This window comes from Nonomuraea maheshkhaliensis, assembly GCF_039529435.1.
Classification (GTDB): domain Bacteria; phylum Actinomycetota; class Actinomycetes; order Streptosporangiales; family Streptosporangiaceae; genus Nonomuraea; species Nonomuraea maheshkhaliensis.
On sequence record NZ_BAAAMU010000006.1, the window covers coordinates 68,055 to 178,875 of the forward strand.

At 69.9% G+C, this 110,821-nt stretch carries 113 protein-coding genes, 3 tRNA genes and 2 pseudogenes; 50 read left to right on the plus strand and 68 right to left on the minus strand.

Annotation, left to right across the window (positions count from 1 at the left end):
- The first annotated feature begins 360 nt into the window (after positions 1-360).
- The gene (gene serS, locus ABFX54_RS06275) at positions 361-1,623 is read left to right on the plus strand and encodes a serine--tRNA ligase (protein ID WP_346102174.1); all 1,263 of its coding nucleotides are present in this window, start codon (positions 361-363) and stop codon (positions 1,621-1,623) included.
- A gap of 242 nt (positions 1,624-1,865) precedes the next feature.
- On the opposite strand, the gene ABFX54_RS06280 is transcribed toward serS, so the two are convergent.
- Both ABFX54_RS06280 and ABFX54_RS06285 read right to left on the minus strand, forming a co-directional pair.
- Positions 1,866-3,188 (minus strand): beta propeller repeat protein, encoded by a 1,323-nt coding sequence (locus ABFX54_RS06280; RefSeq protein WP_346102176.1) that lies wholly within the window; start codon positions 3,186-3,188, stop codon positions 1,866-1,868.
- A 646-nt stretch (positions 3,189-3,834) separates the two neighbouring features.
- Positions 3,835-4,038, minus strand: coding sequence for a cold-shock protein (locus ABFX54_RS06285; protein WP_080043977.1), 204 nt, complete (start codon positions 4,036-4,038; stop codon positions 3,835-3,837).
- A gap of 250 nt (positions 4,039-4,288) precedes the next feature.
- Here ABFX54_RS06285 and ABFX54_RS06290 point away from each other — a divergent pair, with 250 nt between their 5' ends.
- Positions 4,289-5,059 (plus strand): HAD family hydrolase, encoded by a 771-nt coding sequence (locus ABFX54_RS06290; protein ID WP_346102178.1) that lies wholly within the window; start codon positions 4,289-4,291, stop codon positions 5,057-5,059.
- Positions 5,060-5,134: 75 nt separating this feature from the next.
- Here the strand turns inward: ABFX54_RS06290 and ABFX54_RS06295 are convergent, their stop codons facing one another.
- Together ABFX54_RS06295 and ABFX54_RS06300 are read right to left on the minus strand one after the other, a co-directional pair.
- Positions 5,135-5,656 carry a bacterial proteasome activator family protein gene (locus tag ABFX54_RS06295; protein ID WP_106247429.1) on the minus strand — a complete coding sequence of 174 codons (522 nt, stop codon included), beginning with the start codon at positions 5,654-5,656 and terminating at the stop codon, positions 5,135-5,137.
- 5 nt (positions 5,657-5,661) lie between these two features.
- The gene (locus ABFX54_RS06300) at positions 5,662-6,618 is read right to left on the minus strand and encodes an NAD(P)H-quinone oxidoreductase (protein ID WP_346102180.1); all 957 of its coding nucleotides are present in this window, start codon (positions 6,616-6,618) and stop codon (positions 5,662-5,664) included.
- A 114-nt stretch (positions 6,619-6,732) separates the two neighbouring features.
- Between ABFX54_RS06300 and ABFX54_RS06305 the strand changes: the two genes are divergently transcribed.
- Positions 6,733-9,171, plus strand: a complete 2,439-nt coding sequence (locus tag ABFX54_RS06305) for a nucleotide-binding protein (RefSeq protein WP_346102182.1) — start codon at positions 6,733-6,735, stop codon at positions 9,169-9,171.
- Position 9,172: 1 nt separating this feature from the next.
- Here ABFX54_RS06305 and ABFX54_RS06310 read toward each other — a convergent pair.
- A tRNA-Ser gene (locus tag ABFX54_RS06310) sits at positions 9,173-9,259 on the minus strand.
- A 51-nt stretch (positions 9,260-9,310) separates the two neighbouring features.
- Between ABFX54_RS06310 and ABFX54_RS06315 the strand changes: the two genes are divergently transcribed.
- Complete coding sequence (locus tag ABFX54_RS06315) at positions 9,311-9,637, plus strand: STAS domain-containing protein (protein WP_346102184.1); 327 nt, start codon at positions 9,311-9,313, stop codon at positions 9,635-9,637.
- A gap of 84 nt (positions 9,638-9,721) precedes the next feature.
- Here the strand turns inward: ABFX54_RS06315 and ABFX54_RS06320 are convergent, their stop codons facing one another.
- The 6 genes from ABFX54_RS06320 to ABFX54_RS06345 are packed head-to-tail and all read right to left on the minus strand — an operon-like array spanning position 9,722 to position 14,312.
- Entirely contained in the window at positions 9,722-10,567 is an 846-nt protein-coding gene (locus tag ABFX54_RS06320) for an NUDIX domain-containing protein (protein WP_346102186.1), read from the minus strand.
- Between the two features lie 12 nt (positions 10,568-10,579).
- Positions 10,580-11,323: a M15 family metallopeptidase gene (locus tag ABFX54_RS06325; RefSeq protein WP_346102187.1), complete on the minus strand. Its 744-nt coding sequence runs from the start codon at positions 11,321-11,323 to the stop codon at positions 10,580-10,582.
- A gap of 29 nt (positions 11,324-11,352) precedes the next feature.
- Entirely contained in the window at positions 11,353-11,829 is a 477-nt protein-coding gene (locus ABFX54_RS06330; protein WP_346102189.1) for a universal stress protein, read from the minus strand.
- Between the two features lie 13 nt (positions 11,830-11,842).
- Complete coding sequence (locus ABFX54_RS06335) at positions 11,843-12,079, minus strand: hypothetical protein (RefSeq protein ID WP_346102191.1); 237 nt, start codon at positions 12,077-12,079, stop codon at positions 11,843-11,845.
- Positions 12,076-12,507 carry a hypothetical protein gene (locus ABFX54_RS06340; protein WP_346102193.1) on the minus strand — a complete coding sequence of 144 codons (432 nt, stop codon included), beginning with the start codon at positions 12,505-12,507 and terminating at the stop codon, positions 12,076-12,078. The genes ABFX54_RS06335 and ABFX54_RS06340 overlap by 4 nt, the downstream gene beginning before the upstream one ends.
- Positions 12,504-14,312: an MDR family MFS transporter gene (locus tag ABFX54_RS06345; protein WP_428834502.1), complete on the minus strand. Its 1,809-nt coding sequence runs from the start codon at positions 14,310-14,312 to the stop codon at positions 12,504-12,506. The genes ABFX54_RS06340 and ABFX54_RS06345 overlap by 4 nt, the downstream gene beginning before the upstream one ends.
- Before the next feature lie 98 nt (positions 14,313-14,410).
- Between ABFX54_RS06345 and ABFX54_RS06350 the strand changes: the two genes are divergently transcribed.
- The 3 genes from ABFX54_RS06350 (at position 14,411) to ABFX54_RS06360 (ending at position 17,521) form a co-directional block, all read left to right on the plus strand.
- Positions 14,411-14,971 (plus strand): TetR/AcrR family transcriptional regulator, encoded by a 561-nt coding sequence (locus tag ABFX54_RS06350; protein WP_346102197.1) that lies wholly within the window; start codon positions 14,411-14,413, stop codon positions 14,969-14,971.
- A gap of 138 nt (positions 14,972-15,109) precedes the next feature.
- Complete coding sequence (locus ABFX54_RS06355) at positions 15,110-16,429, plus strand: glycoside hydrolase family 6 protein (protein WP_346102199.1); 1,320 nt, start codon at positions 15,110-15,112, stop codon at positions 16,427-16,429.
- A 111-nt stretch (positions 16,430-16,540) separates the two neighbouring features.
- Positions 16,541-17,521, plus strand: coding sequence for an LLM class flavin-dependent oxidoreductase (locus ABFX54_RS06360; RefSeq protein WP_346102200.1), 981 nt, complete (start codon positions 16,541-16,543; stop codon positions 17,519-17,521).
- A gap of 3 nt (positions 17,522-17,524) precedes the next feature.
- Here ABFX54_RS06360 and ABFX54_RS06365 read toward each other — a convergent pair whose 3' ends face one another.
- The 4 genes from ABFX54_RS06365 to ABFX54_RS06380 form a co-directional block, all read right to left on the minus strand.
- Positions 17,525-17,962, minus strand: a complete 438-nt coding sequence (locus tag ABFX54_RS06365) for a hypothetical protein (RefSeq protein ID WP_346102202.1) — start codon at positions 17,960-17,962, stop codon at positions 17,525-17,527.
- A gap of 9 nt (positions 17,963-17,971) precedes the next feature.
- A complete protein-coding gene (locus ABFX54_RS06370) occupies positions 17,972-19,030 on the minus strand; it encodes a DUF6745 domain-containing protein (RefSeq protein WP_346102204.1) in 1,059 nt (352 codons plus the stop codon).
- Between the two features lie 105 nt (positions 19,031-19,135).
- On the minus strand, positions 19,136-19,591 hold the full coding sequence (locus ABFX54_RS06375) for a hypothetical protein (protein ID WP_346102206.1): 456 nt from the start codon (positions 19,589-19,591) through the stop codon (positions 19,136-19,138).
- On the minus strand, positions 19,575-20,369 hold the full coding sequence (locus ABFX54_RS06380; RefSeq protein ID WP_346102208.1) for a PAS domain S-box protein: 795 nt from the start codon (positions 20,367-20,369) through the stop codon (positions 19,575-19,577). Before ABFX54_RS06380 ends, ABFX54_RS06375 begins: the two co-directional genes overlap by 17 nt.
- Before the next feature lie 134 nt (positions 20,370-20,503).
- On the opposite strand from ABFX54_RS06380, the gene ABFX54_RS06385 reads away from it, so the two are divergent.
- The 4 genes from ABFX54_RS06385 to ABFX54_RS06400 all read left to right on the plus strand — a co-directional run bounded on the left by ABFX54_RS06385 (position 20,504) and on the right by ABFX54_RS06400 (position 22,756).
- The gene (locus ABFX54_RS06385; RefSeq protein WP_346102210.1) at positions 20,504-20,719 is read left to right on the plus strand and encodes a hypothetical protein; all 216 of its coding nucleotides are present in this window, start codon (positions 20,504-20,506) and stop codon (positions 20,717-20,719) included.
- A gap of 99 nt (positions 20,720-20,818) precedes the next feature.
- Complete coding sequence (locus tag ABFX54_RS06390; protein WP_346102212.1) at positions 20,819-21,184, plus strand: hypothetical protein; 366 nt, start codon at positions 20,819-20,821, stop codon at positions 21,182-21,184.
- A 61-nt stretch (positions 21,185-21,245) separates the two neighbouring features.
- Positions 21,246-21,830 carry a TetR/AcrR family transcriptional regulator gene (locus tag ABFX54_RS06395; RefSeq protein WP_346102213.1) on the plus strand — a complete coding sequence of 195 codons (585 nt, stop codon included), beginning with the start codon at positions 21,246-21,248 and terminating at the stop codon, positions 21,828-21,830.
- Complete coding sequence (locus ABFX54_RS06400; protein WP_346102215.1) at positions 21,827-22,756, plus strand: alpha/beta fold hydrolase; 930 nt, start codon at positions 21,827-21,829, stop codon at positions 22,754-22,756. Before ABFX54_RS06395 ends, ABFX54_RS06400 begins: the two co-directional genes overlap by 4 nt.
- A 67-nt stretch (positions 22,757-22,823) precedes the next feature.
- Here the strand turns inward: ABFX54_RS06400 and ABFX54_RS06405 are convergent, their stop codons facing one another.
- Together ABFX54_RS06405 and ABFX54_RS06410 are read right to left on the minus strand one after the other, a co-directional pair.
- The gene (locus ABFX54_RS06405) at positions 22,824-23,213 is read right to left on the minus strand and encodes a hypothetical protein (RefSeq protein WP_346102217.1); all 390 of its coding nucleotides are present in this window, start codon (positions 23,211-23,213) and stop codon (positions 22,824-22,826) included.
- A gap of 174 nt (positions 23,214-23,387) precedes the next feature.
- A complete protein-coding gene (locus ABFX54_RS06410; RefSeq protein ID WP_346102218.1) occupies positions 23,388-24,572 on the minus strand; it encodes a PucR family transcriptional regulator in 1,185 nt (394 codons plus the stop codon).
- A 250-nt stretch (positions 24,573-24,822) separates the two neighbouring features.
- Here ABFX54_RS06410 and ABFX54_RS06415 point away from each other — a divergent pair, with 250 nt between their 5' ends.
- Together ABFX54_RS06415 and ABFX54_RS06420 are read left to right on the plus strand one after the other, a co-directional pair.
- Positions 24,823-25,821, plus strand: coding sequence for an ATP-binding cassette domain-containing protein (locus tag ABFX54_RS06415; RefSeq protein WP_346102220.1), 999 nt, complete (start codon positions 24,823-24,825; stop codon positions 25,819-25,821).
- A complete protein-coding gene (locus ABFX54_RS06420; protein ID WP_346102222.1) occupies positions 25,818-26,654 on the plus strand; it encodes an ABC transporter permease in 837 nt (278 codons plus the stop codon). The genes ABFX54_RS06415 and ABFX54_RS06420 overlap by 4 nt, the downstream gene beginning before the upstream one ends.
- A gap of 2,010 nt (positions 26,655-28,664) precedes the next feature.
- Here ABFX54_RS06420 and ABFX54_RS06425 read toward each other — a convergent pair.
- Both ABFX54_RS06425 and ABFX54_RS06430 read right to left on the minus strand, forming a co-directional pair.
- Positions 28,665-29,873: pseudogene (locus tag ABFX54_RS06425) on the minus strand (BTAD domain-containing putative transcriptional regulator); the annotation flags it as partial.
- 93 nt (positions 29,874-29,966) lie between these two features.
- Positions 29,967-30,116, minus strand: coding sequence for a hypothetical protein (locus tag ABFX54_RS06430; RefSeq protein WP_346102224.1), 150 nt, complete (start codon positions 30,114-30,116; stop codon positions 29,967-29,969).
- A gap of 252 nt (positions 30,117-30,368) precedes the next feature.
- Here ABFX54_RS06430 and ABFX54_RS06435 point away from each other — a divergent pair, with 252 nt between their 5' ends.
- On the plus strand, positions 30,369-31,502 hold the full coding sequence (locus ABFX54_RS06435) for a hypothetical protein (RefSeq protein WP_346102225.1): 1,134 nt from the start codon (positions 30,369-30,371) through the stop codon (positions 31,500-31,502).
- Between the two features lie 158 nt (positions 31,503-31,660).
- Here ABFX54_RS06435 and ABFX54_RS06440 read toward each other — a convergent pair whose 3' ends face one another.
- Both ABFX54_RS06440 and ABFX54_RS06445 read right to left on the minus strand, forming a co-directional pair.
- Positions 31,661-32,389: a VOC family protein gene (locus tag ABFX54_RS06440; RefSeq protein WP_346102227.1), complete on the minus strand. Its 729-nt coding sequence runs from the start codon at positions 32,387-32,389 to the stop codon at positions 31,661-31,663.
- Positions 32,390-32,580: 191 nt separating this feature from the next.
- Positions 32,581-33,462: a pirin family protein gene (locus ABFX54_RS06445; protein ID WP_346102229.1), complete on the minus strand. Its 882-nt coding sequence runs from the start codon at positions 33,460-33,462 to the stop codon at positions 32,581-32,583.
- A gap of 86 nt (positions 33,463-33,548) precedes the next feature.
- Between ABFX54_RS06445 and ABFX54_RS06450 the strand changes: the two genes are divergently transcribed.
- On the plus strand, positions 33,549-33,884 hold the full coding sequence (locus tag ABFX54_RS06450; protein ID WP_346102231.1) for a winged helix-turn-helix transcriptional regulator: 336 nt from the start codon (positions 33,549-33,551) through the stop codon (positions 33,882-33,884).
- 9 nt (positions 33,885-33,893) lie between these two features.
- Here ABFX54_RS06450 and ABFX54_RS06455 read toward each other — a convergent pair whose 3' ends face one another.
- Entirely contained in the window at positions 33,894-34,760 is an 867-nt protein-coding gene (locus tag ABFX54_RS06455; protein ID WP_346102233.1) for a LysR family transcriptional regulator, read from the minus strand.
- A 107-nt stretch (positions 34,761-34,867) separates the two neighbouring features.
- On the opposite strand from ABFX54_RS06455, the gene ABFX54_RS06460 reads away from it, so the two are divergent.
- Positions 34,868-35,704, plus strand: coding sequence for a TIGR03564 family F420-dependent LLM class oxidoreductase (locus ABFX54_RS06460; RefSeq protein ID WP_346102235.1), 837 nt, complete (start codon positions 34,868-34,870; stop codon positions 35,702-35,704).
- Here ABFX54_RS06460 and ABFX54_RS06465 read toward each other — a convergent pair.
- On the minus strand, positions 35,688-36,809 hold the full coding sequence (locus ABFX54_RS06465) for a questin oxidase family protein (protein ID WP_346102236.1): 1,122 nt from the start codon (positions 36,807-36,809) through the stop codon (positions 35,688-35,690). The genes ABFX54_RS06460 and ABFX54_RS06465 overlap by 17 nt on opposite strands.
- A 186-nt stretch (positions 36,810-36,995) precedes the next feature.
- On the opposite strand from ABFX54_RS06465, the gene ABFX54_RS06470 reads away from it, so the two are divergent.
- Positions 36,996-37,448 carry a hypothetical protein gene (locus ABFX54_RS06470; protein ID WP_346102237.1) on the plus strand — a complete coding sequence of 151 codons (453 nt, stop codon included), beginning with the start codon at positions 36,996-36,998 and terminating at the stop codon, positions 37,446-37,448.
- A 4-nt stretch (positions 37,449-37,452) separates the two neighbouring features.
- On the opposite strand, the gene ABFX54_RS06475 is transcribed toward ABFX54_RS06470, so the two are convergent.
- Both ABFX54_RS06475 and ABFX54_RS06480 read right to left on the minus strand, forming a co-directional pair.
- Positions 37,453-38,415 carry a metallophosphoesterase gene (locus tag ABFX54_RS06475; RefSeq protein ID WP_346102239.1) on the minus strand — a complete coding sequence of 321 codons (963 nt, stop codon included), beginning with the start codon at positions 38,413-38,415 and terminating at the stop codon, positions 37,453-37,455.
- Positions 38,416-38,669: 254 nt separating this feature from the next.
- Entirely contained in the window at positions 38,670-38,837 is a 168-nt protein-coding gene (locus tag ABFX54_RS06480; protein WP_346102240.1) for a UTRA domain-containing protein, read from the minus strand.
- 277 nt (positions 38,838-39,114) lie between these two features.
- Here ABFX54_RS06480 and ABFX54_RS56850 point away from each other — a divergent pair.
- Positions 39,115-39,291 (plus strand): annotated as a pseudogene (locus ABFX54_RS56850) (tetratricopeptide repeat protein); the annotation flags it as partial.
- 157 nt (positions 39,292-39,448) lie between these two features.
- On the opposite strand, the gene ABFX54_RS06485 reads toward ABFX54_RS56850, so the two are convergent.
- From ABFX54_RS06485 to ABFX54_RS06500, 4 genes are all read right to left on the minus strand, one after another.
- Positions 39,449-39,521 (minus strand) — tRNA-Arg (locus ABFX54_RS06485).
- Positions 39,522-39,682: 161 nt separating this feature from the next.
- Positions 39,683-40,042, minus strand: a complete 360-nt coding sequence (locus tag ABFX54_RS06490; protein ID WP_346102242.1) for a hypothetical protein — start codon at positions 40,040-40,042, stop codon at positions 39,683-39,685.
- A 275-nt stretch (positions 40,043-40,317) separates the two neighbouring features.
- A complete protein-coding gene (locus tag ABFX54_RS06495; RefSeq protein ID WP_346102244.1) occupies positions 40,318-40,956 on the minus strand; it encodes a response regulator in 639 nt (212 codons plus the stop codon).
- Positions 40,953-42,155 carry a sensor histidine kinase gene (locus ABFX54_RS06500; RefSeq protein WP_346102246.1) on the minus strand — a complete coding sequence of 401 codons (1,203 nt, stop codon included), beginning with the start codon at positions 42,153-42,155 and terminating at the stop codon, positions 40,953-40,955. Before ABFX54_RS06500 ends, ABFX54_RS06495 begins: the two co-directional genes overlap by 4 nt.
- Before the next feature lie 289 nt (positions 42,156-42,444).
- Here ABFX54_RS06500 and ABFX54_RS06505 point away from each other — a divergent pair, with 289 nt between their 5' ends.
- The 5 genes from ABFX54_RS06505 to ABFX54_RS06525 all read left to right on the plus strand — a co-directional run bounded on the left by ABFX54_RS06505 (position 42,445) and on the right by ABFX54_RS06525 (position 46,410).
- The gene (locus tag ABFX54_RS06505; RefSeq protein WP_346102248.1) at positions 42,445-42,717 is read left to right on the plus strand and encodes a hypothetical protein; all 273 of its coding nucleotides are present in this window, start codon (positions 42,445-42,447) and stop codon (positions 42,715-42,717) included.
- Between the two features lie 940 nt (positions 42,718-43,657).
- Positions 43,658-43,864, plus strand: coding sequence for a hypothetical protein (locus ABFX54_RS06510; protein WP_346102249.1), 207 nt, complete (start codon positions 43,658-43,660; stop codon positions 43,862-43,864).
- A gap of 1 nt (position 43,865) precedes the next feature.
- Positions 43,866-44,597, plus strand: coding sequence for a prolipoprotein diacylglyceryl transferase (locus ABFX54_RS06515; protein ID WP_346102251.1), 732 nt, complete (start codon positions 43,866-43,868; stop codon positions 44,595-44,597).
- Positions 44,594-46,141, plus strand: coding sequence for a radical SAM protein (locus ABFX54_RS06520; RefSeq protein ID WP_346102253.1), 1,548 nt, complete (start codon positions 44,594-44,596; stop codon positions 46,139-46,141). The genes ABFX54_RS06515 and ABFX54_RS06520 overlap by 4 nt, the downstream gene beginning before the upstream one ends.
- 26 nt (positions 46,142-46,167) lie before the next feature.
- On the plus strand, positions 46,168-46,410 hold the full coding sequence (locus ABFX54_RS06525; RefSeq protein WP_346102255.1) for a hypothetical protein: 243 nt from the start codon (positions 46,168-46,170) through the stop codon (positions 46,408-46,410).
- 259 nt (positions 46,411-46,669) lie between these two features.
- Here the strand turns inward: ABFX54_RS06525 and ABFX54_RS06530 are convergent, their stop codons facing one another.
- Complete coding sequence (locus ABFX54_RS06530; protein ID WP_346102257.1) at positions 46,670-47,128, minus strand: MaoC family dehydratase; 459 nt, start codon at positions 47,126-47,128, stop codon at positions 46,670-46,672.
- A gap of 265 nt (positions 47,129-47,393) precedes the next feature.
- Between ABFX54_RS06530 and ABFX54_RS06535 the strand changes: the two genes are divergently transcribed.
- Complete coding sequence (locus tag ABFX54_RS06535) at positions 47,394-48,575, plus strand: ATP-binding protein (protein ID WP_106247498.1); 1,182 nt, start codon at positions 47,394-47,396, stop codon at positions 48,573-48,575.
- Between the two features lie 103 nt (positions 48,576-48,678).
- On the opposite strand, the gene ABFX54_RS06540 is transcribed toward ABFX54_RS06535, so the two are convergent.
- Positions 48,679-49,488: a MauE/DoxX family redox-associated membrane protein gene (locus ABFX54_RS06540; RefSeq protein WP_346102259.1), complete on the minus strand. Its 810-nt coding sequence runs from the start codon at positions 49,486-49,488 to the stop codon at positions 48,679-48,681.
- Positions 49,489-49,493: 5 nt separating this feature from the next.
- Positions 49,494-50,441 carry a hypothetical protein gene (locus tag ABFX54_RS06545; protein WP_346102261.1) on the minus strand — a complete coding sequence of 316 codons (948 nt, stop codon included), beginning with the start codon at positions 50,439-50,441 and terminating at the stop codon, positions 49,494-49,496.
- A gap of 217 nt (positions 50,442-50,658) precedes the next feature.
- Between ABFX54_RS06545 and ABFX54_RS06550 the strand changes: the two genes are divergently transcribed.
- Entirely contained in the window at positions 50,659-51,150 is a 492-nt protein-coding gene (locus tag ABFX54_RS06550; RefSeq protein ID WP_346102263.1) for a SigE family RNA polymerase sigma factor, read from the plus strand.
- On the opposite strand, the gene ABFX54_RS06555 is transcribed toward ABFX54_RS06550, so the two are convergent.
- Positions 51,147-51,671, minus strand: a complete 525-nt coding sequence (locus ABFX54_RS06555) for a MarR family winged helix-turn-helix transcriptional regulator (protein ID WP_346102264.1) — start codon at positions 51,669-51,671, stop codon at positions 51,147-51,149. The genes ABFX54_RS06550 and ABFX54_RS06555 overlap by 4 nt on opposite strands.
- A 96-nt stretch (positions 51,672-51,767) precedes the next feature.
- Here ABFX54_RS06555 and ABFX54_RS06560 point away from each other — a divergent pair, with 96 nt between their 5' ends.
- The gene (locus ABFX54_RS06560; protein ID WP_346102265.1) at positions 51,768-52,331 is read left to right on the plus strand and encodes a YceI family protein; all 564 of its coding nucleotides are present in this window, start codon (positions 51,768-51,770) and stop codon (positions 52,329-52,331) included.
- Positions 52,332-52,490: 159 nt separating this feature from the next.
- Positions 52,491-52,579 (plus strand) — tRNA-Ser (locus ABFX54_RS06565).
- A gap of 87 nt (positions 52,580-52,666) precedes the next feature.
- Here the strand turns inward: ABFX54_RS06565 and ABFX54_RS06570 are convergent.
- From ABFX54_RS06570 to ABFX54_RS06600, 7 genes are all read right to left on the minus strand, one after another.
- Positions 52,667-52,795, minus strand: a complete 129-nt coding sequence (locus tag ABFX54_RS06570; RefSeq protein WP_346102370.1) for a hypothetical protein — start codon at positions 52,793-52,795, stop codon at positions 52,667-52,669.
- Between the two features lie 219 nt (positions 52,796-53,014).
- A complete protein-coding gene (locus ABFX54_RS06575) occupies positions 53,015-53,260 on the minus strand; it encodes a hypothetical protein (RefSeq protein WP_346102267.1) in 246 nt (81 codons plus the stop codon).
- Between the two features lie 434 nt (positions 53,261-53,694).
- Complete coding sequence (locus ABFX54_RS06580) at positions 53,695-54,657, minus strand: DUF4360 domain-containing protein (RefSeq protein WP_346102269.1); 963 nt, start codon at positions 54,655-54,657, stop codon at positions 53,695-53,697.
- Between the two features lie 423 nt (positions 54,658-55,080).
- The gene (locus ABFX54_RS06585; protein WP_346102270.1) at positions 55,081-55,701 is read right to left on the minus strand and encodes a hypothetical protein; all 621 of its coding nucleotides are present in this window, start codon (positions 55,699-55,701) and stop codon (positions 55,081-55,083) included.
- Between the two features lie 173 nt (positions 55,702-55,874).
- Positions 55,875-56,195: a hypothetical protein gene (locus ABFX54_RS06590; protein WP_346102271.1), complete on the minus strand. Its 321-nt coding sequence runs from the start codon at positions 56,193-56,195 to the stop codon at positions 55,875-55,877.
- Positions 56,196-56,380: 185 nt separating this feature from the next.
- Positions 56,381-57,382 (minus strand): zinc-dependent alcohol dehydrogenase family protein, encoded by a 1,002-nt coding sequence (locus ABFX54_RS06595; protein WP_346102273.1) that lies wholly within the window; start codon positions 57,380-57,382, stop codon positions 56,381-56,383.
- A gap of 44 nt (positions 57,383-57,426) precedes the next feature.
- Positions 57,427-57,840: a hypothetical protein gene (locus ABFX54_RS06600; protein WP_346102275.1), complete on the minus strand. Its 414-nt coding sequence runs from the start codon at positions 57,838-57,840 to the stop codon at positions 57,427-57,429.
- Positions 57,841-57,958: 118 nt separating this feature from the next.
- Here ABFX54_RS06600 and ABFX54_RS06605 point away from each other — a divergent pair, with 118 nt between their 5' ends.
- The 3 genes from ABFX54_RS06605 (at position 57,959) to ABFX54_RS06615 (ending at position 59,998) form a co-directional block, all read left to right on the plus strand.
- Complete coding sequence (locus ABFX54_RS06605; protein ID WP_346102277.1) at positions 57,959-58,756, plus strand: helix-turn-helix domain-containing protein; 798 nt, start codon at positions 57,959-57,961, stop codon at positions 58,754-58,756.
- 62 nt (positions 58,757-58,818) lie between these two features.
- Complete coding sequence (locus ABFX54_RS06610; RefSeq protein WP_346102279.1) at positions 58,819-59,601, plus strand: class I SAM-dependent methyltransferase; 783 nt, start codon at positions 58,819-58,821, stop codon at positions 59,599-59,601.
- Between the two features lie 61 nt (positions 59,602-59,662).
- Positions 59,663-59,998, plus strand: coding sequence for a hypothetical protein (locus ABFX54_RS06615; protein WP_346102280.1), 336 nt, complete (start codon positions 59,663-59,665; stop codon positions 59,996-59,998).
- A 31-nt stretch (positions 59,999-60,029) separates the two neighbouring features.
- Here the strand turns inward: ABFX54_RS06615 and ABFX54_RS06620 are convergent, their stop codons facing one another.
- The 6 genes from ABFX54_RS06620 to ABFX54_RS06645 all read right to left on the minus strand — a co-directional run bounded on the left by ABFX54_RS06620 (position 60,030) and on the right by ABFX54_RS06645 (position 66,122).
- A complete protein-coding gene (locus ABFX54_RS06620; RefSeq protein WP_346102282.1) occupies positions 60,030-60,599 on the minus strand; it encodes a dihydrofolate reductase family protein in 570 nt (189 codons plus the stop codon).
- Between the two features lie 198 nt (positions 60,600-60,797).
- Positions 60,798-61,406, minus strand: a complete 609-nt coding sequence (locus ABFX54_RS06625; protein WP_346102283.1) for a TetR/AcrR family transcriptional regulator — start codon at positions 61,404-61,406, stop codon at positions 60,798-60,800.
- A 242-nt stretch (positions 61,407-61,648) separates the two neighbouring features.
- Positions 61,649-62,014, minus strand: coding sequence for a hypothetical protein (locus ABFX54_RS06630; protein ID WP_346102285.1), 366 nt, complete (start codon positions 62,012-62,014; stop codon positions 61,649-61,651).
- A 116-nt stretch (positions 62,015-62,130) separates the two neighbouring features.
- Complete coding sequence (locus ABFX54_RS06635) at positions 62,131-64,341, minus strand: NACHT domain-containing protein (protein ID WP_346102286.1); 2,211 nt, start codon at positions 64,339-64,341, stop codon at positions 62,131-62,133.
- Positions 64,342-64,396: 55 nt separating this feature from the next.
- Positions 64,397-64,798 (minus strand): ATP-binding protein, encoded by a 402-nt coding sequence (locus ABFX54_RS06640; protein WP_346102288.1) that lies wholly within the window; start codon positions 64,796-64,798, stop codon positions 64,397-64,399.
- Between the two features lie 211 nt (positions 64,799-65,009).
- Positions 65,010-66,122: a S1 family peptidase gene (locus ABFX54_RS06645; RefSeq protein WP_346102290.1), complete on the minus strand. Its 1,113-nt coding sequence runs from the start codon at positions 66,120-66,122 to the stop codon at positions 65,010-65,012.
- 183 nt (positions 66,123-66,305) lie between these two features.
- Here ABFX54_RS06645 and ABFX54_RS06650 point away from each other — a divergent pair, with 183 nt between their 5' ends.
- Positions 66,306-66,776 carry a hypothetical protein gene (locus ABFX54_RS06650; protein WP_346102292.1) on the plus strand — a complete coding sequence of 157 codons (471 nt, stop codon included), beginning with the start codon at positions 66,306-66,308 and terminating at the stop codon, positions 66,774-66,776.
- Here ABFX54_RS06650 and ABFX54_RS06655 read toward each other — a convergent pair.
- Together ABFX54_RS06655 and ABFX54_RS06660 are read right to left on the minus strand one after the other, a co-directional pair.
- Positions 66,770-67,903, minus strand: a complete 1,134-nt coding sequence (locus tag ABFX54_RS06655; RefSeq protein ID WP_346102293.1) for an MFS transporter — start codon at positions 67,901-67,903, stop codon at positions 66,770-66,772. The two genes, ABFX54_RS06650 and ABFX54_RS06655, sit on opposite strands and share 7 nt — an antisense overlap.
- A gap of 213 nt (positions 67,904-68,116) precedes the next feature.
- On the minus strand, positions 68,117-68,443 hold the full coding sequence (locus ABFX54_RS06660; protein WP_346102295.1) for a winged helix-turn-helix transcriptional regulator: 327 nt from the start codon (positions 68,441-68,443) through the stop codon (positions 68,117-68,119).
- Between the two features lie 86 nt (positions 68,444-68,529).
- Here ABFX54_RS06660 and ABFX54_RS06665 point away from each other — a divergent pair, with 86 nt between their 5' ends.
- Both ABFX54_RS06665 and ABFX54_RS06670 read left to right on the plus strand, forming a co-directional pair.
- Positions 68,530-69,108: an NADPH-dependent FMN reductase gene (locus ABFX54_RS06665; protein ID WP_346102297.1), complete on the plus strand. Its 579-nt coding sequence runs from the start codon at positions 68,530-68,532 to the stop codon at positions 69,106-69,108.
- 85 nt (positions 69,109-69,193) lie between these two features.
- The gene (locus tag ABFX54_RS06670) at positions 69,194-70,474 is read left to right on the plus strand and encodes a TIGR04013 family B12-binding domain/radical SAM domain-containing protein (protein ID WP_346102298.1); all 1,281 of its coding nucleotides are present in this window, start codon (positions 69,194-69,196) and stop codon (positions 70,472-70,474) included.
- 18 nt (positions 70,475-70,492) lie between these two features.
- Here the strand turns inward: ABFX54_RS06670 and ABFX54_RS06675 are convergent, their stop codons facing one another.
- A complete protein-coding gene (locus ABFX54_RS06675; protein WP_346102300.1) occupies positions 70,493-70,735 on the minus strand; it encodes a hypothetical protein in 243 nt (80 codons plus the stop codon).
- A 68-nt stretch (positions 70,736-70,803) separates the two neighbouring features.
- Positions 70,804-71,313 (minus strand): VOC family protein, encoded by a 510-nt coding sequence (locus tag ABFX54_RS06680; protein WP_346102302.1) that lies wholly within the window; start codon positions 71,311-71,313, stop codon positions 70,804-70,806.
- Between the two features lie 166 nt (positions 71,314-71,479).
- On the opposite strand from ABFX54_RS06680, the gene ABFX54_RS06685 reads away from it, so the two are divergent.
- The 6 genes from ABFX54_RS06685 (at position 71,480) to ABFX54_RS06710 (ending at position 77,880) form a co-directional block, all read left to right on the plus strand.
- Positions 71,480-71,668, plus strand: a complete 189-nt coding sequence (locus ABFX54_RS06685; protein WP_346102303.1) for a hypothetical protein — start codon at positions 71,480-71,482, stop codon at positions 71,666-71,668.
- Between the two features lie 58 nt (positions 71,669-71,726).
- Entirely contained in the window at positions 71,727-72,872 is a 1,146-nt protein-coding gene (xylA, locus tag ABFX54_RS06690) for a xylose isomerase (protein WP_346102305.1), read from the plus strand.
- Positions 72,869-74,293, plus strand: a complete 1,425-nt coding sequence (locus tag ABFX54_RS06695) for a xylulokinase (RefSeq protein ID WP_346102307.1) — start codon at positions 72,869-72,871, stop codon at positions 74,291-74,293. The genes xylA and ABFX54_RS06695 overlap by 4 nt, the downstream gene beginning before the upstream one ends.
- A 127-nt stretch (positions 74,294-74,420) precedes the next feature.
- Entirely contained in the window at positions 74,421-75,095 is a 675-nt protein-coding gene (locus ABFX54_RS06700) for a DUF998 domain-containing protein (RefSeq protein WP_346102309.1), read from the plus strand.
- Between the two features lie 56 nt (positions 75,096-75,151).
- A complete protein-coding gene (locus tag ABFX54_RS06705) occupies positions 75,152-77,506 on the plus strand; it encodes a sensor histidine kinase (protein ID WP_346102311.1) in 2,355 nt (784 codons plus the stop codon).
- Positions 77,503-77,880: a DUF742 domain-containing protein gene (locus ABFX54_RS06710; RefSeq protein ID WP_346102313.1), complete on the plus strand. Its 378-nt coding sequence runs from the start codon at positions 77,503-77,505 to the stop codon at positions 77,878-77,880. Before ABFX54_RS06705 ends, ABFX54_RS06710 begins: the two co-directional genes overlap by 4 nt.
- A 19-nt stretch (positions 77,881-77,899) precedes the next feature.
- On the opposite strand, the gene ABFX54_RS06715 is transcribed toward ABFX54_RS06710, so the two are convergent.
- The 6 genes from ABFX54_RS06715 to ABFX54_RS06740 all read right to left on the minus strand — a co-directional run bounded on the left by ABFX54_RS06715 (position 77,900) and on the right by ABFX54_RS06740 (position 83,895).
- Entirely contained in the window at positions 77,900-78,472 is a 573-nt protein-coding gene (locus ABFX54_RS06715; RefSeq protein WP_346102315.1) for a GTP-binding protein, read from the minus strand.
- Complete coding sequence (locus ABFX54_RS06720) at positions 78,453-78,815, minus strand: DUF742 domain-containing protein (RefSeq protein WP_346102317.1); 363 nt, start codon at positions 78,813-78,815, stop codon at positions 78,453-78,455. Before ABFX54_RS06720 ends, ABFX54_RS06715 begins: the two co-directional genes overlap by 20 nt.
- Positions 78,812-79,219, minus strand: coding sequence for a roadblock/LC7 domain-containing protein (locus ABFX54_RS06725; protein WP_346102319.1), 408 nt, complete (start codon positions 79,217-79,219; stop codon positions 78,812-78,814). The genes ABFX54_RS06720 and ABFX54_RS06725 overlap by 4 nt, the downstream gene beginning before the upstream one ends.
- 13 nt (positions 79,220-79,232) lie before the next feature.
- Positions 79,233-81,332: a sensor histidine kinase gene (locus tag ABFX54_RS06730; protein WP_346102321.1), complete on the minus strand. Its 2,100-nt coding sequence runs from the start codon at positions 81,330-81,332 to the stop codon at positions 79,233-79,235.
- 164 nt (positions 81,333-81,496) lie between these two features.
- A complete protein-coding gene (locus ABFX54_RS06735) occupies positions 81,497-82,360 on the minus strand; it encodes a PrsW family intramembrane metalloprotease (protein WP_346102323.1) in 864 nt (287 codons plus the stop codon).
- The gene (locus ABFX54_RS06740) at positions 82,357-83,895 is read right to left on the minus strand and encodes an NAD(P)-binding protein (protein WP_346102324.1); all 1,539 of its coding nucleotides are present in this window, start codon (positions 83,893-83,895) and stop codon (positions 82,357-82,359) included. Before ABFX54_RS06740 ends, ABFX54_RS06735 begins: the two co-directional genes overlap by 4 nt.
- Before the next feature lie 383 nt (positions 83,896-84,278).
- Here ABFX54_RS06740 and ABFX54_RS06745 point away from each other — a divergent pair, with 383 nt between their 5' ends.
- Positions 84,279-84,959, plus strand: coding sequence for a hypothetical protein (locus ABFX54_RS06745; protein ID WP_346102326.1), 681 nt, complete (start codon positions 84,279-84,281; stop codon positions 84,957-84,959).
- A gap of 64 nt (positions 84,960-85,023) precedes the next feature.
- Here the strand turns inward: ABFX54_RS06745 and ABFX54_RS06750 are convergent, their stop codons facing one another.
- Together ABFX54_RS06750 and wecB are read right to left on the minus strand one after the other, a co-directional pair.
- Complete coding sequence (locus ABFX54_RS06750) at positions 85,024-87,060, minus strand: glycosyltransferase family protein (protein ID WP_346102328.1); 2,037 nt, start codon at positions 87,058-87,060, stop codon at positions 85,024-85,026.
- A gap of 54 nt (positions 87,061-87,114) precedes the next feature.
- A complete protein-coding gene (gene wecB / locus ABFX54_RS06755) occupies positions 87,115-88,245 on the minus strand; it encodes a non-hydrolyzing UDP-N-acetylglucosamine 2-epimerase (RefSeq protein WP_346102330.1) in 1,131 nt (376 codons plus the stop codon).
- 56 nt (positions 88,246-88,301) lie between these two features.
- On the opposite strand from wecB, the gene ABFX54_RS06760 reads away from it, so the two are divergent.
- The 6 genes from ABFX54_RS06760 to hisC all read left to right on the plus strand — a co-directional run bounded on the left by ABFX54_RS06760 (position 88,302) and on the right by hisC (position 96,221).
- Entirely contained in the window at positions 88,302-89,984 is a 1,683-nt protein-coding gene (locus tag ABFX54_RS06760) for a glycosyltransferase family 4 protein (RefSeq protein ID WP_346102332.1), read from the plus strand.
- 133 nt (positions 89,985-90,117) lie between these two features.
- On the plus strand, positions 90,118-91,365 hold the full coding sequence (locus ABFX54_RS06765; protein ID WP_346102334.1) for a nucleotide sugar dehydrogenase: 1,248 nt from the start codon (positions 90,118-90,120) through the stop codon (positions 91,363-91,365).
- Between the two features lie 19 nt (positions 91,366-91,384).
- Positions 91,385-92,473 (plus strand): glycosyltransferase, encoded by a 1,089-nt coding sequence (locus ABFX54_RS06770; RefSeq protein ID WP_346102372.1) that lies wholly within the window; start codon positions 91,385-91,387, stop codon positions 92,471-92,473.
- Positions 92,474-92,510: 37 nt separating this feature from the next.
- On the plus strand, positions 92,511-94,316 hold the full coding sequence (locus ABFX54_RS06775; RefSeq protein ID WP_346102336.1) for a DUF4434 domain-containing protein: 1,806 nt from the start codon (positions 92,511-92,513) through the stop codon (positions 94,314-94,316).
- 129 nt (positions 94,317-94,445) lie between these two features.
- Positions 94,446-95,111 (plus strand): NUDIX hydrolase, encoded by a 666-nt coding sequence (locus ABFX54_RS06780; protein ID WP_346102338.1) that lies wholly within the window; start codon positions 94,446-94,448, stop codon positions 95,109-95,111.
- Between the two features lie 51 nt (positions 95,112-95,162).
- A complete protein-coding gene (hisC, locus tag ABFX54_RS06785) occupies positions 95,163-96,221 on the plus strand; it encodes a histidinol-phosphate transaminase (RefSeq protein ID WP_346102340.1) in 1,059 nt (352 codons plus the stop codon).
- 118 nt (positions 96,222-96,339) lie between these two features.
- Here hisC and ABFX54_RS06790 read toward each other — a convergent pair whose 3' ends face one another.
- From ABFX54_RS06790 to purD, 5 genes are all read right to left on the minus strand, one after another.
- Complete coding sequence (locus tag ABFX54_RS06790; protein WP_346102342.1) at positions 96,340-97,302, minus strand: EamA family transporter; 963 nt, start codon at positions 97,300-97,302, stop codon at positions 96,340-96,342.
- A gap of 483 nt (positions 97,303-97,785) precedes the next feature.
- Positions 97,786-99,075, minus strand: a complete 1,290-nt coding sequence (locus tag ABFX54_RS06795) for a GTP cyclohydrolase IIa (RefSeq protein ID WP_106247572.1) — start codon at positions 99,073-99,075, stop codon at positions 97,786-97,788.
- 201 nt (positions 99,076-99,276) lie between these two features.
- Entirely contained in the window at positions 99,277-100,542 is a 1,266-nt protein-coding gene (gene murA, locus ABFX54_RS06800; RefSeq protein WP_346102344.1) for a UDP-N-acetylglucosamine 1-carboxyvinyltransferase, read from the minus strand.
- Positions 100,543-100,620: 78 nt separating this feature from the next.
- On the minus strand, positions 100,621-101,457 hold the full coding sequence (locus ABFX54_RS06805; RefSeq protein WP_346102346.1) for a phosphoribosylaminoimidazolesuccinocarboxamide synthase: 837 nt from the start codon (positions 101,455-101,457) through the stop codon (positions 100,621-100,623).
- Entirely contained in the window at positions 101,454-102,668 is a 1,215-nt protein-coding gene (gene purD, locus ABFX54_RS06810) for a phosphoribosylamine--glycine ligase (RefSeq protein ID WP_346102348.1), read from the minus strand. The genes ABFX54_RS06805 and purD overlap by 4 nt, the downstream gene beginning before the upstream one ends.
- Positions 102,669-103,098: 430 nt before the next feature.
- On the opposite strand from purD, the gene corA reads away from it, so the two are divergent.
- Positions 103,099-104,208, plus strand: coding sequence for a magnesium/cobalt transporter CorA (gene corA / locus ABFX54_RS06815; protein ID WP_346102349.1), 1,110 nt, complete (start codon positions 103,099-103,101; stop codon positions 104,206-104,208).
- Positions 104,209-104,240: 32 nt separating this feature from the next.
- On the opposite strand, the gene ABFX54_RS06820 is transcribed toward corA, so the two are convergent.
- Positions 104,241-105,146 carry a glycerophosphodiester phosphodiesterase family protein gene (locus ABFX54_RS06820; protein ID WP_346102351.1) on the minus strand — a complete coding sequence of 302 codons (906 nt, stop codon included), beginning with the start codon at positions 105,144-105,146 and terminating at the stop codon, positions 104,241-104,243.
- 109 nt (positions 105,147-105,255) lie between these two features.
- On the opposite strand from ABFX54_RS06820, the gene ABFX54_RS06825 reads away from it, so the two are divergent.
- The gene (locus ABFX54_RS06825) at positions 105,256-105,924 is read left to right on the plus strand and encodes a GNAT family N-acetyltransferase (RefSeq protein ID WP_346102352.1); all 669 of its coding nucleotides are present in this window, start codon (positions 105,256-105,258) and stop codon (positions 105,922-105,924) included.
- 79 nt (positions 105,925-106,003) lie between these two features.
- Here ABFX54_RS06825 and ABFX54_RS06830 read toward each other — a convergent pair whose 3' ends face one another.
- The 3 genes from ABFX54_RS06830 to fbaA all read right to left on the minus strand — a co-directional run bounded on the left by ABFX54_RS06830 (position 106,004) and on the right by fbaA (position 108,854).
- Positions 106,004-107,287, minus strand: coding sequence for an adenylosuccinate synthase (locus ABFX54_RS06830; RefSeq protein ID WP_346102354.1), 1,284 nt, complete (start codon positions 107,285-107,287; stop codon positions 106,004-106,006).
- Between the two features lie 99 nt (positions 107,288-107,386).
- A complete protein-coding gene (locus ABFX54_RS06835) occupies positions 107,387-107,797 on the minus strand; it encodes a DUF3151 domain-containing protein (protein ID WP_346102355.1) in 411 nt (136 codons plus the stop codon).
- Positions 107,798-107,831: 34 nt separating this feature from the next.
- Positions 107,832-108,854 (minus strand): class II fructose-bisphosphate aldolase, encoded by a 1,023-nt coding sequence (gene fbaA, locus ABFX54_RS06840; protein ID WP_346102357.1) that lies wholly within the window; start codon positions 108,852-108,854, stop codon positions 107,832-107,834.
- 128 nt (positions 108,855-108,982) lie between these two features.
- On the opposite strand from fbaA, the gene ABFX54_RS06845 reads away from it, so the two are divergent.
- Both ABFX54_RS06845 and ABFX54_RS06850 read left to right on the plus strand, forming a co-directional pair.
- A complete protein-coding gene (locus ABFX54_RS06845) occupies positions 108,983-109,687 on the plus strand; it encodes a DedA family protein (protein WP_346102358.1) in 705 nt (234 codons plus the stop codon).
- An 83-nt stretch (positions 109,688-109,770) separates the two neighbouring features.
- A complete protein-coding gene (locus ABFX54_RS06850) occupies positions 109,771-110,256 on the plus strand; it encodes a hypothetical protein (RefSeq protein ID WP_346102360.1) in 486 nt (161 codons plus the stop codon).
- A gap of 10 nt (positions 110,257-110,266) precedes the next feature.
- Here the strand turns inward: ABFX54_RS06850 and pyrE are convergent, their stop codons facing one another.
- Positions 110,267-110,800 (minus strand): orotate phosphoribosyltransferase, encoded by a 534-nt coding sequence (gene pyrE / locus ABFX54_RS06855; protein WP_346102362.1) that lies wholly within the window; start codon positions 110,798-110,800, stop codon positions 110,267-110,269.
- Positions 110,801-110,821 lie beyond the last annotated feature (21 nt).

The following is a 110,821-nucleotide window of genomic DNA, read 5'->3' on the forward strand; positions in this document are numbered from 1 at the left end:
CGGTACGTGGCTCCGCGTCGGTACGTGGCTCCGCGTCGGTACGTGGCTCCGCGTCGGTACGTGGCTCCGCGTCGGCACGCCGTCGAACCGGCTCCTCGCCACGTGCCGGCCATGGCCTGAACGACTGCCCGGCACAAGACTGCCCCAGGGGCGTCGGTCCGTCCCACCGGACCACGTGCGAGGTACCCGTCAGGGCCGGCTCCTCACCACGAGCCCAGCCCAGCAACCGGAGCTGCTTTCCGGCCCGAGCCGGTCCCGACCACGAGAAGTCGTTCCATGGCGGGATCGGGATCGGGTGGTTCGGTGGCGCGGGTGGGAAAGCAGGGGCGGAACGCCTCCGTACGCCGGTAGCCTTTGTTTGTGATTGACCTGCGTACCCTTCGTGAGGACCCCGACCGGCTACGGGCGTCGCAGCGTGCCCGCGGTGAGGACGACTCGATCGTCGACACGCTGCTCGACCTCGACGAGCGCCGCCGATCCGCGCTGACCTCGTTCGAGTCTCTGCGTGCCGAGCAGAAGAGTATGGGCAAGTCGGTCTCCAAGGCGCAGGGCGAGGAGAAGGCCGCGCTGCTCCAGCGGGCCAAGGAGCTCGCGGGTCAGGTGAAGGCCGCCGAGTCCGAGGCGGAAAAGCTGGCCGCCGAGCTGGACGGCGTGCTTCAGACGGTGCCCAACATCGTCGAGGAGGGCGCACCGGAGGGCGGCGAGGACGACTACGTCGTGCTTGAGACCCACGGCGAGCCCCGCACGTTCGACTTCGAGCCGAAGGACCATCTGGAGCTGGGCGAGGCGCTCGGCGCGATCGACATGGAGCGCGGCGCCAAGGTGTCGGGCTCGCGGTTCTTCTTCCTCAAGGGCGTCGGCGCCCGGCTGCAGCTCGGCCTGCTCAACATGGCCATGCAGCAGGCGATCGAGGCCGGGTTCATCCCCATGATCACTCCGGTGCTGGTCAAGCCGGAGACCATGCAGGGCACCGGCTTCCACGTCGCCCACGACAAGGAGATCTACCGGCTCCCCGAGGACGACCTCTACCTGGTCGGCACGTCGGAGGTGTCGATGGCCGGCTACCACGCCCAGGAGATCCTCGGTGGCGACGAGCTGCCGCTGCGTTACGCGGGCTGGTCGTCGTGCTTCCGGCGCGAGGCCGGCTCGTACGGCAAGGACACCAGGGGCATCATCCGGGTCCACCAGTTCGACAAGGTCGAGATGTTCTCCTACGTGCGCCCTGAGGACGCCCAGGAGGAGCACAAGCGCCTGCTCGACTGGGAGAAGGAGATGCTGGCCAAGATCGAGGTGCCTTTTCGGATCATCGACACGGCCGCGGGCGACCTCGGCATGTCGGCGGCGCGCAAGTTCGACTGCGAGGCGTGGATCCCGACCCAGGGCCGCTACCGCGAGCTGACCTCGACCTCCAACTGCACCGAGTTCCAGGCGCGCAGGCTGGCGGTCCGCTATCGCGACAAGGACGGCAAGCCCCAGCACCTGGCCACCCTCAACGGCACGCTGGCCACGACCCGCTGGATCGTCGCCATCCTGGAGAACCACCAGCAGGCCGACGGCTCCGTGGTGGTCCCCGAGGCGCTGCGCCCGTACGTGGGGCTCGACGTCCTCACCCCTGGCAAGTGATCGAAGCCGCGTGACCGGCTGCGCGTGACGGGTGGCCCTGTTTCGAGTGACTGGGCAGGGCGGCTGGATCCGCGCGGCCGGCTCCGGGCCGCCGGCCGTTGACCACCGAGTACCGCTTCCGGTCACCGGTTTTCGGTCGCAGACTCCGGGAGACCGGATTCGCGTCGCCGGTTCCGGGGGACCGGCTGCGCGAGATCGGGATCCGGGGGCCGGATCGAGGTGGGCGGTAGGTCCGGAAGCGGTTACTCGTCGGGGAAGGGCTTCGGCCGGCGGGCGTCGCGTCTGATGAGGGCGGCGCTCGCCAGTACGACGACGGCGGTCAGGAGTGCCGCGATGGCGACCGCGACCGAGTACGACTCGGGCGTCCCCCGGGCCCACCCCTCGAACGGCAGGTAGACGCTCGCGTACACCAGCGGTGCCGCCAGCACCCCCACGGCCGCCGCCGTGGGTCGTGTCCGGCCTGTCGCCGCCAGCACGACGCAGATCACGCCGCCCGTCAGTAAGGCGAGGAAGCCGAGGACCCGCAGCGGGACCCAGTCGTCCCAGGGTGCCACCGGCCAGCCGTTGAACAGGAGCAGCAGGCCCAGGCAGGCGGCCACCGCGGAGCTCGTGTACGCGCGGGTGTACCGGCGCAGACCCGCCCCCACCCCGCCGAACAGCACGCAGGCGGCGAGGAAGAGCGCCACGCCCCATTCGGGATCCATGTCCACCTCGGCCGTTCTGAGCCCCGGCCAGCCGATCCGGCGCCAGGTGCCCGACGTGTCGCGGATCGCCAGCCCGTCCATGCCGTTCGCCACGACGACGACGTGCCCGCCGGGCCGTGCCCGGACGGCCAGGGCCTTGGAACGCAGGTCGGTGGGCAGGCCCCCGTACTGCCTGGACATCCGCTCCAGCGCGTCGCCGGTGACCACCCAGGAGGGCCGCCACGTACGTCCCCCGTCGTCCGACTGTTCCACGCCCAACCGGTCGGCGATGATCTGGTAGCACCTCGTGGCCTGCCCTGGCACGCACTGGGCGCTCTGGCCCGGCCTGGGGTCGTGGTCGCCGGTGATCTGCGACCAGCTGAGCCCTCCGTCGTCGGAGATCCACGTGGTTGTGCCGTACGTGAACACGCTGATCCGGCCGCCCGAATCCACCTCGACGGACTCGGCCGAAAACGGGGGCGTCGCGGAGGAGGTGGCGGTGACCGCGATCAGGGCCAGCGGCATCGTCACGATGATGCGCCACCGGGATGAGGAGGGACGGCTGAGGCTGCGGGCGCGTACCCACCAGGCGAGGGCGAGGGCGGGCAGCGCCAGGAGGTCCGTAGGATCGGCCAGGACGCGCGAAGGGCCCGCGACGAGGGTCCAACCCTGGGAGGCGAGCTCAGCGCCCGTCTCCGTGGTCTTCACGAGCGCGAAGGCCACCCCCGTCACCATGATCGCCGCCAGGTCCGCCCGGCGCCGCAGCAGCAGTGCCAGTAGGGCCGGCGCCACGACGAGCCCCGCGACGTCGCTGAGCTTGCCGGTGACGAAACCCGGCCAGGTGTGTTTGAGCAGGTGGTCGTTGATCAACAGCACGAGCACCCCGGCAACGGTCACGGGGTGACACAGCCACGCGTACCTCATATCAGGACGACCGCTGCGGGCGTCCGGTGGTTCAAGGGTTACGTGAGTCGAGTCACAGCCGTGACCAACCCGACACCAGCACAGCCAGGGAGCGGGCCAGCCGGCAGGGGGCTGGTGGACGCCGCCGGGGCACCCGCTGGGGTGGCCGCAGAGGGTGAGCGTGACCGGTCCGATGCCAGTGGAATCGGTCCGTCACGCCAGCGGGACCGGGTCCGACGCGGGCGGGGTCGGTCGGACGCCAGTGGGACGGGTCTGAGGCAAGCGTGATCGCCCCGACCCCGGCGTGATCGGTCCGCACAGGTGGACTGGCTGGACCCCTGCGTGGTCACCCGGTGCAGGCCTGGTCGGCAGGACGCTAGCCTGATCGTGCCGCCCCGGCGGGACCGGCCAGACACGGGGGCCGACCCCACACGGGTGGACCAACCCCATGTGGTGGACCGGCCTGACTGGGGCGGGATCGGCCGGATACGAGTGGAACCGGCCCCAGATCGTCGGGCCGATCTCACACCGGCGGGTCGGTCCGGCGCGAGCGTGACCCGGCGCCGTACAAGCAAAAGACCGGAGCCCGCTGGAAGCGAACTCCGGTCTATCTCGCTGCTACAGGTTAGAGGGCTCGGACCTGTGAGGCCTGCGGCCCCTTCTGGCCCTGCGTGATCTCGAACTCGACCCGCTGGCCGTCTTCAAGGCTGCGGTAGCCGTTGCCGACGATCTCGGAGAAGTGCACGAACACGTCCGGCGCACCGCCGTCCGGGGCGATGAAGCCGAAGCCCTTCTCGGCGTTGAACCACTTGACGGTTCCCTGAGCCATAAAAGCTCTCCCTCAGGATGTGAATCTATGGGACCCACACCTCGTGGGTCCCGGTGTGTCGTACAGCAAGCACCCGGGGTGGCTCAGACAAAGTCATGCTGGTTTTCACTACGGGATCAGCTAATACAACGCCATCACATCTAACACCATTCTGGAGCGTTGGTGTTCCCGTCCCAACGAAGATTTCTGTCAGGCGGCATCACCGGGCAAACTGGAACCTGTTATGCAGAGCCTTCCCGCACCGCGCCTAGTGGCCACCGACCTCGACGGTACCGCGTTGCGCACCGACGGAACCGTGTCTCCCCGCACGGTCGCCGCCTTCGGCAAAGTCGAGGAATCCGGGGCCGTGCTGGCGTTCGTGACGGGGCGTCCGCCCCGGTGGATGGGCGGTGTGGCGAGTGCGGTACGTCACCGTGGGCTGGCCGTCTGTGCAAACGGAGCGCTGATCTACGATCTCCATACCGAACGGATAGTGGAATCTCACCTGATCACGGTCGAGGTACTCGAGGAAGTCGTCGCTCAGCTAAGAGCGAACGTGTCGGATCTCGTATTTTCGGTCGAGTATGAAGCGGGTTTTGCGCATGAGTCGGATTTCCTGCTGAGCGCCCGGGACCGGCGCCCGGGAGCCGTCGGCGCCGCCTCGATGACCTCGCGCCCGTGCGCCAAGCTGCTGGCCCTGCATCCGGCCATGGGCGCGGACGAGCTTCAGGTCACGGTGGAGGAACTGGTGGGGCATCTGGTGACGGCCACGCACTCCAGCGGGAGGGGCCTGATCGAGATGAGCGCCCTGGGCGTGACGAAGGCGACGGCCCTGGCGGCGCTCGCCGGGCAGCACGAGATCAAGCCTGCGCAGACCGTGGCCTTCGGTGACATGCCGAACGACCTGCCCATGCTGAGCTGGGCAGGCACGTCGTACGCGGTCGCCAACGCGCACCCGGCCGTGCTGGCGGCGGTCGATCACGTGACCGCGGCCAACGACGACGACGGGGTCGCGAAGGTGATCGAGGAGCTCTACGCGTAGCCCCGCCGGCCGCTACGAAGCCGGCCGCTACGAAGCCGGCCGCTACGAAGCCGGCCGCGACACAGCGGTCGGTGGCTACAGGTAGGGGCCGGAACCGCCGTGGGGCCGCTGGGGGCCGCCGTCGTCGCCCTGCGGCACGCCGGGCAGCGCCCTGCGCATCTGCTCCAACTGGGCGCGGGCGGCCATCTGCTGCGCGAACAGCGTGGTCTGGATGCCATGGAACAGACCTTCGAGCCATCCGACCAACTGGGCGTGCGCGATGCGCAGCTCGGCCTCGCTCGGCGGCGTGCCGTTCTCGTCGGTGAACGGGAGTGACAGCCGCTCCAGCTCGTCGACCAGCTCGGGCGCGAGGCCGTCCTCAAGCTCCTTGATGGAGGACTCGTGGATCTCCTTCAGGCGCTTGCGGCTGGCCTCGTCGAGGGGAGCCGCGCGGACCTCCTCGAGAAGCTGGCGGATCATGCTGCCGATGCGCATCACCTTGGCGGGCTGCTCGACCAGGTTGGTGACCGAGCGGTCGTCCTCGCCGCTATCGCCCTGACCTTGGAAGTCAGGACCCACCACCACGATGTGGGGGGTGTTGTTGTCCTCAGCATTCATAACACTCACCGTACTAGCAGGATCTTGCCGACGTGCTCCCCGGAATCCAACATTCGGTGAGCTTCGGCGGCATCCGACATGGGCACCTCCGCGTAGATCACCGGACGTACGGCACCCGCCCCGACCAGGGGCCAGACGTTGTCGACGACGCTGCGGACGATGACGCCCTTCTCGTCCACGGGACGCGAGCGCAGCGCGGTGGCGTGCACGGAGGCGCGCTTGGCGAGCAGCATGCCGAGGTCGAGCTCGGCCTTGCGCCCGCCCTGCAACCCGATGATCACCAGCCGGCCGCCGGTCTTGAGCGCGCGCACGTTTCCGGCCAGGTATTTCGCGCCCATGATGTCGAGGATGACGTCGGCGTGAACCTTGTCCGCGAAGTCCTCCTCGCGGTAGTTGATCACCTCGTCGGCGCCGAGCTCCCTGACGCGCTCGGCCTTGGCGGCCGAGCCGACCGTGGTGACGACGTACGAGCCGAGCGCCTTGGCGAGCTGGATCGCGAAGCTGCCGATGCCGCTGGCGCCGCCGTGCACGAGCAGCGTCTCGCCCCTGCGCAGCCGTCCGAGCATGAACACGTTCGACCAGACCGTGCACGCCACCTCAGGCAGCCCGGCGGCCGCGTGCAGCGGCACCCCTTCGGGCACGGGCATGACCTGCTGCCACGGTACGGCTACGCGCTCGGCGTAACCGCCGCCCCCGAGCAGCGCGCACACCTCGTCCCCCGGCTTGAACTGCTCCACGTCCGCCCCGACCTCGGTCACCACGCCCGAGACCTCCAGCCCCGGGTACGGTGAGGAGCCGGGAGGAGGGTCGTAGAATCCCTGCCGCTGCAGGACATCGGCCCGATTCACCGCCGAGGCGGTCGTGTCGATGAGCACGTCGCCCCGCTCGACGCTCGGCTCCGGCACCTCGTGCCACTCCAGGACCTCCGGCCCTCCCGGCTTGACGATCTCAATGGCTCGCATGCGAACCACGGTAGCCGGGCAAAGAAGTTCTGGGTTGCCGGGCTGTGCCGGAGCATGTGGCGTTAACCTGCAATGTATTTGCTGCCCCTTTAGACCCACCCGAGGGGGAACACGGTGGCAAGACACGATCGAGAAGAATCTCTCGAGGAACAGCTGGCCTGGCTCGACGCGATCAAGGAGACGGAGGAGGCGCCCGTTCCGGTCAGCGCCTCGGCCGCCGTCGCCGACGAGCCGGTCGCTTCGCCGTACCCCAAGGACCCCTGGCTGCACGTGCCGCAGCAGCACGACACGCCGACGCCGCCGCTGTTCCGCGCGGCGGTCGACTCCGTGTACGGCCCCGAGGCCGCCGAGGACCTTCCGCAGGCGGAGAGCGAGGCCACCCAGTGGCTCGACCGGGCCGCGCTTCAGGACAAGCCCGCCCCGAGCGTCGAGGATCCCTTCCACGCGCCGCTGAAGCCGCTGCCGCGCCCCGACGACACCGACGCCTTCTCGCTGCCGCTCACGCCGCCGCAGCCGGCCGCGAGCAAGCCCGAGGCGGCCGGGAGCAGCACCGAGACGACGGGGACGACGGGGACGACGGGGACGACGGGGAGCAGGGCCGAGGCGGCGCAGGACGAGCCGTGGCCGCACATCCCCGATTGGGCGCGGGAGTCCACGGAGAGCGAGGAGACGCGGCGTCCCGAGGCCGTCAAGGAGCCCGCGGACGACGAGCCGGCGGGTGCTGAGCCGGTGGGTGCCGAGGCCGCTTCTGCCGAGCCCGTTCAAGCCGAGTCCGTACGCGACGAGCCGGCCGTCACGGAGGCCAAGTCCCCGTGGGCGGACACCCAGCCGCGCAACGAGGCCCCGTCATGGGCCCAGGAACAACGCGACGAGGAGCCGGGCGCAGCAGCGGGTACGGCGGAGGCGCCGTCGTCCGCAGAGCGGCCGCCGTGGGCCGAGTCGTCCGAGACGCTGCCTCGGAGCGAGCGCCCGCAGTGGGGCGAGCCCGAGCCGCGCTCCCAGGAGTCGTCTCCGTCGCTGCGGACGCCGCTCCACGGGTCCCAGGAGCCGTCGCGTGACGAGGCCGCGGAGCCCGAGCGGCTGTCGTGGAGCACGGAGCAGCCCGCCAAGTGGGGCGACGAGCAGCGGCTCACGTGGTCCGATGAGCCGTCCGCGTGGTCCGGCGAACACCCCGCGTGGTCCCGGGATCGTTCCCGGCAGGATGACGAGCGGGCGCGGCAGGATGAGCGTCCGCAGCGGGACGACGAGCGTTCCGCCGGCGACGAGGCACGTCCCCAGCGGGAGGAGCCCCAGGGCTCTCCGTGGGACGAGCCACAGCGTTCCCCATGGGACGAGCCGCAGCGATCGCGGCGCGAGGAGCCGCAGGGTTCTCAGCGGGGTGAGGAGCCGCAGGGTTCTCAGCGGGGTGAGCCGCGCCGTTCGCGGCGGGCGCAACAGCCCGACAACCCGGCCAGGAGCGAGCCGTCCGAGCGCCCCCAGTGGGCCGACCAGCCGCAGTGGGCCGACCAGCAGGAATGGCGGCCCGCCGAACGCGAGATCCCGCCCCCGACCCAGCCCCGCCGGCGCCCGGCCCCCATCCCCGTCTTCACCGCCCCGCCCAGGCCACCGGTCACCGGACGTCCGACGGCGGAGAGCCTCGACCCGGAGTCCCTGCTACGCGGACGGCGTAACGCGCCCTCCAAGGGCTGGCGCCGCATCGTCTACAAGGCGTCCGGCGGCTGGATCAAGCCGGGCGAGCCGCCGGAGGTGCGCCGCCGCCGCGAGCTGGTCACCAGGGCCCGCACCCCGGTGACGGCCGGGCACCACCGGGTGGCCGTGCTGAGCCTGAAGGGCGGCGTGGGCAAGACCACGACCACCGTCGGCCTCGGCGCCACGCTGGCCTCCGTACGCGGTGACCGCGTCATCGCGGTCGACGCCAACCCCGACCGGGGGACGCTGTCCGACAAGCTCGTCCTGGAGACCTCGGCCACCGTGCGTGACCTGCTCAACGAGCGTGACCAGGTCAAGCGGTACGTCGACATCAGGGCGTTCACCTCGCAGGCGCCCTCGCGGCTTGAGGTGCTGGCCTCCGACCGTGACCCCGCGGTCTCCGAGGCGTTCAGCGGCTCCGACTACCAGGACGTCTCCCAGGTCCTGGAGAACTTCTACTCGATCTGCATCACCGACTGCGGCACCGGCCTGCTCCACTCCGCCATGGGCGGCGTGCTCGGGCTGGCCGACCAGATCGTGCTGGTCAGCTCCCCGTCGGTCGACGGCGCCAGGGCGGCCTCGGCGACGCTCGACTGGCTGGAGGCCCACCACTACGCCGACCTGGTCAAGAACGCCACCGTGGTGCTGTGCAGCGTCAGGCCCAGGTCGAAGTCCGCCGTCGACATCAGGAAGCTGGAGGCCCACTTCGCCGCCCGGTGCCGCGCGGTGATCAGGGTGCCCTACGACCCGCATCTGGAGGAGGGCGCGGAGATCGACCTGGACCGGCTCCAGGATGCGACGAGGGAGGCTTACCTACAGCTCGCCGCCAGCGTGGGCGACGCCTTCGCGGGGACCCGCGAGTGAGCGGAGGGTGTGGGATTCGAACCCACGAGGCCATCGCTGACCTGGCCGCTTTCAAGGCGGCTGCACTCGTCCACTATGCGAACCCTCCCGTGCGGAAACCACGATAGCGGCTGTGGTGGCAGGGGTGTACGTTCAGGTGGTGGCGGATCTCAACGTCGAGGTGCAGCGCGGCGCCTGCCGAGCGCTCGTGCGCCTGAGCGGTGATCTCGACAAGCTCACGGCTCCGCTGCTGAAGGACTGCCTGGTGACGCTGTTCACCGAGGGGCGCGTGGAGATCGTGATCGACGCGGCCGAGCTGGAGTTCTGCGACTCCAGCGGCCTGTGGGTGCTGGTCGAGCACCAGCGCAGGATCTCCGCGCACGCCGGAAGCCTGGGCCTCGTCGGCGTGCACGGTGTCTTACAACGGGTGCTCGACGTCACAGGGCTCAAGGCCGCCTTCGACCGCGTGGTCCCGGCAGAACTCTGACCCGCCGGAGACCTGACCGCACGAAGACCGCACGAAGCGAGGACCCCACGAAGAACCGCGCGAGCCCGTACGACGGGCGCGAGCTCAGCCGCTGAGCTGCGAGAGCAGCCACTTGGGGCCCACGGTTTCCGCGCCCAGCTCCCCGACCCGCTCCTTCAGCCCCCGGTCCGCCGTCACGACGAGCACCCGCTCCCACGGCTTGGCCTGACGCACGACCTCCACGATGGCGTCATCGCCGCTCCCCGTAGCCGCCACCACCTGGATCCCCGGTACGGCAGGAGCCTCACGGGCCGCCCCCTCCACGACCGCCACCATCCGCGGATACCACTGCGCCAGCACCGGATGCGTCAGCCGCAGCCCCGACACGTCGTTCAGCAGCCGCGTCGCCGCCCCCAGCCGGTCGTTCCACCAGCCGCGCTCGGCCCGCGCCCCGACGATGTTGGCCACGTCGAGCACCAGGGTCTCGGGACTGATCGCGCCCTGGATGTCACTCCACGTGGCGGCGAAGCCGGGATGGAGCTCACGCTCGGCGATCTCGGGCAGCGCCAGCCAGCGCAGCTCGGTGCTCTCGCCGTTGGCCGGCGCGGCGGCCAGCAGCTCGGCCGAGGCGGCGATCACCGTTTCGAACGTCCAGCCGCCGTGGTCGTCGAGGTAGACCCCCTGCACGCGCAGCCCTTCGCCGCCGAGCGCCGCCTCCTCGCGGGCCTCGCGCAGCGCGCTGGTGACGGCGTCCTCGTGGCTGTCGCGGGCGCCGCCAGGCAACCCCCACGTGCCGCCGTGGTGACTCCACAACGCGCGCTTCTGCATGAGCACGTACGGCACGCCGAGCTCGTCATGGTGCACGACCAGCAGCCCGGAGGCGCCATGAACGCCCCAGTGCTGATGGCCTTGCGCGCACTCGGTCCAGCCGTCGCCGTCCTTAGCCGCCATGAGGGGATTGTCTCAGCCTCCACCCTTGGAGAAATGCTGGTAGTCCTTGGTGCCCGACCAGTAGCCGCCCCACTCCCAGCCGACGCGGGAGAAGGCCTTGACAACCTTGTCACCAGGGTTTACTACACCTTTACCGCTTACAGGCCGTTTAGCGAACTTTTTCGCATTCTGGTGGGCCGTGCTGCCACTTGCGGTGACATATGGGTTCTCGCGGGGATTGATGTCTATCGCTTCCCCATAGGCGTGATTCGACCAGTTGCTCGACCCGGTCGCCGGGCGGCAGTTGAAGGCCGAGGTGTTGTCGGCGTCGATCGAGTCGTAGTCGTCGCCCTTGTACGCGTCCACCAGCTTCATCTGCTTGATGGGCCAGCGCCACCCGTACAACCTCTTGAAGACCGTCACGATGTCGCTGGTCACCGTCTTGCGCACGACCAGCTGCCCGGTGTGCGGTTTGTCGTCGAACCCCCAGTACGTCAGCGTGACCAGCCGCAGGTCCCGGTAGTGGACCGGGCAGCCGGGACGCCAGGAGTACGGGAGCTGGTCGCGCGCGACCCGCGAGACGTTCGCGCTGAACGGCGGCGGCCCGGTCGGGCTGGGGGCCGGAGTGGGCTTCTGCCCGGCGGAGGCGGGCACGGACATGGGTGATTCGGGCGTCTCGTGGACGGAATCCGAGGTCGCGGGCGAGGCGACCGGCTCTCCCGCGCCGCACGAAACGGACGCGAGCACCACGAACGCCATGGCGGCAGCACGTTTCATCTCGCCACCATATGCGACATCCGCCCTGGTCAGGGCACTATCAGCACAGTACGGCGAGCCCGCTTCGCCAGCCCGGAGGAAACCGAGCCCAGCCACGACCTGCGCGAGCGCCCCACGACGATCGCGTCGGCCCGGTACGCGCTGGCCAGCGTCTCCAGCTCGCGCGCCGCGTCACCCCGCACGCTGACGAACTGCCACGGCACCCCGGCGCCGCGCAGCTCGTCCCTGAGCTCCTCGGTCAGGTCGCAGGCCGAGTCGGGGATGATCGGCGACCCGGCCCAGAACCAGAGGGGGATGGTGTTGAGCGACTCGACGAAGGCGATGAGCAGCGCGGCGTCGTCCCTGCGGGCGAGCCCGGCCGCGTACGCGAGTGCGTTGCGGCTCGGGCCCGATCCGTCGAAGCCCACGACGAGCAGGCCGGCGCCGTCCTTGCCGATCTCGAAGCGCCCTTCGGGGAGCTCGCCTTCCAGCGGCTCCCACCGAGGATCTGCGCCACTGCCGAACACGGCATGTCTCGCGTCAGGACTCGGCGTGCCTGCCGCGCGAGGCCAGCTCGCGCAGGGCGTCGGCGGCGTAGACGACGAGGGTCACGAACGACACCGCGGCGATCCCGCCGCCGAGCCACAGGTCGTTGACCGTCGCGTCCGCGTAGGTCGCGCCGCGGGGCTGGTAGCCGACCGCGAACGGCGCGGCGACCAGCCACAGACCGCCGAGGAACAGCAGGACGAGGGCGGACACGCCCAGCTTCGCCGTCATCGGTTCTCCTCCACTCCAACGAGGGACGTCTTGCCGTTCTGCCGGTGCTCGCCACCGCCGGGACGGGATCCGGTGTTCAGGTCCTCACGCAGCGCCTCGACGAGCGGTGCCAGCAGGCTGGCCAGCTCCGCCGAGGACGCCTGCGGCGCGGGGACCGGCACCGGCTCGGGCTCAGGCTCGGCCTTGCGCGGCTTGGGCTCCACCAGCCCGCGCAGTACGAGCTCCTCGCGGATGGCCAGCACGAAGGCGACGGCGCCGACCAGTCCCACGACCGCCACGCCGAGCCCGGTGAAGAACTCGGACTGGGTGGCGTTCGTCCAGTCGGCGTCCTCCGGCTGGCTGCCGAGGGCGAAGGGCGCGATCATCAGCCACAGCCCGGCCAGCACGGCCAGGGCCGCGGCGACGGCGCCCACGAACTTGCGAATCATTGCGAGATTCCTCCTGTTACGAGGTCCTTCTGTGGCGGCGTGGCCTGCGCGATCAGGGTGCGCGAGGTGGGCCGCAGCACGTCGTGCACGACCGCCCTGGCCCGTTCGCGCTCGGAGCGCTCGTCGGGTGGCGCCAGCCTGGCGACCGCGCTCAGCAGCGCCGAGCGCTCGCCGTTCACCCGTTCGATGCGCTGGGAGATGAGTTCGAGCAGCAGGCCTGCCAGGACCAGGTCGTCCTTGCTGAGCGGCTTGGCCGCGGGCTCGGGCGGCAAGCTCGCGCCCCGCAGCGGCAGTTCCTTGAGGAAGAGCGTGGCCAGGAACCCGAGCAGGGCGATGGGCACGCCCACCAGGAACACGGTCTCCAGGCCGCGGGTGAACGACTCCAGCACGATGTTCTTGATCGGCGTGGGCAACAGCTGGATGGCGTCGGGGCTGCCGAGCTTGACGTCCCCGCCGCCCGGCAGCGAGATGTGCGCGGCCCGCAGCATCTCGGTTATCTCGTCCTTGAGCCGGCCGGTCAGGATCGCGCCGAACGCGGAGACGCCGACGGCGCCGCCCAGCGACCTGAAGAACGACACGCCCGACGTGGTCGCGGCCATGTCGCGCAGCTCGGAGCCGTTCTGCGCGGCCAGGATGAGCATCTGCATGGACAGGCCGAGACCGGTGCCCAGCACCGCCACGTCGACCCCGATGAGCCACTCGCTGGAGTCGACGTGCAGCCTGGACAGCAGGAACAGGCCGGCCGCCACGGTGAGCAGGCCCATGACCGGGAAGATCTTCCACCTGCCGGTCTGGGTGACGATCTTGCCGGAGATCACGCCCGACAGGAACAGCGCCATCACCATGGGCAGGGTCATCAGGCCCGAGTTCGTCGGGCTGAGCCCCTTGACGATCTGCAGGTACTGCGGCAGATAGATCATCGCGCCGAACATCGCCATGCCGACGAACAGCGAGGCCAGGCTGGTGAGCACGAACGTCGGGTTGCGGAACAGCCGCGGCGGCAGGATCGGGTTACGCGCGGTGCGCTCCGACAGCACCGCCAGGGCCAGCATGAGCAGCGCGATCGCGGACAGGGCGTAGGTCCAGAACGAGTTCCACTCGAACTCGACGCCGCCGAGCGTCAGCAGCAGCATGAGCGCGCTCGCGCTCGCCGTGATCGTCGTGGCGCCCCAGATGTCGATCGACGTGCTGCGCTTGATCCGCTCCAGCTTCAGCACCTTCTGGATGACCGCGAAGGCCACCACCGCGAACGGCACCACCACGTAGAAGCACCAGCGCCAGCCCAGCCAGTCGGCGTCCACGATGAATCCGCCCAGCAGCGGGCCCGCGACCGTGGAGATGCCGAAGACGGCGCCCATGTAGCCGGAGTAGCGGCCGCGCTCCCTGGGGGAGACGATGTCCCCCAGGATCACCTGCGACAAGGCCGACAATCCGCCCACACCCAGGCCCTGGATGGCCCGCGCCGCGATGAGCTGTCCGATGTTCTGCGACAGGCCGGCCACCAGCGAGGCCGCGACGAACAGCCCCAGCGCGGTCTGGAACAGCAGCTTGCGTCCGAAGACGTCCGACAGCTTGCCCCACAACGGCGTGGACACCGTCATCGTCAGCATGGTCGCGCTCGCGACCCATGAGTACTGGTCCTGACCGCCTAGTTCCCCCACGATCGTCGGCAGCGCGGTGCCCACCACAGAGGTCGAGATCATCGACGTGAGCATCGCGAGCATGAGCCCGGACATGATCTCGAGGATCTCGCGGTGGGAATAGTGCCGCTTCGCGGGAGATGCGGCCTGCGCCTGGGCTACCAAGACACCCACATCCCCTTCTTGCAGACATAAACCCCTTGAGTATACGCCTGTTTACTAGCCGCACGGTTAGTGGGGTGTGGGTTGAGTAGAGTGCGGGCATGAGTCCCCAGGTGACTGAGGTCAGGCCACGCGATCGCGAGGCCACCCGGGAGCGGATCTTGCGGGCCGCCCGCATGTTGTTCGGCGAGCAGGGCTATGAGCAGGTGACCGTACGCATGATCGCGGCGGCGGCCGATGCCAACATCGCCCTGGTGGGTCGGTATTTCGGCTCGAAGGCCGGCCTCTTCGCGGCGGTCCTTGAGGGCGAGCCGGCCTTCAGTGCCCTGTTCGAGGGCGACGAGCGGGGGCTGCCCAGGCGGCTGGCCGAATACGCGGCCGAGCGCATGCGGCAGCCGCCGGACAGCCCGATCCTGCGCACGCTCGAACGCTCGGCCCGCCATCCCGAGGTGCAGGCCGTGGCCAGGGAGCGACTGATCGCGGCGGTGCTGATCCCGCTGGAGGCCAAGCTCTCCGGGCCCGATGCCCGGTCCAGAGCCCGCATGGCCGCGTCGGTCTTCCTCGGCATCGGGGCCATGCGCCGCAGAGTCGGCCCCGAGCAGCCCACGCCGGCCGACGTCGACCGGCTGACCGCCGTCTTCGAAGCCTGCCTGACCGAGTGAAAGTTTCACCCCTTTTATTGGCTCTGACCTGCGGTGACGGCTAAAGGAGCGATCCGATGTCTTTGTCCGGCGAGCCCGGCTCCCTAGCATCCGGGGTGCCGGTGGGAGCGCTCCCACACGACGGACGGAGTTATCCACATGTCTCGCAGCAGGTCCGTGCTGGCGGTGCTCCTCGCGGCGGCCGCCTCGGCCGTGGCGGGGGCGGTCGTCCTCTCCTCCTCCACCGCCCAGGCCGCCGACTCCGCTTTCTACGTGGATCCCCAGACGAACGCCGCCAAGTGGGTGGCGGCCAACCCGAACGACAGCCGTACCGGAGTGATCAGGGACCGGATCGCCGCGGTGCCGCAAGGCCGGTGGTTCGCCACCTACAACCCCACGACCGTGCGCGGCCAGGTGGACGCCTACGTCGGCGCCGCCGCGGCGGCCGGCAAGATCCCGATCATGGCCGTGTACGCCATGCCGAACCGCGACTGCGGCGGCCCCAGCGCGGGCGGCGCGCCCGACCACGCCTCCTACCGGGCCTGGATCGACCAGATCGCGGCCGGGCTCGGCGGCCGGCCGGCCACCGTCGTCCTCGAACCCGACGCCCTGGCGATCATGACCAACTGCATGAACTCCTCCGAGCAGGCCGAGGTGAAAGCCTCCATGGCCTACGCCGGCAAGCGGTTCAGGGCGACGTCGTCGCAGGTGAAGGTGTACTTCGACATCGGGCACGACGCCTGGCTGTCACCCTCGGAGGCCGCCTCCCGGCTGACCGGAGCGGACGTGGCCAACAGCGCCGACGGCATCGCGGTCAACACCTCGAACTACCGGGCCACGGCGGGGCTGGTGTCGTACGCGAAGAACATCATCGCGGCGACCGGCGTCTCCCGGCTCAAGGCGGTCATCGACACCAGCCGCAACGGCAACGGCCCCGCCGGCAGCGAGTGGTGCGACCCGGCCGGCCGCGCCACGGGCACCTGGAGCACCACGGACACGGGCGACTCCGCGATCGCCGCCTACCTGTGGGTCAAGCCGCCCGGTGAGGCCGACGGGTGCATCGCGCAGGCGGGGCAGTTCGTGCCGCAGCGGGCGTACGACCTGGCCGTCGCCGCACCGCAGCCCACCGTCACCCCGACGGTGACGCCCACCGTGACCCCGACCGGCGGACCCGGCGGGTGCACGGCGACGTACAGAGTGACCAGTCAGTGGAACAACGGCTTCCAGGCCGAGGTCACCGTGCGGAACACCGGCACGTCGTCGCTGAACGGCTGGCGGGTCGGCTGGACGTTCCCGAACAACCAGACGATCTCCCAGCTCTGGAACGGCAACCTGTCGACGGGCGGCGGCTCCGTCACCGTCACCAACCTCGACTGGAACGGCGCGGTCGGCGCCGGCGCGACGGCCACGTTCGGCTTCCTCGGCGGACACTCCGGACAGAACGGCACCCCCGCCGCGCTCTCCTGCACCGCCTCCTGAACGCCTTCCGATCCCCCACGGCCGCGCCGTGGGGGATCAGCCATGAAATAACGCCGCATTAGATGCTGTTGCATAGAGCTGGTCACACCGCTCTGCGAAAGGCGCGTACTCATGGCTCTGCCGCTGTCCATCCTCGATCTGGCGCACATCGGCGAGGGCGAGACGGCGGGCGACAGCTTCGCCGCCAGCGTCGCCCTGGCGCAGCGAGCGGAAGAGCTCGGATACCAGCGGGTCTGGTACGCCGAGCACCACAACATGGCCAGCATCGCCTCCTCGGCGACCAGCGTCCTCATCGCCCACGTGGCCGCCCACACCAGCACGATCCGCCTCGGGGCGGGCGGCGTCATGCTGCCCAACCACTCGCCGCTGACCATCGCCGAGCAGTTCGGCACGCTGGAGACGCTGCACCCGGGACGCATCGACCTCGGGCTCGGCCGGGCGCCGGGCAGCGACCAGCAGACCATGCGGGCCCTGCGGCGCACGCACTCCTCGGCGGACTCGTTCCCGCAGGACGTGCTGGAACTGCAGGGCTACCTGACGGGGGAGTCCCGCATCCCCGGCGTGGACGCCACCCCGGGCAAGGGCACGAACGTGCCGCTCTACATCCTCGGGTCCTCGCTGTTCGGCGCGCAGCTCGCCGCGGCGCTGGGGCTCCCGTACGCGTTCGCCTCCCACTTCGCGCCCGCCGCCCTTGAGGAGGCCGTGGCCATCTACCGCCAGGAGTTCAAGCCCTCCGCGCAGCTCGACCGCCCCCACGTCATCGCGGCGCTCAACGTGATCGCGGCCGAGACGACGGAGGAGGCGCAGGAGCAGTTCCTCGACTCCAAGCGGCTGCGGGTCACCAGGTTCCTCGGCAGGGGGCGCACGTTCACGACCGAGGAGGCCGACATGATCCTTGAATCGCCCGCGGGTCAGCAGCTCGTGCAGATGGCCAAGTACTCGGCCGTCGGCGACCCGGCCGAGGTGAAGGCGTACGTCGACTGGTTCGCCGAGCACGCCCGCGCCGACGAGCTCATCGTGGCCTTCTCCGCGCCCGACAGGAAGGCGTGGATGCGGTCGGCCGAGCTGCTGGCGCAGGCGTACGCGGGCTGAGGTTCAGTCCGCGACCAGCCGGGCCCTGGTGCCCTCGTGTTCGCGCTGGCGTCTGACCACGTACGTGCCCGGCGCGCAGCCCGAGCCCCCGTGCTCAGGATGGAGCAGGTAGACCGGGGCCGAGGCGGTGAAGACGCCGATCGCCAGGCCATGGGAGTCCATGACGTTCGTGGTCCAGCGGCAGGTGCCGGGGTCGGCGACCAGGGTGTGCGGGTTGCCGCCGGCCGCGCCACGCAGGAGCTCGACGCCCTCGGCAGGCACCGGCTCCCATCGGTCTTCTGCGATCAGGGTCATCGACGTGGCGACGAGCGGGAGCGGGATGACGATGAGGTCGCCCTGGGCCTGGAGGCCGTCGACGACGGGGATGCGGACGGACTGCTCAAGGTGGTCGAGCACGGCGAGTCCGGTCCGCTGGGTGAGAGAGGCGAGTGTGACAGTCATGGGCATCACCTAGGTTCTGCGGAGGAGTGTGGCGTACTGCTCGCCGGACAGCCCGTACGTCCATCCGGCGGCCTCGATCGGATCGTTGAGATAGGCGGGCACGGTGAGCCCGTACCTGCGTCGATGGCCGTCGCGCTCGACCGAGCCGTTGACCGCGAGGAGCACCCTCGTGCCCCGGCGCACGTCGTAGAGCCGCAGCTCGGAGCCCGGGTTGCCCGGGTCGGGCGCGCGTGAGACCAGACGGAGACCGGCCTGCTCGATGTAGGCGCCCCAGCCGAGATGCTCGATCGCGCACCGCCTGACCTCGACGTTGACCTCGTCGGCGATGCGTTCGGCGGTCGGGTTCTCGATCACCCAGGACGGCACCTGCGTGCCGTGCCAGGCGTGCACGGTCCATCCGTCCGCGTACCGGACGGCCGGGCCGCGCGCGTGGTGCAGCCTGGCCTCCTCGTCGTCGCCCACGACCTCGGTGCGCAGGGCGACCGGCCGTTCGGAGACGACGCACACGTGCCGGTCAGGCCACCACCAGTGGGACGAGCCGAGCGCGGTCGCCCACACCTCGAACCGGGCGTCGAGCGCCAGGCCGGCGATGCGGCGCAGCGCGTCGTAGCGGGCGATCCAGGAGACGTACTGGGCCTGCTCCCAGCGCATCCGGCCGGGCGGCCCCCAGCTGTGCGCCCGCCGCAGCGGCGGGATCAGGCAACTGCTGATCGAGCGCTGGAGCGGGAAGAACACCTCCTGCTGGACGATCCGGTCGTACGCCCAGTGTTGCTTGCGCATGCCCGCGTCCACGGACTGGCACCACTCGTCCCTGAGCTGGGCGAACCGGGTCAGGAGCGGCCACTTGTCCGGATGTTCGATGGAATGCGACAGGCCGGGGGGAACGGTCGCCAGGGCCGCCAGCGGTGAGGCGACCCAGTGGAACCGGGGTGGGGACAGCCCTGCCAGACGGTAGAGGGCGGAGACGGCGGCTTCGACGGCCGGGCGGTCGGTGGGGAGCGTCGACAGCGCCCGGCCCAGCCATTCTTGGCGAATCGCGGCAGCTTCCCGCTGCACGAGCACGCTCACCGGTTGAGGGCGGAAGCGCCCTCCTTTCGCATGATCATGCGATAAATGGTGACAGACACTGGCGACCGTTGTCCACCAGCCCCTCGCTTCGGCGAGCCGCTCGGGTCATTCCATCCGGGGGTGCCGGAGCTGGTAGGGCCCGGTCGTCTCGGACGCGGGCGCCGGGGCCAGGCCCGCCGAGATGAGCTGCGTACGCAACGTGACGACCGTGCGTTCGAGTGCCCTGATCTGCGCCTGGAGCCGGTTGATCTGGTCGCGCATCGCCGTGGACGCACTCTGCTCGGTGGCCAGGTCGGTGCTCACCTGCGAGGTGTGCGTCTGCATCCGGACCAACTGTTTCTCCAGCTGACTGAGCGCGTCCTCGTAGATCGTCTTGGCCCTGATGAAGGCCTCGGCGTCCACCTTGGAACGCTCCAGCTCGGCCTGGCGCTCGACCTGGAGCAGCGAGGTCTCCTGGGTCTTCTTGTTGGCGTCGGTGGCCGATCGGAAGGCCATGTACGCCACTCCGAGCGGGACGGCGCCCACGGCGATCTGAATGAGAATGTCAGTCAGGCTCGGCATCGCCACCTCCTCCAACCGGCCGGATCACGCCCGTGTAGGCGATCCCGTCCTCGTGATGCCAGGCGTTCACGGTCAGCGCGATCGGAAACTCGGTGCCGTCGCGCCGCAGGCCCACCAGCGGGATGATGCGCCCGGACAGCTCGGAGCGGCCGGACGTGCTCACCCGGACCAGCCCGGCGGAGTGCTGGTCGCGCAGGCGGCGCGGCATCAGCATCGTCAGCGGCCGCCCCACGGCCTCCTCGGTGCTCCAGCCGAACAGGTCGGCCGCCTGGAGGTTCCACGACTGGATGATCCCCGCGGCGTCGGCGACCACCACGGCCGCCGCCGGCTGCAGGGCGCCGGGCAGCCGTCCGGGCGGCCGAGGCGCCTCCGGCCAGGTGGCGATCAGCGCGATCCAGCTCCCGAACGCCAGCCAGACCGCCCCGGCGACCCAGCCGCGCTGGTTGGCCCCGGTCAGGGTGGAGACCATGTGCACCAGCCCGTACAGCAGGAGCAGCGCGGTGGCGGCGGCGAACGCCATCCGGTCGGAGCGCATGAACATCTGCACCAGGCACAGGGTGCCGACGAGGAACCAGGCCAGCGCCCAGACGTTCAGCGGGACCACGGCGGCGAGCGCGGTGTAGCCCGAGGTGGCCCGTTGGGAGGCCGGCGCGAACGCCAGCGAGGCGGCGATCACCTGCCCCAGCAGGCCGACGAAGGCGAGCGACGCGCCGCGCCGACCGATGCGGTGCAGGACGCGGCGGATTAAGGTCGTCCTGACGGCGACTCCGCTACTCACAGTCGCTAGATTAATACATATAGTTAGTCCTAGATGGCTTTATCGTAACCTCTGCTCATCGGGTTTTCCGCCGGTGCGGAGGTCGGGACATCGAGGGCTGGACCGGTCGCCGCACGGCTCGTTAGAGTACTCGTATGACTACTCTGGGTTACGACATTGATGCGCTGCGTAGTGCGTTCCCCGGCTGGTCCTTCTTCTACAGCGACGAGGGTGTCCTGTACGCGACCAGGCGCGGTGTCCGGCTGGATGACGACGAGATACACCGCGGCCTGCACCAGACGGTGAGCGCCAACGACATCGAGACGGTCGTCGACCTGCTTCAGGACCAGCAGCGCGTCGAGGCCGCCTGACCTGCCGCGCCCCGCTCAACGGCCTCTCAACAGATCCTCAACCTCCGCCGGCGGACGATTCTCACGCCAGTGATGGACGACGAGGGAAAGAGGCACAGCATGAGGCGGGCGATCGTACGTCTGGGCACCACCGTCGCCGCGATGGCCCTTCTCGGGGCCACCCTGGGCGGGACGCCCGCCCAGGCGAGCGCTCAGGGCGGCACGTGCACCGGCTGGTCCCACGGCAACTACGACGACGGCTGGGACACGATCGGCAGGGCCGGCAACATGAAGAAGGGCCCGTACTCCTCGTGCGGCAACGTCAAGTATCTGAGCGAGGACACGACGGTCTACTTCCACTGCAAGGTCATCAACGGCTACGGCAAGGTGTGGGTCTACGTCCGCGTCGCCGGGACCACGACGGAGGGGTGGGTGTCCTACGACAACCTGTACCACTGGAGCACGGACCTGATCGAGACCTGCTAGCGGCTTCCATTCCGAGAGGTCCTAGGATATACCTAGGGAGTCTTGGGAATAAGGAGGACGCATGGCGCGGGCCGGGCTGACGGCGGAGCGGGTGACGGTCGCGGGCGCCGATCTCGCCGACGAGGTCGGGCTCGACCGGGTGACGATGTCGGAGGTCGCGCGGCGGCTCGGCGTGAAGGACGCCAGCCTCTACACGCACGTCCGCAACGTCGAGGACCTGCGCGGGCGGATCGCGCTGCTGGCCGCCGACGAGAAGACCGTGCGCATCGCGGAGGCGACCGCCGGGCTCGCGGGCAAGGAGGCGCTGGTCGCGTACGCGAACGCGTGGCGGGAGTTCGCCCACGAGCATCCTGGGCGCTACATGGCGACGCAGGTGCCGATCACGATCGATCCCGAGCTGGCGGCCAAGGCGACGGGGCCGCGGCGCGCGGTCGAGCTGACGTACAGCATGCTGCGGGCGTACGGGCTGGGCGAGCCCGATCTGACCGACGCCGTACGCGTGCTGCGCAGCACCTTCCACGGGTTCGTCGCCCTGGAGGCCGCGGGCGGGTTCGCCCACGCGCGCACCCCGCAGCAGACCTGGACCCGCACGCTCGACGCCCTGCATGTCCTCCTGGAGAACTGGCCGGAAGGAGAGCCCGCATGAACGGCAGTTTGCGCGTGCACGGTGCCACCCTGCGTGTGTGCGGTGCCACTCTGCACCACGAGGTGCGCGGCGAGGGGCCGCCGCTGCTGCTGATCCCCGGCGGGACGGGCGGCGCCGCCTCCCTGGAGGCCGTCGCCGCGGACCTGGCCGCCGAGTACACGGTCGTGACCTACGACCCGCGCGGCCTCGGCCGCAGCCCGCTCGACGACCCCGAGGCCGAGCAGCGGGTGGCCGAGCACGCCGACGACGCGCTGCGCCTGCTGGACCTGCTGGCGCCCGGCGAACCGGCCCGCGTCTTCGGCTCCAGCTCGGGCGCGATCGTCGCCCTGCACCTGCTCACCGCTCATCAGGAACGCCTCGAACGGGTGGTCGCGCACGAGCCGCCGGTGGTGGAGGTGCTTCCGGACGCCGCGGTCCACCGCGCCCTCGTCGCCCGCGTACGCGAGACGTTCCGTACGGAAGGGCTCATGCCCGCGATGGCCGTGTTCGCCGCCGGGCTGAGCAAGGACGGCGAGCAGGCGGACCGCAAGGACGGTGAGTCGGCGGACCGCAAGGACGGCGAGCCGGCCAACCCGCCGTCAGAACCGCCCGAACCGCCCGAACCGCCCGAGCCGGCTGAGCTGCGGCTTGCCCAGCAGGCGGCGGCGCGGCCCGAGCAGACGATGGCCGGCCTGCCGTTCTTCGTCGGCCGCATCGTGCCCGGTTTCATGTCCTACGTCCCGGACGTCGACCGGCTGGCGGCGCTGTCGGACCGGCTCGTGCTCGCCGCCGGCCAGGACTCGCGCGGCGAGCTGCCCTACCGCCCGGCCGCCTACCTGGCCGAGCGCTTCGGAGCCGAGCTCGTGCACTTCCCCGGCGGGCACACGGGCCTGACCACGCATCCTGTCGCGTTCGCCGAACTGCTCAGGAAGATCCTGCGCGCCTGACCCCCGGGCCGGTACGCGGACGAGCCACCCGGGACGCACCCGGGTGGCTCAGGACGGACCGGGCCGGTCAGACCTCCTGGACGTTGGCGGAGCGCACGGTCCACGGCGGCCCGCACGTGCCGCGCCCGGTGAACCGGTTACCGGCGAAGATGATCGGGCTGGCGAACTGGTAACCGTCCGAGCAGGTCACCACGATCCTGATCGCCCCGCTGAACACCGAGCAGTCGATGTCGATGTAGTACGCGGGGATGGGGACTCTGCGCGAGCACGAGTACTGGGCGTTCAGCGACGCCCCGCCGTCCTTGCCCGGCACGTCCGCGAGCTCCGAGGTCGACTGGTCGGTGAAGCCGCGTTCCGGCGCCGCGGTGGCCGTCCCGGTGTGCAGTGCGACGGAGAACAGCAACGCCGCGATCGCGCCGAGCACGCCGATGAGCATTCTTCTCGCATGTACTGCCATGTCGTCGAAACCTTTCGTTGGTTTCCCTTTTCCGGCCCGGCCGAGCCCTGCGCCGTTACTTTCGCCGAGCCCGGGGCTCCCGGTCATCGTCACTTCACGAGAAACGCCGTCGTGGCGGCGACGCGATGATTGTCATTCGTGCCAAAACAGGCCCGGTAAAGGAACCGGGCAGGGTCAGATAAGGGTGTGTTCGTTCCACGCGCCCGCCAGCAGTCTGGCCACGGTGGTGCTCAGCACCCGGACGCCGTGGGTGGAGCCGGGCTCGATCCCCACCAGTTCGCGCACCCGCCGCAGCCGGTAGTCGAGCGTGCGCGGATGGATGTGCAGCGACTCGGCCGTACGCAGGCGGTTCATGTCGTGGCGGTAGTAGGCGTCCAGCGTCGGGACCAGGTCGGGCCCGTCGCCGAGCCGGCGCGCCGTCTCCCGCAGCCACTGGTCCACCTGCGGCGTCTCCACCGCGCCGAGTTCGGCGAACACGTCCGCCACCCCGTACGAGCGGCGCGGCACCCGCTCCATCGGCGCCACCCGGCTGACCTTGCGCGCCAGCGCGTCCGCCTGGGCCAGGGCGTGGCGGCGCCCGTGCGCGCAGCCGGTCGAGCACGGCCGCGACCTGCTCTCGGCCACCGTCCGCGCCAGCGCCAGCCCCGCCCCCTCGGCCGCCGTCCGGTGCTCGGGCCGCGTCCCGTGGTAGGGCACCAGCGCCACGAACTCGTCCGGCTCCTGCCACCCGAACGGCACCCGGTGCCGCCGCAGCAGGGCGGACACGACCTCCTCCCTGCGCTTCGGCGGCGGCGCCGCGGCCACCCGGACGACCGTGACCAGGTAGTGCTCGGCCGTCGGCACCCCGAGGTGATCGGCCAGCTCGGCGGCCATCGGGTCGTCGTGCAGCACCATCGTGGCCAGCAGGTGCACGCGCGAGGCCGTGGGCAGGAACCGTTCGTACCCGCGGAAATAGCCGCGCGTGTAGGCCGCCTGCGCCGTCGTGCCGTTGCGGCCCAGCCAGTCGATCAGGCGCATCGTGTCGGCCAGGTCGCCCGGCCCGGCCGCCTCCGAGATCTCCCGCAGCGTGAAGGCGGCGTGCAGCGCGAGCGCGCCGCGCTGGCAGGCGGGCGCCACGCCCTGCGCGCCGCGCTGCTCGCCGACCGACTCGATGAAGGCCAGGTCGCTGTCCAGCAGCGGCTCGCCGGCCGCGGCCAGCTCGGCCGTACGCCTCCGTACGACGACCGCGAACTCCAGCATCGACGCCCGCGCCCTGGGCTCGACCGCCTGGAAGCCGGCGATCTCCCTGGCGCAGGCGTCCACCACTTTCCTGGCATTGTCGTCGGCTCGGCTTTTGAGCATGCCGAAGAGGTCCCCCATGTCGAATTCTCCCCGTGACGTCGCCGTGTCTCCATGAAACGCGCAGTTCCGTATTCGCCGGAGCGGCGCCCGCGTATCAAAGGAATTTTCCGGCGTCACTGACAATGTGTCGGAACGCGGCGCGGGACCAGGAGAATGAGCCCGATCCCGAATTTCGGCCGGCCGTTCCACGGTGAAAGTTTCACGACGCGGGCGCCTCGTGAAACCCGGTCGAGGGCGCCGTGAAACCGGCGCCGCCGAGAGTGGCGCCATGAGCATCACAGAACTCGACCCGCCCCCCGACGTGGCCGTACGTGCGCGGGGCTTGGCGAAGACGTTCGGCGGCCACCACGCGGTCGACGGCATCGACCTGGACGTGCGGACCGGCGAGATCTTCGGCGTGCTCGGCCCGAACGGCGCAGGGAAGACCACCATGCTGCGGATGCTGGCCACCCTGCTGAAGATCGACGCGGGCCGGGCCGAGATCTTCGGGGTCGACGTGGTCGATCAGCCGCACGTCATCCGCCAGCTCGTCGGCGTCACCGGACAGTACGCCTCCGTCGACGAGAGCCTGACCGCCCGCGAGAACCTCTGGCTCTTCGGCCGGCTCCAGGGCGTCGCCAGCCCGCGCGCCCGGAGCATCGCCGCCGAGTTGCTGGCCCAGTTCGGCCTGGAGGAGGCCGCAGACAAACCGATCGCGCAGTTCTCCGGCGGCATGCGGCGCCGCCTCGACCTGGCGGCGAGCCTGATCACCAGGCCGCCGCTGATCTTCCTGGACGAGCCGACCACCGGGCTCGACCCGCGGACCCGCGGCCAGATGTGGGAGACCATCCGCGGCCTGGTCGCCGACGGCTGCACCGTGCTGCTGACCACCCAGTACCTGGACGAGGCCGACCAGCTCGCCGACCGCGTCGCCGTCATCGACCACGGCCGCAAGGTCGCCGAGGGCACGCCCGACGAGCTGAAGACCGCGGTCGGCAACTCGACCCTGCAACTGCTGCTCGCCCGGCCGGACGACGTGCCCGCAGCCGTGCGGGTGGTGCGGCGCGTGCTCGGCTCCGACCCCGTGCTCAGCCCGGAGCAGGGCCGGCTCAACGTCGCGCTGGACCAGGCCGACCTGGCGGCGGAGGTGCTGATCGCGCTGCGCACCGCCGGAGTGTCGATCACCTCGGTGAGCGTGGCCAAGCCCAGCCTGGACGAGGTCTTCCTCGCCCTCACCGGCCACGAGACGGAAGACGGCGCGACCGGCCCCACGGAGGAGAACCGATGAGCACCACGATCGCACCCGCCCGCGAGGCGGTCCGCGCCACCGACCGCGTGGCCGCCGCCCGCCGGCGCGTCACCGTCGCCGAGACGTTCGGCCAGACCATGACGCTGGCCTGGCGGGCGGCGAAACGGATGAAGCGCAACCCGGAGCAGTTCTTCGACGTGGCGTTGCAGCCCATCCTGTTCACCGCGATGTTCGCCTACATCTTCGGCGGCGCCATCGCCGGCGACGTCGAGAGCTACCTGCCCCTGATGATCCCCGGCATCCTCGCCCAGACCGTGCTGACGACCTGCATGGCCACCGGCACGCAACTGCGCGAGGACATGGAGAAGGGCGTCTTCGACCGGTTCAAGTCGCTGCCGATCGCCAGAATCGCGCCACTCGCCGGCCCCATGGTCGCCGACCTGCTGCGGTACGCGATCGCCGCCACGCTGACCTTCGGCATGGGGATCGTGATCGGCTATCGCCCAGGTGGCGGAGCGGGCGGCGTGCTCGCCGCGATCCTGCTGTCCATCTTCACGGGCTGGTCGCTGGCGTGGGTCTTCACCTGGGTCGGCACGATCGCCAGGAGCGCCCAGGCCGTGCAGGGCATCTCGATGATGATCATGTACCCGCTGACGTTCCTGTCGAACGCGTTCGTCCCGGTCGAGACCCTGCCGGACTGGCTGGCGGCGTTCGTCCGGATCAACCCGGTCTCACATCTGGTCACGGCCGCCCGCGACCTCGCCAACAACGCGGTCGTCACCGGGGAGGTGGCCTGGACGCTGCTCGCCGGCCTGATCTTCATCGCGGTCTTCGCGCCCCTGTCGGTACGCAGCTACAAACGGCACATGTGACCCGGGCCTCGGGGCGGCCCGCTCCACCAGCCGCATCGCCTCGGCCAGCAGGTCGGAGCCGCGCCGGGCGCCGTACTCGGCCCGCACCGCGGCGAACGTCCCCGGCGCGATCCGCTCCGCGCACGGCTCGATCCGTTCGATGGACATGCTCGGCATGGTGCCGTTGTACGCGAACCGTTCGGCCAGCAGCAGCAACCTGATCGCGTCACCGGGCTCCATGGCCCCCCGCAGCAGCCCCCAGGCGCCGAGCCCGAAGAGCATCGAACCGCACATCGGGTAGTCGAGGACGGGGTTGTCGGGGAGCAGCAGGTCGTAGCTCCTGACGACGGCGAACAACTCCTCGCCGTACGGGACGTCCTCCGGCGTCGCGTGGTAGGCGTACGCCGTCAGCGCGATCGACTCGGCGATCACCGTCCACGGCGCGTGCTCCATGCGCGGCACATCAGGCATGCGCAGGTCGCGCGCCCGTTCGACGGCCAGCCGGTACTCCGCGAGCGCGGCGGACGTCCGGCCGCGGGCCAGCGAGAGCTCGGCGGCGCACAACGAGACGATCGCCATCCCGCCGATCACCGCCTCGCTGTCGTTGATCCTGGAGACCGCGGCCAGCTCGGCCTCCGCGCCGTCCAGGTCGCCCTCGGCGATGGCGCAGGCCACCAGCACCGCACGCAACTGCGCCTCGTCGTCGCCGGCGCCGAGCCTGCTCAGCACCGGGATGGCGAGCCGGGCGTACTCGACCGCCCGGTGGCGCTCGCCGAGGTTCAGGGCCAGGTGGGCCAGCATGGCGTGCATGATCGCGACCAGCCACGGACCCTCGTCGCCGTGGACCAGCTCCAGGGTCCGCTCGGCGGCCGCGATGGCTCCTCGCACGTCGCCCGCGTTCTCCAGGATGTGGGCGATCTGTCGCGCGGCCGCGAACGCCACGTTCCTGTCGGGCCCCTTGGCCAGCTCCGCCAGCCGCTCCAGCATCTCGGGGCCGCCGAGCCCGTCGCACTCGAGCATCACCCACCCCGTCGCCGCGACGCGCGGATCCGTCGTCTCCGTGACGGGCAGCGAACGGAGCAGCTCGCGCAGCACCACCCCGTGATCGTCCACGATGATCATGATGTTGACCAGCGCGATCAGCAGCGCGCTCCTGGTCACCTCGACCAGGTGAGGCGGTGGTGTCCAGCCGGCGAGCACCTGGTTGATCGCGTCCCGATGGGCGAGGATCCGCGTGTGGTCGCCGCGGATCGACCACAGCGCGCCGATGCCCGTGAGCAGCCGCACCGTCATGACCGGGTCGGACTCGCCGAGGGCCTGCCTGAGCAGGTCGGCGAGGTTGCTCTCCTCCGCGCGCAGCGCGTCGGCCGCCGCGAACTCCTCCGGGCTGAACAACCGGGCGGCGTGGTCGAGCGCGTACGCCGTCGCCCACTCCCGCTGCGCCGCACGGGCGGACGCCTCCTCGCCGGCCTCCCTGAGCCGCATCCGCCCGAACTCCCTGACGGTCTCCAGCATCCGGTAACGCAGGCCGTACGCGGTCTCGCGGACGCTCAGCATCGACTGCTCGGTCAGCGCGGCCACGGCGGGCAGGGCGTCAGGGCCCAGGACGTCCTCGGCCGCGGCCAGCGTGAACCCGTCGCCGAACAGCGACAACCAGCGCAACGCCCGCCGCTGCGGCTCGTCCAGCAGGTTCCACGACCAGTCGATGACCGCGAGCAGCGTCTGATGCCGGTCGGGGGCCGTCCGGTTGCCGCCGCGCAGCAGCGCGAACCGGTCCGCCAGCCGCCGCGCGATCTCCTCCACCGACATGACCCGCACCCGCGCCGCGGCCAGCTCGATCGCCAGCGGCAGCCCGTCCAGCCGGGCCACGATCTCCGCGACCACCCGCTCGTCGATCCGCACGTCAGGACGGGCCGCCGTGGCCCGCTGGCGGAACAACTCCACCGCGTCACCGGCCGGCAGCTCGCCGAGCAGGTAGACGCGTTCGGCCGGGATCGACAGCGGCGCGCGCGAGGTGACCAGCACCCGCAAATCGCGGGTGGTCACGGTGAGGAACGCCACCAGGTCGGCGACGGCCTCGATCAGGTGCTCGCAGTTGTCCAGGATCAGCAGCGCGGGAACCTGGTCGAGATGCCGCGCGATCCGGGCGCGGACGTCCGTACGCTGCTCGGCGGTCAGCACCCGGCGGCCGCTGACCGAGTCGCGCACCCCCAGCACCGAGCCCACCTCGCCCACCACGCCCTCCGGCGAGGAGACGCCCACGAGCTCGACGAAATGGGCGACGGGCTGGGCCGCGTTCCTGCCCACCACATGAGCCAGTCGCGTCTTGCCCAGCCCGCCCGGGCCGATGATCGACACCACCCGGTGGGTGTGCAGCAGCGCGTGCACCGCGCGGATGTCGTCGTCCCGGCCGAGCAGCGACGAGCCGTCGTACAGGATGCCCTGACGCACCGGCCGATCGGCGGCCAGCAACTCGGCGTGCACGCGGGCCAGTTCGGGCCCCGGCTCGGTGCCCAGCCGCGCGACCAGCCCGGCGCGATACCGCTCGTACCGCTCCAGCGCGGGCCCAGGACCTCGTACGGCGGCCTCGCTGCGCAGCAGGCAGGCGAGCAGCTCCTCGTCCGGCGACCGCCCGGCCGCGACCTGCTCCAGCAGGGGCAGCGCACTCTCATGGGCACCGCTCCGGCTCAGGGCGACGGCCGCGATCCGCCGCGCCTCACCCACCCACTGAGCCGCAACCCCCCTCAACTCACCGAGCGCCCCGACCTCCTCAGCGACAACGACGCCATGGGCACCACCGGCCCTCGAAGCACCGCCACCGATACCGCCGGCCCTCGAAGCACTCCCCACACCATCAGCCATGATCATCATGGCCTCATCGGCACGGCGCCGCGCCAGCACCATGTCACCCTCGGCCAGCGCCTTCCGCGCCTGCTCCACCAGCCCGCCGAGCAGCAACGCATCCACCTCGTCAGCCGGCAGCCCGAGCCGATACCCGCGCGGAATCCGTACCACGACATCGGCCCCGGTCGCCGCCCTGGTCCGCGAGACCACCACCTGCAGCGCCTTCGTCGGATTGGCCGGCGCCTCCTCGGGCCACAACTCCTCGACCAGCCGCTCGTCACTCACCCCCGCGCGCCCGTGCAGAGCGAGCACGGCCAGCAGCGTATGGGCGCGATCCCCGACCACGCGCACACCCCGCCAGCGAACTCCGTCCAGCAGGACCAGGGCAGGGGACATACACACAGCTTACGGACGACCGCTCGCCAAGGCGCGGAACGGAGTCCAGCTCATGATCCCCACAGCACCCGACCCCCCGCCCGATCGCCCGGATCAGGTGGCCGGATCGATGATCATATGCTTGAAGACGATGCCCAGCGCCGCTTCCGCATGCTCGGCGACAATCGGCGCAGGCGGGCTGAGCCGCACGATGTTGCGGTGATCGTGACGCAGCCGGTATGGCCACCGATCGTCGAACGCCAAGTTGCCGCCGGTCTCCAGAGTTTCCCGAGCCACGGCGGGCGCCCGATGCTTCAGGAACCAGCCGAGGGGCTTCGTCTGGCACCGGCCACGATGCTGGCACGGCACGCAGGGTCTTGACGGCGATATGTGAATAGTTCCCCCGAGAATCGATCTTCGCTCTCTGAGAGACTTACCGCATCCCCAGCCCAGCGTGGCGACCGAATATCGGACCATTCGCCGGAATAAGGGCTTCCCCTCCCGAAAGGTGGATGCATGAGCGTTGTTCTGGCGTTGCTCGGTGTTGTTGCGTCGATCGCCGGAATTGTCCAAACTGTGGTCGTCATCATCGAGCGGGCCGAGCGCAAGCGCCGAGAACTGCGGACAACCGCATCGGACGACAAGAGCGCCGGGGCCGGTGACCAGGCGGCACCTCGCGTCGAATCCGCGGCGTTCAGCATAGAGGCGCCCTGGAATCCGGATCTTGTCAGCAGCTCATGGCGTTCGGCCCTCGCATACCTTCTCGGGTTCGTCGGAGGATTGATCTTCTGCCGCAATCGCCGGCCTCAGGTGCGTTTTCACGCCGTGCAGTCGATTCTCATCGACATCGTCTCCGTCGTGTATTTCTTGGTCAGCCTGCTGTTGGTGGTCGTCTATATCGCCATTCGATATCAGGGCGCTGAGATCCCATCGAGCGACCTCGTCATGTGGACCTGGACGCTGGCATCCCTGCTCGGGCCGCCGGCCCTGCACCTTCTTCTGACCGTCCTGGCGCTCACCGGCCGAAACCCTCGTATCCCGCTGCTCTGGAAGGTCGCGGCCTCCGTCACCGCTCGTCCGGCCACGGACGCCGGCCCGGCGAGACCCGTCTCCTCCCAGCCCCGGCCGAGGCGGTCACGGGGCGCCGATCCGGCGACAACCGGATCGGCCGTTCACTCCTTCGACCCTGTCTGGGGCCGGATCAGGCGGCACGCGGGCGAGGCGTTCCGGCTCCGCCGCGGTGTCACCTTCACCTATCGGCTGAGCGAGAACGAGATCTACCCTGACCGGACGAAGATCGGCATCCACCGCTCCGACTTCGCCCGCGCATGGGACCGGCGCCCGCTGTCGGGGCCGGGGCAGCTCAGCAAGGACATCATCGGTCCTTCGTACGTGTACGCGATCCTCACCGACCCGCGGATCACAGCCGAAGGAATCGGATCCCGCCCCATGGCAACCGAACTGGTCGAGGAACACCCGTACGAACCGGCCATGCACCGCGGGCGCCGCGCGGCCGACGGCGGATGCTCCTGGCACGGCAGCACCTGCGAAGAGCCCGTGATCGCCAGCGTCCTGACCCGGGACAAGGGTGGGGAGACGTGGCACGCCGTCTGCCGACGAGCCCTGAACGCCCTTCGCAGCGGCGACTGACGGGCGGGGTCCGGCCAGATAGGTGATCTGTTCTGGCTTGAGGTGCCGGCCACCTCCCGCCCGAAATCGCCGGCCCACGTCATGCACCACGCCGCCGCTTCCAGGGGCGGGCCGTTATGGACGGGGACATGCCGAGTGTGCGGCGAGCGACCGCGTGATCAGCCGTCGTCGCGGCACAGGCAGAAGGGGTGGCCGGCCGGGTCGAAGAGCACCCGGACGTTGTCCTGCGGCTGTTCGGCGGCGACCGAAGCTCCGAGGGCGACCGCCTCGGCGACCGCGGAGTCCAAGTCTCCGACCTGGAAGTCGAAGTGCATCATCGGGCGCTGCTGCCCGGCGGCAGGCGGCCAGACGGGAGCCTGGTAACCGGTCGCCTGCTGGAACACGACATAAACGGATCCCTCGGGAGCCGCGAGAATCGCTGTTCCCGGCTCCTGATGGCCGATGGGCCACCCGAGCAGGTCGGAGTAGAACTTCGCCAAGGCAGCGGGGTCGGGTGCCTCGATGGCGGTGCCCCACCACATGCCCTTGGTTCGAGATCGCACGGGGTGCACCTTCCATGTAGGCGTCGGTCGTGGCGGCACGCTACCGCCGGTTGCGGACGATCTGCTTCCGGAAAGGTGCATCGTCGGTCCGCTCGCCCGAGAATCGATCACCTCCGGCGTCGTCCCGAGGGCCACGGTCGTGTCCCCGTCGACGACCGTGAGCATGGGGAACGCCGAAGGCGGAGGCTCGGAGCCCCACAGCGCGTCGACCAGGTGGCCGGCGGAGAAGCTGCCATGCGGGTGGCCGAGCGGCACCGCGAGCAGCAGCCGCTGCTTGCGCGGCCCCAGGACCGGGACGACGTCGCCGGACCTGGCCCGCAACGGACCCAGAACCTCGAACTCCACGATCACGCTCCCTCCGCGTGTCTCGTATGGCAGCACCCGCGCATGACGGCAACGGCGCCGGCATGGCGGAACGCTCAGACAGGACACCGGAAACGCCCGCCGGAAGGAGCCCCCACTCGCTCGGCGGTCATCCGTCACCTTGGCCGGAGTAGATCATCCGGAGTGGCGGATGCGGGAAACCCCTTGGTGGATCACGCGCCGGAGGGCAGGCGGGTGTGCCGGGGGATGCTGCCGAACTTGCCGGAATGGAAGTCGCGGTAGGCCTGCTCGATCTCGGCGCGGGTGTTCATCACGAAGGGGCCGCTGGCGTACACGGACTCACCGATGGGCCGCCCGGCGAACAGCAGCACCTTGGTCCGCTCGTCGCCGTCACCGGTGGCCAGGGTCAGCGTGGTCGGGTCGCCCGGCTGCGACACCGGATCCGACCAGGCGATCTGCCCGGTGTGCACGGTCCGGCCGGCAATCGTGAGCTGTCCCGAGAGCACGTACGCGAACGCGCGCTGGTCACCGTCGAGCACCTGCCGGTACTCGGTCCTCGGATCGAGCGTGATCACCATGCCCAGGATCGGCCAGTGATTGAGCGCCAGCCCCCGCGCCTGCCCGGTCTCTCCCGAGATCAACTGAACCAGCACGCCGGGCTCGGTGTGCACGGCGTGCGTGCCGGCTCGCAGGTCCTGATAGCGCGTGGGTACGAGCTTGCGATCCGCCGGCAGGTTGACCCACATCTGGATCACGTGCGCCCGCTCCGACCTGGCGGCGACCTCCCGGTGGATGATTCCCCGCCCCGCGGTCATCCACTGCACGTCCCAGGGCCCGAGCACACCGGCGTTGCCCAGGCTGTCGCCGTGCTCCAGCGCCCCGTCCAGGATCAGGGTCACCGTCTCCATCCCACGGTGCGGATGCCAGTCGAACCCCGGCTGGTTGACGAGTTCCTCGCCCATCACCAGGAACGGGTCGGTCCAGGCGGCGCTTCCCGGCGCGATGATCATCGAACTGTGGTCGGACATCGGGGTCGGACCGAGGTCCGTCTTGTCGAGAACCCGGTCCACCCTCCGGCTCACTGACGCGGTCATGACGACCTCCCTTTCGTCGGTCAAGGGAAGTATCGGTCCGCTGATCAGCGTTGACAAACGTTGGCAAAGTTACTTACTTTCAACAAGTGACTACGCCGTCCGAGAGTCCGGTGGACGAGGAGAGCTGCCACCGCATCCTGCGCGCGATCGACATCATCGGGGTCCGCTGGGTCGGGCCGATCCTCCTCGCCGGGGCCCGCGGCGCCCGCCGGTTCAAGGAGTACCGCGCCATGGTGCCGGGCATCTCCGATCCGCAGCTCACGCTGCGGCTCAAGCAACTGCAGGAGCGCGGGCTCGTCGAACGTACGGTGATTCCCAGCACGCCGGTCCAGATCACGTACGCCCTCACCGCCGACGCCGAGGAGCTGATCTCCGCGCTGCAGCCGCTGGCGCACTGGAGCGAGCGACATCTCCTCACCTGACGGTGCGCCTCATTGCGGCAGGTCGGTGAACGCCCGGACGAACGAGGACACGCAGACGTCCGGAGTCACCAGCGACGCGACGATGTGCCCGTCGATGCTCAACGGCAGATCGAGCGGCAGCGCGCGGATCCGGCGGGCCGCGAACCCGGACAATTGCTCGGCGGTCAGCAGCGTCCACGCGCCGTGCCCGGCGCCGATCTCGATCAGGACGGTCAGCAGCGAGCCGCCCGACCGGCCCGTCGAACCCCCTCCGGCCTGGTGCAACGCCAAGGTGACCGCGTCGTGCAGCGCCGGGTCCTCCTCGCGCGCGGGCAGGCGCAGCGCGGCGCGGTCCAGGTCCGCGAGCGTCGCGACGGGGAGGCCGGCCATGGGGTGCCGGTCGGACACCACGGCCAGCAGCGACTCCGACCATGCGCGTACGACGCGGACGCCGGTGGCCTCCACCGGACCGCGTACCAGCGCGAGATCCAGCTCACCGTCACGGACCGCGGCGAGCCGCGCGGGCACCGGCAGGTCCACGAGGACCGCCTCGGCGGGCCGTTCGCCGTCGTGCAGGAGTTCCGCGGCGCGCTCCAGACGCGCGGTCAGGCCGGGGGCGACGCCGATCCGCACGCGGGCCTCCTCCTCCCCGGCGACCACGCGGACGCGAGCCGCCGCGGCGAGCGTCTCCTGAGCCGCCTCCAGCACGCGCCGACCGGCGGGGGTGAGCCGGACATGGCGCGGGGACCTGTCGAACAGCCGGGTGCCGAGCTCCCGTTCGAGCCGCGCGATCTGGTGGCTCACGGCCGGCTGCACGATGTTCAGCCGCTCGGCCGCCCGGCCGAAGTGGAGCTCCTCGGCGACGGTCACGAAGTATCGCAACGCACGCAGCTCCACGCCTCACGCTCCAACGATGACAAAAAGTAATCGCTGGACAGTCTAACCGGGGCTGGTTCCGCCGGGCATCCGGCCGCTGGGATGGAGGCATGCGCTATGGCACTAGTTTGATCACTCCCACGTCCCCCGCCGAGGTGGTGGCCGCCGCGGCCGACGCCGCCGACCGCGGGCTCGACAGCTTCTGGACCAACCAGAACCCCGGCGGATGGGACCCGCTCACCCTGCTGGCATCCCTCGGCCGCCGGCCGGCCGAGATCGGCACGGCGATCGTCGCCACCTACCCCCGTCACCCGGTGACCACCGCGACCGAGGCGCTGACCCTCCAAGCCGCCTCGGGCGGCGGCCTCGCGCTGGGCGTCGGCCCGAGCCACGCCTGGTACGTCCAGGACCAGCTCGGCCTCCCCTACACCTCGCCGCTGCGGCACACCCGCGAATATCTGACCGTGCTGCGCCCCCTGCTGGCCGGCGAGCATGTCCAGTACGCGGGCGAGTTCTTCACCGTCGACACCCGCCTTGACATCTCCGCCCCGCCGCCCAGCCTGCTGATGTCGGCACTCGGCCCGCGCATGCTCGAAGTGGCCCGCGATCTCGCGGACGGGGTGGTCGTCACCTGGATCACACCGGAGATGATCGCCAAGGACATCGCGCCCCGTACGGCTCCCGGCGCCCGCATCGTGGCCCAGGCCATCACGGTGCTGAGCCCGGACCCCGACGCCGCCCGAGCCGGCTACGCCGAACGACTCGCCGCCGTCGGCCAGTTGCCCGCGTACCGCGCCTCGCTCGACCGCGCCGGGCTCGCCAATCCCGCCGACACCATCATCATCGGGGACGAATCGACCATCACGGACGCGCTGAAGCGCTACGCGGACGCCGGGGTGACCGACCTGGTCGTCTCACCCCTCAACGAACAGAGCCGTACCCTGGACCTCATCTCAAGGGCTTGATCAGGCCGGCCGCGCGGACCACCGCGGCGAGGGCATCAGGATCGTCGGTGCGCTGGTAGACGTCCAGCGCGGTGTCGGCGAGCTTGATCACGTGCTCGTCTCCGTGCCGCACCGCCAGTTCGAACGCCTCCTCCGCCTCGGCCGGTCCGGCGGGCAGATCGCCGCGGGGAGCGGGCTCGTCCGGCGCGTAGGCGGCCGTCACCGCGGCGCCCGCCGCCCAGGCCGCGTTGAAGCTGGCCACCCACACCTCGGCGGGCAGCGCGGGCAGGGCCCGCAGCACGGCCGTCGGCGCCGTCGCGGTGTGGACCAGCATGACGGCGTTGCCGTGCGCGTGCGTGGCGTACCGCAGGGTCGCCGCGTCCGCGAGCTCGGTGAGGTACGCCCGAGCCTGCTGGGGGTCGGCGGCCGGCTTGAGTGCGGCGAGCGAGGAGCCCCACCCCGTGAGGTCGGCCAGTTGCCCGAGGCGATGATTGATGTCCGCACTCTGGTCCGGCACCCGGGGCACGCCGGCCAGGGCCTGCTCCGGCCCCGCCGTACCGTCCGGCGCGCCCGAGACGGCGCGTTCAGGCCCGTTCGTACCGGCCGGCGTGCCGGCGCGTTCGGGCCCGGCCGTACCGGACAACGCGTCGAACCCCGCGATGGCCTGCCACCGCGCCGCCCAGTACCCGAGCGCCTGGCCCAGCTCCGCGATCCGCGGCTCGTCCTCCTGCCCCAGCAACGCATGGATCGCATGCCCCGTGCGAATCACCCCGTGCGTGGCTCCGGCCGCTATACCGGGCAGCAGCCGCGGCCACCAGGTTCCCAGCACGGCCCGCCACGGCTGCTCCCGCAGCTCCCTGTCGAAGTACGCCAGCCAGTCGCCGAGCCGGCCCGGATCGCCGAGCGCCTCCCGCCATTCGGCGGCCTCGATGGGCGAGCTGCCGCGGGGGAGCTCGTCCAGGCGGCCGACGTACGTGTCGAGCCAACGGTGCACTTCCCGGCCGTAGCCGTGCCTGACCATGGATTCGACCGCCATCGGACCGTGGTTGGACAGCCATCCGTCGAACTCGGGTCCTGTCGTGTGCAGCCGTCCGTACGCTTCGTCCAAAGTTCCGGTGTCATTCATGACAAGGGACGCTAATAGCCGATCGCCGACCCGCACCTCGGCCCTCCGACCGACCGGCCCTACTGCATTGGACCTACGCACCGTCCCTAGTAGTCGAGGTGGCTTACCTACCTGCTGCGGCCACAAATCGTGATCAATGCGTGTGCGTCGCGAGGCGGCCCGGATCGGATGCTGGCAAGTGTGGACATGGCCAAGACGAGCGTCTCACCTGCCGCCGAGGGGCGGCCGGCCGAGCGGGTGGTCGCCGCCGCGTTCGCCGGCACCCTCCTGACCCTCGTCCCGCTCGGCTGGCTGCTGGTTCTGACTGCCCTGACCGACGATTCACGTTGCGGCCACTACGGCTGCGTCGGCCTCCTGGCCGACGCGTGGACGGCGGGCAGGTGGGCAGCGGTCGTGCTCGCCTGGCCGCTGCTGCACCTGTTCCGCGTACGTCCAGCGTGGCCCGTCGCCGTGCTGGCCCCCTTCTTCCTGGTGCCGATCTGGGAGCTCGCCGAAGTGCCGCTCATCCTGATCGCCGGACTGTTCGCCTACCCAGTGGCCACCCTGGTGAGCTCGCCCCGCCTGTCATGGCGGGGCCGCAGCTTGGTTCTGGCCCTCTTCGCGCTGTTCTGCGCTCTCCAGGCACTTTCTCAGAGTTAGCCGCTCAGGCCGCAGGTACGGTCCGCTGCTCCCACGAGAAGACCGTGGGTGACTTCGGCTTGACGGTGACGCGCAGCCACTGGCTCGCGGTGTCGCCGAACGTCTCCAGGCGGGTCAGGTTGGGCACGCCGGCGTAGTTGGGCTCCGCCTCCTGGACGTGCTCGTCGCCGTGCACGAGCAGCACCGGCTTGCCGTACGCACGGGAGCGCTCGACGATCCGCTCGCGGATCTCGGTGAAGCCGTCACTCGCCGTCGGCTCGGCCTGCAGCATGAGCAGCACGCCGGGGGCGTGGGTACGTTCGGCCGCGTCGAAGGTTCCGTCGATCCAGTCGAGCGCGGCGGCCTTGCGCGCCTCGTACTCCGCGAGCCGGAGCTCGGGCCGGTCGCCGCCGGGCAGCTCGTTCCACGGGGCCAGGCCGTTGGCGCTGCCGACCACGTGCGCGGTGGCGAAGACGACACGCTTCTCGGTGAAGCGCGTGTTCTCCACGTAGTCGCTGTGCTCGCGGTCGCGCGCCTGGGTCTCGACCTTCATCGGGTGGCCGCCGATGGTGCGCCCGGCCACCGGGTAGAAGATGCGGCGCATCGCTTGGAGCCGCTCCGTCGGCAGGAAACCACCGGCCGCGACACGGTGGCAGTCGGTCCAGTCGTTGTCGCCCGGGGTCAGCACGAAGGGGTCGTCGAAGGTCTGGTAGAGCTCTTTCGTCGCGGTCAGGTGGGCGTCTTCACACGAGGTGGAGCCGCTCTTGACGTCACCCGCGTGCAGGACGAGCCGCACGTCCCTGGCGGCGTTGACGTCCTTGACCAGACGAGGGAACGCGGCCTCCTGGGCCTCACCGTAGGGGGTGTCGCCGAGCAACGCGAAGGTGAAGGAGGGACCCTGGCCAGCCGCAGAGGCCGGGCCGGGTGAGGCGAGCCCGGCCGTGAGAGAAGCGGCAACCATGGCGGCAGTGAGAACAACGTTACGCATGTGACCATTTCCTACCCCTCCGGCCTCCACCCGGCGACAGGTGCCCGACTCCCCGGCGAACCTTGGAGGACGATTTCGAACTTCGCCCCAGCTTCGGCAAGCTCAACGATCAGGAAGAGCCAAGTACCGAAGACCTCGTGGCACGCGGAGCGGTGACACGGGCGGTGCTGAAGCCGCTTTTACTCGCCGTCTCGCGCCGCGGTGGGAGGCATGCGGCCTGGTCAACGGTGAAACCGGGATAACTGTGGATCTTGTTAGGTGAACTTCTCAGCCGGCACGAGGATGTCCGCCACCTCGACCGCCAGCTCACCTGCGAAATAGCTGCGCTCGATCACCGTCACGATGCTGCCGACGCCGATGCCGAGCTGTTGCGCTTCATCCCGGGTGGCAGGCCGCGCCCACACCTCTTCATCCCATAGCACGGCTGCGGACCGCCCTCGAAGAGGGCGGGGCTCATCAGGTATTTGTGCTGCACGGCCTGGGCGGTTGCGGCAAAACCGCCGTCGCCTCGGAGATCTTCCGTTTTGCGACGGCCGAAGGCGGTCGGGCCGGACTGTGGGTCAACGCCTCCGACCTGACCTCACTACGCGCAGGAATGCTCGCCGTGGCCGCGGACCGCGGGGCCGGCGAAGGAGAGCTCACCGCTGCGCGTAGCGGGCTGCGGGCCGCCGCAGACCACACCCCAAGACCCTCGCCGCCCGCGCCTTGCTCGGCCGAGTCCTCGCCGAGCTCGGTCGCTTCGAAGAAGCGGTGGCGCAGGCCGAGTTGGTGGCTGATGCGCGGGCGAGAGTGCTCGGGGCCGAACACCCGTGGACTGTGTGGTCGCTGGAGCGGCTCGCGGAGCGGCGTGCCGACCTCGAGGCTGATCGTTCTTGAAGGCTGGACAGGTGCAGGTGGGAACGAGACCATCGACGTCCCGTGCGCAGTCGAAGCCTCAGGTGCGGCGGGGTGGCCGGGCGGGGATCGGCCCGAAGAGGTCGCACGCCCTGAAAAAGGCCCTCCGGGATCATCCCGAAGGGCCTTTGACCAGGTGCGCGGCCGACAGGAGTCGAACCCGTAACCTTCTGATCCGTAGTCAGATGCTCTATCCATTGAGCTACGGCCGCTCGCTGCGTAAGCAAGCATAGCGGGTTTTCCGCAGTGCCTCGAACCGGATACGGGCTCGGGGCTGACGTTGGTTCCGGGGTGGGGGTGGGTGTGGGGTGGTGTGAGGGGGTTTGAGCTGGGGGAGCCCGCGAGTCTCAGAGGGGGCGGGCTCCCTTCCCCGTTACGTGGTGTCCGTCTGATTCAGCAGGACGTCTAGCAGGATGGCCATGTCGGTCAGTCTGCGGAGGATGAAGGCGTACTGGTCGTGGGTCTGGATGCGGATCTTGGTGAGCTCGTCGGCCGTGTGCCTTCTGAAGCTTTCGATCTCGTCGTTGAGTGCGGAGAAGTCTTGGTTGAGCTCTGCTTGTAGGCATTTGACCTGGGTCTTGGTGTCGAGGTGCGGGTCTCCTGCTTGCGTGCGGGGGTGTCTGTGTCGGCGGCGGGCTCTCGGGCGGGTGGAGGCCGCGTCGCCGGTACGTACGCTTGCCTCAAGGGCATCCGCGCGGAGTTTCAGTTGGCGAATCTCCGTCTCTATGTCCACGTACCTCTACCTTCGCGGTCGTTGGAAGGGATCCCTTGCGAGGCTGGTCTGCCAGTGGTCCCACGTTCTGTGAGCACATGGTGGCAAGGAGTGGGGGAGGTGGGAAATCGTGCTGCGTGGTGCGGGGTGAGGACTTTCCCCTGGGGGTGTAGTGGAGATCACCGTGGGGGTTGGTTCTCTGTTCGGGGGGTGGGTGGCGAAGGTGGCATCTGTGGTGAGAGCTGGCAAAACACGGGTTCAGGCCTAGGATTTGGGGCGGTGCACGTCGGGCATCCCTAGGTGCCCTCTGAGTAGTAGATGGCGGCTTGGACGCGGCTTTTCAGGCCGAGTTTGTGGAGTACGCGGCTTACGTGGGTCTTGGTGGTGGCTTCCGCCATGTCGAGTTCTCGGGCGATCTCGGCGTTGGACAGGCCCCGTCCGATGCAGGCCAACACCTCCTGCTCACGAGGGGTCAGGCCGGCCGGGTCGGTGCCGGGGGCCGGGTCTCTGCGGGCGGGGGGTTGTTCGGCGAAGGCCGCTATCAGGCGGCGGGTTACGCCGGGTGAGATGAGTCCCTCGCCGCGGGCCACCACGCGGACCGCCTCCAGCAGGGATTGGGCCTCGGTGTTCTTCAGCAGGAAGCCGGCCGCGCCGGCGCGCAGGGCGCCGAAGACGTATTCGTCGACGTCGAACGTCGTCAGGATGAGCACGTCACAGACTCCCGCCAGTGCGCGCGTGGCGGAGATGCCGTCGAGTCGGGGCATGCGTACGTCCATCAGGACGACGTCGGGGCGTAGCTCCGACGCCATGGCGACGGCGCTTTCGCCGTCCTCGGCCTCGCCCACGACCTCGATGTCGTCGGCCCCGTCCAGGATCAGCACGATTCCGGTCCTGACCGCGGCGTGGTCATCGGCCACGAGCACCCTGATGGTCACCGTCCGCCTCCAGCGTTCTTCTTCTCGGCGGCCGAGTCGGACCAGGCCCGGCTCGGGCTCGCGTTCAGTTCGGTCGTCGGGAGGGCTGCTGAGACGCGCCAGCCTTCCCCGTCGACCGCTCCGGCCTCGAACCGGCCTCCGACCAGGGCGGCGCGTTCGCGCATGCCGATCAGGCCGGCTCCGGCTCCGGGCAGTCCGCCTCGCCGGTCGGCGCTGAGCGTGTTGTCGACGCGGAGCACGACCTGGTCACGCTCGTAGCCGACCATCACGGAGATCGGGGACTCGCCATGTTTCAGGGCGTTGGTGAGGGCCTCCTGCAGAATGCGGTAGCCGGCGAGATCGACGGACGGGGGCAGCTCGCGTGGCTCGCCCTCGACCCGGGTCCGCACGTCCATTCCCGCTTGCCGTACGCGCTCGACCAGGGGATCGGCGTCTCCAAGGCGGGGGCGGGTCGTCTCGCTCTCGGCCTCGTCGCCTTCCTGCCTCAGCAGGCCGATCATGGCTCGCATCTCGGCCATGCCCGCCACACTGTTCTCCCGTACGGACTCCATGACCTTCCGCACCGTCTCCCGATCGAGATCCTGGCGGGACAGGGCGGCGGTGGACTGGATGGCGATGGCGCTGAAGTGGTTGGCGATCATGTCGTGCAGCTCGCGGGCCATCTGGGTGCGTTCGGCGGTGATCGCGGCCTGCCGGTCGAGCTCCGCCAGGCGGGCCACCTGCTCGGCCCGCGCCCGCTCCGCCGCCGCTCGATCTCGCTGCTCCCGCAGGTAGACCGCGGTGAGAACGGGCGTGACGAGCACCAGCCCCGCCTGCACCCCCATCACGGCCAGCGCGCGCCAGTCGGCGGCGAGGAACCCGGCCGTGGCCCCCGCCCCGACCGCGAGCACGGAGGTGGTGCCCAGCAGGATCCGGGTCAGGCCGGCCGGGCCGTAGAGCGCGGCCGCGTACAGGTTGTCGGTGAAGATCAGCACCGCCCCCAGGGACGGGCCCACGAACCCGTCGATCGTGATCCCGACGATGCCCAGCCCCAGGCAGAGCAGCGGGGCGCGCGTGCGCACCACGACTCCCGCGCAGGTGAGCGCCAGCGGCACGAACAGGAGCCAGGTGGGCGTGCCACGATGGGCATACGAGCCACCCGCGATGAGCAGCGCGCCCACCGCGAAGGCCAGCGCCGCTGCCGGCACCGTCCGGTTCATGGCTTCACCCGGTTCATGGCTTCATCCCATCACCTCTGGCCAGCCTTTTCCTCCTGCGGAGGTCCGCCTGTGGATACACCGTTCGATGTATCCACAGGTTGAGGATCTGTGTGTGCGCTGGTGTCCCGAGAGTGGTGAGTGTCCGGGGATGTTGGAGTTTGTTCGGGTTTGGGAGCGGGGCACGTCGTACTGTGTGAGGGTGAGCGAATCGCCGCCTCCGCCGGGTCCGCCGTCTGACTCGTCCTCGCGATCGTCGTCGGGGGGTGGGCCGCCGCCTCGGCGGACGGGGGTGGTGGTCGGGCTGGCATTGGTCGGGATTCTCGGCTATCTCGTGGTCAACGTGGTCGTGGGGGTCGTCGTGCTGAGCCTGGAGTCGACGGTGGCGATCGGGGTGGGGGCGGGGGTGCTGGCGGTTCTGGGGATCGGGGCCGGGTTGGTGCTCGTCCGGCTGCGGAGGTCGTGGTCGGTGGGGTTGGGGCTGGGGTTGATGATCGGGTGGGGGCTGGCGTCCATCGTGTCGGCGGGCTTCTGTACGGGGCTCAACCCTGAGATGTATACGTAGGCCTACGAACTGTTGTGCGTGTGATGATGACGGTGTTGAGCGGATGTCGGTCGCGGGCTCGGCTCCTGGTCTGATCGCGACTAGGGGGTAGAGCAAACGAATGAGTACGAGACCGCCGATGCCGCCGACCCCACCGACACCGCCACCGTCGTCGTCCGGGGATCCGGAGGAGTCGGGTCAAGGGGCGGAGTCGGAGCTGGAAGCAGGGGCGGGGCCAGAGCTGGAGGGGGAGCCGGAGTTTCTGCCGCCTCCAACCGGGGAGAGGGTCGCGCCGCCTGCGGCCGGTGAGCGGGCTCCTGCGCCGGCGCCGCCTCCCAGCGGTGAGCCGTCGCTGCTGCCGCCGCCTCCGACGGGACGGCCGGTGTCCCTGCCGCCGCCCGCCGGCCCGACGAAGCTGCTGCCGGCGGGTGGAGGGGAGCTGGGTGAGACGTCGCGGTCGGTCGGACCGCCGGGTGGTGCTTCCTCGTCGGCCGCGCAGGGGCCCGGTGTTCCGCCCGGTGCGGGGCGGCCGTCCTTCGTCGCGCCCGTGGTGAAGCCCGCGTCCGCGGGGCAGCCGGGTTCGGGTGGGCAGACGTCGGGCCAGGCAGGTCCGCAGCACGGGCAGTCGTCGTACGGATATTCCGGAAATGTCGCGGGAGGTCAGGGGCAATCGCCGCAGGGACCGCCGCCCGGGCACGAGGGCCCGCCGGAGTATGGTCCCCCGCCTGGTTACGGTCCCTCGGCCGGTCACGGCGGCCCGTCCCCTCATGGCGGCCCGCCTCCTCAAGGCCCTCCGCAGTACGGCCCCCCGCAGTACGGCCCCCCGCCTCCAGGCCCGCACCCCGCCCCCTCCTCAGGAAGCGGCGGCGGCACGGGCGCACTGATCGGCTTCCTGTTCGCGGGCCTGGCCGCCTACAGTGCCCTCAACATCGTCATAGGTTTCTTCGTCTTCTTCGCCGCCATGAGCACCCCCGCCAGCTCCACCCCCTACCTGGCCATCGGCGCCATAGCCCTGGCCCTGGCGGGCCTCGGCGCAGGAATCGGGCTGTGCTTCGTCCGTAAGACCTGGAGCCGAGGACTGGGGCTGGGGCTGATGATCGGCTGGGCGCTCTGGTCGATCCTGTCCGCCGGCTTCTGCACCGGCATCAACCCGGGCCTGTACGGCTGACATGCCCTACCACGAGATCTTCGTCGGCCTGGGCGTCTTCGTGGCCTCCGTCGTCTTCGTCAAGGAGGCCAGGAGGCGCGGCGCGCTCAACGAGCAGTCCCTGATCGCGGTGGCAGGCGCCCTGGTCGGCGGGGCTATCGGGATGCGGCTGGCCGGCTCGCTGGAGACCCTGGAGCTGCGTGACCTCTGGCTGTACGGCTCCCGCAGCATCCTCGGCGGCCTGACCGGCGCGTACGCCGGCGTCCTGGTCGCCAAGCGGATCATCGGCTACAAGGAGCGCACCGGCGACCTGTTCGCCCCGGCGGTGGCGCTCGGCATGGCCGTGGGCCGGATCGGCTGCCATCTGACGGAGGCGCCGGGCCGGCCCACCGACCTGCCCTGGGGCGTGCACGCCTCGCCGGCCACTCCGGAGTGCCCGGGCTGCCTCACCGGGCAGGCCATGCACCCGTCGTTCGTCTACGAGATCGTCTTCCAGCTCGCCGCGTTCGCCGCGCTGCTCTGGGCACGTAAGCGGCTCACCCAGCCGGGCGAGCTGTTCACGCTCTACCTGGCCGGGTACGCCGCCTTCCGCTTCCTCGTCGAGTTCACCCGGGCCAACGAGACGGTCTGGCTCGACCTGACCAGGCCCCAGTGGTTCCTGATCCCGGGGCTGCTGCTGCTCGGCATCCGGCTCGCGTACGGCTGGCGGCGCGGCTACTACGATCCCCTTTTCGAGCGGAAGGTCATGACATGAGTGCAGGCATGGGATTGCGGGGTGACCGCATCCTCAGGTACGTCAACGCGTTCTGCCCGCGCTGCCACGACCGCGAGCTGTCACAGGTGGAGCGGCTGAGCGGCTACCTGGCCGAGCGCGACGGACGCGTGTGGCTGGAGCGCGGGTGCCGCGAGCACGGTCTCATCAGCACGTTGTACGACGAGGACCCGGAGATCCTGGCGTACCTGGAGGAATGGACCGCCCCGACGAAGCATCACGTACCGGATATATCCGGAAATTTTGATCCGGTGCCCCAGGCCTACCTGCGCGGCCTCCCCGAGCTCCAGACCCAGCACACCTGCATCCTCCTTGAGGACATCGCCGAAGCCTGCAACCTGCGCTGCCCCACCTGCTTCGCCGACAGCTCGCCCGACCTGACCGGGATCGTCCCCGTCGAAGACGTCCTGGCGAACGTCGACCAGCGCCTGTCCAGGGAGAACGGCAAGCTCGACGTCCTCATGCTGAGCGGCGGCGAGCCCACCCTCCACCCCGAGCTCGACAGACTGCTCGCCGAGCTGGCCGAACGCCCGATCACCCGCATTCTGATCAACACCAACGGCGTCCGCGTGGCCAGGGACGACGCCCTGCTCGACCTGCTCACCGCGCACAGGGAGCGGGTCGAGGTCTATCTCCAGTACGACGGCAGCTCGGCCGACGCGTCCAGACATCATCGGGGCGGCGACCTGACCAGGATCAAGGCGAGCGCCGTACGACGCCTGTCCGAACGCGAGATCTTCACCACGCTCGTCATGACCGCCGCACTCGGCGTGAACGACGACGAGATCGGCGACGTCGTCCTCCTGGCTCTGGACACCCCGTACGTCGGCGGCGTCTCCCTGCAGCCCCAGTTCGGCTCGGGCCGGTCGGCCGCCATCGACGAGCGGGACCGGCTCACCCACACCGGCGTGCTCAAACGCCTCGGCCCGCAGACCGACGGCCTGGTGACCTGGCGCGACCTGACCGCGCTGCCCTGCTCCCACCCCCACTGCTGCTCGGTCGGCTACCTCATCCGCGACGACTCCGCCCGCTGGCGCTCGCTCACCGAGCTGATCGGCCACGACCGGCTCAAGGCGAACCTCGGCCTGGTCTCCAACCGCATCGCCGACAGCGAGATCCCGCGCGAGCTGCGCCTGGCCGTACAGGAGTCGCTGCTCGGCCTGCTGTCCGAGCAGTCGTCGCTGTCGCATCCGCAGGTCGGAGACCTGTGGCGGACCATCTGCGAGAACTGCGACCTCGGCGTCTCCACCCTGCTCACCCTCGCCTCCTCGGCCCTGCCGGGCCGGCGCAGGAAGTTGCGCGCGATGCTCGGGGAGCGGGTCGTGCGCATCACGGTCAAACCGTTCATGGACCTGTCCACCATGATCGAGGAACGGCTCACGCAGTGCTGCGTACACGTGGGCACCCGGGCCGAGCAGGACCAGTGCGCGCCGTTCTGCGCCGTACAGGCGTGGCCGCAGCTGTCCGGGCAGCGGCTGTCGGCGGTGGCCTCCAAGGCGAGGGGGCCGTTCGAGGTGGTCTTGTGAAGGAAGGGGCCGTTCGAGGTGGTGCTGTGAAGGAGCCGTACGATCCGCTCCGCCTGTGCGTGTACGCGACCGTCGCGCTGCTCGCCTGGCTGCTCGGGCCGTGGGCGGTGCTGGGGTTCGCGGCGCTCGGGTTCGCCGGTTACTGGCGGGCGCGGCGAGCCGGCCTGACCAGGAGCAAGTGCTTCCTGCGCGACACCCGGCTCGTGCTGGCCTACCTCGGCCTCATCGGCCTCGCCGCACTGACGGCGATCATCCTGGGATGGCCTTGAGCACCGTCTGCTGCTTCCCGTCCCCCGGAAGAGCACGCTCGACGGCCTGGAGGAGGTGTCGTGCGACTGCACGGGCCCGATCGCGGCCGTCGTCCCGGTGCTCAGGTCGTCCCGGACGGGCTGCTGCCGGCCAGCACGTAGCCGTACCGGAGCAGCGCGTCGCCCCGGGTCCGGACGAACTCGTCGAAATCCTCCACGAACCCAGGGATCACGTCACACGGCTTCTGTCGCACGCGGGCGAGAGATCGCGCGGGAGAGATTACGGGGCGGGGACGTACAGGCTGAGCGTCTCGGCGATGCAGGCGGGCCGCTTCTCGCCCTCGATCTCGATCGTCACCTTGAGGTTGGCCAGGTAGCCGGCCGGCGTGCCCTTGACGTCGGTCAGCTCGCCGACAGCCCTGACCCGCCCCCCGACCGGGACCGGCCGCGGGAAGCGGACCTTGTTGAGGCCGTAGTTGACGCCCATCGCGATGCCCTCCACCTTGATCATGGAGAACATGAACGACGGCAGCAGCGACAGCGTCAGGTAGCCGTGGGCGATCGTGCCGCCGAACGGCCCCTCCTTGGCCTTCTCCACGTCGACGTGGATCCACTGGTGGTCGTCCGTGGCGTCGGCGAAGAGGTTGACCTGATCCTGGGTGACGGTGCGCCACTCGGTCGGGCCGAACGACTCGCCGACGGCCGCCTTGAGCTCCTGAACGTTCGCGAAGGTCCGCATGGTGTCGAACGCTATTGCGCGCGCGGGACGGCTGCCAAGTTCGGGTCTCTTCCGGACTCGTCACGAAGATCTTTACTCGAAACCATCGCATAGGTGTTCGAGTCCGCGCTACAGTCTTAGGTACCGCAATCGAACAGAGGTTCGGCCTGGTGAGAGGGGGTGTGTCCGGATGACGGTGCTCGCGCTCGCCCCTGCTCGGACACGCCGTAGCACTTTCTTCCCAAATCTAGGACGGCCGCTATATCCGGCAATAAAGTCCGAGAGCGTGGACCCTGTGCGAAACCCCTACGCTCCAGGAGCCGGGCAGCGCCCGCCGGAGCTCGCCGGGCGTGATCGCGAGCTGCAGCAGTTCGAGGTCGTGCTGGAGCGGGTGGCCCGCGGCCGTCCCGAGCGCAGCATGGTCGTGACCGGCCTGCGGGGCGTCGGCAAGACCGTTCTGCTCAACACCTTCAAGTCCATGGCCATGCAGCGGCTGTGGGGCACGGGCAAGATCGAGGCCCGGCCCGATCAGTCGATCAGACGGCCGGTGGCCGCCGCCCTGCACATGGCCATCCGCGAGCTGGCGCCGCGTCATCGCGCGCCCGAGCGCATCGAGGAGTTCCTCGGCGTGCTCAAGGCGTTCGCCATGCGCGATCCGGCCGCGGCCAAGGGCACCTCCCACTGGTCGCCCGGCATCGAGGTGCCCGCCAGCCGCGGGCGCGCCGACTCCGGCGATCTGGAGATCGACCTCACCGAGTTGTTCGTCGACGCGGCGAGCGTGGCCACCGACCTGGCGGTGGGCATCGCGCTCTTCATCGACGAGATGCAGGACGTGCAGGCCGCCGACGTCTCGGCGCTCTGCGCGGCCTGCCACGAGCTGTCGCAGTCGGGCGGCCCGCTGATCGTGGTGGGGGCCGGCCTGCCGCACCTGCCGAGCGTGCTGTCGGCCAGCAAGAGCTATTCCGAGCGGCTCTTCCGCTACGCGCGCATCGACAAGCTCGACCGCGACGCGGCCGACCTCGCGCTGATCCTGCCCGCGCGGGAGGAAGAGGTGGAGTTCACCCAGGAGGCGCTCGACGCCCTCTACGAGGCGGCCGACGGCTACCCCTACTTCGTGCAGGCGTACGGCAAGGTCGCCTGGGACCTCGCCCCGCGCAGCCCGATCACCATCGACGACGTCAAGGTCTCCGCGCCGGAGGCCGAGGAGGAGCTCGCGGTCGGGTTCTTCGGCAGCCGCTACGAGCGGGCCACCCCGGCCGAGCGCGACTACATGCACGCCATGGCGCAGATCGGCGACGAGCCGGTCGCGACCGCCGAGGTGGCCGACGCCCTCGGGCGTAAGCCGTCCAGCCTCTCACCCGCCCGCGACAGCCTGATCAAGAAAGGGCTCATCTACAGCGCCGAGCGCGGCCTGATCGCGTTCACGGTGCCGCACTTCGGGAGATTCCTGCGCGCTCAGCCGATCTGAGCGACGCCCCTAGACCTCTATTGGGCTGTCTAGTGGGGAAGCTAGACAGCCCAATAGAGCTATATCGCCATGCCTGTCGAGGGAAATCTAGTGCTCTCTAGCATCAGGCCGATACGGGGACATAGTCCGGCAGAGAGTCGCTGCCCTCCCTGCTGGCCACGGCCATCCGCACCGCCGGGCGGCGGCCGCTCAGATAGACGGCGAAGACCACGTCGTCGTCATCGTGGTTGCGGAAGGCGAAGAAGCGCCAGCACAGCTCCCGCCAGCTGTCATACGGCTCCGCCGAGGCAAGCTCCTGCCGGTGGGCCCGCCAGGTGCCGCTCGACCTCAGCCTCGACAGGGTCACCGACTCCGCTGGACCGCGGCGCTGCTCGCAGGGGGCGCGATACCGCACCCGGTCGATCAATTCCTCGATCTCGGGCGAGAGCAGCGCGAGCAGGGCCACCCCCGCGGCGGCGTACCACGGAGGCAGGCCCGCCTCCACCCACCCGGTCGCGGCCGCCCATCCCGTCACCGGCGACCACACCGACACGCCGGCCAGGCCGGTCAGCGCGACCGTCCGGCCGATCGAACGCCACCCGACCGGCGCCGAGCTCACCTCGCCGAAGCAGCCGCAGCCCGCGTCGGGCACACGCCTGCGCAGCTCCAGCAGCACGTACGTGGACATCGCGAAGAACGCGACCGTGCCCCAGCGGAAGAACGGATGCGTGCTGAACAGCAGCCCCGCCGCCAGCATCAGTTCGCCGGCCGCGCACACCAGCAGCGCGGGAGCCTGCATGCGCCCGGGCACCAGCACCGCGGGCCCCAGCCTGGACAGCGCCCCCGGCTCGCCTCCCGAGCCGACGGTGCGCACCTTCGCCACCGTGCCCAGGGTGAGCATGACGATCAGGAGCGGGAGCTGCGATTCCAGCACGAGCGTCACCCTAATCCGATCTGCGCGTTGAAGCACCCTTTGATCAACTCGCCGCCGAGCTCCACGTAGGAGGACGGCGACAGCTCCGCGATCCGCCCGCGCGGCGAGGTGTCGCACTCGACGCAGCGGTCGCAGAAGCGCCCGGCCATGCACCCGCAGGCGACCACGGGCACGTTGGCGGAGCGGTTGGAGCAGACGTTCCTGATCTGGAGCAGCGAGCCGACGGCCAGATACGGCAGGCCGGCGCACGATACGCCGGTCATGGGGCAGCCGGTGTCGGTACGTTCCAGCATCGGGTAGGCCGCGCCCCGCTCTTCCTCGTCGAACATGTCCGACCAGGTCACGGTGCCGGCGATGCGCGACTGCGTGCCCGCGTACGCGGGCGGCGGGGGCGGCACGGACCGCGCCGGGTAGGGCGGCTGCGAGGTCGCGGGCAGCAGGGCCAGGCAGGCGCCGTCACGCCTGATGCCGATCGCGTCGAAGAGGTAGCCGGGTTCGAACTGGGGATGGCGCACCTGGAGCCGTCCCGACGCGCGGTAGGGGATGACGACCGAGCGGTGGCCGCGATGGGGCCCGCAGTCGAGCTCGACCGTCAGGTCCTTATTGCCGGCTATGGAGAGGATCGTCCCGGTGATGCGGGTGGTGTCGGCCCAGATGCGCTCGACCACGCGGCCGTCGCGCAACGTCCGCATCAGCACCATGGAGCCCACGTCCAGATCGCCCGGCGTCGTGTCGGAGCCGTTCCACGCGGTCGCCCACGGCGCGATCACGAGCCGCTCCTGGGCGCCGCCGGGGGTCTCGATGGTGATCAGGTGCGGGCTGACGTCCAGGACCTCGCCGACGACGGCCCGCAGGGGCTCCGCGTCGCCGGGGTCGGCACCGGGAACGCGGCCCTCGCGGCCGAGCACGGCCGCGGCGAGCACCCGGCGGCGCTCGACGCTCGGATGACCCATGAACCCCTCCCTCGTCGGGTACTAGATTCACACGACTTGGCGGCGGGCCACACCGTAGTAGTTCAGATGGGAGCAAAATACCCATCCCCGGGGAAGGGAGTTCACCTACGGCGTCGTACAAACCGCCACCGACCTAGACGGACCTTTATCGTCGGCGGGCCGAAACCTGAATTGCGGTTCCGGCACAAACGGGCATCAGGCTGCGATTCTGGCCACGATGCAGACCACGAGCTGGGAAGACGAGTTCCGCGAGTACGTCACGGCGCGCGGTCCAGCGCTGCTGCGCGCGGCCCATCAGCTCACCGGCCATCCGCTCGACGCCGAGGACCTGCTGCAGAGCGCGCTGGCCAAGACGTACCTGGCCTGGGACCGCATCGAGGACCGCAACGCGCTGGACGGATACGTGCGGCGGGCCATGGTCAACATCAACATCTCGCAGTGGCGGCGGCGGAAGCTGGAGGAGTACCCGTCGGACGAGCTGCCCGAGCCGGCCGCCCGCGAGGCGCTGCCGGCCCCGGAGATCCACGAGGCGCTCGAACAGGCCCTGCGCGAGCTGCCCGAGCGGATGCGGGCGGCGATCGTGCTGCGGTACTACGAGGACATGACGGAGCCGGAGATCGCGAGGACGCTGGGGATCAGCGTGGGGACGGTCAAGAGCACGGTGTCGCGCGCCATGGCCAAGCTGCGGAGGTCACTGGGCCTGTCCTAGGGCTCGCAGGGGGATGGTGTCTCCGCTCCCGCGGTGGCGCACGGCCGTACGATGGTCCTGATCTTGCGCAGCGTGCCCAGGAACGTCTCCAGCTCGTCGGCGCCCAGCAGCCCGGTGAAGAGGTCCTCGATGTCCTGGAGGTGCTGCGGCAGCACGCGCTCCAGGCGCTCGGCCCCCGCCGCGGTGAGCACGGTGTAGGACGTCCGCCGATCGGTCGTGCAGGCCTCCCGCTGCACCAGCTCCTCGCGCTCCAGCCGGTCCACCACCCGGGTCACCCCGCTCGTGGACAGCCCGGTCTGGCCGGCGAGATCGCTCATCCGCAGCCTCTGCCCGGGGGAACGTGCCAAACGAATGAGCGTCTCGAAGTCGATCTCCGACAGCCCCGCGGCGCTCAGCGCCGGCGCGAACCTGCTCATCAGGCCCGCGTGCACCTCGGCGAACAGCCCGATGGCCGTCAGCCGGGAGTCGTCGTACAGCCGGTGGACGTCCACCCGGGGGTTGTCGTACTTCATCACACTCATACCTTAGACGACGATAGTTGACGTGCGGAATATTCCTCATGTAGAAAGTTGTTGCCGCAGACATCCGCACAGCAACCTTCTTACTAGGAGCCTCCGATGACCACCCGCACCTGGGAATCCCTGACCATCCCGGCCGCCGGAACGTACAACCTGGACGTAGCGCACACCAGCATCGGCTTCGTCGTCAAGCACATGATGGTCAGCAAGGTCCGCGGCCGTTTCGAGAAGTTCGAGGGCGCGGTCACGATCGCCGAGAACCCGCTGGAGTCGACCGCCGAACTCACGATCCAGACGGAAAGCATCACCACGGGCGTCGCCGACCGCGACGGCCACCTGCGCAGCGACGACTTCCTGTCCGTCGAGAAGTTCCCGACCATCACCTTCAAGAGCACCCGCGTGGCCGGCCACAAGGGCGACGAGTTCACCGTCGTCGGCGACCTGACCATCCGTGACGTGACCCGGGAGGTCGAGCTCACGGTCGAGTACGGCGGCGCCGGCACCAACCCGTGGGGCCAGGCCGTCTGGGGCTACACGATCACCACGGAGTTCGACCGCGAGGACTTCGGCCTGACCTGGAACCAGGCGCTGGAGACCGGCGGGGTGCTGGTGGGCAAGAAGGTTAAGATCGAGATCGAGGGCGAGGCCAACCCGGCCGCCTGACGTTATCCACAGCCTGGAAGCCCGCCCTAGCTCTGGGCGGGCTTCATCCACAGATAGTTACCCACAGGCTGTTGATAACTCTTGGTGAAGGCGTGCGGCGCAATCGCTTTGCCGCCTCGCCAGAAGGCCGGTACGCTGTGCTTGCCGCGATGGCTTCCAGGAGGATTCGCCTAGTCAGGTCTATGGCGCCGCACTGCTAATGCGGTTTGGTGGCAACACCATCCGGGGTTCAAATCCCCGATCCTCCGCAGCTGAAGGCCCTCTCCCTTGATCGGGGGGAGGGCCTTTTCGATCTTCTGTGGACATCAGGGTTGCAGTCCGGGTTGCAGTTGCCCTCAGGGCGCTCCCCAGAGGGCGGCACCCATCCGCTCACTGGCGTCCTGCATCTGGAGGGTCGCCACGTGGGTGTAGCGCTCGGTGGTGGTCACGCGGGTGTGGCCGAGGATCTCCTGCACGACGCGGATGTGGACACCCTGCTTCTATCAACAGGTCGCCGCGGTGTGCCTCGCATCGTGCACCCGGGCGTCCCGGACGCCGGGTTTGCTTGAGGATGGCCTTCTGCCGGGTGGCCTGTCGCTGTAGGCAGTCGCAGGTCGCTGGAAGCCGTCCGCCGTACAAAGCATTCGTCGCACTGACGCGTACTTACCGTCCCAAGGCGCTCTGTCGCCGACCATGCGGCCTCGCTACGATCCGCGGATGCGCCGGCGCACTAGGACGATCAGCCCTATCTGAATGACAAGTAGCACCAGCGCGATCAGTCCCGATGTGGCGGTCATCTCTTCCTCTGAAAGCCCGCCAGCACATTCCGTAATGTTGCCGCCCTTGTACAAGAAGGTGCAGTCGCGTCCAAGGATCATGGCAGCGATGAACCAGTTGGCAAGCAGAAGGGGGCCCGCGCCCAGAACAAAGAGCAGTGGGATGTAGTTCATCCTCCCACCTGCCGGGTTCACCTTCGCCGGAACAGGTTCGAGACACCCGCCCATATCGGAATCACGACTCACTTCGAGTACATAAGCAGAGGCAAGCGATCAGGACAAGGTTGGTACGGTGCACTTCCTGTGCAATATACGTGCAACATCATGAGTCGTATTGTGGTGGGACACGGTCATGCCGCAGACGGAAGGCCCTCTCCCTTGATCGGGGAGAGGGCCTTTTGATCTTCGGCAGCGTCGTAGTCGCAACGGCCAGGGATTCCCCAGAGCGCGGAGGCGAGCCCTTCTCGCGCATCAGGGGTGTGGACCCGGACGGCTCGTGGATCCCCTCGCTTCGGGGCCCGGCGCGGCCAAGGTGGGCGAAGCAGGTCCGCCCGTTCCGACCTCGGCTGCTTCGTCCCGAAGCCACACCACCGGAGCGTCGGCCTGACTCAGCAGGAAGTGGTCGTCTCGGCTATGCAGGAATCGGTGCCCGGCCCGCCGTTGGCGGTGTCGGTGCCCGGCCCGCCCAGGATCCGGTCGTTGCCGGCTTCGCCGTCGAGGGTGTCGTTGCCGTCGTCGCCGCTGATGTCGTCGTTGCCGTTGCCGCCGAAGACGGTGTCGTTGCCGGCGCCGGCGGAGATCCGGTCGTTGCCCGCGAAGGAGAGGATGACGTCGTTGCCGCCCAGCGCGGCGATACGGTCGGCGAACGGTGAGCCGCAGATGACATCGGCGCCCGAGGTGCCGACGATGGTCTGCCCCGAGGTGGCGGTGCGCCGGTCGATGGTGCAGCCCGGTCCGTTCTGGAGCGTCCCGTCGACACTGCTGGTGTTGAAGTAGCCGCTGCCGGTCTCCGCAGGGTTGTTGGTGAGAACCAGGCTCGTTGCCCCGTTCAGCACGCGGGTTGCGCCCAGCGCCGACGCCACGTCGTCGTGAAGCAAGATCCGGTCGGAGAAGACGTACGAGTCGTCGTGTGGCCCCGAGATCTGCGAGCGAACCGACTGGGCCGGGACGGGAGCACCGCGGAAGTTGTAGTTTGCGCTCTGCGTGGCGCTCATCCCCGCTTGGTCCATGAGCGCGTAGCCCTGGTAGGAGAACTCGGCGGTGGAAAGCGAGGCCCCCGGCGGCGTATGCACGTTCAGCGAGAGCGTGCATTCCCTATTCGAAGCATCAGTGCCGGGTTCGATGAGCGTTTCGTATGAGCTGAATGTAACGGTGAACGACTTCCCGTCGGCGCTGATCGCCGCCTCCCATGTCCCGGGCGGGCACCCGTTTCCGTTCGCACTGACGCTCGAGATGTATGCCTCGGCCGGGTTGGGGGCAGAGGATGCCGCGGCCGCGGGCGTCATGACCGCTGCGGCGAGGACGGCGGCGGCGAGTGTACGTGCGGCCGGCCTGGGGAGTGTGTTGCGCATGATGAATGGCATAGGGCATTCCTTTCCGTGGTGAGCATTCCCCGTGAGAACATCAGGCGATTTCCTGAGGCTCGTTGACCTGTGTCAGATCGAGCTCGTGAATGGTGTCGCGGTGGCGCGGACGCCGGAGCTGTTCTTCTTCGTATCCGCCTGCACCGCTGCGATAGTGCGACAAGAGAGATACCCCGGCGTCAAGCATGAGAGACGCGCGCACTTTTTATGAGCGGGCAAATAATCAGCAAGGAGCGGAAAGAGGGAATGTCCTTGATGCCTGAATATACGCCATTAAAATGGATGTTATCCTGACGCGTAGCTCCCGAAAAATCCGATTGGCACAGATATGCCATGATTCCGAGAGGCCGGCCTCTGGCGCGGCGGCGGGCCTTCTACACCACCCGACGGGACGTGACCCCTCTTCTTCTCTTAGTCGAACCAGACCACCAACCGCACGCCGTCGGGCCCGAAGCGCCGCCCCAACGCCTCCATCACCCCGAAGACGTGCTCCCAACCTGTTCCGGGGCCCAGCACGGCCTGCCGTGTCAACGGGCCGTACTCCAGCGTCACATCGGGAAGGTCCCATCGACCAGCCAGGGCTTGATCGGGCGAGACGCCGAAGGGCGGTATGGGATAGAGGTCCACGAGCTCTTCCGGCCACTGATCGTCGATTCGATACTGGTGGATCACCGATTTCGCCGAGCGGAGCTGCAGTACTCCGCGAGCGGCGGGTCGGACGGTCATGTCCAGGTCGCGAAGCTCCGCCCACGCGACCCATGTGCAGCCGCGCACGGCGGTATCGATGTTCGCCCACTTCTCGTAGTCATGACGGATCGCTTCCGAAGCGTCGGCCGGTAGGCCTCGGCCGGCCGCGACGGGAGTCCAGTCAAGCCGGTTGCGGACGCCGAAGAGACAACCGAAGGCGTCGTAGTCGCGGCCGTCATAGAGGGGATAAAGGGGCGTCGATACCGACCAGGGCTCTCCGTCGTACCAGTCCTCGTCAGCACACGGGTGACGAGTTTCGATGAAGCCGTAGATGTCGGTTCCCACGGTGACAGAGTAGGGTCACGGCTCCTTCGGGCACGCAGAATAGTTCATCACTCACGCCATTCGTCTGTGATCTCAAATCGCATGATTCCCCGACGAGCGGTGAGTCCATCAAGATCTATCCCGGCCGTGGTGCCGCCCGTGGCGACCGTTCCCTAATCGCAGTCGTACGGGCATCAGGAGTAGCGGGAAGGAAGATGGCGGAGGACCGCGCGGACGGCTTGGTTGAGGTCAGGAAGCATGTCGCCGGCCAGGATGGGGTCGTGCCCGGGATGGTCAAGGTCATCACAGTAGGCTGTCCATCCCTCCACCGTGCGGCCGAACATCCCGCTGCGACGGAAGCTCTCTCGCTCCACCCGGCCGACGGGAAGCCCGCCGTCGCCGTCGCGGTCGTCCCAGCACACGAGGATGGTGTCCTCGTGTAACTCGCGGAGGGAGATCCTGCGGCTCTCCATCAGTGTCGTGAGGGCCGGTTCCAAGTTGTCCAGGTGACGCATTCGTCTTTCCTTCGGGCGTCGGCGGCATCACAGGTGTGGTCGGTCGCGTACTCGACGACGTGGCACGAAGCCTAAGGGGCCCTTTTACTCCTCGCAGCTCCTTGTGGTGCCGCCTCTCGTCACCCGGTCCGTCGTCGGGTGGATGGTGCATCGTCGGGCACATCCCGAGAGCAGGGCGTCGCTTGTCAGTCGATTCGGATGATCACCTTTCCGAAAGGCCTGCCGTCGAGGTAGTGGGTGAAGGCGTCGTGCGCATCGGCGAAGTCGAACACGCGGTCGATGACCGGCCGCAGCCGGTGCGCGGTGATCGCCTGGTTCATGGCCTCGTGATCGGTGCGGTTGCCGGCGAAGATTCGCCTGATGGTCGCGAGGGTAGATCCGTACGCTTCGCCGGAGATCTCGATGTGGGAACCGTCCGGGCCGGATACCGCGAGCAGCACGATCTGCCCGTAGAGAGCCGCGGCTCTGACCGATTGCTCGATGGTGGCGGGCCCGTTGGTCTCGACGATGAGATCCGCCCCTTGCCCCTCGGTGAGCTCGCGCACCACCTGTCCCCATTCGGGGGTGTCGACGTTGTTGATGACGTGGTCTGCGCCGAGTTCTTCGAGCTTGGCGGCCTTGATCTCGCCGGAAGTGGTGGAGATGACGCGGCAGCCCAGCATTTTCGCGAATTGGAGGGCGAAGAGAGAAACGCTTCCGGTGCCGAGGGTGAGAACGGTCTGTCCCGGGCGGAGGGGTTCGCCGCCGACGACCGAGTTCCACGCGGTCACGCCGGCGCAGGGCAGGGTCGCCGCCTCCTCCCAGCTCAGATGGGCCGGTACGGGGACCGCCCACTGCTGATCGAGGAGCGCGTACTCGGTCAGCATGCCGTCCAGGGTGCAGCCGAACTGGTCGAGGAACTCGGGCTTCAGCCTGCCGTCGTGCCACCGGGGCCAGTAGCCGCCGACGATCCGGTCACCCACCTTGAACCGGGTCACTTCCGCACCAACGGCGACGACCTCACCGGCTCCGTCGCTGAGCGGGACCACGCCGGGTGCCGACGGCAAGGGGTAGCGCTCGTGGAGGATGAGCGCGTCGCGCCGGTTGAGCGAGACCGCGTGGACGCGGACAAGGATGTCGGTCGGTTTCGGGGTCGGCATCGGTTCTTCGCGCGGGACGATCCCGTCGAGGTGGCCGAGCTTCTCCAAACGGTAGGAACGCATGGTCGTCCGGCCTCGTGCCGGCTGAGCGCTCATCCCTCGATGAACTGGTAGTCGGTCCGGATCCGGCCGTCCTCGTCGAGGACGAGGATCTCAAGTCCGACGCCTGCCGGTTCACCGCCGCCCGTGGGCACCATTTCCCAAGTGAACTTGACGATGTCGGCGAGCCGATCGGCGTTGTTCCGCGGCCTGAAGAAGAACTTCCCGGGTGCGACGAACTCGTCGTACGAGCGGGTCACTCTGACATCGAGTGCCTCATGTCCGCGAGCTTCGAGAACGGGAGTGAGGCCCAGCGCCGCGGCGGTCTCCCGGATTTCCCGGGGCGGCTGGAGTATCTGGACACCGTCCTCGGTCCACAGTTCGGCGACGGCCTTACGGCGCGACTCGGCATCCGGTTCGTTCCAGACCGCCACGTAGCGGCCGACCAGTTCCTCGGTGTCGATCACAGCTTTTCCTTCGTCCTGAGGTGTTCGTGAACGCTGCCGATCCTGGGCGCGACGCCGTGGCCCGACAATTCCCTTGAGGGAATGGCCATACCTCATTCACTGCGTTAGACAAGGTCAGGTGACCATCACTTCGGAACGCGGCGGGTTCGGTGGTGTTCTGCGCGAATGGCGCGGACGCCGCGGCGTCAGCCAACTGGATCTCGCTCTGCGCGCCGGAACCACGCAGCGGCACGTCAGCTTCATCGAGAGCGGACGGTCGATCCCCGGCAGGGCCATGGTCGTACGGCTCGCCGAGTCGCTGGAGATGCCGCTTCGGGAACGGAACATGTTGCTGCTGGCCGCGGGTTACGCCCCCGCCTATCCGGAAACCCGGTTCGACGACCCTGAGCTCGAACCGGTCCGCACCGCACTGGAGGGCATTCTACGCGGGCACCACCCGTATCCCGCGGTGATCGTCGATCGGCGCGGCGATCTCGTCTCGGCCAACGACGCGTTCTGGACGCTGACCGAGGGAGCGGCGTCCCATCTCCTTACGCCGCCTGTCAACGTGCCCCGCTTGTTGCTGGATCCTCAGGGAATGGCGCCGCGGATCATCAACCTGGACGTATGGGCCTGGCACGTGATCGACCACATCCGGCAGGAAGCGGCTCGCAATCCCGATCACCAGGTTGAGGCGCTGGTCGCCGAGCTCACGAAACTGGCGCCCGATCGCCCCCGGCAACCGGGACCGGATCACCTCGGCTTCGCGGTCCCGCTGCGGCTTCGCCACGGCGACGGCGAGCTTCGGCTCCTGACCACGCTGACCCACTTCGGCACCGCCGTCGATGTCACCGTCGCCGAACTGCGGATGGAGGCCTTCCTTCCAGCCGACGCGGCGACCGCCTCCGCTCTCGCCGAGCTGGGACGGTTGAGCTAGAGCCTTGGGCGGTACCCGGCCCGCGTCGGGTGCCCTTGTGCCGGCCCCTAAGCTGTGCCGTTGTGACGGACGAATTGGACCCCGTGGCCTATAACCGTGCCGCCTGGGACCGCGAGGTGGCGAACGGCAACGAATGGACCCGGCCGGTCGGGCCGGAGGTCATCGCCCGGGCGCGGGCCGGCGATTGGTCCGTCATTCTGATCGGCCACGAGGCGGTGGCGCGCGACTGGTTCCCGGCACAGCTGGCCGGTGCCGAGGTGTTGTGCCTGGCCTCCGGTGGAGGGCAGCAGGGGCCGGTGCTCGCGGCGGCGGGCGCGACCGTGACGGTGCTGGACAACTCGCCGCAGCAACTGGCCCGCGACCAGGAGGTGGCCGCCCACGAGGGATTGGCCGTCCGTACGGTGCTCGGCGACATGCGCGACCTGAGCGCGTTCGCCGATGGCAGCTTCGACGTCGTCTTCAATCCGGTGTCCAACGTGTTCTGCCCCGATCTCGCACCGGTCTGGCGGGAGTCGTTCCGTGTGCTGCGTCCGGGCGGGATCTTGATGGCCGGGTTCATGAACCCTGACGTCTTCATCTTCGACGTCACGGCGATGGAGGAGCGGGGTGAGCTCATCGTGCGCCATCCGCTTCCGTTCAGCAGTCTTGATCTTCCGGACGACGAGCGGGAGCGCTCGTACGGGACGGGGCCGATCGAATACAGCCACTCACTGGCCGGGCAGATCGGTGGTCAGCTCGCGGCCGGTTTCACCCTGACCCATTTCGACGAAGCCCCGCACCACGCGGATGTCACCGCGCGGTACATGCCTGGATACTTCGCCACCCGGGCCGTCAAGCCCCTTTGAACGCCACTTCCCTGCACGCTCATGGGAGGCGCCGGCGCAGCTGGTCGCGCTGATCAGGGACGTGCCGTGCACCGATGAGCTCGTACGGACCGTCGTGCTCTACCCGCCTCAGGAAGGCGCGCCCACGACCGATGAGGAGTGGGGCGCCCTTCCGGAGGATTCGCCGTACTTCGTGGGGCCGGGCATCGAGGAGCTGCCGGCGGACGTGCGGGACACTCTCGCCGACGTTCCCGACGGCAGGCTCGTCGAGCTGGGTGAGCGGTGGGCGGAGAGTGACGACGACTCCATGTTCCGCACCGATCCACCTCAGCTGTCCGAACTGATCGCGGAGCTGCGTGGCCTGGCCCGGCGTGCCCGGGACGAAGGTCAGTCGCTCTACTGCTGGAGTTCGTTGTGAGCGGCCGGTTCGTGTCGCGGGGGAGCCGGCTTCAGGGGTGGCGGGGGCGCTGGTAGCGCAGGTAGACGATGCCGTTGCTGGAGGGGATGCTGGAGACCAGGTCGAGCTGGTACGACTTCGGGACGCCGTCGAACAGCCGGGTTCCCTCCCCCGAGACGTACGGGAACATGCTCACCCTCAGCTCGTCGAGCAGGTCGAGGCTCATGAGCGAGCGCCAGAGGGTGACGCCCCCCCATACGATGATGTGGCCGTCGCCGTCCCGTCTCAGCTTGTCGATCTCCTCCGTCGTGTCGCCCGAGGCGATGGTGGTGTTGGCCCAGTCGGCGGTCTTGAGGGTGCGGGAGAAGACGACCTTGCGGGCCGGGTTGAGGATGCCCGCGAACGGGTGGTCGGTGGCGGCCGTCATGCCCGCCGAGATGCCCTCGTAGGCGGTGCGGCCCATGACGTGGGCGTACGCGCCGCGCAGGAAGTCGAGGTGCGCCGCGTCGTCGGGCTCGCTGTTCTCGGGCAGGTCGAAGCAGAACTTCCAGAAGTCGGTGCCCTCGTCGGCGAGGAGGCCGTCGAGGGAGTAGTTGAACACTGTCGCTATAAGTTTCCGCATGATGGGGGGCTCCGTGGTCTCAGGTCGTCGTCGGGATCGTGCTCGCCGGCGGGCGTACGTGTCCCGGGCCGGGATGGTGACGTGGGTCCGGCGTTGACGGTGTAGACGGCCTGGCCGTTCGGAAGTCATCGGTGCTCGAACTGTCGATCTCGCCGGGGTTCTGGATCAGGCTCGGCCGAAGATGATTTCTGAGGCCGGTCAGCGGATGATCTGGGTGACGAGGAAGTCGAGGCGTTCGTCCTGGGGCTCCGGCGGGATGCGGCCGCTGTCGGACAGGACCGCCATGCCGTGCAGCGCGCTCCACGTGACCTCGGCGAAGAGTTCGCGGCGCTCGTTGGCCGGCGGGAAGCAGTTGACGAACTCGTCGAAGCAGGCCCGGAGCGGGGGCGGGGTCTCGGCGCTGGCGAACTTGAGGTCGGTGGGCATGATGAACATGGCCTGGTACAGGGCGGGGCGCCGGCTCGCGAAGTCGAGGTAGGCGCGGCAGACGGCACGCAACGCCTGGCCGGTGTCGGTGATGGACTGCCCGGCGCCCGACGCCTGGCCGGGATTGGAGGCTGACTGGCGGGCGCGGCGCAGGTGGGTGGCGAGTTCGGCGAAGCCGTCGAGGGCGACCGCGCTCACGATGGCGTCCTTGCCGTTGAAGTGGCTGTAGAGCACCGGCTGGCTGTACTCGACCCGTTCGGCCAGCCGGCGGGTCGTCACCGCCTCCCAGCCCTCCGACTCCGCCAGCTCGCGCGCGGCTGTGATGATCAGCTGGTGGCGGTGGGCGCGTTCACGTTCGCGGCGCTCGCTGATGGCGGACATAGCGCTAGTCTAGCGCTGCTTGTGATTCTGTCGAAGCTAGAATCGCCGGTGGTCCACAGGCGCCACACGTGCTCGGGCGTGGTCGCTTAGGTGCGTTCGATCCGGACGCTCTCGGTCTCGGGTGAGACGGTCATGAATGCTCCCTTGAGGTGGGGTTTCGTGGACCCGATCCTCCGAGTGAGCGCCCGGAGCGAACAGCTGCGAATGTCACGAGAGTGGCGATGAGTTACGTCACCGCGGTGCTAGCCGCACTTGGTCGACACCAGCCGGCCGGTCTTCTGGTCCACGCACTTCTCGCAGACACGCTTCGGGTTGGTTGTGCTCGGTGACGGGGTCGAGGTGCACTCGAGCTCCACCGGGCGCCTCTCCTTGGCCTTCTTCTCGCAGTACTGGCGCTTCCAGCCGCCGCCCTTCCTCTTCTTCTGCTTGCAGTAGAAGCAGCGCTTGTTGCCGTCCTGCATCCACTTGCAGACGGCGGAGGTGCAGGTTCCGGTGACGGAGGCGGCCCTGGTGTAGATCGCCGGGGCCGTGACCTGGGCCGAGGAGGCGGATGTCGGAGCGAATATGGCGGCCGCGAGAACGGCGGCCGCGCATGCTTCTTTCAGCATGGATCCTCCCGATGGAGTTCCTCCCTCTGTGTTTCTCATCGTCGCGCCTCGCGCTCGGGAGCCGTCAAGGCGTCGTGCCGGGTTTTCTTTTCCGGACGGAACGGGTTTCGGCCCGGTCAAACAATTCTCCGGCCATTCTTGGGCGGCTGTTTGAGAAATGATTGGCTGTTTTCCAGGGCTGCCGGGGCCGGGACGCCGGCCAGGCGGTCGCGCAGCAGCGCGTGGCGGAACTGGAACGCGCCGCCCACCTGACGCAACGCGCCCCGCCGCACGCCGTCCTGGAGGAACGCCATCGCGTGCCACGGCATCCGGCCGGCCACCGACAGCGCCATGCGGGCCAGCAGGAACTGGGTGGACGCGGTGGCCAGGCACGCGGCGAGGGCGCCCGCGACGCCCAGGCGCGCCGCGGCGGACGTGATCAGCCGCCAGTCGCGGGTCTCGCCGAAGCTGAAGACGACCGCCAGGAACAGCAGGGTGACGGCCGCGGTGACGAGGCCGCCGGCCAGCGCGGTGACGAGGGTCCAGACCCGGTCCGCGCGCAGCACCTCGTCGGGCAGCCGGCCCTGCCCCACCTCGACGTCGTGGAACATCGTGACGAACTCGGCGGCGAAGCCCACGGCGAGCCCGTACACGAAGCCGCAGGTGAAGCCGAACAGGAAGGCGTGCAGGGCGGCGACGGTGAAGAGCTCGGCGTGTCCGGCCGGACCGGGCGCGGGCGCGGCCAGCGCGACGATCGCGAGGACGATGAACGTGACGGGCACCCCGCTCCGCGCCCCGTCCGTCGCTCCGCGCCACAGGCCGTTGCCCAGCGCGCGGCACAGGCGCCACCACAGCGGCCGGCCGGTCCTGCGGACGGTGCAGCTATAGAGCCTCGGCGCCCTGGGGAACAGCGGTGTCCACAGGCTGTTGACCGCGCCCATCAGCAGCCCGCCGCCGGCTCCCCAGCGCAGGTCGGAGAGCACGCCGGCGGCCGGGTCGGGTCCGGTGAGCTGCCACGGCAGGCCGACGAGGATGTTCGCGGCGGCGAAGACGACGGCGGCCACGACGGCCCAGATCGGCATCCTGGCCCGCAGCGGCACCGCCCTGGCCAGCTCCCACCAGGGCAGGTCGTAGGCGTCGCGGCGGTGCAGGTGGCGGGCGAGGAAGGAGAGCCAGCGGTGCGCGTCGCGCAGGTTCCAGGCGCGCGCGCCGGCGGCCGGATCGGGCACGTCGGGATAGAGGACGCTGATGAGCTGGTCGAGCAGGTGGCCACGCAGGGCGGCGGTGCCGGACAGGCGCAGCAGCAGGCCGGGGTCGCCGGGGCCGTCGGCGTAGGTGAGGCGGGTCAGCGACAGGTTGAGCGGGGTCGAGAGCGTCCGCGCCAGCAGGCCCTCCGGCTCGCCGCTCATCCGGTCGAAGACCTCGTCCCAGGCCGCGCCCCGGTCGGAGCGGGTGGCGGTGGCCAGGTAGTCGCGGATCACCCCGGGGGCGAGCGGGTCGAGCTCGAGCACGGCGGCGCCGGTGAGCACGTCGGCGTCGCGTACGGCCTCGTGGTACTCCTCACCGCGGCTGGTCACCACGAGCGACAGGCCGGGCGCGAACATGCTGTTGACGGCCCGCAGGGCCGCGCCGCGGGCCGCCGGCGGCATCTCGTCGAGCCCGTCGAGCACCGGCAGCAGCTCGGTGTCCCACGTCACGCCGCCGACGCCGTAGTCGAGCTCCACCTGCTCGGTGATCCACCGCCGCAGCGTGCGGGCGGCAGGGTCCCACGTGGACAACCGCAGGATCACCGGTACGGGCGCGGCCCCGGACGCGCGGGCGGCCAGGCAGGCGCGGGCCAGCCTGACGACCAGGCTGGTCTTGCCGGACCCCGGCCCGCCGAGCACGACCAGGCGCCCGGTCGGCACCGTCGCGCTCACGACGCGGTGCAGGTCGTCGAGGGTGCCGTCGAGCCGCAGCGGCGTGTCGCCGGCGCCCTGGCGGATGACCGACCAGTGGTCGGAGTGCGGCGGGCCGAGGGTGTGCCAGGTGACCGGCAGCGGATAGGGATCGAGGAGCCGCCGCTGCTCCTCCTCGGTGGTGCAGTGATCGGCCATCCTGGCGGCCAGCCAGTCGAGCCGGCGCGCCCGTTCTTTCTCGTCGCCGGTGTCGTCGTCGTGGCGCAGCCGGCCGATCAGCGTCGCCGCGCCGCCCAGGACGGCGACGCACGCCGACATCACGCCCGCCCACTCGTCGGCCGCCCCGGCTCCGTCCAGCAGGAGCACCACCCCGAGGCCGAGCAGCCCGGCGCCGGCCATGACGGCCACCGCCGCCACGGTGAGGGGGGAACGGTCACGTCGGCTTCGCACGCACCAAGGATGCCGCATCTTCGTGTGCGGAAGGTAATGCTTTGATGGCGGACGGTCAGCGGCGGACCTGGGTCCAGACGACGCGTTCGCCCTCCGCGTTGACCGTCGTGTCCCAGCGGCCCTCGGTCAGCGCGTCCACGATGAGCAGGCCGCGGCCCCGTTCGTCGCTCGACCGGGAATGGCGCGGGGGCTGGGTCTTGCCCGAGGGGCCCGGGTCCGTCACGGTGAGCCGCCAGGAATACGGCTCGCGCTTCAGGCTCAGGCGCACCCAGTCGGCGTCGGCGTGCAGGATCGCGTTGGTGATCAGCTCCGAGGCGATCTCCTGGAGGTCGGGCAGGGCCGTGTGGTCGGGGCCCAGCCACTTCGCGAGTTCCTTGCGGGCGAGCGAGGGCACGCGTTCCGGTCCCACCTCGCGGGTGGCCCACACCTTGACGCATTCGTGCAGGGGATCGGACACGGTTATTCGCATGGTCGCCTCGGAGCGTGCATAGCTCAACTGTATTTGTGTGGATACACAATCAAGAATGACCGGGTGGAATGGTCATGTCTTAGCGAGGCGCTGGCGAATCTTTACCTGTTGCGGCTGCTTTTTTCGATTATTCGCGGAGGAGGTGCGACGGCGCGGCGCCCCTCCCCGGAGGGGAGAGGCGCCGCGGGGGTGCGAGGGGTCAGCCGGTCCTGAGCGTGAGGCCGTACACGCTCAAAGCCTCGTTGACCGGCTGGTGGTACGTCGTGCCGCCGACCGAGCAGTTGCCGGAGCCGCCGGACGTCATGCCCTGGGCCTGGTTGCCCGAGATGAACGAGCCGCCGGAGTCGCCGGGCTCGGCGCACGCGGAGGTGCGGGTCAGGCCGGAGACGGTGCCCTGCGCGTAGGTGACGCTGGCGCCGTGCTGCTGGATGACGCCGCAGCGCCAGCCGGTGGTCGAGCCGGAGCGGCAGATGGACGCGCCGACGGAGGCCTGGGTGGAGCCGCGGACGGTCACGTTCGCGCCGCCGGAGCCGCGGACGTACGGCGTGGCGGTGTTGTTCGGCGCGGCGACCCAGGCGTAGTCGTTGCCCGGGAAGGACGAGCCCTGGAAGGTGCCCGTCGGGCTCGTGGTCCTGGAGCCGGCCCGGCCGCAGTGTCCCGCCGTGGTGAAGCCGGGAGTGCTGCCCCTGGTGACGGCGAAGCCGACGCTGCACCGGCTGCCGCCGATGTAGTAGGCCGCGCCGCCGATGATGTTGATGAACGTCGTCGGACGCTCGGCCGTGGCCGAGACGGTGACGGCGCTCTTGTCCACGCCCGCGGCGGCGACGAGGGCCTGCGCGGCCTCCACGGTCGGCGCCTGGACGGAGACGAGGTTGGTCGTCACGTCGACGAACCAGAGGGCGGCGCCGGCCTTGGCGCTCTGCGGAGCCTGGTCGAGCTGGCGCATGACTCCGTTGAGCTGGTCCATGGAGCGGGCGACGACGACGGGCTGCGCGCCCTGCGCCTCGATGGTCTTCGTGCCCGCCGGGTCGGTGGTGGCGACCATGAGCTTGGAGGCGTCATCGTTCAGCCACGCGCCGCCGAACGACCCGCCCAGTGCGGTGGTCAGGTTCGCTTCGACGGCGGTGGCGCGCTCCTCGTTGGCCAGGCGGGTGTGCACCTGCTCCTCGGAGAGGCCGAGGTCGCGTTCGAGCGCGTCCACCATGGCGGGTGGCGCCTTGGGTGTGGGGTCGGCTGCTGCTGGGCTGAGGGGGGTGGCCACACAGACGGCGAGGATGATCGCGCCTGTCAGCGCACAGCGTTTACTCAACATGTGCACTCCTCGGGTGGGGGTGCTGTCAAGCTAACGGTTGCTGGGGATCCTGCTCAGATACCAATAAGGCCCTATTTCGGTGTTATGGGGTCGTTTTGGCCCTAGTCCTTGATGCGGGATTCGCCGCCTATAAGGCGAAGGCGGGGAGAGGTGAGTAGTGTCCCGAGGCTGGAGGTGTTCTCTGTGCGTAATGGTGTTCGTCATCTGCTCGGCGCCGGCGCAGGACTGCTGGCCACGCCGCTGATCGCGGCGGGTTTCGTCTCCCACGCCGGCCTGGACGGCTGGCTCGCCACGAGCCTGCTCGCGGGGCTCATGGTCGTCATCGGCGCGCTGGCGGGGTCCAGGATCTCGCCGCTCGCCTCGTTGCTGCCGGGACTCGCGCTCGCGGTGCCGGCCGGGGCCTTCCTGGCCGGCGCGCCCTGGGTGACGCCGTACGGGGTGGTGCCGCCCGCGTACGAGGCGGGGTACCGGGCGTTGCTCGCCGGCTGGGCCCTGCCGGTGGCGTGCGTGCTGGTGGTCGCCTCGCTCTTCCCCTCCCGCTGGCGAGGCGCCCCACGCCCGGTCGAGCCGGTCCAGCCGCCCGAGCCGCCGGTGCAGCCCGCCTCAGCAGAGGAGCCGCCGCCGCTGCCCAAGCGGATCCCGTCCCGTTACTGACCGGCCCGGCCGCTCAGCAGCGCGACGAGCACGTACGGCAGGCTCAGCAGGGCGAACGTCACCCCGTTCGACACGTACGACGACGCCACCCCGTACGCGGTGAAGACCCCGACCGTCACCACGTTCGTGCCCAGCCCCGCGACTGAGGTGACGGTGGCCCGCGCCGGGCCGCTGATGCGCGCCTGCAACCGCACGTCGGCCAGCACCTGGGCGAGCTGGAACGCCCCGAAAGCCAGCGCGACGGCGACGAACCCGGCGGGATGGCCGCTGAGCGCGCCGCCGGCCATGGCCAGCGCCGCCAGGCCGAGCAGCGGGCCGTACAGGCGGCCCGGCAGGCGCTCGGCGGGACCCGCCAGCAGACCGCCCGCGGTGGCGCCGACCCAGACCAGGAGGATGACCAGCGGCACGGCGGTCCAGGCCACGCCCTTCTCGACCGCCAGGTACGGCACGTACTCCTCCAGCCCGCCCCACACCGCCGTCACGAACGCGACCAGCAGGACCGCGTGCAGCACGCGGCGATCACCACGGGCCAGGGCCAGCCCCTCCCGCAGGACCGCCAGGTAACCGGGCGCCTCGCCGCGCGTCCTGTGTTCGGGCAGCGTCAGCGCCGTGGCGGCGCACAGGACGCAGGCCAGCACGCTGGCCGCGCCCACGAGGGGGTAGCCGCCGGCCGCGAGGGCGGGGGAGGCAAGGCCGATCGCGGTGGCGCTGCCGACCAGGCCGAGCGAGGTGGCCCGGCCCATCACGCCGGCGTAGCGGCCCTCCTGGCCGCGCCTGGCCAGTTCCTCGTACGCGAGCGCTTCGTACGAGCCCGAGACGAGCGCCTCCCCTGCCCCCCACAGCACGAACCCGGCGGCGAACACCCAGGAGGAGGGGAAGAGGGTCCACGACGCGAAGCCGAGGCCGATCAGCAGCGGCCCGAGGCACAGCAGCAGCCGCCGGGAGAAGGTGTCGGCCCAGGCGCCGGACGGGATCTCCAGCACCATGCCGGTCACCGACCAGATGACGAACAGGGTGGAGGACTGGGCGACGGAGAGCCCGGTGTCGGCGAACAGCAGCGCGTACACCGGATAGAGCAGGACGAATTCGCTGAGGAACGCGTAGACGTAGAGCGAGATGACGAGCATGGGACCTTCCAGGGGGACGAGCAGGGACTCCGGGGGCGTTTCGCCCCGGAGGCCCGCGCGTCCCGCGCCGGCCCCTGGTTATGGATCAATGTCGCCAGGTCATGCGATGAATTCTACGGGGAGACGCCCCCGGTGCGCGCGCGAAAATCGCGCCGCTCCACCGCCCGCCGTCGTCAGCGGCTCCAGCGGAACGGGCGGCGCGGCTCGGCGCGGTCAGGCGGACTCGGGCGCCGGGATCCACTTGTGCGACCAGGCCAGCAACTGGTCGAGCGCGGGCCGCAGCTCCTGGCCCATCTGGGTCAGGTGGTATTCGACCCGCACCGGCGAGGTGGGCAGCACCCGCCGCTCGACGAGGCCGGCCGCTTCGAGCTCACGCAGGCGCCTGGCCAGCATCGTGTCGTTGATGCCGGGGATGGCCGCCTTGAGGTCGGCGTAGCGGTGAGCGCCCTTGAAGATCATGTGGATCACGGCCCCCGACCAGCGGGCGCCGATCAGCTCTAAGGCGATGTGGAAGCGGGTGCAGACCGAGTCGAGGCTCATGAGGACATCCTAGCGTTTGCTAAATAATGTGTAGTTACTCAATACTGTTGAGTGTTCAACTGTTGGGCACAACGCTGGGAGCAGTCATGACCGAACCCGTTCTGCAGATCATCGTCGGAAGCACCAGGAAGGGGCGCGTCGGACGAGCGGTCGCCGACTGGTTCCGCGGCAGCGCCGAGGCGTTCGGCGCGTTCAAGGTGGAGTTCACCGACCTGGCCGAGCTGGATCTGCCGTTCATGGACGAGCCGCACCACCCCAGGCTGCGGCAGTACGAGAACGCGCACACCAAGGAGTGGAGCGCGATCGTGGACCGCTCGGACGCGTTCGTGTTCGTGACCCCCGAGTACAACCACAGCTTCTCCGCCCCGCTGAAGAACGCCCTGGACTACCTGCACCACGAGTGGAACCACAAGCCGGCCGGGTTCGTCAGCTACGGCGGTCTGTCCGGCGGCACCCGCGCCGTGCAGGGGCTGCGCCAGGTGGTCAGCACGCTGAAGATGGTCCCGGTGCTGGAGGCGGTGAACATCCCGTTCGTGATGCAGCTCCCGATCGAGGACGGCGTGCTGCGGCCGAACGAGATCTCCGAGGCGGCCGCCTCCGAGATGCTGGCCGAGCTGGCCAAGCTCACCGGCCCGCTGCGCGCGATGCGGCTGGCGGAGTCATGATGCCGACGTCATGATCTCGGAGTCATGACGGCGGCGTCATGATGTCAGGGGCCTGATGTCGGGGGCCTGAGCTACGCTGCCGGACGTGGCACAGGCAGTGAGCGTGGTGGTCCGATACCGCAAGGCGGTGACCTACGGCGTGCACGCGCTGCTCGCCGCCCTCGACGGCGCGCGGGTCGAGCACGACCTGCGGCTCGGCACCACGCCCGAGGAGACCGCCCGGCACATCCGCGACAGCGAGGCGGATCGGGTGCTGGTGCTCTGGTCGTTCTACTCCCCCGACGCCGAGGCCATGGCGGCCGAGCTGGCCACGGTCAGGTCGCTCAGCGGCGGCAGGGGGCTGCACATCGCGGGCGGCGTGCACGCCACCGCCGAGCCGCAGCAGGTCATCGACGCCGGCTGGGACCTGGCGGGCATCGGCGAGGGCGAGAGCACGATCATCGCCCTCGTCCGGGCGCTGCGGGAGGACCGGCCGCTCACCTCGGTCCCGGGGCTGGCGGTCAGGGACGCCGACGGCGTCGCCCTGCGCACGGGGCCGGCGCCGCAGCTGCCGCTCGACGCCTTCCCCTCGTTCACCGGCCGCAACGGGCCCATCGAGATCACCAGAGGTTGCCGCTACACCTGCCGCTTCTGCCAGACGCCGTTCATGTTCGGCGGGCAGTTCCGGCACCGGTCGGTGGCGAGCGTGCGCGAGCACGTGCGCGAGATGGCCGGGCGGGGCCTGCGCGACGTGCGGTTCATCACGCCGACCTCGCTGTCCTACGGCTCCCCCGGCCCCGATCCCGACCTCGGCGCGGTCGAGGAGCTGCTGGCCGGGGTCAAGGAGGAGCTGCCGCCGCACGGCCGGGTCTTCTTCGGCAGCTTTCCTTCGGAGGTGCGGCCCGAGCACGTCAGCCCCGAGGCGATGCGGCTGCTCAAGCGCTACGTGGCCAACGACAACCTGATCATCGGCGCCCAGTCGGGCTCCGACCAGATGCTGGCCGCCTCGGGGCGCGGCCACGACACCTCGCCCGTGCGCGACGCGGTCAGGATCGCCGTCGAGCACGGGTTCCGGCCCAACGTCGACTTCATCTTCGGGATGCCCGGCGAGTCGGAGGAGGACCAGGAACGGTCGCTGGCGCTCGCCGCCGACCTGGCCGAGCTCGGGGCGCGCATCCACACCCACACGTTCATGCCGCTGCCAGGCACGCCGTGGCGCGACGCCGAGCCCGCCTTCATCCCGCTGGCCACGATGACCGAGCTCGACCGGCTGGCCCAGCGCGGCGACGCCTACGGCCACTGGCGCAAGCAGGCCGAGCACGCCGTGCGCCTGGCCGAGACGGCCAGGGCCTACCCCCGCAGAGCTCGCCGTCGCCGCGCCACCTGACGCCCTTTCAGTAGGGCGTCAGTCGCGGGGTCCGTCGCGCTCTTCCAGGGAGTCCATCACGCGTTCGAGCGCGTCGCCGATCGGGCGCAGCACCTGGGAGAACGCGTTGACGAGCGGACCGAAGATCTCGCTCACCTCGGTCAGCAGATCAGGGGTCTTGCTCTCGGGAGGAGCCCAGCGCATGGCGTCCGCGCTCAGCGTCTCCCACTCGTCGACGACGCCGTCGATGGCGTCGAGCACGTGATCAGGATCGCTTGGCATGACCGTTCTCCGTGGAGTCAGCCGTGGAGGTCCTCCGCCGCGGGAGGGGTCGATACCTCCACGGTACTTCAGACCGGGACGGACACGCCCACGCCGCCTCGGGTCTGTGCGCCGAAACGCCGCTTGTCGGCGTCCAGGTCGAGGGGACGGATGCTCGCGCGGCCGGCCAGCAGCTCCTCGGTCAGCAGCGCGGCGGGGACGAGCCAGGACACCTCGAACTCCAGGCCGTCGGGGTCGCGGGCGTAGAGGGCCTTGGTGGTGCTGTGGTCGGAGGCGCCGACGAGCGCGTTGAGCTCGGCGAGCTTGGCCTGGACGCGTTCGAGCTCGTCGAGCGTGTCGACCTCCCACGCCAGGTGGTAGAGGCCGACGGAGGTGCGCCCGGCCGGAGAGGGGGCCGCGTTCTCGCCGATCTGGAACAGGCCCAGGTCGTGATCGTTCGATGAGCCGGGGGCCTGGAGGAAGGCGGCTCCGCGCATGCCCATGACGACCTCGAAGTCGAGGGCTTCCCGGTAAAAGGCGACGCTGCGCTCCACGTCGCGGACGTAAAGGACGGCGTGGTTGAGTCGCTGGACCGGCATGGGCAGCCCCTTTCAGCGGTGTCCCAGGGTAAGTATATGAGCCTTCAACTAAATTGCGGGGTGCTCCGACCGGCCGCCTGGCAACACGCTGGAGGGGGATCGAGCGAAGTGTCGGGCCCAGGCCGTAGCGTTCTCCGGGTATCTGACCCCGACCGAGGAGAGGCCGATGCACGACACCGAAGAGGCGCTGTTCAGGGCGGTCCACGGCATCGCCGGCAGGTTGGCCGGCCAGCCCGTTCCGGTGGTGATGGAGGCGTTGCTGCGCAACCTGCCCAAGGCTCCCGGCCTCGAGGTGACGGAGCTCCGCAAGATCGCGGAGGAGATCAGCGTGGGGCGTGATCCCTCAGGGTTGTGAAACGAGTGCTTGTGAACAAGTGCTTGTGAACAACTGATCGCCAGGGGAGCATCGAATCATGTACGAGCCAACCCCTGACGATCGATTCACGTTCGGTCTGTGGACGGTCGGCTGGCAGGCGCGCGATCCGTTCGGGGATGCCTCCCGGGCGCCCCTCGATCCCGTCGAGAGCGTGCACCGTCTGGCCGAACTGGGGGCCTACGGTGTCACTTTCCACGATGACGACCTGCTCGCCGTCGAACCCGATCGCGAGCGGGCGATCGCGTCGTTCAGGAAAGCACTCGCCGAGACCGGGCTGAAAGTGCCCATGGCCACCACGAACCTGTTCACGCACCCTGTCTTCCGCGACGGGGCCTTCACCAGCAACGACCGCGACGTGCGGCGTTACGCGCTGCGCAAGGTCACGCGCAACCTCGACCTGGCCGCCTCGCTGGGCGCCTCCACCTACGTGTGCTGGGGCGGCCGCGAGGGGGCCGAGTCGGACGCGGCCAAGGACGTGCGGGCCGCGCTCGGCCGCTACAAAGAGGCCATCGACCTGCTCTGCGGCTACGTACGCGAGCGCAAGTACGACATCCGCTTCGCCATCGAGCCCAAGCCGAACGAACCCCGCGGCGACATCCTGCTGCCGACGATCGGCCACGCGCTGGCGTTCATCGGCGAGCTGGAGCATCCGGAGATGGTGGGCCTGAACCCGGAGGTCGGCCACGAGCAGATGGCCGGGCTCAACTTCGTGCACGGCATCGCCCAGGCGCTGTGGCACGGCAAGCTGTTCCACATCGACCTCAACGGCCAGCACGGGCCCAGGTTCGACCAGGACCTGGTCTTCGGCCACGGCGACGTGATGAGCGCCTTCTTCCTGGTCGACCTGCTGGAACACGGGGGCTACGACGGGCCGAGGCACTTCGACTACAAGCCCCTGCGCACGGAGGACTCCGGTGACGTCTGGGTCTCAGCCGCCGCCAATATGCGGACATATCTGATCTTTCGCGAAAAAGCCCGAAATTTCAGGGCCGATCCGGAAGTGCGGGAGGCGCTCCGGGCCGCCCGCGTCGACGAGCTGGGCCTGCCCACCCTCAACCGCGGCGAGACGCTGGCCGACCTCGCCTCCGACGCCTTCGACCCTGACGTGGCCTCGCGGCGCGGATACCATTTCACCCATCTGAACCAGCTTGCGCTGGAGCACTTGTTAGGAGTTCGTGGGTGACGCTGGTCGCTGGGGTCGATTCCTCCACGCAGAGTTGCAAGGTCGTCATTCGAGAAGCGGAGACGGGAGAGCTGGTGCGGCAGGGCCGCGCCGCGCATCCCGACGGCACCGAGGTGCATCCGTCCCACTGGTGGAGCGCGCTGCTGCGGGCCCTTGAGGAGGCGGGCGGGCTGGACGGCGTGGCCGCCATCAGCGTGGGCGGTCAGCAGCACGGCATGGTCTGCCTCGACGAATCCGGAGATGTCGTACGTGACGCCCTGCTGTGGAACGACACCCGTTCCGCCCAGGCCGCCGCCGACCTGATCGCCGAGCTGGGCGGGCCGCAGGCGTGGGCCGACGCCGTCGGCTCGGTGCCCGTCGCCTCCTTCACCGTCACCAAGCTGCGCTGGCTGGCCGAGCACGAGCCGGACAACGCGCGGCGCACGGCCGCCGTCTGCCTGCCGCACGACTGGCTGACCTGGCGCCTGGCCGGCGCGCTCGGCTCCGGCGTCCCCTTCGGCGTCGCGGCCTGGGAGAACGCGCCGCTGCCGCCCCTCGACCGGCTCGTCACCGACCGGGGCGACGCCTCGGGCACCGGCTACTGGTCGCCGGCGACGGGCGCGTACCGTCCCGACCTGCTCAAGGCGGCCGTCGGCGCGCTCCCGCTGCTGCCCAGGGTGCTGGAGCCCGCGCAGGCCGTCCCCGACGTCGCGGGGCCCGTGCTGATCGGGCCGGGCACCGGCGACAACATGGCCGCCGCGCTCGGCGTGGGGGCCCGCTCCGGCGACGTCGTGGTCTCGCTCGGCACGTCTGGCACCGTGTTCGCGGTCGCCGAGCGGCCCAGCGCCGACCCCACGGGCGCCGTCGCCGGGTTCGCCGACGCGACCGGGCGTTTCCTGCCGCTGGTGTGCACGCTCAACGCCGCCCGCGTCATGGACGCCGCCGCGCGCATCGCCGGGGTCGGGCTGGACGAGCTCGGGGCCCTGGCCCTGGAGGCTCCGGCCGGGGCCGGGGGGCTCACGCTGGTGCCGTACCTGGAGGGCGAGCGCACGCCCAACCGGCCCACGGCCACCGGCTCCATCCACGGGCTGACCCTGGCCACCTCGACCCCGGCCCACCTGGCCAGGGCCGCCGTCGAGGGCATGCTGTGCGGGCTGGCCGACGCGCTCGACGCGCTGGCCATGCGGCCGGAGCGGGTGCTGCTGATCGGCGGTGCCGCGCGCTCGGAGGCGGTGCGGCGGATCGCGCCCACGATCTTCGGCGTGCCGATCACGGTCCCGCCCCCGGCCGAGTACGTCGCCGACGGGGCCGCCTACCAGGCGGCGACGCTGGTGACGAGCGCCCCCGACTGGCGCTCGGCCGACACGGCCACCTACGAGGGCGAGGCCGTCCCGGCCATCCGCGAGCGCTACGCCCGCGCCACCGGGCACATCCTCGACTGATCCCGGCCCTTGACGCACCCCTGAGAGCCCTGACTCTCAGGGGTGCGTTTCGTAGGGGTCGGGTCAGGGGCGTATCGGGGCAGGAGCCGGATGTGAGACCTCCCCCCGCACGGGGAGAGTAGGCCCCATGACCGCAGCGAAGAGGCTCTACCCCCTGATCGCCTGTGCCTCGATCCTGTTCTCGGTGGTCGCCGTGGTGGCGGGCCAGCTCGGCCCCGACCCCTACCTCGACCCCATGAACGTCACCGTCAGCGAGTACGCCGTGTCCGACCGCGGGGGCGTCACGGAGATCGCGATGGCGGTGCTCGGGATCGGGTCCCTGGCGCTGCTGCTGGGGCTGCGGTCGGCGGGGGCTCCGGTGCGGGGGATGCCGGAGCGGTTGCTGATGGTGTGGTCGGGCGCCCTGGTGGTGGCCGCGGTGATCCCGACCACGCCCATCGGCCACGACCTGGATCTCGCCGCCCAGATCCACCGCTACGTCTCCGTCGCCGCCTTCGTGAGCCTGCCCGCCGCGGGCGCGCTGCTGGTCCCCAGACTGACCGCCGACGCCGCCTGGAAGCCCGTGGCGCGTACCGTGGAGTGGGTGGCCCTGGCCGGCGGGTTCGGGCTGCTGGCGATCACGTACGTGGCGATGCCGGGCGAGCGGGTGCTGATCGGGCTCGTCGAGCGGTTGCTGCTCGGCGCCGAGGTGACGTTGCTGGCGGTGCTGGCCGGTTGGCTCATGTGGCTGACGTGGGGACGGGCCACCTCAGCGGCGCTCAGTTTCCCGACATATCACAGATTTATCGCTAATCGATCTTAAAACCATCTGTTTCGATGCTATTCTCTCCCGCGATCTTCTATCCGGGAGCAGGTGTCATGGCATCGGGCAGATCCATCAGATTCAAGATCTCGACGCTGCTCGTCATCCCCTTGGTCTCCCTGATCGCGCTGTGGGGCTTCGCCGCGGGCACCACGTCGGGAGAGGCGCTCAGCCTCCTCAAGGTCGAGACCATCTGGACCGGGGTCATCAACAACACCGACCGCCTGGTCTCCGACGTCCAGGCCGAGCGCCTGGCCTCCGCCGAGCGGCTGGCCGGTGACGTGAGCGACCCCGAGGCACTGACCAAGGCCAGGGCCAAGGTGGACGACAGCGTCAAGCTGCTGCGTACGCACGCGCTGGCCGAGGACACCCAGTCCGCGCTGACGCAGGACATGAAGACGCAGCTCCAGACGGTGTTCGAGACCATCGACCGGCTGCCCGACATCCGCGGCAAGGTGGACGGCCGCCGGCTCACCCCCAGCGCCCTCATCACCGAGTACGCCAAGGTCGCCGACGAGGTCCACCTCCTCTACTCCCGCCTGACCATCAGCACCGACCTCGAACTGGCGCTCCAGGCGCAGGGCCTGATCGCCGCCGACGAGGTACGCGAGCTGCTGGCCCGCGAGCACGCCCTGATCATCGCCTCGAACGGCCGGGCGAACATGCACGACGTCCACATGCTGTCCGCGATCGACGGATCCAGGACGTACCTGTTCCCCAAAGCCCTGGCCAACCTCGACACCGAGCTGCGGGCCCCGTTCGAGAAGCTGTTCTACTCGCCGCGCTACATCACGATGGAGAATCTGGTCGAGAGCTACATCGGCGGCCAGCCGCTCGACGTGGACCTGTGGCGGGGCGTCTACGACCAGGTGCAGCAGCAGTACCGCGAGGCCGTCTCGCGCACCGGTGACAAGCTGCTGGCCAGGATGGAGCCGGAGGGCGTCGCCGTCGTGGTGCGGGCCGGCGTCGCCGGCGCGCTCGGCCTGATCGCGGTCGTGTTCTCGATCTTCATCTCGGTCCGGGTGGGCCGCAAGCTCACCCGTGAGCTGGGGGCGCTGCGCCGTAACACTCTGGACCTGGCGGAGATCAGGCTGCCCGACGTGGTGGACAAGCTGCGCAAGGGCCAGAGCGTGGACCTGGTCACCGAGGCGCCGCGCATCCCCGTCGACCAGAAGTCCACCAGCGAGGTCAGAGACTTGGCCTCGGCGTTCGACAGCGTGCAGAGCACGGCCGTGGACGCGGCCGTCGAGCAGGCCAGGATGCGGGAGGGCGTCTCCGAGGCGCTGCGCAACCTGGCCCGGCGTAGCCAGTCGCTGCTGCAGCGCCAGTTGCGGCTGCTCGACGAGATGCAACGCCAGACGGAGGAGCCGGAGGCCCTGGAGCGGCTGTTCCGGCTCGACCACCTGACCACCCGCATGCGCCGCCACGCCGAGGGCCTGGTGCTGCTCTCGGGCGGCACCGCGGGCCGCAGGTGGCGCGGGGTCATCCCGGTCGAGGACGTGCTGAGCGGCGCGGCTGCGCAGGTGGAGGAGTACACGCGGGTCCGCGTCTACCCCATGCCCGAGTGCGGCGTCTCAGGCGCGGCCGTGGCCGACCTCATGCACCTGTTCGCCGAGCTGATCGAGAACGCCACCACGTTCTCCTCGCCGGGCAACGAGGTCTCCGTACGCGGCGAGATGGTCGGCAGGGGCTTCGCCGTCGAGGTGGAGGACCGCGGCCTGGGCATGGACGAGGCCACCCGCAAGGCCATCAACGACCGCCTGGCCAGCCCGCCCGAGTTCGACCCCTCGCAGACCGAGCGGCTGGGGTTCGCGGTGGTGGGCATGCTCGCGAACCGGCACGGGGTGAAGGTCACGGTCAAGCCCTCCCCGTACGGCGGCACCACCGCCATCGTGCTCATCCCCGCCGCGCTGGTCGAGCCCATGACGGCTCCGGTGCGGCCGCTGGAGTTCGAGCCCGTGTCCGTGTCGGTCGTCAGAGAGGACACCGGGCCTGGCGAGCTGCCGCGGCGCGTGCGCACGAGCAAGCGGGCCGCCGCCGGCGCCGCCCACTCCGTTCCGCAGCAGACCGCGCCGCAGGACGACCCGATCAGGCCGCCGCAGCAACTGCCGCGCCGTGAGCGCACCCAGGACGCGCCCCAACGGCCCGCGGAGCTGCCTCAGCAGCGTGAAAGAACCGGGGAGCCCCAGCGCGACAGGAGCGACGGGCTGTCCCAGCGCGAGCGGCCAGAGGGATTGCCGCAACGGGAGCGGCAGGCCGGTCTGCCGCAGCGGCTCAAGCAGGCGCCGCCGCCCGTGCCGCCGGCCGAGGAGCGCTCGCCCGAGGAGGCCAGGGCGCTGCTCTCCTCGCTCCAGTCCGGCTGGCAGCGCGGACGGCAGGAGAGTGAGCAGGATGGGGGAGCTGAATCGTGAGTCGCGAGCACGAGTGGGTCGACGAGGAGGCGGGGCCGGTCGTGCGGCCTTACGCGGTCGCGCGCGGGCGCACCAGATCCGCCGCCTCCTCCGAGGTCGACCTGCTGGCGACGGTCGTCTCCACGGGGCTGCCGGCCCCGTCCAAGGCCGAGCTGAGCACGCAGCACCGCCGGCTGCTTGGCCTGGTGTCGGGACAGAACAGGCCGGTCGTCGAGGTCGCCTCGGATCTCGGCCTGCCCGTCGGCGTCGTGCGCGTGCTGCTGGGGGACCTGGTCGAGCACAGCCTGGTGACGATCAGGCCGCCGCGCGACAAGGCCGCCACCCCGTCGGAGAGCCTGCTCCGCGAGGTGATCAACGGCCTGCGCGCCCTCTGAGCGGGGCACTCGGCAGAGGCTAGTTCGCCGAGGTGAGCGTCCTCAGGGAGTGCTCCACCAGCGTGATCATGACTTCCTTGGCGGAGGTCCTGCGCCGCACGTCGCACAGCATGACCGGCACGTCGTCGTCCAGGTCGAGCGCGATGCGCACGTCGTCCACGCTGTGCCGGTCCGCGCCGTCGAAGCAGTTGACGGCCACCACGAACGGCGTGCCGCGCTGCTCGAAGTAGTCGACGGAGGGGAAGCAGTCGGTGAGCCGCCGGGTGTCGGCGATCACGACCGCGCCCAGCGCGCCGTAGGACAGCTCGTCCCACATGAACCAGAACCGCTCCTGCCCGGGCGTGCCGAACAGGTAGACGACCAGCCCCTCGCGGATCGTGATCCGGCCGAAGTCCATCGCCACGGTGGTGGTGGTCTTGGCCTCGACGCCGTCGAGATCGTCCACGCCGATGCCGCGGTCGGAGAGCACCTCTTCCGTGCGGAGCGGCCTGATCTCGCTGATCGACCCGACCAGGGTGGTCTTGCCGACGCCGAACCCTCCCGCGATCAGGATCTTGAGCGCGACAGGGTCGTCAGAGAGCACGGAGTCCATTGATCACTTCCTTGAGAATGCGCTCATTCGACCGCGACCCTCCGGCGGAGGGCGACGTCACCGAGATGAGGCCGTGGTCACGCATGTCACCGAGCAACACCCGGATGACGCCTACGGGCAGGTCGAGCTCGACGGCCAGATCGGCCACCGAGATCGGACTACGGGCTGCCCGCAGGATGAGCTGCTGTTCCGGCCCGAGCTCGCCGGGGGCATCGCCCACGGCGCGCACGGTGGCCACGAGGTCGAACCCGTCTCCGGACGAGCGGGTGCGACCGCGGATGAGAGCGTAGGGCCGGACGACCGGACCCGCCTCCTCATCGAACCACTGCGGGCTATCGCTCATGACGCTCCAGCGCGCGGGTTGGTGGTGATGTGCTGGCCCACCCGCTTGACCAGCATCGCCATCTCATAGGCGATCTGGCCGACGTCCACGTTCGCCTCCGCGATCACGGCCAGGCAGGTGCCCTGGCCGGCCGCGGTCACGAACAGGAACGCCGACTCCATCTCCACGATGGTCTGACGCACGTCGCCGCCGCCGAAATGACGGCCGGTGCCGCGGGCCAGGCTCTGGAAGCCGGCCGCCACCGCCGACAGGTGCTCGGCGTCCTCACGGGTCAATTCCTTGGAGTAACCCACGGCCAGGCCGTCGGTCGACAGGATGACCGCCTGGCGCACGGCGGCGACCCTGGTGGCAAGGTCGTCCAGCAGCCAGTTCAGCTCACCGGTGTTGGTGGTCGGCGCACTCATGCTTCCCCCTTACTCATGGCCCCTCCTCAGAGGCTTCTTCTCGGGCGCGTTGCGTTCCCCGCTGGAACGCGGAGAACAGGTCGCGTACCTCGTCGGGAGAGCGTTCCGGCTGCGGCTCGGGCTCCGGCTCTGACGGCGCCTCTTTGAGCTGCGGCGCCAGGTTGGCCTGGCGCACCCGCCTGGGCAGCCCGGCGTGCGTCCCCGACGACACGACCGCGAGCGCCTTCTTGCGCGTACGGCTGGGCAGGTCGGCCCGGCCGTCCCCGCCCGCCGCCTCCAGCGCGCTCTGCTCGGTCACGATCGAGCGGGGCGCGAGCACGATGGCCGTGGTGCCGCCGAACGGCGAGCGGCGCAGCAGCACCTTGATCCCGTGCCGCTGGGCCAGCTTGGCCACCACGAACAGGCCGAGCTGGTCGCTGTCGGCCAGGTCGAACTCGGGCGGATCGGCCAGCATCGCGTTGACGCGGGCGTAGTCGGCGGGCGGCAGCCCGAGCCCCTTGTCCTCGACCTCGATGGCGTAGCCGTTGCTCACCAGGTCGCCGCGCACCTGCACGATGGTGTCGGGGGGCGAGTAGATGGTGGCGTTCTCGACCAGTTCGGCCACGAGGTGGGTCAGGTCGGCCGCGACGGTCCCGTCGATGGCGCTGACCGGCATCGCCTCCACGGCGATCCTGGTGTAGTCCTCGACCTCGGCGACGGCGGCCCGGACGATGTCGATCACGGGCACCGGCTTGCGCCAGGCGCGTCCAGGGGCGGCGCCCGACAGGACGATGAGGCTCTCGGCGTGCCGCCGCATGCGGGTGGTCAGGTGGTCCAGGCGGAAGAGCTCCTCCAGCCTGTCGGGGTCGTGCGTACGCCGCTGCATGCCGTCGAGGAGCGCGAGCTGGCGGTGCAGCAGGCCCTGCTTGCGCCGGGCGAGGTTGAGGAAGACCTGGCCGACCCCGTGACGCAGCGCGGCCTGGCCGACGGCGGCGCGCACGGCCGTGCGCTGCAGGGATCCGAACGCCCTGGCCACGTCGGTGATCTCCGCGGAACCGCTCACCTTGATGGCCTTGGTCTCCTTCCGTACGTCGACCTCGTCGCCTCTGCGCAGCCGGGCCACGATGTCGGGCAGCCGGCGCTGCGACAGCTCGACCGCGGCGGTACGCAGCCCGGCGAGCTCTCCGGCCAGGCGACGACCGAAGCGTACAGAGATGATGATCGACGCGAGCACGGCGATCAACCCGACGCCGCCCGCGGCGGAGATCTTGACCACGGTGGAGGTGGCGGCCTCGGACGTGCGGGTCGCCAGGGTGCTGGTGGCGCTCGCGCCGAGGACGTCGAGCCGCGCGGTGAGCCGGTCGACGGCCTCGTGCCAGGTTTCGCCGTCGGGCGGCGGCGTGCCCGTCTTGATGACCCGCGCCTCCATGGTGGCGAAGGTCAGGAACGGCTCGGTGGCGAAGATCTGCTCGTACGGCCTGCGCAGCGACACGTCGAGCCCGGCCAGGCCGCGCGAGTGCAGGAACCGCCTGGAGGCCGCGTACTCGGTGAAGGCGGCCGTCTCGGGCGCGGTGAGCTGCTTGTCGGCCAGGGCGCCGAGGACGAGGGCGTGCTCCCTGGCGACGTACTCCCTGGCCATGCCCATGGCCTGCAGCGACGACGCCTGCTGGAAGATCGTCAGGTCGGGGACCGAGACCAGGTGGTCGTAGACGAGGAAGATCGAGTCGAGGATGCGGTTGTACTCGTTCAGCCCGGTCAGGCGTGAGCTGACGCCGCCGTCGATGTCGGAGCGGATCGTGCCGAGGCGGTCGAGCGCCGCCTGAAGGCCGCGCAGCGGCTGGCGCAGGTTGCCGTCGGCGGAGTCGCCGGCCTCGGTGACGGCCTGGCGGAACTCGGTCACGGACCTGTCGGTGCGGGCGCGCTGGGAGCTGAGCGCCTCGGTCAGCTCACGCGTAGTGAGCGCCTCGGAGGAGCGCGCGCGTTCGGCCTGCAGCTGAAGGCCCAGGTCGGTGGAGGTGATGCCGATGGTCCGGTAGAGGGTGTTCGCGCGGAGTAGTGATCGGGCGTCGCCCATGGTGAGGTTGAGGACGAAACCCCAGAGCGCGCTCAGAGACAGGAGGGGTAGCAGTAGCAATAAGAAGATCTTGAACCGAATTGACCGGTTTCGCGAGCCCATGTCCCAACCTCGAGTCGGGGGCATTTCCACACCTTGTGTAAATACACCTCCGGAAGATCGCACAGGAGACTAGCACCGATTATGCTTCCGGCGCAGTGGGAGCAAGGCGTTCATTACCGTGATTATTGGGACAAGATCTCGCGCTCGCGGCGGGATGAGACGGCTATCGTCCGCAGCCACAGGAGCGCTACCAGCGAAATCACGAGAAGTCCCGCCCAGTTGAGCACGGTGTAGACGTGTACCTGCCACTGCGTCACGTCTGGCACACGGCCGATCCGCAGCAGCTCGAACTGCCACCGCCGCCCGGTCAGCACCAGCGTGATGGCGATGGCGATGGCGCTCATCGAGTCCCACAGCGCGTGCAGCAGCGAGACGCCCAGGTAGGTCAGCAGCACCGGGCCGGTGAGCCGCCCGCGCGCCGCGAACAGCGCGCCACCGGCGATGGCGGTCCACAGGCCGTGGCCGACGGGCGTCAGAATGCCGCGCAGCACCTCGGTCTCCACGAGCTGGGACAGCGACAGCCCCGAGGCGGTGAACAGCGCGTTGAAGGCGTATCCCGCGCTCTCGAAGGCCGCGAAGCCGAAGCCGACGGTCGCGCCCAGCACCAGGCCGTCCCTGGTGAAACGCCTGGTCATGTACCTGGTGACGACGATCAGGGCGGCCAGCTTGACGCCCTCCTCGATCAGGCCGACCAGCACGTACATGAGGATCGACGGGCGCAGCAGCCAGCTCTCCAGCAGCGAGGCGCCCAGCACGCCCAGCACGCCGCCCACCACGAACGCCTGGAACAGCAGCTCGACCGTCACCCCCGGCGAGCGGCCCCGCCCGTACGCCCAGACCACGAACGTCACCGGCACCAGGAAGCTGCCGAACAGCACCACGGTCGGGACCAGGTTGGAGTTCCCGGTCCAGGCGGTGACGGCCACGGTGGCCAGCCAGAGCGCGAACCCGGTCACGAAGATCCGCAGCCAGAGCGTCCTGATCACGTCAGTTCCTCCACAGCCCTGATCGCGGCCACCACGGAGGCCTCGCCGCGTGCGGCCGGCTCGCTGTCGGACCCCGCGATGGCGATCCGGCCGAACGGCCCCCGCGCCGCGTCGGAGGGGAAGGGGCCGTCGGGGTAGAACGCGTCCCACGGGCGGCAGTACTCCGGCGACAGCGCGTGCCCCCACCGGCGTACCTCGATCGCCTCGATGCTGTGTCCTGGGTCGAAGCCGACCGGGCCGAGCAGCCGGGCCAACTGGTCGCGTACCGTCCGCTCCAGCACCTCGTACGGCGTCGCGAACAGCTCGCGCCGCCCCGCCGCCGACCCGGCGCCGGGGCCCAGCTCCGACCGGCACGGCGTGGCCAGCAGCCGGACGCCGTCGGGCGGCACGAACGCCGACTCGTTCCAGTACGCGCCCGTCCACCGCACCCGCCCGACGCCCAGCCGCCGCCACGCCCCTGGATCGCGCAGGCGTACCACGGCCTCAAGCAACGGCACCCGTACGGCCCTGCTGAGCGCGGCCCGCCGCCCCGCGGGCAGGTCGGGCACCAGGTAAGGGACGACCGCGCTCGGGCAGGCGAGGATCACCGCCCCGGCCTCGACGGTCAGCACCTGGTGGCCGTCGAAGTAGCCCACGACCCCGTCACGCACCGACACCACGGGGCTGGACGTCCGCACCGAGATCCGCTCGTCGATCCGCTCGTCGCGTGGGGCCGCCGGGGCCGGCGCGGGCCCGTGCCACTCCCGCCGCACGGTGGGCGAGTTGAACCGGGAGGGCTCGGCCCGGTCGAGCCCGAGCCCGGCGAACCCCGGATACCCGGTCCCCCAGGCGTCGATCGCCCCGAACGCCCGGGTGTCGTACCCCCAGCCTGAACAGGACATGGTCCGCGAGAAGCGCTCCACGTCCCGGTGCACCCCGCACACCTCGCGCAGGAACTGCGCGTACGTCAGCCCGGCCAGCCGCTCCTGCTTGGCCTGCGCGGGCAGTCCAGGCAGCCAGTCGGGCGGGTCGTCGTGCAGCATGAGCAGGTCCCGCCGCGCCCGCACGGCGATCGGCAGCCGGCCGATCCAGCCGGGGGCGGTGAGCTTGACCAGGGTGTCGGCGCCGAAGCTCTCCTCGTCGCACATCACCGCGTCGGCCCCGGCCCGCCGGCACAGCGGCGCGTGCCCTCCGGAGCCGTCGTGGTTGTCGAGGACGAGCACCCGGTCGTGCGGACGGCGGCGCAGCCACTCGGAGGCCGCGCTCAGCCCGCCGCGCCCGCCGCCGACCACCACCAGGTCGTGCCGCTCGCCCGTGGGGACGAACGGGCCCGCATGCTCCCAGAACCGCCCGTCCCGCAGTGCGTGCGGCACGCTGAGCGCCGCACTCGTGTCCCCGCGCACCACAAAGCCCGCCGGCGGTCTCAGGGCCTTCTGGGCCGCCTCCGCCCGCCCCGGCGCGCCGCCCGAGATCACACATCCGAGGGCCACGCCGTCGAAGAGGTCCCTGCGGGAAATGGTGACATCCATCCCGAGATCGCGCGGAGTCAAGCTCATGGCGCGATCATCGGCAGGTCAGGAGAAAAGCCGCGCTCAGGCGCGCAGCGCCTCGAGAAACATTTTGCGTGCCCTATTACGGCGAATGCCCGTTTGCGACCTCGCGTCCCGCGACGGCCCGAAGCTCGTCGTCCGCCCGGAAGGAGCGGCTCAAGCTGCGCGAACGAGAGTCAAGATCATCAACGGGCGACTCGTGGGTATCCGGGCGGGTACGACCCGCGCCGCCCGGCCGGTCCGGCGCCGGACGGCGGAATCCTGCCGCGGGCGAATCGGAAATCGTTCGTGAAGCCACCGATTACCGCGAATAGCGACGTTACTCGGCCCCTTACTCGCCGCTTCCTCTAGCGTTTCCAGAAATGCTGACGGAGTGAAATGGAGACCCCATGCACAAAGCGATTCCCGGCATATTTCTGAGCACACTGGTCATCGCCGGATGCTCATCCACGGAGGCGAGCCCGAAGGCCGCCGCCCCCGCGCCCGCCGCCACGACGCCGTCGTCGGCGGCCGACGCCAGGCTGCGGGCCGCCCTGCTGCCGGTGCCCAAGGGCATGCGCATCGCCTACGGGCCCGAGCTGGGGGCGTTCGGCTCGCTCAAGTCCACCCAGCAGGGGCTGGCCGCCGTGCGCCAGGCCAAGCTGCAGCACCCCGAGTGCGCCGGAGCCGCCCAACTCGACGCCGACCGGCCCGACGTCGCCAAGTCGCCCGCCGCGGTGATCGCGTTCTCGGCCGACCGTGGCTCGATCACGCAGGCGGTGGTGTCGCTGCCCGCGGCGGCCTTCCCCGAGCCGCTGCCCAAGCAGTGCGCCGACTACACCGCCGACGTCGCCGGCACGAAGGTCAGCTACAAGACGCGCACGCTCGGCATGCCGGCCAAGGGCGACCAGTCGCGGGCCTACCTCACCACGGCGTCGGGGAACGAGAAGAACGCGCAGATCGGCTCCGTCATGATCAGGCGCGGGACGCTGATCATGTCGATGCTCGTGGTCGGCCAGCGGGTCAAGCCGCAGGGCCTGTACGAGCTGGCCGACCTCGCCGACCAGAACCTGGCGAGGGTCACCAGATAGCGGGCGCGCACACGTCGAGGGCGTGCCGGACACGGCCGGGACGCCCATGGACGCCCCGGCGCGGTCAGATCAGCACGTGATCGTCCGGGCGGCCGACGAAGGAGAACTGGGCGTTCCTGGTCAGCTTGATGTGGTCGGCCTGCCAGGTGTGCATCGCGGTGTCGGCGCTGCGCCAGTAGACGAAGTTGAAGCGGTCCGCCGAGTAGATCTTGACGGAGTCCTCCTTGAGGCGCCGTACGAGGTGGGTGTCCTCGCCCCTGGTGATGTCGGCGAAGCGGTACGAGCGGAACAGGTCCGCCTTGCCGAGGAACGTGCCTCCCTGCACCAGCCACGAGTAGCGGTGCTCCAGGCCGGGCAGGCGCAACATCGTGGTGTTGCTGCCCTCGAAGTACGCGTAGTGCGCGCCCTTGCCCGTGAGCTCCGCGTCGGAGTAGTCGAAGGACCTGACCAGGTCCGACAGGTAGTGCTCGCCGTAGAGGTTGTCGTCGTCCATCTTGGCGATCAGCTCGCCCTCGGCGGCGTCGATGCCCAGGTTCATGCAGGCGCCGAGCGACAGTTCGGCGGCGGCGGGCAGCACCACGACGTCAGAGATGCCCGCCATGCGAGCCTTGTCGGCCACCACGACCGGGTCGATGTCCAGGCCGTGCAGCACCATGATGAGCTGGAGCGGGCGGTGCCGCTGCTTGGCGACCGACGAGATCGCGTGCTCGATCTGCGCGGCGCGGTTGGTGGGCAGCACGACCGAGATCGAGCGCGACCTGGGCTCCACGTGGTGCCCCAGGTCCTGGAGGATCTGGTCCACGCGGTGCGAGAAGAGGTGCTTGTCGAACACCTCGCGCATCGCCAGGTGACCCATCCTGGCCCGCAGTTCGGGGCTGTTCATCAGGTGCAGCACCTGGTTGTAGGACTCGATCGGCTCGCGCGCGATCGGCACCAGGTCGCCGAAGGTCTCCTCGATCGCCCGCGACCAGCCCGACACGACGGGGGTCGAGCAGGCCGACAGCTCGAAGACGCGCCTGGCGCACATGGTCGGGGAGTCGAGCACGGAGTTGACGTTGAGGAAGACCTTGTACATCCGGTACGCGGCCAGCATCTGGTCATAGGGCAGCTCGCCCACGATGTGCGGCCGGTACTTCTCCGGCCAGGCGTACTTCTCGTCCACCTCGCCGTTGCGCGCGAAGATGTGCAGGCCCAGCTCCCTGACCGGATCGAGCACGGTCTCCATCTGCTCGCGCCGCTCGGGATGCTTGTCCCTGAAGTACATCCCGGCGAAGACCACGTCGTGCAGGCGGCCCTTGTTCTGCTGGATCGGGTTGTGCACGCGGGGCTGGGCGGCGAACTGCAGCACGTCCACCCGATCATGTCCCAAAATTTCCCGATATTTCGGCACCATGTCACCGTCGCAGGTGAACACGAAGTCGAACAGCTTGGCCGTGTCGATGAAGAAGTCGAAGTTGGGCGGGTCCTCCTTGTTCCAGAAGACCGTGGGGATGCCCTCCTGCCGGCACCACGCCACCAGCTCACGCAGCGGCTCCTTCGGAGCGTTCGTGCCGGTCATCTGGTAGCGCCAGCGGCCCTGGTTCCCGTGCCAGGCCGATTCGCAGAACAGCAGGTCGGGCCGCTTGTCGGCGAAGATCTCCGGCCAGTCCTTGAGCCCGAACTCGATCTGGTCCCACTCGTAGCGGAAGGCCATCCTGGAGAAGTCGTCGAGGATCACCGCGACCTTGAGGTCGGGCCGGGCCACCGGGCCGTTCGGCCACTTCACCGCGGGCACCTCGACCATGGGAGGACGGTTGCCGGCCAGCGCGGCGGCCTCGCTGACCGGCAGCGGCGGCTTGGGCGCCCGCTCCTTCGAGCGGACCGCCTCGACGATCCGTCCCGGGCTCTTCGAGCCCAGCGCCTCACCCAGCTTGAACGTCCGCTTGGCCTGGGTCGCCTCCAGCTTCCAGGTCGCGTACGCCGCCTTCGCCTCGGCGATCTCCAGCCGCCTGCGCAGCTCCGTGACCTCCGCCTCGTACCGCTCGACGAGCTTGCGCTCTTCCGGCAGCCAGTTGACGGGGCCGAGTCGCTGGTAGGTGGGCTGTTCTGGAGTATCGGCCATGGTGGTACGCCTATCGCTTAGCGGAGGGAACTCATAGTACGGCGGACATTGCCGCTATTCGCGGCGTTTGCCCTGAGAGGCAGGGGCGAGGTTGTCGCCCTTCAGCCAGGCGGCGATCACCGTGGCGATGCGCGGCCCGGCCTTGCCGTCCCACAGCACCGGCAGCTCACCGGCCGGCGTGGCCGCGCCGTCGGCCAGCGCCTTCTCCGCCGCCGCAGGCAGCAGTGCGGGGGTGACCAGGCGGTTCGTCCCGTGGGTGATCGTGATCGGCCGCTCGGTGTTGGGCCGGACGGTCAGGCAGGGGACGCCGAGCATGGTCGTCTCCTCCTGGACGCCGCCGGAGTCGGTGACGACCAGCGCCGCGCCGCGGACGAGTGAGAGGAAGTCCACATAGCCCAGCGGGTCGACCACCTTGATCGACTCGCCGTCCACCAGGCCCGCCTCGGCCAGCCGCGCCTTGCCGCGCGGGTGGATCGGCACCACGATCGGGATCTGCCGCGAGACCTCCAGCACCGCGTCCACCAGCTCCTTGGCGGCCTCCGGGGTGTCCACGTTGGCCGGGCGGTGCAGGGTGGCCACCGCGTAACGCGCGGGCAGCGCCAGCCGCGCCACCACGGGCGCCGGGTCCAGCGACGGCAGCGCCGCGTACAGGCTGTCGATCATGGGGTTGCCCACAAGGTGCACCTTCGACGCGGGCACGCCCTCGCCCGCCAGGTACGACAGCGCCTCCGGCGAGGTGGCGAACAGCAGGTCGGCCAGCGCGTCGGTGACGACCCGGTTGACCTCCTCCGGCATTCCGCGGTCGTAGGAGCGCAGCCCCGCCTCGACGTGCGCGGTCCGTACGCCCAGCTTGGCGCAGACCAGGATCGCGGCCAGCGTGGAGTTCACGTCGCCGTAGACGACGACCAGGTCGGGCTCGTGCTCCTGGACGACCTCCTCAAGGCCGACGAGCAGGGCGGCGGTCTGCTTGGCGTGGCTGCCTGAGCCGACCCCGAGGTTGGCCACCGGCTCGGGCAGGCCGAGATCGGCGAAGAAGACGTCGGACATCAGCGCGTCGTAGTGCTGACCAGTGTGGATGATGCCCTGCCGCACGCCGAGCTCGCCGAGTGCCCGCACCACCGGGGCCGCTTTCACGAAATTGGGACGAGCGCCCAAAACGTGCAGGACCAGGGGGTTTTCCCTCATTGACCTCGCCTTTCATAGCGGAAGGGAAAAAACGCTGCCTATGGTACGGTCCCAGCGTGGCATCCGACGCCAGTCGTCAAGACTCCTCCCGCAGATCTGACGGGGTCTCCGCGAAGTCCGCCCGTGCCGGCGTCGGTGGACTTCTCAAGGGCTTCGTCCAGCACCCGATCATCGTCTCCCGCGTGGTCGTGACGAAGGTCAAGTCCGACCCCGTCCGCGTGGCGCAGGCCGCCGCCGACGCGCTGCCCTCGGGCCTGCGCCCCATCGTCGGCAGCGTCGCCTGGCCGGCCGCTCGCCGGGCCAGGCGCATCGTGCGCAAGTTCGGCATGCGCGTGGTCAAGGGGCCGTGGAACGAGGCCAAGGAACTCTGGGAAGCCGGCCGGGTCAGCGAGGCATCCACCGTGCTGGACGCCCACGCCAAATACCCGTTCGTCAAGCGCAGGGCCGCCTACTACCGGGGCGAGCTGGCCGCGATCAGCCCCGACCCGATCCCGCCTGGGCCCAAGGTGGCCATCCTGGAGCGGGTCAAGGGCCGGGTGCTGCACCTGGTCACCAACGCGCTGCCGTACACGCAGGCCGGCTACACCGTCAGGACCCACCGCATCGTCACCGCGCAGAAGGCCGCGGGCATCGACCCGCACGTGGTAACCAGCTGGGGCTGGCCCATGCTGCAGGGGCACGCGGACGCGACGCCGTACGACGAGATCGACGGCATCCCCTACTACCGGCTGCTGCCGGGTGCTCACGGCGAGATGCCGTTCGAGATGCAGGGGCGCATGATCAAGGGAGCCGATCGGGTCACCAAGCTGGTCACCGAGCTGCGCCCGCAGGTCCTGCACGCCGCCACCGACCACCGCAACGGCTCCGTCGCCCACGCCGTGCGCGACAGGACCGGCACGCCGTTCGTCTACGAGGTGCGCGGCTTCCTTGAGGAGACCTGGGCCTCGCGCGACCCGATCAGGGTCGGCAGCCAGCGGCACGTGCTCCAGCGCGAGCGCGAGGCGTTCCTGATGCGCGAGGCCGACGCCGTCGTCACGCTGGCCGAGACGATGGCCACCGAGATCGTCGAGCGCGGCGTGCCGCGCGAGCGGATCCACCTGGCGCCCAACGCCGTGGACGACGAGCTGCTGTCGGCCCACTACGACGGGGCCTCGTTCAGGAGCGCGTACGGCATCGCCGACGGTGAGATCGTGGTCGGGTCGGTGTCCAGCATCGTGGCCTACGAGGGCTTCGCGACCCTACTGCGCGCCGCCGCGCTGCTGCGCGACCAGAACACCCCCGTGCGGGTGCTGATCGTCGGCGACGGCACCGAGCGCGACAACCTCCTCGAACTCGTCGAGGAGTTGGGCTTGCGCGACGCCATCCTGCCCGGCCGGGTCGGCCCCGACGAGGCGCTGCAGGCGCAGGACGCCATCGACATCTTCGCCTGCCCGCGTGAGGATCTGCGCGTCTGCCGACTTGTTACACCATTGAAACCCGTCGAGGCGATGGCGCTCGGGAAGCCCGTCGTGCTCAGCGATCTGCCCGCGCTGTCCGAGCTCGTCGGCTCCGACGGAGCCGGCCTGCTGGTCCCGCCCGGCGATCCCGCCGAGCTGGCCAAGGCCATCGCCGGGCTCCGTGAGGACCCGGCGCGGCGGGCCGAGATGGGTGAGGCGGGACGTGCGGAAGTGGCGGCGAAGCGGACTTGGAGCCGCGTTGCCGAGACTTATCAAGCCCTATACCGGTCCCTTGCCGAATGATGACCTTCGTGTTGGCTGTCTCTTACGACAGGTTCGGTCGCATTAGGCGTGAGCTAGGTGGACTTGAGATAACCTTTGCGACCATGAAGTGTTGTTTCCGGCTCCCAAAGGCACAGCTGTGACAGAAATCGACTTGGCTGTCATCGGTCTGGGCTACGTCGGCATGCCTCTCGCCAAGGAGGCAGTGGCCGCCGGCCTGCGGGTCGTCGGCGTGGACGTGGACCCGGCCAAGGTCGACGCGCTCAACGCCGGGCAGTCCTACATCGATGACCTGACCGACGCCGACCTTGAGCACATGCTGGCCAGCGGGTTCAGCGCCACGCTCGACGAGGCCGTGCTGGCCAGAAGCAACACGATCGTCATCTGCGTCCCGACCCCGCTCGACGAGGACCACCGCCCGGACCTGTCCGCGGTGGAGGGCGCGACCAGGGCCGTCGGCCGCAACCTGAGCAAGGGCACGCTCGTCGTGCTCGAATCCACCACGTGGCCCGGCACCACCGACGAGGTGGCCAGGCCGCTGCTGGAGAAGTCGGGGCTCGTCGCCGGCGAGGACTTCTCGCTGGCGTTCTCGCCCGAGCGCATCGACCCGGGCAACCCCAAGTTCGGCCTGCGCAACACACCCAAGGTCGTCGGCGGCTTCACTCCTGCCTGTCGCGACCGGGCCACGGCGTTCTACGGGCAGTTCATCGAGCAGGTGGTGCCGGTCAGCGGCACCCGCGAGGCCGAGATGGCCAAGCTGCTGGAGAACACCTACCGGCACGTCAACATCGCCCTCGTCAACGAGATGGCGATCTTCTGCGACGAGCTCGGCATCGACCTGTGGGAGTCCATCGAGGCGGCGGCCACCAAGCCGTTCGGCTTCCACAAGTTCCTGCCGGGGCCGGGGGTCGGCGGGCACTGCATCCCGGTCGACCCGTCGTACCTGTCGTACACGGTGCGCAAGCTCGGCTACCCGTTCCGGTTCGTGGAGCTGGCGCAGGAGATCAACGAGCGGATGCCCTCGTACGTGGTCGCTCGCGCACAACGGTTGCTCAACAGGCATAAAAAGGCCGTCAACGGCGCCAAAGTCGTTATGCTCGGCGTCACCTACAAACCGGATATCGCCGACGAGCGTGAGACTCCGGCCCTCCCCGTGGCGCGTGCGCTGCTGGAGTTGGGCGCCGAGCTCTCGTTCGCGGACCCGTACGTCAAGGAGTGGTCGGTGGACGGCACCCCGGTGCCGCGTGAGGAGGATCTGGCCGAGGCCGTGATCAACGCGGACGTGACGCTGCTGCTTCAGCAGCACGCCGCGTTCGACCTCGACATGGTCGAGGCCAAGGCCAGGCTCGTGCTGGACACCCGCGGCGTCCTCGCCGAGGGTGAACGCGTCGAGCGGCTGTAGCGACGGAGGGTTGCGCGCAGTGCACGTGCTCGTCATGACGGTGGTGCATAACCCCGAGGACGCGAGAATTCTGCATCGGCAGATCCGTGCCCTTGTGGATGCCGGTCATGAGGTCACGTACGCGGCGTCGTTCACGGCGCACGGCGTCGTGCCCCGGCCGTGGGTCACCGGTGTGGATCTGCCCAGGGCCGCCCAGCGCAAGCGGATGGCCGCGGTGTGGGCCGCGCGGCGGCTGTTCAAGCGCATGCGCGACAAGGTCGACCTCGTCCTCATCCACGACCCCGAGCTGCTGTTCGCGGTGTGGGGGATGCGGCACAGCCCGCCCGTGGTGTGGGACGTGCACGAGGACACCCCCGCCACGCTCTCGCTCAAGCCGTGGCTGCCGGCGCCGCTGCGGCCGCCGGTGCGCTTCCTGGCGCGCATGCTGGAGGGCACCGCGGAGCGGCACATGCACCTGCTGCTGGCCGAGACGGCCTACGCGGGCAGGTTCAAGGACGCCCACCTGATCGTCCCGAACGAGACCTGGGTGCCCGACTCCGTGACGCCGCCGGGCGACGACCGCGTGGTCTACCTCGGCTGGCTGTCCAGGGCGCGCGGCGTGTTCGAGGCCATCGAGGTGGCCAAGCTGCTGCAGCCGTACCGGGTGACGGTGGAGCTGATCGGGTACGCCGACCCGCAGAGCCGCCCGGTGCTCAACCAGGCCGTCACCGAGGGCCTGCTCGAATGGCGTGACTTCATGCCCAACGACGAGGCGCTCAAGCGGCTCGACGGGGCACTGGCCGGGCTGTCGTTACTGCACGACGAGCCCAACTACCGGCACTCGATGCCCACGAAGATCGTGGAGTACATGGCACACGGCATCCCGGTCATCACGACCCCGTCACCGCGGGCGGTCGAGCTGGTCGAGCGCTATGACAGCGGCGTCGTGGTGCCGTGGGAGGACCCCAAGGCGGTCGCGCAGGCCGTGCTGACCCTGCGCGACGACGTCAGGGAGCGGCGGGCGCAGGGCGCGCGGGGTTACGCGGCGGCCCGGGCCAACCACCACTGGCCCAACTCCGCCAAGCGGTTCGTGACACAGCTGGAGTCCTGGGCCGGGGTCAAGCCGTAACTCACGAGAACTGACGAGGGCGGGTAGGTTCCTGAACGTGCGCTGGCTCTTCCTGGTCGTGGGCGCCGCCATCCTGGCCGTGATCGCGGCCGTGATCATCGTGCTGCCGGACTCCGCGGAGAAGACGGCCCCCACGGCCGTCGCCTCGACGCCGGTCAAGACGACGGCCGCGCCGACGCCGGCGGTGAGCGAGTTCACCGACGACTGTGGAACGTTCGACACCGGCGAGAAGGCCCCCTACGCCGTCACCGGCTACTGGATCACCCCCAAGTCGAACCCCTGCACGTGGCGCAAGCAGCTGCAGGAGATCCACCGCGTCGGTGGCGACACGATCATCAGGATCGGCTACGGCCTGCAGTTCCGCACCGTCACCGACACCGGGCAGATCAAGGCCAAGGACGGCTCCGTCGACTCGCTCTACAAGGGCTGCGTCGAGAACGGCATGACCTGCTACGACGCCGCGCTGCACGACCTCCAGCAGGCCCATCCCGACAACCGGATCGGCCGCATGTACGTCTACCGCACCGACGAGTCGTTCGGCCCCGACCTGTTCCGCTGCCCCCAGATCGAACACCCGATCGTGGCCGGCAAGCGCATCTACTACCGGCTCATCACCCAGGCCGACGGCTCCGACGACGCCACCTGCGACTTCAGCGGCAAGCCCGGCTCCTACGACATGATCCTGGTCGCCGGCTCCGAGACCGACAGTCTGACCAAGCTGCTCGACCTGGCCGACCAGTTCGGCATGCGCGTCTTCCCCGCACTGCCGCTGGCCCCGCGCGACGCGAAGTCGCAGATCAGGGCCGAGAAGCGGCACCTCGGCACGCTCACCACGCTGACCCGGCGCATCCTCCAGGACTACGGCGCGCGCTTCGGCGAGCGCGACGCGCTGGGCGGCGTCTACCAGCCGTTCGAGGTGCAGATGTCGGCCACGCTGGCCACGAACCCGACGCTTGAGGTGTACGCCGACCAGCACATGATCGTCGAGCAGGAGTTGTCCGGCAAACCCATCCTGATCAGCCCCTATCTCGACGCGCGCAAGGAGGTCGCCTTCGGGCAGACGCCCAAGCAGGTGGCCGAGGGTTTCAAGGCGCTGGTGAAGGCCGGGGTCGGCATCATCGCGCCGCAGGACAGCCGGGGCACGGGCAAGGTGGGGCTGTTCTGGCCCGACGAGCGCGACGACGAGGTGGACGAGCGGCTGCGGTCGGTCCGGGGGGTGGGCGAGGAGGCCACGTACGGCGACGCGTACCACGGGTCCACCCGCGACTACTACCGCGAGATGGCGGCGGCCCGCCAGGAGATGATCGACTCCGGCTACCACGTGCAGCTCTGGGCGAACGTGGAGGCGTTCGAGCCCTCGGGCGACCCGCCCTGCGCCCCGCAGGGCACGCGCGGCAAGACCGACAAGAAACGCCTGGACCAGGCGGTCACGATGGCCGGACGGTACGTGCAGAAGATCGTCTCCTACATGTGGAGCGACTTCATGACCTGCGGCCGGCCGTCGCTGGAAGAGGAGATCGCCAAGGACTGGGGCCGGCCGATCGCCGTGGACGCGATCAGGCGCCCGCGCGACGTCCAGGACGGCGTGGAGGTGCGCGGTTACAACCTCAAGAACAGCACGATCACCCTCACCTGGTCGGGCGGCACCAAGGAGATGGTCGTCTCGGCCGTGGGCTGGCTGGACGAGGACCCGTTCGAGGAGGAACTGCCGGAGGGCATGGCGACGGCGTGGGTGCCGTTCGACTGGAGCCAGGTGCCGGGCGGGGAGTGGGTCAGGATCGGGGTCAAGGTGCCGTCGGGGCAGTCGGCCACCGAGCCCCTGCACGTACGCATCGTCACCTAGCCGGGGCGCGGGTCGCTCAGGGGCGCGCGTCCGGACCGGTGGCCCGGTTGCGCGCGGGCGGATCGGTCGTCTGGCAGGCCGGGGCGCACGGTTCGCTGCCCGCCCACGACTGCGTGTAACGTGCCTGCCATGGTCCCGAGCATCCCGGTCAGTGTCGACCTGGTCGTGCTCACCGTGCGTAACCAGGCCTTGAGCGCCCTCGTGTGGCGCCGCGACAATCCGCCGTTCCTGCGCCGCTGGTCGCTGCCCGGCGGCTTCATCCAGCTCGACGAAGACCTGCCCGCCGCCGCCCACCGCGTGCTCGCCGAGCGGGCCGGCCTCCCCGGCGCGCCGGTGCACCTGGAGCAGCTCCAGACCTACGGCTACCCCGACCGCGATCCCCGCCAGCGGGTGCTGAGCGTCGCCTACCTGGGTCTCGCCCCCGACCTGCCGGCCTCGGAGAAGGCCCACATGAGCTGGCAGCCGGTCGGCTCGCTCACGGTCATGGCCTTCGACCACCGGCGCATCATGCTCGACGGGATCGAGCGGGCCCGGGCCAAGCTGGAGTACACCTCGCTGGGGGCGGCGTTCTGCCCGCCGGAGTTCACCGTGGCCGACCTGCGGCGGGTCTACGAGATCGTCTGGGGCCGCCCGCTCGACCCGCGCAACTTCCACCGCAAGGTCACCAAGGCGAAGGACTTCCTGCTGGAGACCGGCGACACGACGACCAGAGACGGCGGCCGGCCGGCCAAGCTCTACCGCCGCGGTCCCGCCGAGCTGCTGCATCCGCCCATGCTGCGCAGCCTCAAGGAGTGAGCGGCGGGGCCGGAGGATGCCTCATCGCCCCCTGCCTTCTATGGTGAGGGCATGCCTCGTTTCCGCCAGATCCTGGACACCATGGCTGCCTACAAGGCGGGCAAAGCGGTCGTCGCTCCCGACGGGCGCTCCTACAAGCTGTCCTCCAACGAATCTCCCTACGATCCGCTGCCCTCCGTGGTCGAGGCCATCGCCGAGGCGGCGCGGGAGATCAACCGCTACCCCGACCCCGGCTCGGTCAAGCTGACCGAGGCCATCGCGGAGCGGTTCGGCGTGCCCTTCGACCACGTCGCGCTCGGCGCGGGGTCGGTCACCGTGGCGCAGCAGCTGTTCGAGGCGGTGGGCGAGCCCGGGGCCGAGGTCGTCTACGCGTGGCGCTCGTTCGAGGCCTACCCGCTCCTCGCCGACCTGGCCGGGGTCACCTCGGTCACCGTGCCGCTGGCGGGTGAGGACCACGACCTCGACGCCATGGCCGCGGCGATCAACGAGCGCACCCGCATGGTGTTCCTGTGCAACCCCAACAACCCGACCAGCACCGCCATCCGCCGCGACGGGCTGGAGTCGTTCCTCGCCCGGGTGCCCGAGGACGTGCTGGTGGTCATCGACGAGGCCTACCACGAATACGTGCGCGACGAGGACGTGCCCGACGGGCTCACCCTCTACCGAGACCGGCCCAACGTCTGCGTGCTGCGCACGTTCTCCAAGGCGTACGGGCTGGCCGGGCTGCGCGTCGGCTACCTGATCGCGCCCGAGCCGGTGGCCACGGCGGTGCGCAAGACGATCATCCCCTTCGCGGTCAACGCCCTCGCCCAGGTCGCCGCCATCGCCTCGCTCAAGGCCGAGGACGAGCTGCTCGAACGGGTCGAGCGAGTCGTCAAGGAGCGCACCCGAGTGCGTGAGGCGCTCATCGCGCAGGGCTGGACGGTGCCGCCCACCGAGGCGAACTTCGTCTGGCTGCGCCTCGGCGAGCGCACGCTCGACTTCGCCGCCGCCTGCGCGACCGAGGGCGTGGCGGTGCGACCGTTCCAGCCGGAAGGGGTGCGGGTGTCGATCGGCACGCCCGAGGCGAACGACGCCTTCCTCGCAGCGGCCCAGGCGTTCCGCCGCTAGCCGTCCGTCGGCCGTCAGGTGGCGGGCGGCGGACCTCACGGCCGCTCGCCGTCAGGTGGCGGCGGCCGTGACGGCCGCTCGCCGCCTGGTGCCGGTGCCGGTCAGGGCCGCTCGCCGCTCAAGGGGAGGCCGGGCTGCTGACGGGCGCGGGCTCGGTGGTGACGGCGGGCGTCCTGGATCGTCCGCGTCGCTCGGTGGAGACCACCAGTGCGACGCCGACCAGGATCACCAGCCCGCCGACCAGGATCTGGGGCGTCACGTGCTCGTCGACCACGAGCACGCCGAGGACGACGGCCACGATCGGGTTGACGTAGGCGTACGTCGAGACGAGCGAGATGGGCGCGTTGCCGAGCAGCCAGGTGTAGGCGGTGAAGCCGACCAGCGAGCCCACCAGCACCAGGTAGGCCAGCGCCAGCCACGACCGCCCGGAGACGGCGGCCAGGTCGAGCCGCTCGCCGAGCGACAGGCCGACCACGGCCAGCCCGAGGCCGCCGGCCAGCATCTCGATCGTGCTGGCGGTCCAGGCGTCGCGGGGCATCGGGATCCGGCCGGACAGGAACGAGCCGACCGACCACGACAGTGACGCCAGCAGGATCACCACGATCCCGCTGGCGTCGGCCGCCTCGCCGCCGCCGTTCAGCGACAGGGCCGCGACCCCGCAGAACCCGACCAGCACTCCGGCCAGCGTCGGCACGGCGGGCCGGTCTCTGAAGACGAGCCTGAGCACCACCAGCCAGAGCGGCACCCCGGCCACGAGCAGCGCGGCCAGGCCGGAGGAGATGTGCTGCTCGGCCACGGCGACCATGCCGTTGCCGCCGGTGAGCAGCAGCACGCCGACGAGTGCGGCGCCGCCGGCCTGGCGCCAGGACATCCTGAACGCCGCCCGGCCCTTCCTGATCAGCAGGAAGCCGCCGAGCAGCAGCCCGGCCGTCACGAATCGCAATGTGCCCTGGAGCATCGGCGGCAGGGTCTCGATGGAGATCCTGATGCCGAGGTAGGTCGAGCCCCACACCACGTAGACGATCGCCAGGGCGCCCCAGACAAGCAGTGGAGACCGGCTGTCAGTAGCGTTTGAACTCATGGCTCGTGACTCTATCGAGTTTCTCCGACAGAAGCCCAGCGGGTATCGGACTCGGCATCCGCCGGGCCGGTGGCGCGCGTTCTCCGCAAGCGCTGACGGCCTCGATGACGGGCCTTGTCTGCGCCCGTAGAACCTGGAGCCACTGTCGCCACGGAAGCGCTCCCAGCTACCCCACAGCCCCGCGCAGCAGCCCTTCACGCGGGGGAGGTGGCCCGAAAGGCCCGAAATGCCGCCAAAGGCAGATCGCAAGGCTGCGCCGTGGCGGCAGGGAGAGGGGATTTGGTGCCCCCGTCCGAATCGCGTCGATCGGGGGCGTGGGAGAACATACCCCCCATCCACCCGCGTCAACCAATTAGTTCACAAGAGTCAACGTTCTTGTTGGCTGTCCTGACACCCTCCGTCAATGCGGTGGTCACGCGAGGGTGCGGGCCCGCCGTGCCGCGACACGGCGGGCCATACTTCCACCCCAGGTCAGCCCCAGGTTCAGCGCGGCCCGAGCTTCTCCACGATCAGCCGGTACAGCTGCCTGGGACGCCCGGGTTGCGGCGTACGGTTCGGCGGAAGCGGCCACGCGAGTCCCTCGTCAACCAACGTGCGCAGCAACCGCCGGGCCGTACGGGGCGTGACGCCGAGCATCTTGCCCGCGCCCTCGGCATCGACCACGGTGTCGCCGCCTTCGAGCTTCGCCGCCAGCCTGGCCAGTACCTCCACCCCCTTGGGCTTGAGTGCGGTGGCCCCGGTAGGGGGCATCCGGGGGGCCGGGATGAGCGCCCGCCCCTCGCGATCCACCGCGAATCCCTGTGCTTGTTTACCCGCCTGGGTCCGCGCGAGCGCGGCCCTGGCGTGCGACTCCGCGTCATGCGTCGTACGCCCCATGCCCACGCCGACCTCGACCGCCAGCCCCAGCTCGTCCCTGATCCTGGCGGCGAAGGGCAACACCCTGAACCCGTCCGTCGCAGCGGCGATCGAGCCCCTGGTGGCGGTCACCAGGTAGCTGTGATCGTCGATGGGCCAGACGGTGGCGTTGATCCGGTTCGCCTCCTGGACCAGGAGCCGGTGCAGCGACAGCCGCAGCTCGTCGCGCCAGTAGCGGGGCGCGGCGCGGCGCACGGGTTCGCGCAGCGTCGGCACCTCCACCAGCACGACCGTGAGCTGTGACTCCTCCAGCCGGTGATGCGCCCCGAGCAGCGCCGCGGTGTGCAGCGCCGTCCGGACCGCCGCCGACGTCGGCCTGATCCTGATGACCGGTACGCCCGCCGCGTGCAGGCGCTCGGCCACCGCGGGCAGGCACGTCAGCGCTCCCGTAGTGGCTCCCTGACGGGCCAGGCGTTCGTGGTAGGCCGCGATCGTGCCGGTGGCTCCCGGCTCGTCGCGGCTGTGCACGTCCGCGGCGGGGATGCCGAGGTCGGTGTACGCCTCCTCGACATCGGCCCTGCTGACCACGTCGATGCTGACCTTCTGGGGATCCATGCGGGTGTCCAGCGCGGCCTTGGCCAACGCCGCCACCAGTGCGGCTCCGCCGAGTTGCACGTACGTCGCGGGCATCGTCAGCACGCCGGATCGCCTGGCCAGGTCGTAGGGGACCGGGCTGGCGAACAGACATGCGTCGACACCGGGACCGAGCCGCGTCACCTTGTCGGGCGCCTCCTGTTCATCGCGGTACGCGGCCGCGACCAGGCGACACGGCAGCGGCGCCGCGGCGTGACCCATCAGCATGACTCGCTCGACCAGGTCGTGGGGTCCGACCACGCCGATGGTGAGGTCCGGTGTCATAGCGCCCGGGCGTGACACTCGGGGAGTTTCTTCGGCCCTCTCGACCAATGTTCGTCCCATCCTGCCGTCCGTTGCAGTGCTCTCTTTTGGAACGATCGCTCGCGGGGGCCGTAATGTCACGCCCGACTTTTCCGGAAAGCCGTTCTGGTTGACCGCCCGACATGATGTTCTGGCAGCTCAAAGCGGATTTTCTACCGTTTTTTAGCGCTCTGAAATCTCTCGTGTAATGTCCGCGCCGAGTGCGCGCATTCGCGCCGCGAGATGCGCGTGGCCGCGATCGATCAGGTATCCCGAGTCGATCTGGGTCTCCCCTTCGGCGGCCAGGCCGGCGAGAACGAGCGCGATCCCCGAACGCAGGTCGTGAGCCGTCACCTGGGTGCCGGTGAGCGGGGTGCGGCCGCGGACGACGGCCCTGCTCCCCTCGACCTCCACGTTGGCGCCCATCTTGTTCAGCTCGCCGGCCAGCGCGAAGCGACCGTCGAAGATGCGCTCATGGATGTAGCTGGTGCCGTCGGCGAGCGCCGCGACCGTCATCATCGGGGACTGCAGGTCGGTGGCGAACCCCGGATAGGTGTCGGTGATGATGTTGATCGGCCGCAGCGGGCCGCCGCAGCGTACGTGGAGCACCGCGCCCTGGCGGTGGAACTCCACGCCCATCTGCTCCAGCTTGTAGCGCACGACGCCCAGGTCGAGGCCGGTTCCCACGAGGCTGACCTCACCGCCGGTGATCGCCGCCGCCATCGCGAAGACGCCGGCGTCGAGGCGGTCGGGCATGACCGTGTGCTCGACCGCGTGCAACTCCTCGACGCCCTCCACGGTGATGAAGCCGGTGCCGCCGCCGCTGATGCGCGCGCCCATTTTGGTGAGCATGTCGATGACGTCGAGCACCTCGGGCTCCAGCGCCGCGTTCTCGATCACGGTGGTGCCCTTGGCCAGGGCGGCGGCCATGATGAGGTTTTCGGTGCCGGTGTGGGAGGGGGTGTCGAGGTAGAGGGTGGCGCCGGTCAGGCCGGAGGCCTTGACGTGGATGACGGTCTCGCCCTCGTCCACGATCGCGCCCAGCCGCTTGTAGCCGAGATAGTGGAAGTCGAGGTTGCGGCTGCCCAGGTTGCAGCCGCCGACCCCCTCCACGATCGCCTCGCCGAGGCGGTGGAGCAGGGCGGGGGTGAACAGCACGGAGCCGCGGAAGCGCCGGGCGATCTCGGCGGGCAGGACCGGGCTGTTCACCTTGGAGGCGTCGATGACCAGCGTGCGCTCGGACTCGTGCAGCTCGACGTACGCGCCGATCGCCTCGGCCAGCTCGACCGCGCGGCGGACGTCCTCGATGATCGGCACGTTGCGCAGGACGGTGCGGCCCGTCGGGGCGAGCAGAGCCGCGCCGATCATGGGAAGCACGGCGTTTTTCGCGCCCTGGATGAACGCGGTTCCACGCAGTGCGTTGCCACCGCGCACGCGGTAACGGACCATTCGTGCGGCTCCTTGATTTCTGGCGGTGAGGCTCGATCGGGCCAACAGTAGTCGCTCACACCACATGACCCAGCCGAATCATCCGCTAAAGGAAGCCCCCGTGATGCGCTCATACGCTTCTAGGTATCGCTGCTTGGTCAGCTCGACGATGTGGTCGGGGAGCCGAGGTGGGGGGTTTCCTGAGTCTTTGTCCCATCCAGATTCGGGCGATAGTAGCCAATCGCGTACAAATTGCTTGTCAAACGACGTTTGGGAACGGCCGGGTTTCCATTCGTCGGCCGGCCAGAACCGCGACGAGTCGGGCGTCAGCACCTCGTCGCCCAGCGTCAGCACGCCGTCTGCGTCCCAGCCCAGCTCGATCTTCGTGTCGGCCACGATGATGCCCCGCTCGCGGGCGATCTCCGCGCCGCGCGTGTAGACCGCCAGCGTGATCCGCCGCAGCTCCGCGGCCGTCTCCGCGCCGACCAGCGCCACGACCTGCTCGTACGGGATCGGCTCGTCGTGCTCGCCCTGGGGCGCCTTGGTGGACGGCGTGAAGATCGGCTCGGGCAGCCGCGAGCCGTCCTCCAGCCCGGGCGGCAGCGCCACCCCGGACACCGTGCCGCTCGCGCGGTATTCGTTCAGCCCGCCGCCCGCCAGATAGCCCCTGGCCACGCACTCGACCTGGACCATCTTCAGCGGCCGGCACAGCACGCTGCGGGAGTCGTCGCCGTGGCCCGCGACGTGGTTGGGCACGACGTCCTTGAGCTGGTCGAACCACCACAGCGACATCTGCGTGAGGATGGCCCCCTTGTCGGGGATGTCGGGCTCCATGACGTAGTCGAAGGCCGAGATCCGGTCGGAGGCGACCATGAGCAGCAGGCCCTCGTCGGTCTCGTAGAGGTCGCGTACCTTGCCGGAGTGCACACGCTTCATCGGGCGATGTCCGTTCTGTGGAAGGAACCGCGCAGTCCGATCCCGGCGACGAGGTCGTAGGCCGCCCGGCGCGCGCTCTCCTGGTCGGGCCCGTGGCCGACCACGTTGAGCACCCGCCCGCCGCTGGAGACGATGTCGTCGCCGGCCCGTTTCGTGCCGGCGTGGATGACGTACGCGTTCGCGGTCTCGCGCAGCCCTGTGATCACGTCGCCCTTGACCGGCGACTCCGGGTAGCCCTCGGCCGCGATCACCACGGTCACGGCCGCGCCGTCGCGGAAGACCGGGTCGAGCCCGAGCTCACCGGTCGCGCTGGCCATCAGCAGCCCGCCGAGCGGAGTCTCCAGCCGGTCGAGCAGCACCTGCGTCTCGGGGTCGCCGAAGCGGGCGTTGAACTCGACCACCTTCGGCCCCTTGGCGGTCAGCGCCAGGCCCACGTAGAGCACCCCCTGGTACGGCAGCCCGCGCCGGGCCAGCTCGCCGATCGTCGGATGCACGACCTCCCGCATGACCTGCTCGGTCAGCCCTTCGGGCGCCCACGGCAGCGGCGTGTAGGCGCCCATGCCGCCGGTGTTGGGCCCTTCGTCGCCGTCGTAGGCCCGCTTGAAGTCCTGCGCCAGTTGCAGCGGCACGGCCGTGCTCCCGTCGCACAGCGCGAACAGCGACACCTCGGGTCCGTCGAGGAACTCCTCGATCACCACCCGCTCGCAGGCCCGCGCGTGGGCGAGCGCCTTGTCGCGGTCGTCGGTGACGACCACGCCCTTGCCCGCGGCCAGCCCGTCCTCCTTGACCACGTAGGGGGCGCCGAACTCGTCGAGCGCCGCGGCGGCCTCCTCCTCGGTCTCGCACGTCCTGGCCCGCGCGGTCGGCACGTCGGCCGCCCGCATGATCTCCTTGGCGAACGCCTTCGACCCCTCGATCATGGCCGCGTCACGTGAGGGCCCGAAACAGGCGAAGCCCGCCTCGCGCACCGCGTCGCTCACGCCCGCCACGAGCGGCGCCTCCGGCCCCACCACGACGAGGTCGACCCGCAGCCGCGCCGCCAGCTCGGCCACCTGCCCGGGGTCGAGCGGATCGACCGGATGGACGGTCGCGACCTCCTCGATGCCAGGATTGCCTGGCGCACAGTGAAGCTCGCTGACCTGGGGATCGAGCTTGAGTGAACGGCACAGGGCGTGCTCACGCCCACCGGATCCAATGACTAGAACGCGCACGCGCTCCATTGTCGCAGGCCCGCCGCCTGACACGCCCTCCGGTCACCGAGGACGGCGCCCGCCGGAGGCGTTGGGACGGCATCCGCCGGGAGGCGAGGACGGCGGCCGGCGGAAGCGTTGGGACGGCATCTGCCGGAATAGGCAAGAAACTTTGTGGAGTTCTACCTGAGCGGAAGGACTCCGGGCGGGTATCGTCAATGAGGTTCACCCGCCTGTGGTAGCTTGAGGCGGCTTCGCGGCGTCCCCATGCGATTGGAGGTGGTCCGGGATGAATCCTGGTGATCCCAGCAGTACGTGCTCGCACACGTACGACCTGCTTACCCCCGACCACTCCAATTCGGCAGCCTGATCGTGCCTCCACGCAATCCGTGTTGATTGAGGTGACTTCATCGCGCGTGGAGCGTCCCTGGTCGGGCGGAAAGGGACTGCCATGCGCTCGTCCACCCTTTTCCGTCGCATCAACCGCCACCCCGTGCCCACGCGGGTTCCGCACCAGCTCGTCAAGCCCGTACGCGAGGTGTGCGTGCCGCCCGTCGACTCGATAGTCGAGTTCGGCGCCTACGTACAGGGCGAGAAGGTCGACGCCTCCGGCATCGTCGAGGCACTCGACCTCGTTCGCGAGCACAACAAGAGCTCCGACGGCGTCAACGCGTTCGTCTGGGTCGGGCTGCACGAGCCCGCCGCTCCCGAGGTGGAGTGGCTGGCCGAGGTCTTCGGGCTGCACCCGCTGGCCGTCGAGGACGCCGTCAAGGCCCACCAGCGGCCCAAGGTCGAGCGTTACGGCGAGTCGCTGTTCATGGTGCTCAAGACGATCGCCTACCTCGACCACGACGAGCTGACCGCCAACAGCGAGATCATCGCCACCGGCGAGATCATGGTGTTCCTGGGCGTGGACTTCGTGGTCACGGTGCGCCACGGCGAGCACTGCCCGCTCACCGGCGTCCGCGAGCGCCTCGAAGACGAGCCCAAGCTGATGGACCGGGGCCCGGCCGGCGTCCTGCACGCCATCGCCGACCATGTGGTCGACCAGTACCTCCAGGTGGCCGACCTGATGCAGTTGGAGCTCGAAGAAGTCGAGGCGACCGTCTTCGCCGACGTCAGCTCCCGTGACATCAACCGGATCTACCAGCTCAAGCGCGAGATGCTGGAGATGAAGCGGGCCGTCACCCCGCTCCAGGCCCCCTTGTCGGCGCTGCCCCAGCGCCGGGTCGTCCCCTCCGCCATGCGCGAATACTTCCGCGACGTCGGCGACCACCTGTCGCGCGTGTGCGAGCAGGTCGAGGCGTCGAACGAGCTGTGCAGCTCGATCCTCCAGGCCGCGCTGGCCCGCTCCAACGCGCTGGCCAACGAGGACATGCGCAAGATCTCCTCCTGGGTGGCCATCCTGGCCGTGCCCACGATGATCGCCGGAATTTATGGCATGAACTTCGACTTCATGCCGGAGACCAAGCAGGTCTGGGGTTATCCGGCCGTGCTCGCGGTCATGATCACGGCCTGCGTCCTGCTGCACCGCGGCTTCCGCCGCAACGGCTGGCTCTGACCCGCGGGTCGCTTCGGCCCGCGCGGGCCGGCTCAGACGCTCACGGGACGGAGCGGGGCCACCGGCAGGGGCAGCGCAAGCCCTCGCTCCTGCCACAGCTCCCGCATCCGGTCGGGATAGTCGGTGACGATCCCGGCCGCTCCCAGGTCCAGCATCCTGGCCGCCAGCTCGGGCTCGTTGACGGTCCAGACCGCCACGTCGAGCCCGGCCGCCTCGGCCTGCTCCATCAGGCTCTCGTCCACCATGATGTGCTCGGGCGAGAGCGTGGTGGCCCCGGCCGCACGCGCGGCGGCGGGCACGTCGTCGCCCACGCCGTCGTTCCAGTGCAGGGTGTCCAGCTCGATCAGCGCGAAGCGCCGCGTGCCCGGCGCCAGCTCGGCGGCGTGCCTGATGATCCGCCAGTCGAAACTGAGGATGGCAACGTTGTCGAGCCGGCCGTGCCGGTCGAGCTCCTCGACGACCAGCGCGGTGAACAGCTCGGGGTCGGGGGTGACCTCAGGCCGCGTCGGGTCGGACTTGAGCTCGACGTGCAGCCGTACGCTCTCCGCCTCGTAGGCGTTGACCAGCCCCAGCACCGCGCCGAGCGTCGGCATGCGGGTCTCGGGCATGGGGACCTGCGTCAGCGCGAACGGGTCGTCGGGGTGGCGCGGCAGCCGTACGCCGACGTCGAGCGTGCGCAGCTGGGCCAGGGTGAGTGCGTTGATGGGCTTGCCGACGTACGGGTAGAGCGGGTCGCCGGCGTAGACCGGACGCCGGTCGGCACTGGTCACGGCCGACACCGTGAGGTCGTGCGTGAGCACGAGGCGCCGATCGGCGGTGAGCGCGACGTCGAGCTCGAGCGCATGCACGCCCAGCTCCATCGTGCGGCTCATCCCCGGCAGGGTGTTCTCCGGCCAGAGGCCGCGAGCCCCCCGGTGGCCATGTATCTCAACGTGCACAACCGGGACCCTACCTGGCGCGGGGCACGACCAGGCGCCGCCACGCCGTGTCCTTTTTATCCTGCTACGCCCGGTCGGATGAATCTGGGCAGACAATAGGCTGTTCTCCATGACGGAGGTTCTCAAACCAACCCATTCCCCCGTAGTTCGGGCATGGGTTGAAGGATGGGTCATCTCCCGCAGCGTTCCCCGGCCCGTACGCGAGCCGTGGGGTCTGCGCGTGGACGTCGGCCTGCCCGGTCACGTGGCCCGCCACGTCCTGGCCACCCCGACCCCCGAGATCCTCCGCCACCTGACCCGCACCCTCACCGTCCCCGGCACCTGGCTCAAGCTGTGCGCCCCGGTCGAGTCCGTCGCCCCGCACCTGCCGCCCGGCTGGGCCGTGCAGGAGCCCGAGTTCATGATGACCGCCCCGCTCGTCCGCGACGCCCCCGCCGCTCCGCCCGGCTACACCCTGGCCGTCACCACCCGATCGGGCGTCACCGCCGCCCGCTTGCTCACGGCGGCGGGCGAGGTCGCGGCGCGGGGCCAGTTCGCGGTGGCGGGCACGACGGCGGTCGTGGACCGGGTGGAGACGGCGGCCGGCCACCGCCGCCGCGGCCTCGGCACGATCGTCATGAAGACGATCGCGGCCACGGCGGCCCTGAGAGGCGCCCGCACCGGCGTCCTGGTCGCCACCGCCCAGGGCCAGGCCCTGTACGAAACCCTCGGCTGGCGCCTGCACACCCCGGTGACCGCCGCCGTCCTGACGCCTCCCGGGGATGACCTGCCTTCGTAGGCCCCGGGGCACGGCCTTTCCCGGAGTGGGGACGGCCCGAAGTGGGGACGGCGTCGTGCGCCATCCCCACGGATCCGGGTCAGACCAGAGGGCGGACCACGACGGTCTGGTCGCGGCCGGGGCCGACGCCGATGGCCGAGATCGGGGCGCCGCTCATCTCCTCCAGCGTCCGCACGTACGCCTGCGCGTTCGGCGGCAGGTCGTCGAACGACTTGGCGCTGGTGATGTCCTCCTGCCAGCCGGGGAACTCCTCGTAGATCGGCTTGGCGTGGTGGAAGTCGGTCTGCGTCATCGGGATCTCGTCGTGCCGGACCCCGTCCACCTCGTAGGCCACGCACACCGGGATCCGCTCCAGGCCCGACAGCACGTCGAGCTTGGTCAGGAAGTAGTCGGTGACGCCGTTGATGCGGGTCGCGTACCGGGCGATCACCGCGTCGAACCAGCCGCAGCGGCGGTTGCGGCCGGTCGTGACGCCGTACTCGCCGCCGGTCTGGCGCAGCCAGTCGCCCATCTCGTCGGTCAGTTCGGTCGGGAACGGGCCGGAGCCGACGCGGGTGGTGTACGCCTTCAGGATGCCGATGATCTTCGTCAGCCGGTTCGGCGGGATGCCGGCCCCGGCGCACGCGCCGCCCGAGGTGGGCGAGGACGACGTGACGAACGGGTACGTGCCGTGGTCGATGTCGAGCAGCGTGCCCTGCCCGCCCTCCAGCAGCACGAACTTCCCCTCGTCCAGCGCCTTGGACAGCACCAGCGAGGTGTCTGCGATGTGCGGCTTGAGCCGCTCGGCGTAGGCGAGGTATTCGTCGAGGACGGCGGCCGGCTCGATGCCCCGCCGGTTGTAGACCTTGGTCAGCACCTGGTTCTTCTCGGTCAGGGCGACCTCGATCTTCTTGGCCAGGATGCCCGGGTCGAGCAGGTCCTGCACGCGCACGCCCATGCGGGCGATCTTGTCGCCGTACGCGGGACCGATGCCGCGCCCGGTGGTGCCGATCTTGGCCTTGCCGAGGTAGCGCTCGGTGACCTTGTCGAGGGCCTTGTGGTGCGGCATGATCAGGTGCGCGTTCGACGAGATCAGCAGCCGCTCGGCGGAGATGCCGCGCTCGGCCAGCCCGTCGATCTCGCCCAGCAGCACGCCCGGGTCGATCACCACCCCGTTGCCGATGACGGGGACCACCTCCGGCGACAGGATCCCGGTGGGCAGCAGGTGCAGCGCGTACTTCTGGTCACCGATGACCACGGTGTGTCCCGCGTTGTTGCCACCCTGATAGCGGACGACGTAGTCGACGTCGCCACCGAGCAGGTCGGTGGCCTTGCCCTTGCCCTCATCGCCCCACTGGGCACCAACGAGAACGGCAGCCGGCATGGTTCAGTCTCCCGAGCACAAAACGAAAACCCCTGACGCAAGCGCGGCAGGGGCTCTTGCGTAGAGAGACTACCCGAACGTGTCTATTCGTCCCAAGAGCTATCCCTTGGTCAGCGCGTCGTACCCCGTTTCCGTGCTGTCCTTGAGGAACTGCAGACACCGTTCGGCCTCGTCCTTCTCGCCGATCGCCTGCGCGGCACGGGACAACGCGTACAGGCAGCGCAGGAAGCCCCTGTTGGGCTCGTGCTCCCACGGGATGGGCCCGTGACCCTTCCAGCCGCTGCGGCGCAGCGCGTCGAGCCCGCGGTGGTAGCCCGTACGGGCGAAGGCGTAGGAGGTGACGGCGTGTCCCTGCGCGAAGTATTCCTCCGCGAGCGCGGCCCACGCCGCCGGGTAGGCGGGGAAGCGGGCGGCCACGTCGGAGGCTTTGGCCCCGGACTCCAGCGCCTCCCTGGCCTCGGGCAGGTCCGGCAGGTGAGTCGGGGGCGGCCCGGCGAGAAGGTTATCCATAGGACAAGTCATACCCGCCGAGCCGCTGAACTGGCTAGGAGATCTTCGTCCCAGTGCTCTTCAGGCTCCGGCACGCCTCGACGACGCGGGCGGCCATCCCGGCCTCGGCGGACTTGCCGTACGAGCGCGGGTCGTAGGCCTTCTTGTTGCCGACGTCACCGTCGACCTTGAGCACGCCGTCGTAGTTCTTGAACATGTGGTCCGCGATCGGGCGGGTGAAGGCGTACTGGGTGTCGGTGTCGACGTTCATCTTGACCACACCGTAGGAGATGGCCTCCTGGATCTCCTCCAGCAGCGAGCCGGAGCCGCCGTGGAAGACCAGGTCGAACGGCTTCTCCTTGCCGTACTTGGCGCCCACCGCCTCCTGGATCTCCTTGAGGACGCTCGGGCGCAGCTTGACGTGACCGGGCTTGTAGACGCCGTGCACGTTGCCGAACGTGGCCGCCAGCATGTAGCGGCCCTTCTCGCCGATGCCGACGGCCTCGGCGGTGGCCAGCGCGTCCTCGGCCGTGGTGTAGAGCTTCTCGTTGATCTCGCCGACGACGCCGTCCTCCTCGCCGCCGACGACGCCGATCTCCATCTCCATGATGATCCGCGCCCTGGCGCACTTGTCGATGAGCTCCTTGGCGATCTCCAGGTTCTCGTCCAGGGGTACGGCGGAGCCGTCCCACATGTGCGACTGGAACAGCGGGTCGAGGCCCTTGGCCACCCGCTCCAACGAGATGTCGATCAACGGCCGCATGAAGCCGTCGAGCTTGTTCTTCGGGCAGTGGTCGGTGTGCAGGGCGACCGTCACGGGGTATTTGGCGGCCACGATCCGCGCGTACTCGGCCAGCGCCGTCGCGCCCGTGACCATGTCCTTGACCGTCGCGCCCGAGAGGAATTCGGCGCCGCCCGTCGAGACCTGCACGATGCCGTCGCTCTCGGCCTCGGCGAAGCCGCGCAGAGCGGCGTTCAGGGTCTGCGAGGAGGTCACGTTGATCGCCGGGTAGGCGAATCCGCCGGCCTTGGCCCGGTCGAGCATCTCAGCGTAGACCTCTGGAGTCGCAATAGGCATGATTCATCTCCCTGAGAAGTTACGGCTTCGCGCCAGGGCCCAGTATCCCGGCTCACTACCCGCTGTGGTAGTGACAACGCCTCTCGGATGGTCATGTCGCGCCTGTCCGCTACTAGTAGGCTCTCGGCGTGGACTGGCTTCTGAATCTCCTCGACCCGACGTGGTGGCTCACCATTCTCGGTGCATTCGCCACCATCGGCGTTCTCGCGATCATCTTCGCCGAAACGGGTTTGCTGCTCGGGTTCTTCCTGCCCGGCGACTCGCTGCTCGTGGCCGCGGGGATTTTCAGCTCGGCCTCGGTGGCGGCGGGAATGGGCATCGCCCCGCTCTCCCTGCCCGTGCTGCTGATCGGCACACCGCTGTGCGCCATCGCCGGCGCCCAGCTCGGGCATTTCCTGGGCGCCCGCTTCGGCCGCCGGCTCTTCGACAAACCCGATTCGCGGTTGTTCAAGAAGGAGCACGTGCTGCGGGCCGAGGAGTTCTTCGAGAAGTTCGGGCCCGCCAAGGCCGTGATCCTGGCCAGGTTCGTGCCGATCGTGCGCACGTTCATGAATCCCGTCGCGGGCGTGCTGGAGATGAGCCCCAAGCGATTCTTCGTCTGGAACGTCGTCGGCGGCGTCGTCTGGGTCGAGGGCCTCATCCTGCTCGGCCATTTCCTCGGCGGCCAGGTCGATCCCAAGCAGATCGACAAGTACATCCTGCCGGGCGTCTTCGTCATCGTGTTCATCTCGCTGATCCCGATCTTCGTGGAGGCGTTCAAGCACCGCAGGGCGGCCAAGTCGCTCCCCGTGCCCAACGGCAAGCACCACCGCGTGGGCCAGGCGGGCGACTGACGGCGCGGGCGGCGCGTTGACGGCGGCGAGCGACCGCCGTCGGCGACGGCGGCGGGGGATCATCAGCGGGTACGCTGCCCAGTGTGGGACGCCACAGCTCAGAACCCATGGGCATCGCCCGATTAGCGCTCGTCGTCGTGGCGGCGGGGGCCGTGGTGACACTGCTGGTCATCGGCGGCATCACGCTGATCGGATCGGGCGGCACGTCACCGCCCGAGCGTGAGCCCGCCTCGGCCCCGGCCACCACCTCAGAGGCCGCGGAACCGGCCGCCACCGCGCAGGCGCCGACCGTGCGCATCGAATGCCTCGCGGAGACCTGCCCCCTCGTCACCGTCCGCGTGCCCGGCGGTGACGTGCTGCAGTATCGGGAGATGAGCAGGGGCGAGGAGGTCAGTTACTTCGAGCCGGAGCTCGACGTGGTGCTCAGCGACGCCGGCGCGGTACGCGTCACGGAGAACGGCGAACTGCGCGAACCGGGCAAGCCGGGCGCCCGGGAAGCCTTCACCGTCAAGGGCCCTGACAAGCCCGCCACCCCGACCGGTTCCGCATCCGACTCCGAAGACGGCTGATCGCGGGTGGTCAGAGGCCGAGGTCGGTGAGGGTGTAGGCGGTGCGGTAGTCGAGGCCCTCGGCGGTGACGCGCTCCCTGGCCCCCCGGTCGACGATGGTCGCCACGGCCACCACCTCGGCGCCCGCCTCGCGCAGCGCCTCCACGGCCGTCAGCGGTGACGAGCCCGTCGTCGAGGTGTCCTCGACGGCCAGCACCCGCCGCCCCTTGACCTCAGGCCCCTCGATGCGCCGCTGCATGCCGTGCGCCTTCTGCGCCTTGCGCACCACGAACGCGTCGAGCGAACGCCCCCGCGCCGCCGCCGCGTGCAGCATCGCGACGGCCACCGGGTCGGCCCCCATGGTGAGCCCGCCCACCGCCTCGTAGTCGAGGTCGGCCGTCAGGTCGAGCATCACGTTGCCGACGAGCGGCGCGGCCACCCCGTCGAGCGTGATCCGCCGCAGGTCGAGGTAGAAGTCGGCCTCCTTGCCCGAGGACAGGGTGACCTTGCCGTGCACGATGGCCTTGCGCTTGATCTCGGCCAGGAGGTTGTCGCGATCCGTCATGGGTCCAAGCTTATGGTCCTG

What these genes read in the sequence shown, in the direction of transcription:
- ABFX54_RS06750 (WP_346102328.1), bottom strand. Translation starts at nt 87,060, where the DNA reads ATGGCCGATACTCCAGAACAGCCCACCTACCAGCGACTCGGCCCCGTC.
- ABFX54_RS06300 (WP_346102180.1), bottom strand. Translation starts at nt 6,618, where the DNA reads ATGCGAGCCATTGAGATCGTCAAGCCGGGAGGGCCGGAGGTCCTGGAG.
- ABFX54_RS06675 (WP_346102300.1), bottom strand. Translation starts at nt 70,735, where the DNA reads ATGCCAAGCGATCCTGATCACGTGCTCGACGCCATCGACGGCGTCGTC.
- ABFX54_RS06550 (WP_346102263.1), top strand. Translation starts at nt 50,659, where the DNA reads ATGCAGACCACGAGCTGGGAAGACGAGTTCCGCGAGTACGTCACGGCG.
- ABFX54_RS06435 (WP_346102225.1), top strand. Translation starts at nt 30,369, where the DNA reads ATGAGCGTTGTTCTGGCGTTGCTCGGTGTTGTTGCGTCGATCGCCGGA.
- ABFX54_RS06295 (WP_106247429.1), bottom strand. Translation starts at nt 5,656, where the DNA reads ATGAATGCTGAGGACAACAACACCCCCCACATCGTGGTGGTGGGTCCT.
- ABFX54_RS06680 (WP_346102302.1), bottom strand. Translation starts at nt 71,313, where the DNA reads ATGCCGGTCCAGCGACTCAACCACGCCGTCCTTTACGTCCGCGACGTG.
- ABFX54_RS06530 (WP_346102257.1), bottom strand. Translation starts at nt 47,128, where the DNA reads ATGCGGACCTTCGCGAACGTTCAGGAGCTCAAGGCGGCCGTCGGCGAG.
- ABFX54_RS06395 (WP_346102213.1), top strand. Translation starts at nt 21,246, where the DNA reads ATGGCGCGGGCCGGGCTGACGGCGGAGCGGGTGACGGTCGCGGGCGCC.
- ABFX54_RS06720 (WP_346102317.1), bottom strand. Translation starts at nt 78,815, where the DNA reads ATGAGCGATAGCCCGCAGTGGTTCGATGAGGAGGCGGGTCCGGTCGTC.
- ABFX54_RS06725 (WP_346102319.1), bottom strand. Translation starts at nt 79,219, where the DNA reads ATGAGTGCGCCGACCACCAACACCGGTGAGCTGAACTGGCTGCTGGAC.
- ABFX54_RS06390 (WP_346102212.1), top strand. Translation starts at nt 20,819, where the DNA reads ATGAGGCGGGCGATCGTACGTCTGGGCACCACCGTCGCCGCGATGGCC.
- ABFX54_RS06470 (WP_346102237.1), top strand. Translation starts at nt 36,996, where the DNA reads ATGGCCAAGACGAGCGTCTCACCTGCCGCCGAGGGGCGGCCGGCCGAG.
- ABFX54_RS06830 (WP_346102354.1), bottom strand. Translation starts at nt 107,287, where the DNA reads ATGCCGGCTGCCGTTCTCGTTGGTGCCCAGTGGGGCGATGAGGGCAAG.
- ABFX54_RS06520 (WP_346102253.1), top strand. Translation starts at nt 44,594, where the DNA reads ATGAGTGCAGGCATGGGATTGCGGGGTGACCGCATCCTCAGGTACGTC.
- corA (WP_346102349.1), top strand. Translation starts at nt 103,099, where the DNA reads ATGCGCTCGTCCACCCTTTTCCGTCGCATCAACCGCCACCCCGTGCCC.
- ABFX54_RS06590 (WP_346102271.1), bottom strand. Translation starts at nt 56,195, where the DNA reads ATGCGTCACCTGGACAACTTGGAACCGGCCCTCACGACACTGATGGAG.
- ABFX54_RS06510 (WP_346102249.1), top strand. Translation starts at nt 43,658, where the DNA reads ATGAGCACCCCCGCCAGCTCCACCCCCTACCTGGCCATCGGCGCCATA.
- ABFX54_RS06320 (WP_346102186.1), bottom strand. Translation starts at nt 10,567, where the DNA reads ATGGCGGCTAAGGACGGCGACGGCTGGACCGAGTGCGCGCAAGGCCAT.
- ABFX54_RS06410 (WP_346102218.1), bottom strand. Translation starts at nt 24,572, where the DNA reads ATGGGGGACCTCTTCGGCATGCTCAAAAGCCGAGCCGACGACAATGCC.
- ABFX54_RS06340 (WP_346102193.1), bottom strand. Translation starts at nt 12,507, where the DNA reads ATGATTCGCAAGTTCGTGGGCGCCGTCGCCGCGGCCCTGGCCGTGCTG.
- xylA (WP_346102305.1), top strand. Translation starts at nt 71,727, where the DNA reads ATGTACGAGCCAACCCCTGACGATCGATTCACGTTCGGTCTGTGGACG.
- ABFX54_RS06660 (WP_346102295.1), bottom strand. Translation starts at nt 68,443, where the DNA reads ATGAGCCTCGACTCGGTCTGCACCCGCTTCCACATCGCCTTAGAGCTG.
- ABFX54_RS06715 (WP_346102315.1), bottom strand. Translation starts at nt 78,472, where the DNA reads ATGGACTCCGTGCTCTCTGACGACCCTGTCGCGCTCAAGATCCTGATC.
- ABFX54_RS06405 (WP_346102217.1), bottom strand. Translation starts at nt 23,213, where the DNA reads ATGGCAGTACATGCGAGAAGAATGCTCATCGGCGTGCTCGGCGCGATC.
- hisC (WP_346102340.1), top strand. Translation starts at nt 95,163, where the DNA reads ATGCCTCGTTTCCGCCAGATCCTGGACACCATGGCTGCCTACAAGGCG.
- ABFX54_RS06790 (WP_346102342.1), bottom strand. Translation starts at nt 97,302, where the DNA reads ATGAGTTCAAACGCTACTGACAGCCGGTCTCCACTGCTTGTCTGGGGC.
- ABFX54_RS06285 (WP_080043977.1), bottom strand. Translation starts at nt 4,038, where the DNA reads ATGGCTCAGGGAACCGTCAAGTGGTTCAACGCCGAGAAGGGCTTCGGC.
- ABFX54_RS06645 (WP_346102290.1), bottom strand. Translation starts at nt 66,122, where the DNA reads ATGTTGAGTAAACGCTGTGCGCTGACAGGCGCGATCATCCTCGCCGTC.
- ABFX54_RS06745 (WP_346102326.1), top strand. Translation starts at nt 84,279, where the DNA reads ATGCACAAAGCGATTCCCGGCATATTTCTGAGCACACTGGTCATCGCC.
- ABFX54_RS06400 (WP_346102215.1), top strand. Translation starts at nt 21,827, where the DNA reads ATGAACGGCAGTTTGCGCGTGCACGGTGCCACCCTGCGTGTGTGCGGT.
- pyrE (WP_346102362.1), bottom strand. Translation starts at nt 110,800, where the DNA reads ATGACGGATCGCGACAACCTCCTGGCCGAGATCAAGCGCAAGGCCATC.
- ABFX54_RS06350 (WP_346102197.1), top strand. Translation starts at nt 14,411, where the DNA reads ATGAGTCCCCAGGTGACTGAGGTCAGGCCACGCGATCGCGAGGCCACC.
- ABFX54_RS06685 (WP_346102303.1), top strand. Translation starts at nt 71,480, where the DNA reads ATGCACGACACCGAAGAGGCGCTGTTCAGGGCGGTCCACGGCATCGCC.
- ABFX54_RS06825 (WP_346102352.1), top strand. Translation starts at nt 105,256, where the DNA reads ATGACGGAGGTTCTCAAACCAACCCATTCCCCCGTAGTTCGGGCATGG.
- ABFX54_RS06560 (WP_346102265.1), top strand. Translation starts at nt 51,768, where the DNA reads ATGACCACCCGCACCTGGGAATCCCTGACCATCCCGGCCGCCGGAACG.
- ABFX54_RS06665 (WP_346102297.1), top strand. Translation starts at nt 68,530, where the DNA reads ATGACCGAACCCGTTCTGCAGATCATCGTCGGAAGCACCAGGAAGGGG.
- ABFX54_RS06555 (WP_346102264.1), bottom strand. Translation starts at nt 51,671, where the DNA reads ATGAGTGTGATGAAGTACGACAACCCCCGGGTGGACGTCCACCGGCTG.
- ABFX54_RS06795 (WP_106247572.1), bottom strand. Translation starts at nt 99,075, where the DNA reads ATGACACCGGACCTCACCATCGGCGTGGTCGGACCCCACGACCTGGTC.
- ABFX54_RS06740 (WP_346102324.1), bottom strand. Translation starts at nt 83,895, where the DNA reads ATGAGCTTGACTCCGCGCGATCTCGGGATGGATGTCACCATTTCCCGC.
- ABFX54_RS06325 (WP_346102187.1), bottom strand. Translation starts at nt 11,323, where the DNA reads ATGAAACGTGCTGCCGCCATGGCGTTCGTGGTGCTCGCGTCCGTTTCG.
- ABFX54_RS06630 (WP_346102285.1), bottom strand. Translation starts at nt 62,014, where the DNA reads ATGCTGAAAGAAGCATGCGCGGCCGCCGTTCTCGCGGCCGCCATATTC.
- ABFX54_RS06465 (WP_346102236.1), bottom strand. Translation starts at nt 36,809, where the DNA reads ATGAATGACACCGGAACTTTGGACGAAGCGTACGGACGGCTGCACACG.
- ABFX54_RS06375 (WP_346102206.1), bottom strand. Translation starts at nt 19,591, where the DNA reads ATGCCGAGCCTGACTGACATTCTCATTCAGATCGCCGTGGGCGCCGTC.
- ABFX54_RS06360 (WP_346102200.1), top strand. Translation starts at nt 16,541, where the DNA reads ATGGCTCTGCCGCTGTCCATCCTCGATCTGGCGCACATCGGCGAGGGC.
- ABFX54_RS06835 (WP_346102355.1), bottom strand. Translation starts at nt 107,797, where the DNA reads ATGGATAACCTTCTCGCCGGGCCGCCCCCGACTCACCTGCCGGACCTG.
- ABFX54_RS06420 (WP_346102222.1), top strand. Translation starts at nt 25,818, where the DNA reads ATGAGCACCACGATCGCACCCGCCCGCGAGGCGGTCCGCGCCACCGAC.
- ABFX54_RS06625 (WP_346102283.1), bottom strand. Translation starts at nt 61,406, where the DNA reads ATGTCCGCCATCAGCGAGCGCCGCGAACGTGAACGCGCCCACCGCCAC.
- ABFX54_RS06515 (WP_346102251.1), top strand. Translation starts at nt 43,866, where the DNA reads ATGCCCTACCACGAGATCTTCGTCGGCCTGGGCGTCTTCGTGGCCTCC.
- ABFX54_RS06500 (WP_346102246.1), bottom strand. Translation starts at nt 42,155, where the DNA reads ATGAACCGGACGGTGCCGGCAGCGGCGCTGGCCTTCGCGGTGGGCGCG.
- fbaA (WP_346102357.1), bottom strand. Translation starts at nt 108,854, where the DNA reads ATGCCTATTGCGACTCCAGAGGTCTACGCTGAGATGCTCGACCGGGCC.
- ABFX54_RS06415 (WP_346102220.1), top strand. Translation starts at nt 24,823, where the DNA reads ATGAGCATCACAGAACTCGACCCGCCCCCCGACGTGGCCGTACGTGCG.
- ABFX54_RS06655 (WP_346102293.1), bottom strand. Translation starts at nt 67,903, where the DNA reads ATGCTCGTCATCTCGCTCTACGTCTACGCGTTCCTCAGCGAATTCGTC.
- ABFX54_RS06475 (WP_346102239.1), bottom strand. Translation starts at nt 38,415, where the DNA reads ATGCGTAACGTTGTTCTCACTGCCGCCATGGTTGCCGCTTCTCTCACG.
- ABFX54_RS06445 (WP_346102229.1), bottom strand. Translation starts at nt 33,462, where the DNA reads ATGACCGCGTCAGTGAGCCGGAGGGTGGACCGGGTTCTCGACAAGACG.
- ABFX54_RS06385 (WP_346102210.1), top strand. Translation starts at nt 20,504, where the DNA reads ATGACTACTCTGGGTTACGACATTGATGCGCTGCGTAGTGCGTTCCCC.
- ABFX54_RS06705 (WP_346102311.1), top strand. Translation starts at nt 75,152, where the DNA reads ATGGCATCGGGCAGATCCATCAGATTCAAGATCTCGACGCTGCTCGTC.
- ABFX54_RS06805 (WP_346102346.1), bottom strand. Translation starts at nt 101,457, where the DNA reads ATGAAGCGTGTGCACTCCGGCAAGGTACGCGACCTCTACGAGACCGAC.
- ABFX54_RS06700 (WP_346102309.1), top strand. Translation starts at nt 74,421, where the DNA reads ATGACCGCAGCGAAGAGGCTCTACCCCCTGATCGCCTGTGCCTCGATC.
- ABFX54_RS06335 (WP_346102191.1), bottom strand. Translation starts at nt 12,079, where the DNA reads ATGACGGCGAAGCTGGGCGTGTCCGCCCTCGTCCTGCTGTTCCTCGGC.
- ABFX54_RS06545 (WP_346102261.1), bottom strand. Translation starts at nt 50,441, where the DNA reads ATGGGTCATCCGAGCGTCGAGCGCCGCCGGGTGCTCGCCGCGGCCGTG.
- ABFX54_RS06355 (WP_346102199.1), top strand. Translation starts at nt 15,110, where the DNA reads ATGTCTCGCAGCAGGTCCGTGCTGGCGGTGCTCCTCGCGGCGGCCGCC.
- ABFX54_RS06575 (WP_346102267.1), bottom strand. Translation starts at nt 53,260, where the DNA reads ATGAACTACATCCCACTGCTCTTTGTTCTGGGCGCGGGCCCCCTTCTG.
- murA (WP_346102344.1), bottom strand. Translation starts at nt 100,542, where the DNA reads ATGGTCCGTTACCGCGTGCGCGGTGGCAACGCACTGCGTGGAACCGCG.
- ABFX54_RS06620 (WP_346102282.1), bottom strand. Translation starts at nt 60,599, where the DNA reads ATGCGGAAACTTATAGCGACAGTGTTCAACTACTCCCTCGACGGCCTC.
- wecB (WP_346102330.1), bottom strand. Translation starts at nt 88,245, where the DNA reads ATGAGGGAAAACCCCCTGGTCCTGCACGTTTTGGGCGCTCGTCCCAAT.
- ABFX54_RS06580 (WP_346102269.1), bottom strand. Translation starts at nt 54,657, where the DNA reads ATGCGCAACACACTCCCCAGGCCGGCCGCACGTACACTCGCCGCCGCC.
- ABFX54_RS06780 (WP_346102338.1), top strand. Translation starts at nt 94,446, where the DNA reads ATGGTCCCGAGCATCCCGGTCAGTGTCGACCTGGTCGTGCTCACCGTG.
- ABFX54_RS06365 (WP_346102202.1), bottom strand. Translation starts at nt 17,962, where the DNA reads ATGACTGTCACACTCGCCTCTCTCACCCAGCGGACCGGACTCGCCGTG.